The sequence below is a fragment of the Bradyrhizobium sp. ISRA464 genome (genome assembly GCF_029910095.1).
GTDB lineage: Bacteria > Pseudomonadota > Alphaproteobacteria > Rhizobiales > Xanthobacteraceae > Bradyrhizobium.
Genome location: NZ_CP094526.1, coordinates 7,129,783 through 7,243,527 on the forward strand (window position 1 = coordinate 7,129,783; position 113,745 = coordinate 7,243,527).

The window sequence follows — 113,745 nt, forward strand, 5'->3', positions numbered from 1 at the left end:
CGCGCGGCGCACCGCGATCCGGTAGCCTTGCGCATCCGCTTCCCCGACCAGCGAGTAGGAACGCGTCTGCGGCCGTCCATCGACCGCGACGCCGATCTGGATATGGCTGCCGACCGGATAGGGCGCCACGGCGACGCGATCGGGGCGCAGCAGGAATTCGCGGATGCCGGGCGTGAGATCGCGCGTGGCGACGACGGTTGCAGGCGTCCAGGTCTCGATGAAGCGCATAAGACTCCCCGCTCAGTCGGCCGCAGCCGATTTGATCAGCGCCAGGGCCGGCAACAGGTCGAGATGGGTCCGGTTGCGCAGCGCCAGCCGCAGATTGCGCGCGGCAAGCCGCGCATGCTCGCGCATGACGGCCTCAGCCCGTCCGCCCTCCCGGTTCTCGATGGCGTCGACCACGACGCGGTGATGATCCTGTGCGATCAGCAGGATCTGGTGCGCCTCGGGCAAGGCCGATTGCGCCATCACGAAGCCGCTGGGGGAGGCGAACGGCAGTGCCGAGGCGCGGTCGATCTGCCGGATCAGCGGCGGGCTGCGCGACAGCTCGGTAAGCAGCGCATGGAAGCGCGCGTTCAGCGCGACATAGGACGAGAACGCCTCGACCGAGACCGGATCCTGGCGCACCAGGCCATCGATCTCGTTCAGGCACTCCTTCAACGGCTCGAGATCGCGCGCGGACACGCCGCGTTCAGCGGCAAACCGCGCGGCTAGACCCTCGAGCGTGCCGCGCAGCTCGATGGAATCGAGAATGTCGCGCTCGGAGAATGCCTTGACCATGAAGCCGCCCGACGGGATCGCCTCCAGCAGGCCCTCCTCCTCCAGCCGCACCAGCGCCATCCGTACCGGCGTCCGCGAGACGCCGGTGGTTTCGACCGCCTGCAATTCCGAGATGCGCTCGCCCGGACGAAGACCGCCCGAGAGGATCAGGTCGCGCAGCGCGAGCTGTGCCCGCACGGTCTGCGACACGGAGCGATCGGCCTCCCGTTCCGGCATTGCTCGCTCCTTGATTACTCGGCCGCCTGCAGGTGCTGGGGCGGGTTCTCCTTCGCCACCATGCGGTCGATGACGCGCCGCGCCCACATCGCGCCGGCATCGATGTTGAGGTTGTAGAATACGCGGTCCGGGTTCTCGTCCATCGCGCGCTGTTGCGCCTCGAGAATGATCTCGTCCTCGTGGAAGATGCCGGCGACGCCCTCGCGGATCTCCGTGGTCAGGCGTTGCTCGGTGAGGCGGTGATTGCGCACGAAGGCCCAGAAGTAATGGGTGGTCTTCTCGGTCTCCGGCGTGATGGTGTTGAGCACATAGCCGTTGACGCCCGCCGAGCGGTCACCTTCGGGCGCACCTGATCCGGCCGGCGCGACGCCGACGTCGATATTGACCGTGCACGGCGCCTCGAAGCGGATGATCTGCCATCGGTCGACCGGACCCGGCTTCTGCAACTGCTTGGCCCAGAACGGCGGCGCCTCGATGCCTTTCATCCAGCGCGTCACTGTCACGGTCTTCTCGCCATGGGTGACGTCGAAGGGAGCTTCGGCGACCGCGTCATTGCCGATGCTGGAGCCGTGCACGAAGGTTTCGTGGGTGAGATCCATGAGGTTATCGACCACGAGACGGTAGTCGCACTTGACGTGAATGGTCTTGCCATCGCCGGCCCAGGCAGGATCATTATTCCAGTGCATGTCGGGCACCAGTTCGGGGTCAGCGAGCGCGGGATCGCCCATCCAAAGCCAGACGAAGCGGTGACGTTCAACCACCGGATAGGCGCGCACGCAGGCCGACGGATTGATCGTCTCCTGCGAGGGCATGAAGGTGCAGCGGCCCTGCGCATTGTACTTCAGGCCGTGATAGCCGCAGACCACGGTGTCGCCCTCGAGCCGGCCCTTGGACAGCGGCACCAAGCGGTGCCAGCAGGCATCCTCCAGCGCCACGACCTCGCCGTCGCCCTTCCGATACATCACGACATGCTTGCCGCAGATCGTGCGCGGCAGCAGCGCATGCTTGATCTCGGCGTCCCAGCCGGCCGCGTACCACGCGTTCATCGGAAATGGTTTTGACATGGCGGCCTCCCGGTAATCAGCGCTGCTTGCGTACCTACTGTATACATAGTTGCCTTGAGTTATGCAAGGATCGGCCATTTTCGCCTCTAATTTCCGATTCATGTATACATAATGACATGAATAGCCTCGCATGGGCCGCGCATACCCGCGACGCAGGATGCACCTGGCTGGTCGGCGCCATTCGCGCCGAGAGAACTTAGAATTGGATGGAGGGTGATTTACGAGTTGGACGGCGAGCGGCTCGAGGCCGACTGCGTGTCCTTGATGCTGACCACGACGGCGATGCGCTTGACCAGGCCGCTGCGGTAGGCTTGCAGGAACTTGTCGTAATGCTTGACCGAGATGCAGCCGTTGGAGTCGCCGTTCGGGCCGAGCATGTAGCTGTGAACGAGCAGGCCAACGCGTCCGAACGTGTCGCTGCCGTCGACCGGGGTCATCCGCAACGCGGGCACGCCGTGGAACAGCTTTTCGCGCGGCTTCATCTCATAGATGCCGGGTGGCGTCGCACCGGCGTTGCGGGCGTTCACATGTGCCGGATCGTCCAGCAGGTTGCCGAGACCGGAATGCGCCTCGAACTTGGTGCCGTCGGGCATGTACACGACACGCCCGGTGATGTCGTAGACCGCCGTGGCGTTGTCATAGCCGAGCGCGCGGAGGTTCGGGCTCGGACCGGACAGCAGCCCGTCATTCGGATCGAGTGAGGCCAGTTGCAGCTTTGCCGGCATCATGTCGGCAATCTTCTGGAAAAACGTCCGGTTATCGGCCTGCTGCACCGGCGGCGGGGGCGGCGTATCGTTCCGCGCGATCAGGTTGGCCTCGGCCGGGCGGGATCGCGGCATCGGTATTGCTGCGACAGCCGGCGCGGGCGGCGGCAAGGCGGCTGTCTCCTCCTCCTGGCTGGGCAGATCGATCTGCGTGTTACGCAACTGCTGGCCGGCCAGCGCGTCTTCGATCTGGTCGAACTCGGTCTTGAAGTCAGCGCGATCCGAACGGATACCACGGCGCAGAGGATAATAGATCGAAGCCGAATTGAGCGTGGAGCGAGAGCCGAAGCGATCGTCGAAAGTCAGCGCGGCAGAAGTGTTAGCCAACGCCGGCCCATGCAGCCAAGCGGCGGGATCAACGCCGACCATCCACGCGGCAAGACCCGACGACAAGGCAAGCGCGCCGACGGCCAATGCCGTGCTGCCCACCAATGACATGCCGCGGCTAGACCTGCGCCCGGCAGCTTTCGTCGTTCGTTGACCCATCCATCCCCAAGTTCGGTGTTCTCGGGCCTGTTCCGGCCCATGTGGGATTCACCGAAACCTCAGTATATCAGGGAATTAGAGTAAGGCATAATCGAGACAGAGAGGGACGACAGCACGCTTTTTTAAGCTTCTGGGGGTGGAAAATGCGCCAGAATCAGTGCCCAGAGGGCCTCAAACGGCGGAAAGGCGCCCCCGATAGAATGGAATGGTCCGGCCGTGCTCCGGCCCCGCCAGTGCGAGAAGCTGGCAAGGGGCGCTCAGGTCAAGGAGCACGCCATGTCTCGGAACCTCAACACAGCGGTCGCCGTGATCGGCATCGATATCGGCAAGAACTCGTTCCACCTCGTAGGTCATGATCACCGCGGTGCCATCGTGCTGCGGCAGAAGTGGTCACGCAGCCAGGTGGAAAGACGGCTCGCCAACTTCCCGCCCTGCTTGATCGGGATGGAGGCTTGCGTCGGCGCGCATCACCTCAGTCGCAAGCTCCAAATGCTCGGCCACGACGCTCGCTTGATGCCGGCGAAAGACGTGCGCCCGTATTCGAAAGGACAGAAGAATGACTTCCGAGATGCGGAAGCCATCGCCGAGGCTGTCCAACGCCCGACCATGAAATTCGTCGCAACCAAGACAGCCGATCAGCTCGACCTTCAGGCGCTGCACCGCGTCCGCGATCGATTGGTCAGTCAGCGTACCGGCGTCATCAATCAGATCCGTGCGTTTCTGCTGGAGCGGGGCATCGCCGTACGCCAAGGCCTGCATTCCCTGCGATCCGAGTTGCCGGGTATCCTCGCGACGCGCACCGATGTGCTCTCGCCTCGCATGTTACGCATCATCGAGGATCTGGCGGGCGACTGGCGCCGGCTGGATGCGCGTATCGAGGGGCTGTCTAGCCCGCATTTCTCACAGGGCCGACTGATCTGACAACACCGATTTGGTGTGCCAGTATGGCCATGAAGGGTTGCTGCGCGGGAAGGCGCGGCTGGCGGGATTAGGTTGTGGGTTTCTCCGGTGGGCCAGTTGGCGATGCCGCGGTTTGGCGCGTCGCAGCTTCGCGTGTCAGGCCGGCGAGGCGCGGGCTCCGGCGGCTTTGGCCAGGCGGTGCGCGGCGATGCCCCACGGTTCGGCGGCCGGACAGGCCGAGGCCATGGCGATCTTGATGCGGCGGACGCTGATGCGCACCAGTGCGCCGATCTTCAGGAGCTTGAGGCGGATGGTGCCGCAGGTGGCGTCCGCAAAGATGGTTTCGGCAAGGCCGATGCGCCTCAGGGCACAGATCAGCACATAGGCCATCGAGGCGAACCACAACCGCAGTTGGTTGGCGCGCATGGTCGCCGCGGAAGTGCGGTCGGCGTAGAGATCGAGCTGGCACTCCTTGATGCGGTTTTCCATCTCGCCACGGGCGCAGTAAATGTCCTCGTAGAGCTGCCGCGCACCCGCCTCGGCCCGCTTGAGCGAGGTCACGACGAAGCGCGGATTGGCTTCCCCTTTTGTCCACTCCGCCTTGGCGACGACGCGGCGCCTTCGGCTCCAGGTGCCGCGCGTGCTCCACTGGAAGTCCTTGAAGCGGCGCGCCGGGCGGCCGGTCTTCTCGGCTGCAGCCCGCGCCGCGGCGAGCTCCTCTTCGATCATGGCGACCAGGCGCGTGTTGCGGGCGAGCCCGAACAGGTAATCCACGCGGTTCCGTTCGCACCACGCCATCAGCGCCTCGCGCGCAAAGCCACTGTCGGCGCGCAGCAGGATGCGCACGAACGGCCAGTGGACGCGGATTTGCCGGACAATCCGCTCGACCTCCGCGACGCTGCCCGCGCTGGCGTCAATGTCGGAGGGCCGCAGCTTGGCCGCCAACAGATGCCGGCCGCAGAACACGTACAGCGGCAGATAGCAGTAACAGTCGTAATAGCCGTGGAAGAAGCGTCCTTCCTGATGCCCGTGCAGCGGGTCGTCGGTGGCGTCGAGATCGAGGATGATCTGCGCCGGCGGTCGCTTGTGCGCCTCCAGGAATAGCGTCACCGGCAACGCCTCGATCGCCGCCGCGTCGTAGGCGATCTTGTGATAGCGCGAAGGCTCGTTTCGGCTCAGCTCCAGCCGGTTCAGCGTCGACTTGCCGGCCACCGGCGCGCAGTCCTCGCGCTTGGCCTCAAGCTTGCCCGCCAGCACCGCCATCAGCGGGTCGTGCCGCAGCTCGTCGTGATCGTTGAGATCTTCGTAGCCAAGTGCAATGCCAAAGACCCGTTGTCCGACCAACGTCCCGACCGCATGCTCGATCAAGTCCGGACGGCGATGATCGCGAAAGCAATCTGCAAAACGCCCCACCAGATCGATCGCTCGATCGGCGGCGCCCAGAAGCAGCGCTCCAGCGTCCGACGTCACCAGGCCAGCATCAAAGGCCGCTTCCACAGCCCGGCCTTCCACCACTCCAAAATCAAACCGTTCTGCGCTACACTCTGTCGGCATCGGGGCATTCCTTGAATCATCGCAAAGTCCTTCTCGCAAAAGAACTTTCGCTGATTCGCGCCCCGATGCGCCTCAACACTGGTAGAGTCGGGGAAGGGCGCGGTAGCTTGGGCCATTCGGCAACGCCCCGTTTCCCTTCCTCGCTCATCAAACCGGACGTGCGGAGCTACCGCATCCGGCTTTCCGACTGGCTTCAGTGCAAGGCCCACGGCGGCGGTCCCAAGTGGACGCGTCGGAGGTGCAAGACCCCGAGCGCGCCAAACACAGCCTCTCGCGGGAAGAGGCGGGTGCCACGCGACGGCACCTTGTGACGTCGGACCAGGAATCCGCGGACCCGTTCGTACACATGGTTATCGACGGTCCGGTACGCCGGTTTCCGAGTGCCGTAGCCGAAGTACGTGCTCCAGCCTCGCAACAAGCGATTGAGCCGGTCACGCACGTCAAGCCAGCACCCGGTGTTGCCGGGGACCAGGATATCGCTCACCTTGGCTTTGAGCCGCTGAACACTCTTCTTGGACGGGCTCGCGCCCAGATACCAATGGCCATCTTTCCGGTACCGATGCGGCCCGAAGCTATAACCAAGGAAGTCGAAGCTCTCGCGCCGGGCATCCTTCACCGAGGTTTTCGCCTCGTTGAGCGTCAGCCCGAGTTTCGTCATCACCGCTTTCGTCCACGCCAGAGCCTCGTGCGCATAGCCGCGGCTGAGGATGACGAAGTCGTCGGCGTACGAGACGATGTGGGCGCGGAAGGCTTCGCCGCGTCCGGTCAATCGCCAATGCTTCAGGAACCGGTTCATATAGATGACGGAGAGCAGCGGGCTTGCAACACCGCCTTGCGGTGTGCCGCGCTTGCTGTTCTTGCCGCCACTCATGCGCCGCTTCCCGTTGCCGTCCCGCTCCTCGACCGGCGCTTGCAGCCACAGCTTGATCAGCCACAGCACATGCCGGTCAACGATGCGTCGGGCCACCGATTTGAGGAGGTCCGAATGCGGGATCGTGTCGAAATATTTCGACAAATCGGCGTCAACCACGTCGGTATAGCCCCGGCAAATCAGCCGGTGCGTTTCCTTGATCGCATCGACCGCGCTGCGACGCGGACGATAGCCATAAGCACTGTCCTCGAAGTCCGCTTCGAATATCGGTTCCAACACGAGTTTGGCGGCAGTCTGAATGACGCGACAGCGGATCGTGGGAATGCCGAGCGCGCGCTCGCCTCCCCCGGGCTTCGGGATCATCACCCGCCGCACCGGATCGGGTCGGTACGTCTTCGAAACGAGGTCCTCGCGCAGCCCCGCTAACCATGCTTCCACGCCCGACGCCTCGATCTGCTCAAAGGTCACCCCGTCAACACCAGGCGCACCCGCATTGGCACGGGCCAGCGCGTAGGCGTGGCGCAGAATGTCCTCACGGCAGATCTTGTCGTAGAGCAAATAGAAGCGGTAGGCAGGCTCCGCCTTCGCCTTGCAATAGAGCTTTCTCTGAAGGGTCCTGATCCTTTCAGGCGTTTCGAGGCTCATCGCCAATCACCTGTTTCCTCACCGTCTTTGAAAGCACACCAGAAGTCAGGGACCTTCCCTCCGCCGGCATTACCCGGTTTCAACGGTACCGCGTCCCTGTCCGACTCCCGCTGCAGGCCGCCGCCAATTGCGACGTTGAAGACGCGACCTCCGCCCGCTGCGGGTCTCCCCCGATTACCCGCATCGCCCTTCCAGCGTGCCGAGTCCACTACCCCGGCGGATCAAACAGGTGCGCACGTCGATTGCTTCCCTATCCACACGGCCTTCCCCGTATCTCAGGCGGGTCGGCATCCGCATCTTCACTTTCGAGGCCTGCTCAGACTTCACTCATATTACGGCCCGCTGGATTGCTCGACCGCCCAAGGCGGCCTTTCAGGCGATCTTCTCAGGGTGAGAACCGGCACGGGCTTGCCTATGGCATAGCCCTGAACATAGTCGACCCCGATCTGGAGCAGCTCGTCCAGGATGGCGACGCTTTCGACGAACTCCGCGACCACCTGCTTCTGCATGATCTTCGCGGTCTTGGTGATCAGCTCGACCATCGCGCGATCAACCTTGCTGCTCAGGATCTCCTTCACGAACGAGCCGTCGATCTTGATGAAGTCGACCGGCAGATGCTTCAGATAGGCGATCGAGGACATGCCGGTGCCGAAATCGTCGAGCGAGAAGCTGCAGCCGATCCCCCTCAGCCGCGCAATGAACTTCCGCGCCTCGTCCAAATTGGAGATCGCACTGGTCTCGGTGATCTCGAAGCAAACCAGCGTCGGCGGAACGTCGTACTGCATGAACAGCTCGGCGACGAACTCGACGAAATCGCTGTCGCCGATGGTGGCGCCGGAAAGATTGATGGCGTAGCCGGCGATCTTGCGGTGGCTGTGCTTGCGCTCGGCGATGAGCTCGAAGGCGCGGCGCACAACCCAGCGGTCGATCAGCGGCATCAGGCCGTAACGCTCGGCGGCAGGCAGGAAGCTGCCGGGCGGCACCAGGCCGCCATTTTCGTCGCGCAAGCGCAGCAGCAGCTCGCGCCGCTCGTGGCCCTTCAGTGCACCGGCTACGGGACGGATTTCCTGCTCGTAGAGGCAGAAGCGTCCTTCGTCCAATCCCTTGCGGATGCGATTGACCCAGCTCATCTCGGTGACGCGCACCGTCAGGTCGGTATCCGACGGACGGTGCTCCTGGACACGGTTGCGCCCCTTGTCCTTGGCGAGGAAGCAGGCGACGTCGGCAAGCCGCAACGCGTCCTGCACACCGGCGCAATCGTCCAGCCTGACCAGACCGATGCTCGTGCTGATCCGGAAGCTCGAGCCCTCATGGACGAAGCTCGACTGCTCGACCACCGCCCTGATCCGCTCCGCAACATCGGAGGCGGCACCGCCGTCCTCGCGCAGCAGGATGCCGAACTCGTCGCCGCCGAGACGCGCCACCAGCCCGTCACCGCCGACTTCCGTCGCCAGCAGCCTTGCGACTTGCTTCAACAGCCGGTCACCCGCCATATGGCCGAGGTGTCGTTGATGATCTTGAACTGGTCGAGATCGATCAGCATCAGATCGGCACTGGCCGCCGAAAGCTCCGCCATCGATTTGTGGAGCTCGAACTCGAACTGGCGCCGGTTGGCGAGGCCGGTGAGCGCATCATGCGAAGCAGCCCATGCCAGCTCCTCGACCAGCCGCCGCTCTGCCGTCATGTCATGAATGATCATGACGCGGCCGGCGGGGTGGCCTGCATGCACAATCGGCCTCTCGACCACGGAGACCGGTACGCTGGACTGATCGGGCCGCAGCAGCCGCTGCTGTGACGCGCTTTCGCCGTCGGCCTCAAGCGTCCGGAGCGATCCCTGCAGCGGCTGCTCGGTGATCTGGAACAGCGACGAGACCGGCTGGTCGGTCGCATCCTGCCCTGCCGCGAGCAGCCGCTGCGCAGCGGGATTCATGTAGCCGACCCGGTCGTCCGGCGTCGTCACGATCACGGCATCGCCGATCGAGGCCAGTGTGAGCTGGGCGCGCTCCTTCTCCACGGCGAGCGCGGTCTCCGCCAGCCAGCGCCGCTGCAGCATCCGTCGCGTGTGGAACAGGACGATGCCGGCGAGGCAGGCCGCGATCGGGGCATTGACGAGCAGCAACAGCGAGGACACCTGGCGCGACGCCTTCCCAAGATGATCCGAGAAATCGACGGCAAGCGCGCTCAGCGCTGCGTCGACCGCGCCGATCCGTTGGGCCCAATGCCTGATGGTCGCCGCGGACGGATCGTGCAATGCGCGGTCGTTTTCGGCCTCGTTGCGAATCTGGATGAGCTGATCGAGCAGCACATCCGAATTCCGCCACGCCGTCACGGCGCCGGCAACGTGGCGCAGCTTGCGGAAATACTTGAACAGCCAAATCAGGCCGCCGATGTCGTCATCATGGTTGCCCGCCTTGGCGAAAGCAACGCGCGCCACAGCATCGTTGTTATCAGGCGCTTCCAGGGCTATCCGCGCCGTGCGGTCGGCCAGCGGCACCGCGATCGCGGCGTCGAACTTCCTCAGATAGTCGGACGTGCCGGTGCTGACATAGATCTGAAGATAATGGATGGCGTCCTTCTGCCCCTTGGACCAGAGGCTTTCGCCGGCCACATAGGCCCTCACGGCCGACATCACCTGGAGGCTGCCGGCCGACAGGCTGGCTTGCAAAAATACGATCGCGATCAGCGGCCCAACCACCCGCCAGAGCGACTTGCTTCGAAACGAAAAGAACATGAGAACGCCCGAAACAATAATTTGTCGGGCAGAGCGTAGGAACTACGGCTTAACCTCACGTTGCAAAACGCAATGAGTTTGAAGCGACTTGGTTGCAACGCAATTCGCTCAAACTGTACATATCCGGACGCTGAGCACGAACGGGGAGCCGCCGCTCAGGGACGCAAGCTTGGCGTCGTGTTCGGCGCCGGCGCCTGCTCCATTTCGGCCTCCTCCGGCAGTTTGTCGGCATGGACCGCGAGCGGCGTCCCGATCCAGAGCGGATCGTCACGATGATCGCGCCGCGGGTTCGTCGTGTTGGGATGGACCAGGATGCTCAGGCTGCCATGATTCAGCATCAACCATGGCACGAGCGTGGGAAACAGCTCCGCCGCAAAGGCCACCTGATACATCGCCTGATCGTGCGGGCCGACCTTGACGTCGTGCCAGCGCCCGAGCGTGACCAGGAAGCGTTCGCCGATCCAGTTGCGCAGCCGCTCCGCCTCGGCCCGGCTGGTGGCGGGGTCATAATAAACATGGGCGTGATAGCTCGCGATCTCGCCGATCGTGCGCGGCGCGTCCGTCATCTCGTCATCCCTCTTTCTGACTAAGGCCGGTTAGCAGGCTTTCGAACAGCTTGTGCGCGTCCTTCCGCAGCCTTCTGGCGTCGTCGGCGTCCGGCAGCATGATCGCCACCTTGCAGATCATGGCGTCGAGCAGCCTGGTCAAGAGCCCCATGTCGTCAAAGGCGATCTCGCCCTCGCGCTTCAGCGCATTCAGCGTGGCGCCGAGCAGCGCCATCGGATGCGCCTCCTCGATCTCGCGATAGCGCTGGTTGCCGAGGATCGCCGGCGCCTCCTGGATCACGATGCGCCCGTAGATACGAGCGGTATATATCATACATTATGTATATTAAATACATTCGGAATGAATGGAGTCGATCATGGACGCGCACCGGATGTTCGCGCTCGCGCAGGGCCTCGCCGCGGCTAAGAGCCGTCAGGACCTTCCCGCAGCGATGAAGCTGTTTCATTCCGACATGTTGCTTGAGACACCGGCGTTCGGGACGGCCCGCTCGGCCGGCGCGTGCTGTTCGGCGCGGCCGGCGGCACGTTCGAGGGACCGAAACTGCGCGGCGAGGTTATCGCCGACGGCGGCGACTGGGCGCTGTTTCGCCCGGACGGAACGATGTCACTGGACGTGCGGCTGGTGCTGAAGACGCATGACGGCGCCTTGGTGCACATGACCTATGGCGGCCGCTGGGTGACGCCGCCCGAACTGCGCGCCGACATCGCCGATCCGGTCAGGCGCTACCAGGTCGATCCTCGCAGCTATTATTTTCGCACCAACCCGCTGTTCGAGACCGGCGCGAGCCAATACGCCTGGCTCAACGACATCGTCTGTGTGGGGATCGGCTACCTCGTCGGGGGCGGCATCGCCTACAAGATCGCGCAGGTCGTCTGATATCGGGATCGCCGATCCGCTACAGGCGCCGCAGCACGCTGAACTGGAACGACTGCGTCGCGCCCCAGGGCGTGACGTGCCGATGCGGCTCCTGTGCGACCAGCTCGAATGCCGGACCAATCGTCCGGCTGAGCGTCACGGAATCGTAGCGCTGCACCGGCAGGCCGCTGCATTTCTCCGGACCATCGAGCGCGAAGGTGCCGATGACGGCGTGACCGCCCGGCCTGACGCCGCGATTGAGCCGGTCGAGATAGGCCGAGCGGTCCGCCTCCTCGACCAGGAAATGAAATGCCGCGCGGTCGTGCCAGACGTCAAAGGCTTGCTCTGGCTGCCAGACTGTCGCATCGCGCGTGATCCAGCGCACGCCTTCGCCCGCCGCGCCGAGCCGCTCCCGCGCCCTCGTGAGTGCGGCATCAGAGATGTCGAGCACCGTCAGTGTATGAAATCCATCCGTCAGCAGGGCATCGACCAGGCGCGACGCGCCGCCACCGACGTCGATGATGGATGCGTCCCGGCTCACGGCGACCGATTCGATCAGGCGCAGCGAAGGCTGCGGATCGGCCTGCGACCAGCTCACCTGCTGCTCGCCCTTGGTCAGGTAGACGGTCTGCCAATGCGATTGACGATCTGAGGCGGTCATGGCGAAGCGGTCCCGGCAGTCGGTGGTTGCGGGGCAAGCTGCGCTGCGCACCGATGACCATGACTTATGAGCCGCGATTACCCCCGTCAACCGGCCGCAAATGCCGCATTTGATTTGTCCGATTTTCCATCTAGCCTAGAGACGGGTTGAGATTGGGGCGCCCGCATGGCCACGTTTGGCTGGACACGCGTCAAGAAGCCTTCGGAGGATGCCGCCTTCGACTTCGGCGGCCTCACTGACCCGCTGGCGTTTCTCGCCGCACTCGACAAGGCGGTGCCGCGCTATCTCGATCTCGTCGACAACGGCGCGCTGGTCTATCCGGCCTGCAAACGCAAGGCGGTAGACACAAACGGCGATGGCCGCGCGATCTGGGAGCATACGCGGCTTGAAGCCATGCGCTATCTGCCGATGGTGCCGCGGCAGGACGCGCCGCTGCTCGTCGATCCCGCCCGCCAGGCCGACATGATCGACGCCTTCCTGCGGCAACGCCCGCACGAGAACACGATCATCGATTTCACGGGCACGCCGATCGAAGACTACGGGATCGCGATCTACGCTGCGCTGAACTGGCTGAACCATTGCGGGGCCCTCTCGGGTGCCGATCCGCAGAAATTCTCCGGCACCTTGCGCAGCTTCCGCAGGGTCATGGTCGTCGCCCGGCAATGGTGGGCGATCGAGGGTGCTGCGGAGCGTTGCCGGCAGATGCTGCAGGGGGGCAAGCGGCCGCCGCTGGTGTTCTTCCTGCTGTGGGCCGAATGCACCAACCTCGCGCGGGAGATTGCAATCGCGGTGACGCCGGACGACGGCGCATTGCGCCTGAAGTCGGCGCAGGATCCGGAGGATCTTGCACCATGACCAGCCGCGGCAGGCAGGATCGCTGCAGGTGCAGCGCAACCAGCTAGACGGCCGTCTCGCTGCGCGGCGGCTTCGCCGGCGTCTTGCCGCGCCGCAGGAACGTGACGCCGATCCGATCGCCATTGACCCAGGCGAGCTTGCAGCGTCGGTACGCGAGCCCCTTCGAGGAGAGCAGCAGAAAGAACTCGACCAGGTTCAGGCCCTCCATCGAGGCGCCGACGGTCAGCCTCGCCCCATTCTCGGAGACATGGTCCATCGTGCACTCGCGCCACCACGTGCCGTCGATCGCCATCAATTGCGCGGGCATCGGCTGCTCGAACCTGATCCGCGATGATGATCGTCGCTCCTGCCCGGTCATCGTCGGCAGCCGCCTGCTACGCGACCGAATCGGCCTCGGCGGAGGCCGATTGAGGCTCCCTGGTCTTGCGCGAGATGAGCCGCACTAGGTCCTTCTGCTTGTAGGTCTCGACGAACTTGATCGCGAATCCGTTCGGAAGATACCGGACTACGCGCCCGATGCACGCACCGACTGCGAGCGGCATGCCGATCGGCGGCTGCACCTCGGAAGACACCGCCGCCCCCGACAGCGAAACGTCGATCAGGAAACAACCTCGCGTGCTGCCGTCGGCCAGCGTCAACACGGCGTGCGGATTCGAAGGAACGAAGCGCGGATTGTCACGCACCTCGAGGACGCTCGGATCCTTCTGCCTCTTCTCGATCCAGGTCAGCTTGTCGGCGAACTTCTCGCGCATCGCGCGGGTCATCTCGAGTTCGAAGAGGAAGCTCCCGCTCATGGTGTCGGTGATGGAGCCCTCGAACCTGCCGAACTCCTCAAAATACGACGTCAGCCGGTCCCCGATCTTGCCGACCACCGGGACGTCGACGATCATGCGGAACGGCGAGACGCGCTTTGTGCGGCAGGCGAAGGTGCGCAGCCGGCCCTGCGCGTCGTACCAGTTCGGCAGCGTGTAGCTGCCGTCAACGATGATCTTGACCGCGCGCTGCTTGAGAAACTTTTCAACAGACACGGCAAGGCCTCGCTGGACGTGATCTGATCGCACAAGTTTCGGACGGATTGACTTTCCTGGCCGGCCCCGGGGTTCGGCCCGACCGTACCGACGCTCCGCCGGCAGCGGACGCTGCGGCTTACGCCACAACCTGGCGCAGGATCGGTCCCGGCGGACGGGTGCAGCACGGTTCTACCGGCAAATTGCTAATAAAAACTAAACCCGGGACGGACGCGGGCTGCGGCCACTTTAGCGCTCAACCCTTTCGCGGATGTTTATTTCTCACACCGCACAACTACGGAGAGCAGAAAAGCCATGCAAAAGCGCGTTCCGCGTGCATCAGGTCGTCTCCCAAGGCGGGATGACTAGTGGGCGGTTTTCGCTAGACTCGCGATTGAGGGGCAAGCCCGGATGCGCCTGTTCGATCCGCTCCTCGATTCCTGAACCAGACCGGACCCCCGCATGCCCAACATTCCCCAGAAATCGCTCGCCGACGGCAAGATCTTGCAAAGCGTGGTCGACGGCGTCGGCGTCATCACCTTCAACAATCCCGAGAAGCGCAACGCGATGTCGCTGGAGATGTGGGAAGGCTTTGGCGAGGCGCTGGCAGCGTTGCGCGATGATCCCGGTGTCCGCGTCGTGATCCTGGTCGGCGCCGGCGACAAGGCCTTCGTCTCGGGCGCCGACATCAGCCAGTTCGAGAAGACCAGGCACAACGCCGAAGCCTCGGAGGAATATTCACGGCGCAGCGCCGCCCAGCGCGCTTTGCTCGCCGACTATCCGAAGCCGACCATCGCCTGCATCCGCGGCTTCTGCCTCGGCGGCGGCATGCAGGTCGCGATGCTCGCCGACATTCGCATCTCCGGCGCAAGCGGCCAGTTCGGCATTCCCGCCGCCAAGCTCGGCATCGCCTATGGCTATGACGGGCTGCGCCATCTGGTCTCGCTGGTCGGGCCATCCTGGGCGCGGCTGATCATGTACACGGGCATGCGGATCGATTCCGCGGAGGCGCTGCGGATCGGGCTGGTCGACCGGGTGCTGCCGGATGCCGAACTGTGGGACGCGACGATGGAGATCGCGCGCACCATCTCGGGCAATGCGCCGCTCGCGATCAAGGCCGCCAAGATCACCATTGCACAGGTGCTGAAGGATCCTGACGACCGCGACATGGCCGCGATCAAGCAGATCGGCATCGACTGCATGGACAGCGAGGATTTTCGCGAGGGCCGCCGCGCCTTCATGGAAAAGCGCAAGCCGCAGTTCAAGGGCCGCTAGGACAGGGTGACTTGCACCTCGCCGCGCTTGCGGGGAGAGGTCGCACAGTTCCGTCGCCCTCGCGACTGACGCCACCTGTTTCTGCTAGCTGACCGGGACCGTGTAGTTGAGGATCAGCCGCCCGCCATCCGGATAGATCGTCTGGCCGGTAATGTAGGAGGCATCCTCGCTGGCCAGGAACGCCACGACCGAGGCGACCTCGCTCGGCTGGCCGCACCGGCCGGCCGGTGTACGCGACAGCACGCTGCGCCGCGCCTCCTCGGAGGAGAAGATCGCGTTTGCCACCATCTCGGTCAGGATCGTGCCGGGCCCGACCGCCACGACGCGAATGCCGTGCGGTGCCAGCGCTACCGCAGCGACCGAGGTAAGCTGCTTCATCGCGCCCTTGGACATCGCATAGGTCGCAAGCGAGGGGATCGCGAGCAGCGCGTTGACCGAGGACATGTTGACGACCACGCCTCCGCCGCCCTGCGCGATCATCTGGCGGGCCGCGGCCTGGACGCCGAAGAACGCGCCCTTGAGGTTGATCCCCATAACGTCCTCGAACTCGGCTTCGGTGATCTCGAGGAAATCCCGATTGCGCGCGACGCCGGCATTGTTGACCATGACGTCGAGCCGGCCGAATTCCTTCACGGCCGTGGCGACGATACGGTCGACATCGGCGCGCTTGCTGACGTCGGCCTCGACGGTGCGCAGGTCATTCGCAGGCCCAAGCTCGCCGGCCGCCTTGGCCAGCGCCGCACCATCGACATCCGAGATGACGACCTTGGCGCCATCGGAGAGAAAGCGTTCAGCGCAAGCCTTGCCAATGCCACGCGCCGCGCCCGTGATGGCGACGACCTTGCCGGAAAACTTCATGGGAGTGCCTCCAGGAAAAGAGCTTTCCCGGAGCAATAGCGCATCATGCGGCGACAGGGAACGCGGCGGATTCTCCGCGGCACTCACGCGATCAGGATTTGACCCGCGCCAGGATCCGGTCGGCTTCGGTGCGCCAGTCCGGGCTGTGGGCGAACTCCGGCGTCCCCCTGGTTCCGAACACGCCTTCGTCGGCAAGGTCGGCGATCCAGGCCTGCCGTTCCGCGGTGCCCGACGCCGACCATGGCGTGAGCCCGGCCTCGCGCACGGTCTCCGCCACCTCACGCACCTCCTCGGCGCGCCGCCGCCCGTGTTCGATCACGCGCTGGAAGAAATAGGCGCCCTGCTTTTCCCAGTCGATCGCTGGAAAGGTCTCCTTCAACGAGGCGAGCACCGCATCCTCAACGCCATAGGCTCGCGCGGTCGTGAAGCTTTCGATGACCATGGCCTCCAGGCCCTTGATCATGATGCTGCGGCACATCTTGACCGCGGAGGAGATGCCGAGCTGGTCGCTTGCGACCTTGGCCGCGAAACCGAGCGTAACCAATAGCGGTGCCAGCTCCCGTGCCCCGCGGCCGCCGAGCAACAGCGGCACCTTGATCCGGTACGGCGGCACCGAGGTCATCACCGCGCCCTCGACATAGCGGCCGCCGGAACCGTCGATACAAGACGCGGCGCGCTGCTTGGCGCCGGGTGACGCCGAGTTGAAATCGAGGAACCAGGCATCCTTTCTGATCGCCGGCGCACAGACCTCGGCCACCGGCACCGCCTGGCTCGCCGTCACCGCCGAGACCATGAAATCAGCCTGGCCTGCGAGGTCCCTATGCGATCGCGTCAGCTCGACCCCGATCCCCGCCGCATGCTCGCGCAACGGCTTTCCCTGCTCGCTTCCGAGCTTGATGTCATAGGCGCAGACCTTGACGCCCTGCTGGCGCAGGTCTTCGGCAAGGATGCGGCCAACCTCGCCATAGCCGAGCAGGCCGACCTGCCATTGCCTTGGATCGTTCGCGACTGTCATCAGTTCAAATCCCGCGTTGTGTCGTCAAACAGCTCGTCCACCTGTAAGCGCCGGGGGATCAACGCCTGCTGAACGCAATAGTCGATGATCAGTTCGAGCGGCTTGCGGATCGCCTCGACGCCGAACGGCAGCAGGTCCGGGACGCCGGGCGGCCCAGCGTTCGCCTTGCCGCGCTTGAGCAGCGCGTAGAGCTCCCGCACCACGTCAGGCCGCGACGCCGCAAGCATTTCCGTCACCACCACCAGATGATTGACCGGCACGACGCCATGCCGCCGATACCAGCGCGCAGCTTCTCCGGCCGGATCGTCGAACAACGGCTTGAGCGCGGGATCGTTCGACGTCTCGCCCAGCACGGCGTCGAGCTCGCCGTCCTTCAGCATCTGGATGATGCTCCTCCCCTGCGGCGCACGCTCCGTTCTGTCAACATATTCGGCGACATGCGGGCCCTCGAACGTCACCCAATCGATCCTGTCGAGGTTCACGCCGTAATCATTGGCAAGGATGCCGCGCATCCACGCCCCTGTCGTGGTCGTGAACGAGCGAATGCCGACCCGCTTGCCTTCAAGATCGCCGGGCGCAAGCGTGCCGCGATCGGCGCGATAGAGCGCATGGCCATGCTGGAACCGGCCGAGCATGACGGCCGGCAGCAACACCAGCGGTTTGCCATGCGCCCTGGCCATCAGATAGGTGACGATCGCCATCTCGCAGACGTCGAACGCCTGCTCCCGCACCATCGGCTTGAATGCGGCGTGGGTCGGCGTGAATTCGACGAAGTCGGGATCGAAGAGGTCGGACCGCAATGCACCCGTCTTGACCGCCTGAACGTGCGGGTGACTGCCGAGCACGGTGCGCAGCCGAAGTCTGTCCATCTCAGCGAGCTCCGGAAATCGAGGTCAGCGTTCGCCCTGGGTTCTCGCGGCAATCGTCGTCTTGCGTCGCAGGGATGCCGTTCGATCGAGCGGTGCGGCTTGCAGCGAGGCGACGGTCGCACGCACCAGCTCCTCGATCGCCTGGCCGGCGTCGGTGCCGTCGGCACTGCCGCGCGACAGCCGGGAGACGCGCTCCGGCGTCACCAGCGTGTAGTAGAGCGCGCCGAGCAGGAAGTGGCCGCGCCAGACGATGTCGGTGCGCGGAATATGCGGCAGGCTTTCATGGATCGCATCGATAAAGGCGTGGCTGGTGTCATCGAAGGTCTGCGCGATGATCCGCCGCACGACCTCGTTGCCCTCCGCCGACATGATCGCGCGCAGCCGCGTGAAGCGCGTCCCGCCGCCGGCGAGATCGCTGCCCGAGGTGAAGGCCGGCAGCACATAGGCACGTACGATCGCCTCCAGCCGGTCCTCCAGGTCGCGCACCCGCCTCGCCGCTGCCAGCAATTCGGAGCGCCGCAGGTTCATCGGGCCGCAGTGGCGCCGGTAGATTTCGAGCAGCAAGCCGTCCTTGGTCTTGAAGTGATAGGTCACGCTGCCGGGATTGGCGCCGGCAGCCTGCGCGATGTCGCGCACCGACACGGCGTTGAAGCCGTAGGTCGAGAACAGTTCCTCCGCCGCGGCGAGGATCGCCTCACGCATGTTCGGCCTGCGTGTGCCGGGGGCCTTGGCGGGTTTGCGGACCATATTTGTACTATCGTACAAATAATCAGGTCGCGTCAACAATGCACCGGCGCCGCCGTGCCGCGCACATCCGTCAGGACAGCTTGACGTCCGGCTCGGCGCGGCCGTACGCCGCAGCGTCGAGCAGGAAGGTCCTGCCATGTTCGGGATCGGCGGCGCGCTGCGCCTCACCCATGTCTTGCCAGGCCGAGGTGACCAGCACGCGCGAGAAGTCGCGGCCGACAAAGGCTGGACAACTGGATTGCCTCGCCGGCACGCGCAACGAGCGCAGCCGGCGGCCGTTGGGATCGTAGACATCGACGCAACCGCCGCCCCAGCGCGCGTTCCAGATCATGCCGTCCGCGTCGACGATCGCGCCGTCCAGCCCGCCGACACCTTCGTGCCTGATCAGCGCAACGGGCTCGCCGACCGGCAAGCCGGTCGATGCATCGAGTGGCACGCGGTAGAGCACATTCGTCGCGGTATCCGCGAAATAGCCGATGTCGCCTTTGGGCGAAAAGCAGATCGCGTTCGGGATCGTGATCCCGGAATAGAGCCGCGTTATGCGGCCGCGATGCAGCGCATAGATCGCGCCCGCCGCTTTCTCCGCTTGGCGTCCTATGGTGCCGAGCCAGAACGTGCCCGAGGGATGCACGCGCGCATCGTTGGAACGTGTCACCGGATTATCCGCTTCCAGCTGAACAAACAGCGCCATGCGGCCGTCCGCGACCTGACGAACATAGAGTCCATCCTCGGTGAGGACGAGCTGCCGCTCGGCGTCGATCCGCGCCAGCGCGCTCGCCATCTTCGGCAAGCTGTGAACGATGGTGCGCCCATCCGCAAAACGATGCTCGAACAGGCGGCGCTCGCGGATGTCGAACCACCAGGCGGTATCGGTCGCGGCATCATAGGTTGGCCCTTCGCCGAGATGGCAGCGTTCGGCCGACAGCACCGATGTCGGTACTTCCTCCATCAACACGTCGGCGACATGATCTGCCATTTCGATGCTCACAGCGTTGAGAAGCGATAGATGATCGAGCGCCGATAGATCTGGCCAGGATCGAGCCGCGCCGACGGAAAGTCAGGCCGGTTCGGCGTATCCGGCCAGGCATGCGGCTCGAGACACAACGCGTCCGATTGCCGGTACAGACGATTGCCCTTGCCGGCAGTGGAGCCGTCGAGGAAATTGCCGGAATAGAACTGCAATCCCGGCTGATCGGTGAACAGCTCCATCGCCCGGCCGCTGCCCGGCGCCTCCAGACGCGCGGCCAAGCGCACGCCCGTGCCCGGCGTCAGACAATAATTGTGGTCATAGCCGCGGCCGAGCCGCAGCTGCTCGTCATTTATTCTGATGCGCGCGCCGATCGCCATCGGCTTCCGGAAGTCGAACGGCGTACCGTCAACGGGACGCGGCGGCTCCGGCAGCGGAATCGCGGTCGGGTCGACTGCGAGGAAGTGATCCGCATCGATCATCAGCCGGTGATCGAGGATGGGCATGCCCGCACGCGCGCCCTCGAGATTGAAGAAGCTGTGGTTGGTCAGGTTGAGAAGCGTCGGACGGTCGGTCGTCGCCTCGAATGTCACCGAAAGCTCCGTCGGACCTCGCACGCGATAGGTCACGCGCGTCTGCAGATTGCCCGGATAGCCTTCTTCGCCATGCGGACTGGTGCGCGCGAGCACCAGCGTCTGCTCCGGATTATCGGTGAGTTCAACGATCTCCCAGAGCTTGCGATCGAAACCCTCCAGGCCACCATGCAATGCGTTGGGACCGTTGTTGGCGTCGAGCACAACCGTCTTCCCGTCGAGCATGAAGCGTGCGCCAGCGATCCGGTTGGCATAGCGCCCCACGGTCGCGCCGAAGAACTTGCGCTGCGCCAGATAGCCGCCGAACTCGTCATGGCCAAGGACGATGTCGTCGCAATGCCCGTCGCGATCGGGCGTCATCAGCGATTGCAGCGTGGCGCCGAAGGGCAAGATGGCGGCCTCGAAACCGTCGGCACCGCGCAGCGTCACGCGTTCGACCAGGGAACCATCGGGCAATCTGCCAAAAGGCGCGCGATCGATGGTGGCTGATGTCATGGTCAGTCCTCATACGCCTCGATCACCGGCGCGTGCTGCCTGCGCGCGCTCTCGCCGAAACCGACGACGGCGACACGAAACAGATCGCTCATGGCCGTCCTCGCATAGCTGACATGACCGGCTGATACAGCCCAAGGAAGAGCACAAGTTCGCGCTGATTCCTAGCCGGGCTTCTTTATTGTCGGTTGCGAGCACGCAGGCCTGACACGCGTCATGTTGGATGGTGCCGCGTATCAGGACACAATGTGGCGGCGCGAGCGGCTAGCGCGCGGCTTCGAATCCGCCGAGCACGGCCGTCAAATTGGCGCCGAGGATATCGGAGAGATAACCGCCCTCCTGCACCAGCACCGTTGGCAAACCGAACCGGGCCAGCCCCTCGCCGATGCGCCGGAACCCGTCGGTGGTGACAGCGAGGCCCGCAAGCGGGTCCTTTTCGGAGGCATCGAGGCCAAGGGCGACCACGAGCGCGGTCGGCGCGAAGGCGCGGATCACCTTCTCCGCCGCCACGAGCGCCTTCATGTAGTCATCGTCGCCGGTGCCTTTCGGCAACGGAATGTTGAGATTGGCGCCGAGACCAGGGCCTGCGCCGCGTTCATGGGCATAGCCCCACACGAACGGATAGAAGAACGACGGATGGGCGTGGATCGAGACGGTGAACACGTCCGGTCGCTCATAGAAGATGCCCTGTGTGCCGTTGCCGTGATGCACGTCGACGTCGAGGATCGCGACCCGCTCATGCTTCTGGCGCAGATGCTCGGCCGCAATCGCGCTGTTGTTGAGGAAGCAGAAACCGCCGGCGAGGTCGCGATAGGCATGATGGCCGGGCGGGCGGCACAGCGCGTAGACGGCATCCTCGCCGTCGAGCACCATTTGCGCTGCGGTCACCGCAACATCGCTCGATGCGCAGGCGCCGGCCCATGTCCCGGGACCGATCGGGCACGCGGTGTCCACCGTGTGCCAGCCGAGCCTGCCGACGATGTGGGTCGGATAGGTGCCGGCGTTTCGCACCGGGTGCATGTTCGCGATCATCTCCGGCCCCTGGTCGCCCAGCGCGGCCCACGCCTCCCACGCTTCGGCCAGGAAGCTCAGATATTCCGGGCTGTGCACGCGTGCGCGCGGTCCCTGCCCGAACGCAGTTGGCTCGAGCAGCGTGTGCCTGCCGGCCTTCAGCCCTGCCAGCAGGCGATCCGCGCGCTCCGGTTGCTCGGTGGTGCGCTGAACCACGCCGCGCACCAGAAAGAATTGCGGATCATGGCTGCGATGCAGTTCACTATAGACGGCCTTCACGAGATACTCCTGTTCGACGTTTGGATCGGACTCATTGTGTGCGTGCGGCGGGCACTCGGCGAAAGCTCCATTTGCCGCTTGTACACTATCCGCGCGGTCGAGCGTCTGAAACACGACCCGATTTGTGCTATGCCCGGCGCAATGGTGCAATGATTCAGACGCGCTGGAGGAATTCGGGCAATGGCTGGCAGCAAGGCGGAAACGGAGGATGGCACGATGGCGCGCCGCGGCCGGCCGCGCTCCGCCGCGACCACCGCCGCCATCCTGCAAAGCGCCTACACGTTGATGGCGACCACCGGCCTTGCCGCCACCACGATCGATGCGATCGCGCGCCACTCCAATGTCTCGAAGATGACGATCTACAAGTGGTGGCCGTCGCGCGAAGCATTGCTGATCGACGCCTTCCTCGACCAGGCCTCGCGCGCCGTGCCGCTGCCCGGGACAGGCACTCCGGTGGCACGCATCCGCCGCCACGTGGCGACCTATGTCGAAGCGCTTCAGGGCGAATTCGGGCGCGTCCAGCTCGCGGTGATCTCGGAATGCATTTCTGGCACCGGGTCGGCGGAACTGTTCTACGAACGCTACCTCGGCCTTCGTCGCAGCAAGATGCTGGAGACGATTATCGCCGGCCAGCAGGACGGCAGCATCGGCGCCAGCGGCGCGCCCGGCGATCTCTATGACGCGATCTATGGCAGCCTGTTCTATCGCTACGTCTTCGGCATCAAGCCGCTGACCTCGGCCTACGCGCGCAATCTCGTTAATCTGGTGCTGCGGCCGCACGCGGATGCGTGACATTATCGGAGCATGATCCGGAAAACTGTACCGCGGTTCTCTTCGCAACGAACGCGGAACGTTTGCGCGGAGATCGTGCTCAGGAATCAAGCGGTCTGCCGCTGACGGCGAAACCACGCCCAGGTCTCGCGCGTCACGGCGCGGTAATTCCTGCCACGATACACGATATGGCCATCGACGATCGCGTTCAGCCTCGGCAGTGCATGGAACGGCACCGTCGGATAGGCGTGGTGCTCGACATGGTAGGGCATGTTCCAGGCAAACCATTTCATGACCTTGCCGGTCATCGTGGTGCGGGTGTTCTCGAATGCGCTGCGCGTCCGCTCGCAACCGGTGTGCTCCGCATAGAGATAGGGACGCAGGATGAGCTGACCGGCGAGCAGCGGCACGATCCACACCCAGAGCAGGATCGCGCTATGCAGCGCGAGCGATGCCACGAGCAACAGCAGATAGCCCGCAAGATAGAGCCTTGCCTCCGTCACGATCGACGCGCGCCTGTTTTCCGGAATCCAGGGCACAGTCACCTTGCTGGTAAGGGCATGCCGCAACATCAGGCGAATGCGGACCAACACCTGCAGCAATCCCGAATAGGCGATCGCGAGCTGCGTGTCCGAACTTGGCTTGGGGCCGACGATCAACTCCGGATCCTTCTCAGGATCCTGCGTATAGCGATGATGGTCCCAGTGAAACAGGTAGTAATATTCGTAAGGCAGTCCAATCATGAAGGCGGACAGATTGCCGAGAGCAAGATTGAGCGCACGGCTGCGGAACGCGGTCTTGTGCGCGGTCTCATGCACCACCATGAACAGGAACGCGACGAAGTAGCCCTGCACGGCAATCAGCGGGAACGCCCATGGCAGGCCGTAGCGCGACGAGACCAGCCAGATCAGCGCTCCGACGATCACGATCATCCCGTAATGGCTTGCCGCGCGCACCGCGCCGGGAAGATTCGATTTGACCGATAAATCGCGCAAGCTCTCCGGGCTCAGCGGCTTCAGTCGAGGTCCGGCATCATGGGTCTCTGCGGTGCTCATGGTCGTCTCACATGTCAGCGTTGCAGGAGCGCCGAGACCTCGGCGTTGATGAAGGCGCGATCGGCGGCATTGTTGATCGGATTGCCGGCGCGGTGACCATGGATCGAGGGAATCGCGCGCAGCGCGGCCGAGCGCGCATTGACCAGCCGGGCAAGTTCGTCCTCATTGTCGCGCATGTCGAAATAGCGGTCGGTGCGGCCGGGCATCAGCAGCACGTGCGCCTTGATCGCGGCCAGCGCACGGTCGAAGTCGCCGCCGAATTCATCGCAGCGGCTGATGTCGCCGCTCTGCCACATCGCGATCTGCGCCAGCAGATCATTGGCGTCGCGCCGGGCGAAGGCACCGTCCCACGAGGCCGCAAGGTAGTTCTCCAGCGATTTGAATCCGGCCTCACGCCAGACCTCGTCGCGGTAGAATTCATGTGACATTGCCCAGCCGGCATAGACGCGCCCCATCGCACGAAAGCCGGCCACCGGATTGGTGACGAAGCGGCCGTGCTGATAGGCGGGGTCCGCCGTCAGCGCGGTTCTTACGCCTTCGAGAAAGACGTGGTTGTACGGCGAGCACCTGGCGCTGCCGCAGACCACGGCCACCCGCTCCACCATGTCGGGATAGCGGGCAGCCCAATGATAGGCCTGCATGCCGCCCATCGACCAGCCATAGACCAGCGCGAGCCTGGATACGCCAAACCGCTCGACCAGGAGCCGCCGCTGGATCGCAACAGCGTCGTAATAGCCGAAGGCAGGAAACGGCGCGTTGCCGAGCACGTCGCCTGAATTCGATGGCGAGGATGACAGACCATTGCCGAACAGGTTCGCGATGACGATGAAATAGCGGTCGGGATCGAGCGCCCCGCCCGGCTGCACCAGCCATTCGATGTCGGTGTGCCGTGCGCTGAAAGACGTCGGGTAGAGGATGACGTTGTCCCGGGCCGCATTCAGCGCGCCATAGGTCTTGTAAGCCAGCCTGAGCCGCGGGAACACGGCGCCGCCTTGCAGCGTCACTTCGCCGGCTTCGAACACGTCGTAGTCGCGAGGCGTGGTCATGGGCAATCGACCCCGATGTAAAAGCGCAACGCTGCGCCCTCAATAACTGTACGATAAGTACACTAATTGTCCGGCCGACGCAACAGCCGCGATGGTGGCATGACACCGGCCCGATCAATTCAAAATCGGTATGGATCGATACAAGCTTCGGCTTGGACCCCTTGCCTTCACCTCTCTAGGAGAGTTTTCGAGGAAATTTCGAGGAGGCGCCATGAGCGCAATTGTGTCCGCCGCCGAGGCCCGGCGATCCCGCGTCCGGCTTCTTATGGTGACGATGCTGTTTCTCGTCACCACCGTGAACTATGCCGATCGCGCCACGCTGTCGATCGCGGGTCCCGCCCTTTCCAAGGAGCTGCATCTCGATCCCGTCGCGATGGGCTATGTGTTCTCGGCCTTCGGCTGGTCCTATGTGGTCGCGCAGGTGCCATGCGGCTGGCTGCTCGACCGCTTCGGCTCGAAATGGGTCTATGCGATCGGCATCATCGTCTGGTCGATCTTCACCGCGATGCAGGGCCTGGTCGGTTTTCTCGCTGCGGGAAGCGCCGTCATTTTGCTGTTTGCCCTGCGCTTCCTGGTGGGCATTGCCGAAGCGCCATCGTTCCCGGCCAACGCCCGCATCGTGGCCGCCTGGTTCCCGGGAAATGAGCGCGGCACCGCGTCGGCCTTCTTCAACTCGGGGCAATATTTCGCGACCGTGATCTTCGCGCCGCTGATGGGCTGGATCGCGCACGAGCATGGCTGGCGCCATGTGTTCTATGTGATGGGCGGACTCGGAATCATCATGGGGATCGCCTGGATCAAGACGATCTACGAGCCGAAGGATCATCCCTCGGTCAACGAGGCCGAGTTCGACTACATCAAAGCAGGCGGCGCGCTGGTCGACATGGACGCGCCGAAGGATGGCAAGGCACCGGACGGCGGCCCGAAATGGGATCACATCCGCCAGCTCCTCGGCAACCGCATGATGCTCGGCGTCTATATCGGCCAGTACTGCATCAACACGCTGACCTATTTCTTCCTGACCTGGTTCCCGGTCTATCTCGTGAAGGAGCGCGGGCTGTCGATCCTGCAGGCCGGCTTCGTCGCCACCTTGCCGGCGCTGTGCGGCTTCATCGGCGGCGTGCTCGGCGGCGTGATCTCCGACTACATCCTGCGCCGCACTGGCTCGCTGACCATGGCGCGCAAGATCCCGATCGTCGGCGGCATGCTGTTGTCGATGGCGATCATCGGCTGCAACTATGTCGAAGGACAAGCGCTGGTGGTCGGCTTCATGGCGCTCGCCTTCTTCGGCAAGGGCATTGGTGCGCTCGGTTGGGCTGTCGTCTCCGACACCTCACCGAAGGAAGCCGGCGGCGTCTCGGGCGGGCTGTTCAACACCTTCGGCAATCTCTCCTCGATCACCACGCCGATTATCATCGGCTACATCCTCGCCGCCACCGGCTCGTTCAACGGCGCGCTGGTGTTTGTCGGGGCCAACGCGCTGGTCGCGGCGATCGCCTACCTCTTCATCGTCGGCGAGATCAAGCGGGTGCAGCTGAAGGCGGCCTGAGCGGCCGGAGCCACATCCCAACAACACATCAACGGCGGCTTCGGCCGCCGTCCTTGTCTTCTTGGTCTCCGGGAGGCATCGATGCTAGAACGCACAAAACCCCGCCTCATCCATTCAGGGCCGGTATCGATGTTCGACCTGAACCAGCTCCGCTGTTTCGTCACGGTGGCCGAGGAGCTGCACTTCGGTCGCGCCGCGGCACGGCTCAACATGACCCAGCCGCCGCTCAGCCGGCAGATCCAGGTGCTCGAGCACATCATCGACGCGCCGCTGCTGGAGCGCACCAGCCGCTCGGTGCGGCTGACGCCGGCGGGACGCAGCTTCCTGCCCGAGGCGCGGCGCATCCTCAAGCTTGCCGAGTCCGCGTCGCAAGTCGCGCGCCGCATCGCGCTCGGCAAGACCGGCTCGCTCAAGATCGGATTCACGGCCGCAGCTGCCTATGGTTTTCTGCCCGATCTGATCGCCACCTGCCGCACCCGGCTGCCCGAAGTCGATTTTTCCTTGAAGGAAATGGTCTCGGGCGATCAGTTCGAGGCGCTCACCACTGGTCAGATCGATGCCGGCCTGTTGCGCCCGCCGATTGCCCGGCCCGAATTCGCAAGCCGGCGTGTCGTCGCCGAGCCGTTGCTGGCCGCGATCCCGAAACGGCATCCGCTGGCGTCTGTCGAGATCATCTCAATCAAGGACTTCGACGATCAGCCCTTTGTGATGTATTCGCCGTATGAGGCCCGTTACTTCCATGATCTGCTGGTGGCGCTGTTCACGCGCGCCGACGTGCTGCCGCGCTATGTCCAGCATCTCAGCCAGATCCACTCGATCCTCGCGATGGTGCGCGCCGGGCTCGGCGTCTCGATCGTGCCGGAAGCTGCCGCGAGCCTGAAGATCGCGGATGTCAGGCTGAAGCCGCTGAAGCTGCGCGCGGCGGCGCCCGTCGAGCTGTTCCTGGTGTGGCGGCGCGACTACGAGAACCAGCTGCTGCCGTCATTGATCGACATCGCGACGGAAATAGCCGGGCCGCATGCCGGCGGCGATTGATGCAGATGACGCATCGTTCGATACCGCGTTTAGCTTGGACGCGCATCGAACCGCTTCTTAAGAATGACGCTGTGGACGCGCGTTTCTCGCGCATCGTGATCCCCAAAAGCTTTCAAGGAGTGGCGCCATGAGCAAGATGACCCCTCAGGAGATGGCCCGGCAAATCGGCGGCGGCCTCCTGTCTTTTCCCGTGACCCCGTTCAAGGCGGACTATTCGTTCGACGAAGCGACCTATCGCAACAACATGGACTGGCTCTGCGGTTACGACGTCGCGGGCCTGTTCGCCGCTGGCGGCACCGGCGAATTCTTCTCGCTGACGCCGACTGAAGTTCCGCAGGTCGTGAAGATCGCGGTCGACGAGACCAAGGGCCGCGTGCCCGTGCTCGCCGGCACCGGCTACGGCACAGCGACCGCGCGCGAGGTCGCCATTGGCGCGGAAAAGGCCGGCGCCGACGGCCTGCTGCTGCTGCCGCCCTACCTCACGCATTCCGAACAGGACGGCCTCGCCGCCCATGTCGAGGCGGTGTGTGCCTCGGTGAAGATCGGCGTCATCGTCTACAACCGCGACAATGCGATCCTGCAGCCGGATACGCTGGCACGCCTCTGCGAACGCTGCCCGAACCTTGTCGGCTACAAAGACGGCATCGGCGACATCGAGCTGATGACCCGCGTCTACTCCAAGCTCGGCGATCGCCTGACCTATATCGGCGGGCTGCCGACGGCGGAAACCTTCGCGCTACCCTATCTCGACATGGGCGTGACGACCTACTCGTCCGCCGTGTTCAACTTCGTGCCGGAATTCGCCACCAAATTCTACGCCGCGGTGCGCCGGCGCGATCATCAGACCATCCATGCAGGCCTGAAGGATTTCATCCTGCCGCTGATCGCGATACGCAACCGCAAGAAGGGTTACGCGGTGTCGATCATCAAGGCTGGCATGAAGGTGATCGGCCGCTATTCCGGCCCGGTGCGGCCGCCGCTGACCGACCTGACCGAGCAGGAGATGGCCGAGCTCACGGCACTAGTGGCGAAGCTGCCGCAGGCGGCTACGCAGCAAGCCGCAGAATAAGCCGAACGGCCCAAGATGAAGGGAGGAGCAGATGATCCAGGAAACGATCCGCGCCGGTTTTTCCGGCGCTCCAATCGTCACGGCGATGGAGGTGATCCCGGTCGTCGGCCGCGACAGCATGCTCCTGAATCTGAGCGGCGCGCATGCGCCGTTCTTCACACGCAACCTCGTGATCCTCACTGACAATTCCGGCCACATCGGCGTCGGTGAGGTGCCGGGCGGCGAGAAGATCAGAAAGACGCTGGAAGACGCACGCGACCTCGTCGTCGGTCAGACCATCGGCGCTTGCAACAACATCCTGGCGTCGATGCGCCAGACATTCGCCGACCGCGACGCCGGCGGCCGCGGCAAGCAGACCTTTGATCTCCGCGTCACCATCCATGCGGTGACCGCGGTCGAATCCGCCCTGCTCGACCTGCTCGGCCAGCATCTTGGCCTGCCGGTCGCGGCGCTGCTTGGCGAAGGCCAGCAGCGTGCGAGCGTCGAGACGCTCGGCTATCTCTTCTTTGTCGGCGATATCAGCAAGACCAGCCTGCCCTATGTCGAGGGCGAAACCGGCAAGCCCGACTGGTTCAATTTGCGTCATCAGGAGGCGATGACGCCAGAGGCGATCGTGCGCCTCGCGGAGGCTACGCAGGCGCATTATGGCTTTGCCGACTTCAAACTGAAAGGCGGCGTACTCAAGGGCGAGCAGGAGATCGAGGCGGTCACGGCGATCGCCAAGCGTTTCCCGAAGGCCCGTGTCACGCTCGATCCGAACGGTGCCTGGTCGCTGGACGAAGCGATCCGCCTCTGCAGCAACATGCACGGCGTGCTCGCTTACGCCGAGGACCCCTGCGGTGCGGAGGCTGGCTTTTCCGGTCGCGAGATCATGGCCGAGTTCCGCCGCGCCACGGGAGTGCCGACCGCGACCAACATGATCGCGACCGATTGGCGCCAGCTCTCCCACGCGCTGCGGCTCGGCGCGGTCGACATTCCCCTCGCCGATCCGCATTTCTGGACCATGCAGGGCTCGGTGCGCGTGGCGCAGACCTGTCGCGACAACGGCTTGACCTGGGGCTCGCACTCCAACAATCATTTCGACATTTCGCTCGCGATGTTCACCCATGTCGGCGCCGCCGCACCCGGCAAGGTGACTGCGATCGACACCCACTGGATCTGGCAGGACGGCCAGGCGTTGACCAGGGAGCCGCTGCAAATCAGGGGCGGCAGGATCGCGATCCCCGATCGCCCGGGCCTCGGCATCGAGATCGATCGCGGTGCCATCGAGGCGGCGAACGCGCTATACAGGCAGCATGGCCTCGGCGCTCGCGACGACGCGCTCGCCATGCAGTTCCTGATCCCGGGCTGGACCTTCGACGACAAGCGTCCCAGCCTCGTGCGCTAACAACAAAAGGTTGGAGAGAAACATGACCGCTCACCAGAAGAACTTCATCGCCGGCGAATGGATCGACGGCTCCGGCATCACCCGGGACATCAACCCCTCCAACACCAAGGACGTGGTCGGCGAATACGCCAAGGCCGACAAGGTGCAGACCGAAAAGGCGATCGCCGCGGCGAAGGCCGCCTTCCCGGCCTGGTCGCGCTCGACGCCGCAGGAGCGCTTTGACGCGCTGAACAAGATCTCTCTCGAAATCCTCGCCCGCAAGGAAGAACTCGGCCGCCTGCTCGCGCGCGAGGAGGGCAAGACGCTGCCGGAAGGCATCGGCGAAGTCGCGCGCGCCGGGCAGATCTTCGCATTCTTCGCCGGCGAGGCGCTGCGGCTGATGGGCGAGAAAGGCCCGTCGGTCCGCCCCGGCCTCGAGGTCGAGATCGCCCGCGAGCCGGTCGGCGTCGTCGGCTTGATCACGCCGTGGAATTTCCCGATCGCGATCCCGGCCTGGAAGATCGCGCCCGCGCTCTGCTATGGCAACACCGTGGTGTTCAAGCCCGCCGAGCTGGTGCCGGGCTCCGCGCACGCGCTGTCCGAGATCATCGCGCGCTCCGGCATTCCGGCCGGCGTGTTCAACCTGGTGGTCGGCTCCGGCTCGGTGGTCGGCCAGACCCTGCTCGAACACCCCGACGTCGCCGCGATTTCCTTCACGGGTTCGGTCGCAACGGGACGCAAGATCGCCCAGGCCTGCGTGCTCTCCACGCCGATGAAGAAGTTCCAGCTCGAGATGGGCGGCAAGAACCCGCTGGTCGTGCTCGACGACGCCGACCTGAAGGTCGCGGTCGAGGTCGCCGTCAATGGCGCCTATTTCTCGACCGGCCAGCGCTGCACCGCGTCCTCACGCCTGATTGTCACCGCAGGCATTCACGACCGCTTCGTCACTGCGATGACCGAGCGAATGAAGGGCCTTTCCGTCGACGACGCGCTGAAGAGCGGCGTGCATGTCGGCCCGGTGGTCGACCAGAGCCAGCTCGATCAGGACCTTCGCTACATCAAGATCGGCCAGGACGAAGGCGCGCGTCTCCATTGGGGCGGCGAGCTCTTGAACCGCGAGACGCCCGGCTTCTATCTGCAGCCCGCGCTGTTCACCGAAGCAAACAACCAGATGCGCATCGCGCGCGAGGAAATCTTCGGCCCGGTCGCCTGCGTGATCCGCGCCAAGGACTACGAGGAGGCGCTTGCGATCTCCAACGACACCGAGTTCGGCCTCGCCTCGGGCATCTGCACCACCAGCCTGAAATACGCCTCGCACTACAAGCGCAACAGCGAGGCCGGCATGGTGATGGTCAATCTGCCGACCGCCGGCGTCGACTATCACGTGCCGTTCGGCGGCCGCAAAGGCTCGAGCTACGGCGCACGCGAACAGGGCGCTTACGCCCGCGAGTTCTACACTGCGGTGAAGACCTCTTACACTTATCCTGGCTGAGGCGTATGATGCCAAGTCTCGTTGCGCAGGAAGTGCGCTCTCTCTCCCGCTCGCGGGGGAGGGTCGGGGTGGGGGTCTCAACACGAGTCATCCCTGTGGAGAGAGCCCTCACCCGCATCGCATCTACGATGCGATGCGACCTCCCTCGCTAGCGGGAGAGGTGAAGCGGAGCCAGCAATGCGCCGCTTCAACGAAGCCTAGTTCGCCGTAGCCCACAGGAGAGCCTCATGGACCAGTCAATCGGCGCGAAGGAGCAGCCCCGCTACATCAAGCTCAACGCGCGCGACAATGTCGCGATCGTCGTGAATGATTTCGGCCTGCCCGCCGGCTCCCGGTTCGCTTGCGGCCTGACGCTGCGCGCCTTTGTGCCACAAGGGCACAAGACCGCGCTGGAAGACATCGCCGAAGGCGCGCCGATCATCCGCTATGGCGAGGTAATCGGCCACGCGCTGTCCCCGATATTCGCCGGCGAATGGGTCGACGAGGCGCGGATCCGCATGCCCGACGCGCCGCCGCTCGATCAGCTCGAAATCGCGACCGCGGTCCCGCCGGCGCTGCCGCTGCTCGAAGGCTTCACCTTCGAGGGCTATCGCAATCCCGACGGCTCGGTAGGAACGAAGAACATCCTCGGCATCAGTTCCTCGGTGCAATGCGTCAAGGGCACGATGGAATATGCGGTGAAGCGCATTCGCGCTGAACTCCTGCCGAAATATCCAAATGTTGACGACGTCGTGCCGCTGACTCATGCCTATGGCTGCGGCGTCGCGATATCAGCGCCCGACGCCGTGGTGCCGATCCGTACGCTGCAGAACCTCGCGCTCAACCCGAATTTCGGCGGCGAGATCCTCGTCGTCGGTCTCGGCTGCGAAAAGCTCGCGCCCGAACGGCTGCTGCCGGAAGGCGTTGGCGATGCCATCGTGCGGATGCAGGACGAGGCCTTTGACGGGTTCGGCGCGATTGTCGACGCCATCATGACCCAGGCCGAGGCGCGGCTGAAGGTGCTCGACACCCGCAAGCGCGAGACCTGCCCGGCCTCCGATCTCGTAATCGGCCTGCAATGCGGCGGCAGCGACGCATTCTCAGGCGTCACCGCGAACCCCGCCGTCGGCTTCGCCGCCGACCTGCTGGTGCGTGCGGGTGCGACCGTGATGTTCTCGGAAGTGACGGAAGTGCGCGACGCGATCCAGCTTCTGACCCGCCGCGTCGTCAACGAGGATGTCGGCCGCGCGCTGATCCGCGAGATGGCCTGGTACGACGCCTATCTTGCCCGCGGCGGTGCCGATCGCAGCGCCAACACCACGCCGGGCAACAAGAAGGGCGGGCTTGCCAATATCGTCGAGAAGTCGCTGGGCTCGATCGTCAAATCGGGCTCCAGCCCAATCACCGGTGTGCTCTCGCCCGGTGAAAAGGCGCGCCAGAATGGCATGCTGTTCGCGGCGACGCCAGCGAGCGATTTCATCTGCGGCACGCTGCAGCTCGCCTCCGGCATGACGCTGCAGGTGTTCACCACCGGCCGCGGCACGCCCTATGGCCTGGCCGCCGCGCCCGTGATCAAGGTCGCGACCCGCAGCGAACTGGCGCGGCGCTGGAAGGATCTGATCGACTTCGACGCCGGCTGCATCGCGACCGGCGAGAAGACGATCGAGGAGACCGGCTGGGACCTGTTCCGCATGATCCTCGATGTCGCAAGCGGCCGCACCAAGCCATGGTCGGATCGCTGGGGCATCCACAACGACCTCACGCTGTTCAACCCGGCGCCGGTGACTTAGAGCAATTTCGGTTCTGATTGAATCAGAACCGAAGCTCCAGCTTCCTGTTTTGACGCGTTTTCTTCACGCGAACCGGTGTCCACTTCGCTCGAAAGCGCTCGAGGCGGCATTCCGGGCTCGCGCGCCCCGGAATGGCAACAGGCTTGCCGCACGCCAATCAAAACTTCGCCAGTCCGCGCACTTCCTTGGCCGCAGCCATGATCAGCGGCTTGGCCGCCTGCTCCTCGCGGCCAAGCACCACGCCCGACGCAAAGGCGCGGACACGCTCCTTCCGATGCGGCGCCTTGAGTGCAGCATCCACCGCCAGTTTGCGATGCGCGGCGAAATCATTGAGCGAGCCGAGCGCGTCCTGGATCCGCTTCAGGTGCTTTGACTGTCGCGCAAGCTGCCTTTGCTCGCGCTTGCCGGAGAACAAGCTTTCGAAGAAATCGATCGCATACCTGATCTTCTTGGTCCTGATGCGCACTTTGTGCCGCTCCCCCGCGGACATCCCGTTGAGACGCCTGCCGTCCTTGCGCAACTTTCTGATGCGGCGATGGAGCAGCGCGGCAGCAAATTTGCCGATCGGGCCCCCTTCGTCCTCTGCGGCGATCGTCTGCCTCGCCTCGATCCATTGCAGCGTATCGATCAGCATGACGCGATAGTGTGTCGAGTTGACTGCCGTCCGCGCGCGCGCGAAGGCACGGTCGCGGCGCCTGGAAAACTCCTGCCGGATCGCCTTGCCGCCACGCCGCAGCAGGGCATCGTGCGAGGCGGGCTCGATCTCCTGCTTGACGAAAACATCCAGCTCGCGCGCCGGCGCAAGCTCGTTGGTCAGCCACTTCAGTTGCCCCTTGGCCTCTTCCGTGCTCGGCCCGGCGAGGATTTTTGAGAACAGCGAGATCGCCGCTCGCAACCGGCGCAGGCCGACCCTCATCTGGTGAATGCCTTCCGGTTCGCCCTCGCGGACCGCATCGGCGTTCAACGAGAAGTGGCGGAACGTCGAGCGGGCGATCACCCGAAACGCCTCGCCAGCCGTGAACTCGGGGTCCAGCACGATGCTCTCGGCCGAGACGACGAAATGCTCATCGTCGCCGGCAAGCTCGTATCCGTGGTCGGATTTCGAGCGCAGGTCGAGTTCGGCCCCTACCTTCCGCTCCAGCGCTCTCGCGAGGCGGAACAGGTCGAGCGGCAGCCCGCTCTTCAGCTCGAGCTCGATCTCCTCGATCGGGCGCGAGCGATGTCCGGCGGTGGTGTGCCCGCGATCGATGGCGAGCTCGATCTCGCTCTGCTTCGTGCGCAGCGGCACGGTGATCCGCCGCACCGACGTTTCGAAGATGGGCTTCAGCTCGTGACGCAGTTTCCTTGATGCGAACGCGTCGAGCGGCGTACCTTCAGCCTTGCCGAGATCTGGCTCGCTATCCTCAAGCTCGCTCTCCCACTCGCCGCGACCGAACCCCACGCCACCTGCCGACTTGATCGTCTGGACATGTCTGCCGCCATCCTGGCGTATCCGCAGCGTGAAGCCGCGCCGCTTCAGCTTGCGTTTGGCGGTATCAAAATAGGTCGAGACCAGATCGCCTTCGGACGGTTCACCGCTCCTGCTGCCGGCAATCCGCGGCCTCACCAGCGCCTTCAGCTTCTGGGCGGGAACGCGGAATTTGAGCTCCGTCTCGATGGCCATAGTCTCCCCACGGAGTTCACACCGCCACCCATAACGCCCGACATGCGTTCAAGGCTCCCCCGGAGATCCGCGCGGCGAACAAGAAAGTCCGCCGCGACCGGGTCAGCGGCGGACTTCGGCAATCTATGTGCGGTCCGGTCACACGGCTCTCCCTGATGACGACGACCGCGATCGCGATCAGGCTCGCGATACAATCGCACTCACCAAAGCCCCCGGCCAAGAGATACTCTTCAAGGGATACTCTTGATGAGTCTCGTCCAGTGGCGACGTGCGACAGAGCAACGCCGAGTACAACAAACCGTTCCTCCGCAGACTTGCTGCAACTGCTCACGTCTGCACACGGAAGGATGATCTTGGAACTCCCTGAACAGGCATTCACCTGTGTGGCGAAATGATCATGTTTCGCGCGTTGAATAGCCTAAAATGGTGCCCCACGTCCTTATCAACAGGAGGACGTTCCATGAAACAGTCGCAGCATTTCCTCGACAATGCGGAAAATTGCGCACAGCTCGCCGAGCGCGCGTCCGACGAACCGACCTACAATCGCTATAAGCGGATGGAAGCTGCCTGGCGCGCGCTGGCCAAGGAGCAGGATTGGCTCGACGGCGAGACTTCACCTTCGGACAATCTGGTCGAACCTTCGGCGCTTTCCGGTTGAGCCCAGAGAGCGGCCTGACGGCAGCTTATTCCGCGCCGCGCTGGCGTTGCCAGCGCAGTTGGCCGGCATCATGCGTGCTCCTTTGCGGCGACCTGGTCGAGTGCGCGCAGCACCGCATCGCCCATCTCGACGGTCGAGAGCTTCTTCGCGCCTGCCTCGGCGATATCGGCGGTCCGCGCACCGGAGGCGAGCGCGGTCTGCACCGCCTTCTCCAGGAGGTCGGCGTCGTCGGGACGGTTCAGCGTCAGGCGCAGCAGCATCGCGACGCTGAGGATCGAGCCGAGCGGATTGGCGATGCCCTTGCCCGCGATGTCGGGCGCGCTGCCGTGCACCGGCTCATAGAGCGCGTTGCGCCGGCCGTAGCGGTCCACCGGTCCGAACGAGGCCGACGGCAGCATGCCGAGTGAACCGGAGGCCATCGCCGCGCAGTCGGATAGGATGTCGCCGAAGATGTTGCCCGTGACCATCACGTCGAACTGCCGCGGCTCGCGCACGATCTGCATCGCGGCGTTGTCGACATAGAGATGGGTCAGCTCGACGTCGGAGAACTCTTCCTTGTGCAGCGCGGTCATCTCCTCGCGCCAGACCACGCTGGTCTCGAGCACATTGGCCTTGTCGACCGAGCAAACCTTACCCCGCCGCGTCCGCGCCAGCTCGAACGCCGACCGCGCGACGCGGCGGATCTGATTGGTGGTGTATTGCTCGGTATTGAAGCCGCGCCGCTGTCCGTCAGGCAGCGTCTCGATGCCGCGTGGCTCGCCGAAATAGATGCCGCTCGTAAGCTCGCGGATGATGACGAAGTCGACGCCGTCGAGCACCTCGGGCTTGAGCGGCGCGGAGGCCGCAAGCGCCGGGCTCGCCATGATCGGCCGAAGATTTGCGTAGAGATCGTATTTGCTGCGCAGGCCGAGCAGGCTGCCGGCCTTGCGCGCGGCCGCCGGCACCTCCTTGGTCTCCGGTCCGCCGGTCGCGCCCCACAGGATCGCGTCGGCCTCGTCCATCGCTTCGACCGTGTCCTCCGGCAGCACCTTGCCGGTCGCAAGATACGGGATCAGCCCATACTGCGCCTCGCGCAACGTCATCGGCACGCCGCGCTTCGCCGCGAACCAGTCGAGGATCCGGCGCGACTGCGCGGTGACCTCGGGACCGATGCCCTCGCCGCCGACCACGGCGACCTTGATCATGTTGGATTGCGTACTCATGCCGGTGTTCTTGCAAAATGAATCCAGGGCCGCGCCGCGCGGTCGGAAGCCTGGAAAGCATGGATCTCATCATCGCGCTGCAAGGTCAACGCGACCTCATCGAGTCCCTTCAGCAGCCCTTCGCGCCGCCGCGGATCGATCTCGAACGTGTGGCGCTGGCCGGACGGCGAGACGATGGTCTGGGCCTCGAGATCGATCGAGACCTTGCCCGCGCCCTGCGTCGCCTCGATATCCGCCGCGAGCGAATCCACCACCGCCTTGTCGACGACGATGGGCAAGATTCCGTTCTGGAAACAGTTGGCGAAGAAGATGTCGCCAAAGCCCGAGCCGATGATGGCGCGGATGCCCATCTCCTGCAGCGACCACACCGCGCCCTCGCGCGATGAGCCGCAGCCGAAATTCGGACCGGTAACCAATATCTCCGCCTGGCGGTAGGGCTCGCGGTTGAGGATGAAATCCGGATTCTCGGAACCATCGGGCAGATAGCGCAGCGAGCCGAACGCCCATTTGCCGAGCGTGCCGCGGATCGAGTTGCCGACCAGCCGCTCGATGCGGATGATCACGTCGGTATCGATATTGCTGCGCATGATCGGCGCGGCTGTCGCGGTCAGCCTGTTGAACGGCTTCGGCATCGTCAGCGTCCCATCATTCTGACATCGGCAATCGCACCGGCAATGGCTGACGCCGCGGCGCTCGCCGGACTGGCGAGATGCGTCCGCGCGCGCGGACCCTGCCGGCCGACAAAGTTGCGATTCGAAGTCGACACCGAGCGCTGCCCGGGCGCCACCACCTCGCCATTGGCGGCAAGGCACATCGAGCAGCCCGGCTCGCGCCATTCAAAACCGGCGTCGGTGAAAATCTTGTCGAGCCCTTCAGCCACCGCCTCGCGCTTGACGTTCTCCGAGCCCGGCACGACCCAGGCACGGACGCCGGGAGCCACCTTGCGGCCGCGCGCCACCTCGGCCGCGGCCCGCAGGTCGCTCAGCCGGCTATTGGTGCAGGAGCCGATGAACACCCAATCGACCGGCGTGCCCGCGATCGGCGCGCCGCCTTGCAGGCCCATATAATCCAGCGCGGTTTCGATCGCCGCCCGCCGCGCGGGATCGTCGACCGACCTCGGATCGGGAATCCGGCCATCGACGCCGATGACGTGCTCGGGACTGATGCCCCAGGTCACCTGCGGGATGATCTTTGCCACGTCGATCACCACCTCGCGGTCGAACACAGCATCTGGATCGCTCGGCAGCTCGCGCCACGCCTTGACCGCGAGCTCCCAAATCTCGCCGTTCGGCGTGTAGGGACGGCCGCGCAGGAATTCAAAGGTCTTTTCATCCGGCGCGACCATGCCGATCTTGGCGCCGAGCTCGATCGAAAGATTGCAGATGGTGAGCCGGCCCTCGATCGGCAGGTCGCGGATCGCGCTGCCGGCATATTCGACCGCATAGCCGGCACTGCCCGCCGCACCGATGTGCCCGATCAGCGCCAGGATCATGTCCTTTGCGGTGACGCCGAGCGGCAGCTTGCCCTCGAATCTTGCACGCAGGGTTTTGGGCCGGCGCTGGATCAGCGCCTGGGTCGCCAGCACATGCGTCAGTTCGCTCGATCCGATGCCGAAAGCGAGCGCGCCGAGGCCGCCATGCGTGCAGGTGTGGCTGTCGCCGCAGACGATGCTGGCACCGGGCACGCTCAATCCAAGCTCCGGCCCGATGACATGGACGATGCCCTGGCCGGGTTGATCGACATCGAACATCGCAATCCCGCTCGCCGCGGTCTCGGCCCGCAGCGCAGCCAACAGCTCCTGCCCGATCTTGCTGGTTCCGGCGCGGCCATGTGCGGTGGAGATCGCATGGTCGGGGGTCGCAAATGTCAGCTCGGGATTGTGAACCTTGAGGCCCTTGCTCTTGAGATCGAGCAGGCCGCGCGAGCCGCCGAGATCGTGCAGCAGATGGCGGTCGATATGAAGGAGATCAGTGTCCTCGCTCAAGCGGGCAATGACATGCTGGTCCCAGATCTTGGCCAGCATCGTACGACCGGTCTTTTTCAAGACAGTCCTCCCTTTGGCTTCTTGAGGCCAGCGGCGCGAACCGCCGATTGCCGCTTGGCGCGGCTTTGATCGGAGACATCAAATCACGCAGACGCTGGCTCCGCCAGAGCGGAACGCCGGTCATGACATGGAGGGAGGCCTGCGCGTTGCGCAGGTTGACAGGATCAGACGACGGTCCGAAGTGCGCCCGTTTGAGATGACACGGTTTCGTCATGGCTTGTCCCGGGCATGACGAAACCAAGAGTTTGGGTTTCAACGGACTCAGGACGCCAGCGCTTCTTCCGGCATCACGACCGCCAGGTTCTGGCTCTCGGCGACAGCGCGGTTGGTGATGCGGCCGCGATGGATGTTGAGGCCGGCGCGCAGATGCGGATCCTCGACCAGCGCGCGCAGCCCCTTCGATGCGAGCGCCAGACCGAACGGCAGGGTCGCGTGATTGAGCGCATGGCTCGAAGTCACCGGCACCGCACCTGGCATGTTGGCTACGCAGTAATGCACGACGTCGTCCACCAGATAGGTCGGCGCCTGGTGTGTGGTCGGCTTCGAGGTCTCGAAGCAGCCGCCCTGGTCGATCGCAACATCGACCAGCACCGCGCGGCGCTTCATGCTGGCAAGCTGCGCACGCGAAACGAGTTTCGGCGCGCTGGCGCCCGGCACCAGCACCGCGCCGATCACGACGTCGGCGGCAATGATTTCCTGCTCGATCGCTTCCAGCGTGGCGTAGCGGGTGCGGACGCGGCCTGCGAAGAGATCATCGAGCACGCGCAACCGCGGCAGCGAGCGGTCGAGAATGGTGACGTCGCTGCCGAGCCCCGCGGCCATCCGCGCCGCGTGCGTGCCGACCACGCCGCCGCCGATGATCGCGACCCGCGCCGGAGGAACGCCGGGCACGCCGCCGAGCAACTTGCCCATGCCGTCGGCGGATTTGCGCAGTGCGGCGCCGGCGGCTTCGATCGCAAGCCGGCCGGCGACCTCGCTCATCGGCGCGAGCAGCGGCAGTCCGCCATGCGCATCCGTCACGGTCTCATAAGCGACCGCCGTGCATCCGGATGCGAGCAGCCCCTTGGTCTGGGGGACGTCGGGCGCAAGATGGAGATAGGTGAAGAGAATCTGACCTTCGCGCAGCCGCGTCCATTCGGATGGCTGCGGCTCCTTCACCTTTACGATCATGTCGGCGACGGAGAACACTTCCTCGGCCGTGTCGGCGATCCTGGCGCCAGCCTGGCAATAAACGTCATCGCTGGAGCCGATGCCTTCGCCGGCCCCGCGCTGCACCACGACCTCATGTCCGTGCGCCACATATTCGCGCACCGACGCCGGCGTCAGCCCGACCCGATATTCTTCGACCTTGATCTCCCTGGGCACGCCGACGCGCATGGTCCACTCCTGAAAGAATCGTTTCCGCCTTGAGCAAAGCTAATCCCCGTCAGGCGACGTTTCTCAGCGAAATCCAGCTTGTCGGCGCAACAATACGCTCATATTCTTCGTCGCCGGCAGGACAATTAGAGGAAAACTGCGTGGACGGTCTCGACCGTATCGATCTCCGAATCCTGGCCGAACTGGTCTCGGATGCTCGCGCCAGCCAGATCGAGCTTGCCGAGAAGGTAGGGCTGTCACCGACCGCCTGCGCGCGGCGCATCCGTCATCTCGAGGAGACCGGCGTCATCCGCGGCTATCGCGCCGACCTCGAACCGACGGCGCTCGGACTGGTGACGACGGTCGTCGTCACCATCACGCTGGAGAAGCAGAGTGAGGATTATCTGGCGGCGTTCGAGGCCGCGATCGCGCGCTGCCCCGATATCGTGTCCTGCCATTTGATGTCGGGCAGCGACGACTATCACCTGCAGGTCATCGCGCGCGACATTGCCGACTTCGAGCGTATCCACAAGCAGCATTTGTCGCGGATGCCCGGCGTCGCCCGCATTCATTCCAGCTTTGCGATGCGCGAGGTGGTCCGCCGCACCATTCCGGAAACCGCGCTGCGCGGCTGATCGCGGCGCCCGTTAGGTCGGGTTGCGGCTTTCGCGCGGCCACATCCGCGAGAGCGTCTCGTCCCTCTTCACGACGACATGCCAGAGCGTCGCGGCGATATGCAGCGCGACCGCGGCATACACCAGATAGGCGAGCAGGCCATGCGCCACCTCGCCCGCATGCGCGACAGCCCGGTTGCCGGCGAACAGGCGCGGCCAGCTAAAGGTCCAGAAATAGCGCAGTGAATAGCCGCCGGCCGAGGAGAACATGTATCCCGTGACCGGCATGGCGAAGAGGATGACGTAGAGGGCCCAGTGATTGAGTCGCGCGGCGATCCGCACCAGCGGCGAGAACGATCCCGGCTCCGGCGGCGCCACCGTCGCGGCGCGCACCATCAGCCGCAGGATCGCCAGGACAAACAGCGTCACGCCGAGCGACTTGTGCACCTCGAGCAGTTCTCGCCGCGGCGACGTGCCCGCCGGCTGCAATCCGCAGTAAAGCCCCATCAACATCGCCGCGATGAACAACACCGCCGTTGCCCAATGGATCTTGCGCAACAGCGGATCGTAGGTGGTCGTCACTTTCGTAGTCACAAAGCGCCTTCGGTTGAGCCTACGCAGGCTCGAAAATCGGAGGCCGTTCAGTAGATGATCGCACCGCGTCTGCCCACCGGAGAGTGCCTCGCTTTCGATCACAATCCTGCAGGGCAACGCGCCCCGCTTGATGCCCCTGGAACGACTACAGGCGAGCACCCCGGACGCCTGGTCCCGACCGCGACGGCGGGCCGCACGGCTTTCCACACGCATTTTTTAATCGTGATTCCCCGCCTTATGTGACAGAATTGCTACATTAGAATGTCAGTTCGATTACACGCGGAGCGGTGAATGAGCATGGAGTGGCGGGCGCGGCCGGTTTCGCTGGCCTGGTCGAATCCGGTGGTCCGGTGGTGGGGCCTCTTGAGCCTGGTGAGCACCGCCAACGTTGCAGTCTGGTTCGTGCTGTATCGCCAGTTCCACGAGCAGAGCAATGGCGGCCTGAGCAGCACGTCCGGCATCGGCCTGATGCTGCTGCTATGCGCGGCTTACGTGTTCGGCTGCGCCTTCCGCTCGGTGCTGCCGCGCGCAGATGTCCAGCGCATCTGCCTGTTCGACACCTGGCTGTCGAGCGTGATGGTCGGCCGATCAGTCGCCACTGTCGCCGAGGTCTGTTTCGCCGCGCAATGGGCGATCGTGCTGCATCAGCTCGGCACCACGACAAACGCCGAGACCACTGTGACCATCGCCTGGATCATTGTGCCGCTGATCCTGATTGCGGAATGCTTCTCCTGGTACGCGGTGCTCACCACCCATTATCTCGGCAACGCGATCGAGAACTCGCTCTGGGCTGTCGTCTTCTTCCTGGTAGGAATCGCGCTTTGCCGGCTGCTGCCGGAGTTCCAGGGACCAGTGCGCTGGGCCTTCATCGTCGCGATCCTTGGTATCGCGGGCTACCTGGCGTTCCTGATGACCGTCGACGTCCCGATGTATTTGAACCGCTGGCGCGCCGAGCTGGCCGCCGGTGGCAAGCTCCTTCACCCGCTCGAGGGCCTGCGTGATGTCAGCACGCGCTGGGTCGTGACGCATGATATCGCCGAATGGCGCGAAGAGATCGCCTGGATGTCGCTCTATTTCAGCATGGCGGTCTGGTCGAGCCTTGCGCTCTGCGTCGGCTATTCGCTCGAGGATCAGCTGCCGCGCTACCGCACCGAGCCGGCGATCGTAAGTACGACGCAGGCGATCGTCAGCACGACGCCGGCTGTGCAGCACACAGCAACGATCAAAACAGCGGCGACATATCGCAACTGATTGGCGGCCGAGGGACGCGGCTTGTAGCCGGCCGCGCTTTCGGCGTAAAGCTCAGGTCGTCCCCCGCTCGTCCGCCTGCGCACGCCATGCCGCACATCACCATCATCGAAACCGGGTTCGTCAATCCACGCTATCGCGAGCGCCACGGAACCTATCCGCAGATGTTCGAGCGGATGATTGCCGCCGCCGATCCCTCGATCGCATGTGAAGTTGTGAGCATACCCAGCGGCGAGACGCTTCCGGATCCAGCCGGGCTGGATGCGATCCTGATCACCGGCTCGCCGGCCGGCGTCTATGACGAGTTTGACTGGATCGCACCGCTCGAGAACTTCGTGCGCAAAGCCCACGACAAGCGCGTTCCGATGGTCGGCGTCTGCTTCGGCCATCAGCTGATCGCGCAGGCGCTGGGCGGCACGGTGCGCAAGTCGGAAAAGGGCTGGGGCATGGGACGTCACGTCTATCGGCTGGCGCCGGGCAACGGGCTGATCGAGGGCGACGACATCGCCATCGCCTGCTCGCATCAGGACCAGGTCATCACCCCGCCCGCGTCCGCGCGCACCATCATGTCGTCCACCTTCACGCCGCATGCTGGCCTGCTCTATGCAAACGGCACGACGCTGTCGGTGCAGCCGCATCCTGAATTCACTGTGGGCTACGCGGACGCGCTGTGCGACCTCCACCGCGACCGCGCGCCCGAGGATGTGATCGCAACCGCGAAAGCGTCGCTCGCCGAGCCTCTGGACCACACCAGGCTCGGCGGCGTGGTGACGCGCTTCCTCACGGAGCGCCGTACTTAATTCCTGGACCGCTGGACAGCATCGTCGCGGGCGAAGTGGCGATAGGAGCGCGGGGCGCGGCCGAGCGCCGCGCTCCAGATGGCAGCAGGCTCTCCGGCCCGACCAGCGAACAGAAGAAGGCCTTCCGGAACGCACCTTCCTCCCGCCGGCGTAACGCGGACATTGCGACGATCACTCCAGGTCGTGCTGCCTCGATCGCGGACGCACGGCGCCGTCGATGTCGTGTTCGAGGCCAGGCTTCCCGCCGGCCCGAAAGAGCTCAATGCCTTGATCTTCCGACTACCCGTTTGTCGCAAATCCTGCCTATAAGCCGAACCCGGGGGCCGGTTCCAATCCCGTCGGGCCGTATGCATGCCGAGTCCTGCCCCCGAAGGTGGCCTTATGACGTTTCAGGACGTTCGATCAGCCGTATGGGGACCTGTATCCCTGCGGCCCAATTTCTGGGACCTGGCGGCGCTGCTGCTCCTGGTCGGCGCGATGGTGCTCGTCGTCTACGGCGGCGAGCAGACCACCGTGCCGCTGTCCGAGCTCGAGCGCACCCCGGTGTCGCTCGATCCGGCCAACCTTCCGTATTACGCGCTTAGGACGACGATGCGGATGCTGCTGGCGATCGTCTGCTCGACGATCTTCACGTTCATCTACGCCACCGTCGCGGCCAAAAGCCGGCGCGCCGAAATGGTGCTGATCCCGATGCTCGACATCCTGCAGTCGGTGCCGATCCTTGGCTTCCTCACCTTCACCGTCGTGTTCTTCATGAACCTGTTTCCCGGCCGGGTGCTGGGCGCCGAGTTCGCCTGCGTGTTCGCGATCTTCACGAGCCAGGCCTGGAACATGACCTTCAGCATGTATCAGTCGCTTCGCAACGTACCGAAGGACCTGGAGGACGCGACCGAGAGCTTCCACCTCTCGGGGTGGCAGCGGTTCTGGCGGCTGGACGTTCCGTTCGCGATGCCCGGCCTGATCTGGAACGCGATGATGTCGATGTCCGGCGGCTGGTTCTTCGTGGTGGCGTCGGAGGCGATCACCGTCGGCAACACGACCGTCACCCTCCCCGGCGTCGGCTCCTACGTCGCGACCGCGATCGAGCAGAAGAACCTGCCCGCGATCGGCTATGCGCTGCTGACCATGCTGATCGTCATCATCGCCTATGACCAGCTGCTGTTCCGTCCGATCGTCGCCTGGGCGGACAAATTCCGCTTCGAGCAGACCGCCTCCGGCGAGGCCCCGACGTCGTGGATGCTCGATCTCTTCAGGCGAACGCGCGCGCTGCGTGCCCTGACCTATCCGCTGGCCGCGGCGAACAAGTCGATCTCGACGATGCGCATCACCTGGCCGTCGGCACTGAAGCCCGGCGGCAAACGCAGCCAGCCGTCGCGCGTGGTCGACGGCATCTGGATTGCGGTGATCGTTGCGGCGGCCGGCTATGCGGCCTGGCTAGCGTATCGATATCTCTCCGCGTCGCTTGGACTGTCCGATCTGGCCGACGCCGTGGGATACGGGCTCGTCACGCTCGTCCGCGTCATCGTCCTGATCGCGCTGGCGTCGCTGATCTGGGTGCCGGTCGGCGTCTGGATCGGGCTGCGGCCGAAGCTTGCGGAGCAGATCCAGCCGCTCGCGCAATTCCTCGCCGCGTTTCCGGCCAATCTCGCCTTCCCTGTATTCGTCGTGCTGATCGTTCGCTTCCATCTCGATCCGAATGTGTGGCTCAGCCCGCTGATGATCCTGGGCACCCAGTGGTACATCCTGTTCAACGTGATCGCGAGCGCCGCCGCCTTCCCGACCGACCTGCGCGAAGCGGCGAGCAGCTTCCACCTCGGGGGATGGCGATGGTGGGTGAAGGTCGTGCTGCCCGGCATCTTCCCCTATTACGTCACCGGCGCGATCACTGCGTCGGGCGGATCGTGGAACGCCTCGATCGTCGCGGAGGTCGCGAGCTGGGGCGACACCCATCTCGTCGCCACCGGTCTCGGCGCCTATATCGCGCACGCGACCGAGGCCGGCGATTTTCCCAGGGTCGTGCTCGGCATCGTTGTCATGTGCATCCTGGTCACGTTGTTTAACCGCCTGTTGTGGCGGCCGCTCTACGCCTTCGGCGAGCGCCGCCTTCGCCTCGGCTGATCGAGAGGGATCCTGATGCTCGACCAAACCAAGCAGACCGCCCTGATCGACATAAGCGGCGTCTCCCGCTCGTTCCCGAAGGGAAGCGGCGAGCAATTGCTGGTGCTCGAAAAGGTCGACCTCACCATCCAGGCCGGCGAGATCGTCGGCCTGCTCGGCCGTTCCGGATCGGGCAAATCGACGCTGCTGCGCATCATCGCGGGCCTCGTCGCGCCGTCATCGGGCAACGCGACCTGCCGGGGCGAGGCGATTGCCGGCCCGCCCAACGGCGTCGCCATGGTATTCCAGTCGTTCGCGCTGTTTCCCTGGCTGACCGTGCTGCAGAACGTCGAGCTCGGCCTGGAGGCGCTCGGCGTCGACGCCACCGAACGGCGCAAGCGCGCGCTGGCGGCGATCGACCTGATCGGTCTCGACGGCTTCGAATCCGCCTACCCCAAGGAATTGTCCGGCGGCATGCGCCAGCGCGTCGGCTTCGCGCGGGCGCTGGTCGTGCATCCCGACCTCCTGCTGATGGACGAGCCGTTCTCGGCGCTCGACGTGCTGACCGCCGAGACTCTGCGCACCGACCTGATCGATCTCTGGATCGAGGGCCGGCTGCCGATCAAGTCGGTGCTGATGGTGACGCACAACATCGAGGAGGCCGTGCTGATGTGCGACCGCGTCCTGGTGTTCTCGTCGAATCCGGGACGCGTCGCCGCCGAATTCAAGATCGACCTCAAGCATCCGCGCAACCGGCTGGATCCGACGTTCCGCCAGCTCGTCGAGCAGCTCTATGCCCGCATGACGCAGCGCGAGGAGCCGAAGGCACCGTCGCTCGAAGGCGTTCCCGGCGGCGGCGTCGGCATGGTGCTCGACCACGTTTCGTCCAACGAGCTGTCCGGCCTGATCGAGACGCTGGCCGGACCGCCCTATGGCGGGCATGCCGATCTGCCCGTGCTGGCGAGCCAGCTTCAGCTCGAGACGGACGAGATCCTGCATCTCGGCGAAACGCTGCAGCTGCTGCACTTTGCCCATCTGAGCGAGGGCGACCTGGTGCTCACGGACGCAGGCGTGCGCTTCGCGCATCTCGACACCGACGCGCGCAAGAAGCTGTTCGCCGAGCACCTCGTCAGCTACGTCCCGGTGTTCGGCCTGATCAAGCGCGTGCTCGACGAACGGCCCTCGCACATGGCGCCCGCCGCGCGTTTCCGCAATGAGCTGGAAGACTACATGTCCGAGGACTACGCGGACGAAACGCTCAGGACCATCGTGTCCTGGGGCCGCTATGCCGAGTTGTTCGCATATGACGAACAATCCGAGACGTTCAGCCTCGAAAATCCGGGGCAGGACGGCGCTTGAGCGGCATAGCCATACAAGACCGCTGACACCGCGCTCAGCTCACCATTCGTACCGCGTTCCGACTCCGACCGACGTCGCGCCTTTCGCGTCGACATCCGATTCGACCCGGATGTGGCGCGTGACATCGACATTGGCCGACACGCCTGACTGGCTAGCGCTCGCGCCCGTCCGCACACCCACGCTCAGCCTGTCGCCGATCGCGCGCGACGCGCCGACCATCGGGCCGCCTGCCCCGGCGCCCACATCCAGGCTGTCGACGCCGAGCGAGCGGCGCATGCGGTCCATCGTCCCCTCACCGCCGCTTGCGAACTGCGCCGCCACCTCCGCGAGTTGCAGCGCCTGCGACGTCGTCAGGCTGCCCGACGCCTTCTGGAACAGGATGCGCGAAAGGATCTCGTCCTGCGGCAATTCCGGCTGCGACGTGAAGGCGAAGACCGGCGCCGCGGCCGGCCCGGAGATTCCGACCTGCGCAGTGATGTCGGAGGCCTGTATCTCCGCCGCAAAGTCGAGTTCGGGAGCAAGGTCGCCGTTGAAGGAGAGGTTGCCCTTGGTGAAGGTCAAGGTCTTGCCGAGCACCGCCAGCTTGCCCTGGTAAAGCGAGAAGGCACCCTTCGGCACGGGAGCGTTGGTCGTGCCGCTCACGTGAACGGAGCCGCCGAGCTCCGCGTTCACCCCACGGCCGTGAATAAAGACGTGGTTCGGTGCCGAGACCGAAACGTCAAGCGCGGCATTGAACAGCGCCGCGCGCCCCTTGCTGCCTTTCAACGCTTCGGCCCTGCGCGCCGCCGCGAGACGCGCAGCCGCCTGGCCCGAGGCGTTCACGTGGTTGATGCCGTCGATCGGTTTCAGCGTCGACGGAAGCCGATCGGGAATATCGACGCTGACGTGGGTCAGGTCGATTCGGCCGCTGATCCGTGGATCGCGCGCCAAAGCGCCGGTGACGTCGATCGCGAGATTGGCCTGCGCGGTGGCGAGCGCACTGGCCGCCAGTGTCGCCTGCTGTCCGCGGATCGAGACCGTGCCCGGGAAGCCTGCATCGGGGGCGACCCGCACCTGGCCGGAGCCGGACAATGTGCCGCCGTTGGGCGTCGCCGCGGTCAGGCGTTCGACGACGATACCGTCTCCTTCGGCCGTGACCTTCGCTTCAATGTTGTCGAAGCGTGTGCCGAGCAGGCTGTCGCGGAAGCTGCCTCCGCTCAAGGTGGCGCCGCCGCCGATCTGAGGCTTGGCGCGCGTGCCGCCCAAGCGGGCATCGAGCACGACGGTGCCGGACACGGTGCGTCCGGACGCTGACAACGCGGCATTGGCGACGGCGGCATCGAGACGGCCCTTCGCGGTCAGCGCGATCGGCCCGGCAGCGTCGAGCGGCACGGTGCCCGAAGCCGTGATCGTGCCGGCTTTTCCCGCGGCGATCGTGGTGGCGAGGCTCGCGCGGCTTCCCTCGAGGCGCCCATCCGCCGTGACGTCGATCGGCGGCAGGCCGGCGCTGCGGCTCTGCGGCGCGGTCAATTGCTTGACGGTCACCTTGTACTGGCCGGTCGGGGCGCTCGCGGAGCCGGCGATCGTCGCCGAGGCATCGAGCGTCCCGGCAAGGCCCAAGCCCGGCATCACGACATCGGCCTCGCCGAGCGGGATCGCGCTTGCGATGGCCTTGACGTTGAGCGTCTTGCCGGCGCTGCCGTCCAGCGTGAAGCGGCCGTTGCCAACTCCGAAAGCCAAATGCTCGATCAGCACACTGCCGTCGTCGAGCGTGAAGCTCGCCGGCCCCTGCAACGCGATCGACTTGGCACCGCGCCGCGCGGTGAATCGGCTGAGATCGAACCGCGTGCGATCCTTGGCCATCAGCACGCCTCCAGCATCGAGATCGAATCCGGCCGCCTTGGCCGATAGGCCAATGGTGCTCGCGCCGGTGCTTCCCCGCGCGGTCAGGGCGATCCTCGCGACGGTCTGGCCGGCGATCTCGGCGCCGGCGACCTTGGCGTCCGCGTTGAGCAGCGGGTGGCGGTAGAGATCGGCCGCATCGGCGCGCAGATCGAAACTGCGGATCGCTGCCCCGGCGGCGCGGACCCCCGCGCCCTTGCCGGCGAGACGGACGGATTGGCTGCCGCCATCCGCGGATACGGCCAGGTCGAGCGACGCCGAGCCGGCAAGATCCATCAGGGCGAGCGGCGAGAGATCGGCGAGCGAGCCGGCAGCGAAGCGAAGCTGCCCGCGCGCGAGGCTTTGCGCGTCGATCGTCCCCGCCCCCTTCAAGGAGACCGAGCCGATCGTGATGTCGATGGTCTTGGCGTCCCATCCGGCGAAAGTCGAAGCAGATGTGTCGCCCGATTGGCGGCTCACCTGCACAACGCCACGCGCCGGCTTGCCATCGATCGAGCCGTCGAGCCTGGCGTCGACAGCACAAGGTCCTTTGAAGTCGTTGACAGTCGCGGCGAGCGCCAGATGCGGAATGGGACGCCGCATCGCGGTGGCGCGATCCAGCGAGGCCGAGAACGACACGCCGGGATGAGCGAGCCCTCCGGTCAGGCCGACGTCGACAGCCCCGACACCCGTCAAGCGCGCGTCGGCCGCGGCAAGATCAGGCAAATTGACATGCGCCGACAGATCGCTCGTCTCGCGGGTCACCGTTCCCTTGGCGCGAAGTGCGATATGGGCGCCGTCGAGCGACACATCGCGGACCGTGTAGGTGTCGCCGCTGCTATCTGCGCCGATATCGGCGGCAAGCGTGACGCGCGGTCCCGTGAGTCCATCTAGCGCAGCGAGCCCCGTCGCGATCCCCTCGCCGGTGCCGGACAATTTGGCGTCGAAGCGGCCGTGCTCGCGGTCGGCGTCGAGATCGAGGCCGAGCGCCACCGAGCCCTTGAGTTTCACCCCGGCGAGATCGCCGAAGCGAGCGAGGTCAGGCATCGCTCCGGTCGCACGGCCGTGCAGCCGATCGGGGCTGACATCACCGGTATAGGTGGCCTGGACCGTGGGCGTGCCGATCTCGAGCCGCTCGATGGTGGCGTGGCCGCCCAGATCAGTGCTGCCGTGGAGCACGAGCGAAGCGGTGCGGCCGATTGCTGCTGCGAGGCCAGGGTCGCGCGGCGCAATGCCGGAGGCCTGCAAATTCGCGTCCAGCACGATATGCGTTGCGAGGTCGGAGGGCTCCGCGCGAGGCACCGCCGTGAGCGAGGCATCGAGCGAGTCGAGATCGCCATCCGGCAAGCGGGCGCCTGACAGCGCGAGCTTGGCCGTAAGCGTCGGAGCCTTGATCGGTCCGTTGACCCTGCTGTCGAAAACCAGGCTGCGGATCGACCCCTGGTCCGTCTCCGTGACGTCGCCATTGCTCGGCAGGGCACGGATCGAGGCCGAAAAATCCATCACCTTGTCGGCGCCGAGCAGGCCCTTGACGTCGAGCCGCGCCAGGCGGCTCGTGAGCGTCAGCCCGTCCAGCGCGACGCTGCCGTCGTCGCCGAAATGCGTCGTGCTGTCGAGATTGGTCTCGCCTGCAAAGACGGGCGCGGCAACTGACGGCAGCAGCGGCCCGAGATGGCTCGATAGGCGGGTTGCAAGAACGTGGCTCGCCCCGTTGCGGTCGAGCGTGATCGCGCCGGTCGCATCGATCGTGGGGCCGGCTTGAAACTTCAAGGCGCCGCGGAAGCTGTCGAGCGTGCCCTTGCCGCCAAGCGCGAAAGTGACGGGCGGCTCGCCCGGCAAATGACCGATCTTGGACATGAGGCCGTGGGCGGGCTCATCGAGCGTGACGTCGAGGGTCAATGCATTGCCTTGCGGCACAAAGGCGAGCGCGGCCTTGAAGCGGCCCGGGAAATCGGTGCGGGTCGCGTCGAGATTGAAAACGAGGCCCTCCGAGGGCGAGCCCAATTCGGTATTGCCGGTCGCCTTGACGCTCATGGCCTCGCCGAGAATGGGCTGGCCCAGCACCAGGGCATGCAGGTCGAAAGCCTTCACCTGCACTTTCACGGGAAGCTCCGGCACGATCGGCTGGTCCGACTCCGCGGCGGGCTGGTCGGACGGCAGCGGCTTTCGCTTGATATCGAGCGTGCCGATCTCGAGCCGATCGATCTCCAGCCGCCCGACCAGCAGCGCGCTGCGCCGCCAGACGAGACGGGCCTTGTCGAGGGTTAGCCAAACTCCGTCCTTGTCGGTGATGCTGACGTCGCGCACGGTCGCGTCCGACGACAGGACGCCATCGACGGCGCCGATATGAACCTGGGTCGCGGGCGTCGAGAGCGTTCGCGAGACGAGGCTGGCGAGCATGTCCTGCTGGTTCTCGCCGGTTCTGCCCGCCATTCCGTAGAAAACGATGCCGAGCACCGCGACGCAGACGAGCCCAAGCGCCGCGACGGCCAAACTGATGACGAGGGGCCGTCGCGCGCGCATCAGAAGGCTTGCCCAATGCTGACATAGATCGCGTAGCGGCTGTCACCGGGCCGCGGGTTCAGCGGTGTCGCGACATCGAGGCGGATCGGGCCCACCGGCGTCAGGTAACGCAGGCCGAGCCCCGCCCCGTAGCCGACATAGTCGCTGAAGCCCGGCAGGGACGAACGGGACACCGAGCCGAAGTCAAGGAACGGCACGAGGCCGATGGTGGGCGTGATCCTGACGCGCACTTCGGCGGAGCCTTCGATCAAGCTGCGGCCACCGGTGATCTGACCGAACATCATCGGCGAGATCGTGTTGAAGCCGTAGCCGCGCACAGATCCGCCGCCGCCCGCGAAGAAGCGGTGCGAATCCGGAATGTCAGCCAAAGGCGCTCCGCCGAGCGAGCCCGCGGCCAGCCGGCCTGCCAGCACGTAATCGGCCTGCTCATCCAGCGCGTAATAGGTTGAACCCGAGACGCGGCCCTCGAACAGATCGATCGTGGAGCCCATCAGCTTCGGATAGGCATTGACGGTCGCTGCAAGGCGTACACCGCGTGTCGGATCGAGCGGATTGTCCGTCGTGTCGTAGCGACCGGTGGCGGTGAAGCCGACGAGCGTCGCATCGACCCGGCCCAGCACATCCTGCGATCTCGATTGCTCGACCTGAAGGCCGCCCTGCAGCGAAGCAGTCTCCGAAAAGCGATGGACCACCCCAATGGTGCCACGCACCGTATCGTCGGTGTAGCCGCCGAGTTCGTTGTTGCCGACGCGCTCGCGGAAGGCGGTGGCTTCGATCAAGAGGTCGTTGGGGGTGCCGAACAGGCCCGGCTTGATGAAGGTTCCCGTGAATCGCGCACCAAAATCTGAAGCGCGAAGATTGCTGAAGCCGTTGAAGGACGTTCCATCGACCCGCTGCAAAAGGGAAGCGGACGCCTCAAGCCGCAGGCGCTCGCCGCCGCCGAATATGTTCCGATCCTCATAATAGCCCGCAACGCCGGGACCATCGACCGTCGAATATTTCGCCGAGAGACCCACCGCATGCCTGGGTCGCTCCGTCACATCGATGAAGACAGGCAGGTTGCCATTAGCATCGAGCTTGTCGGCCTCGCGGATGCGAATGCCGCCGATGGCGGGGATCTTGGCGATCGAGGTTTTGGTCAACGCCAGCCGCTCGGGAGAATAAGGCTCGCCTTCCTTCAGATAAACATGGGTGGCCACCACCCGCGGATCGACAGCACCGTCGCCCGAGACGGTGACGGCACCGATGCCGGCCTTGGGACCTGGTTCGACCCGCAGGCGAAAGTCCATCGCGGCTGCCGCGTGATCCACTGTTGCCTTGACGTCCGCGATCTTCGCCAGCGGATGCCCGTTGCTGCGGAACCAGTCGACAAGCTTCAGCTGCGCCGCGCGCAAGTCGGCCGACACGGCCGGATCGCCTGGCTTCAGCGCAAAGGCCCGGCGTGGCAGCCCCTGTGGCGCCTGGTCGCGCGGATAGTCGACATCAACCGTGCGCAGCTTGAACAGTGGACCGAGCCGCACGGTGACCTTGATCGGAACAATTGCTCGATTGCGAAAGGTGTCGGCCCGGCGCGCCGCGGCGGCGAATCCAGCCTCGTCGAGCGGGGAGACGGGAGCTCCGTCGATTGCCACACCGACCTCCGCGTTGTAGCGGCCAAGCCCCCAAAGTGCATCGAGCAGCGGATTGATATCGGCCTGAAGGCGGCGCACGAGACCTTCTCCGTCCGGCGGCGGCTCCTGCCGAAGGCGATAGGTGGCGGAGGCGTCACGCAATGCTTGTTCCGCATCGCTGTCCTCCTTGCCGTCTTCCGTCTTGGCCTCGATCACCAGGCGGTACGACAATGTCGTGGCGCTGACCGGTGGCGGATCGTCGGAACCGAACAAGCCGAAGAAATCGAGCGCGTGAGCCGACTCGCACAATGACCAGGCAGCGAGCGCGAGCGCGGCGCAACCCGTCCCGAGGATGCGTCGCGCCACAGCAAAAGAATATTTTCGGCTTGCCTGCCCCAGCAGAGGGAGCAGACATCGTCGCACCACGATCTGCTTGATTGTCCCGCTCCCAAACTCGCCTGTCGACTCAACCCGAGTCCCCGCCACTCAGGCGCGGCGATCCCCTGTCTCCGCGTTCAACAGGCACCACACGGGAAGTTGATAGACGTATCATGGATAATCTAGGGCAAGCACATGGAACTCGCGCGATTTACCTTTGGTTAAGCGAGAATCACAGACCACAGCTTCAGAATGTTCCACGCAGTGTGTAGCGCCGTGCATCTGACGCGGCGCGTGATGTCCGCAGATCACCCCGCGACGGGAGCGACGTCAGTAGCACGTAGCGGCGCACTCCGCGACGAAGCTTGCAGCGCGCATTCGACGAAGCGCCGCGGCAGCAGCGAGGCATTGCTGGTGCGCATCGCCACCAGCATGCGGCTCTCGGCGTCCGGCGTGTCGAGCGGCCTCGCGACGACGTTGGCGACGCCTGCGTCCTGATAGCAGGACGGCAGGATCGAAAGCCCGATGCCCGCCGCAACCAGGCTCAGCACGGTTCGGAGTTCATGCGCCTCCTGCACCACGCGCGGCGCAAATCCCGCCCGCCGGCACAGCATCGCGGACTGGTCGCACACGCCGCAGCCGCCGTCGGCCATCCCGACAAACTCATGCTCCGCGAGATCAGCGACCTTCAGCTTGCCCGCTATGTCGGCCAGCGGATGGTCCAGCGGCAGGAACGCCATCAACCGGTCCCGCCAGACGACATGGACCTGGAGATCGGCTGCCGGCCTGAAATCAAGCGGCGGCCGCATGATGGCGACATCGAGCTCGGCATCGGCGATGGCCTGCAGCTGCTTCGCGGTCGACATGTGCCGCAGCTCGATCTTCACCCGCGGATAGCTGGAGCGAAAGCTGCGGAACAGCTCGGCGAACATATCGAGCATCGGGACCGAGTCGGTGAAGCCGACGCGAACCACACCAGCCTCGCCCCGCGCCGCGCGACGCACGGTCTCCGACGCGAGATCGAGCTCACTGACGGCGCGTCGCGCATGCTCCAGCAGCAATTGCCCCGCCTGGGTCAATTCCACCGCGCGGCGCGTCCGCGCCAGCAAGCGGGTGCCGAGTTCGTCTTCCATCGCCTTGATCTGCGTGCTCAGCGGCGGCTGGCTGACATGCAGGCGTTTTGCGGCGCGGCTGAAGCTGAGTTCTTCCGCCACCGCGATGAAGTAGCGAAGCTGCCTGTAATCCATCGCTTATTCCGATCCCCTATAAGTAAGGGGTCAACAAGGTATTTGACCCCACACGGCCGTTTCCCGATCTTGGCGCGAAAATACCGGGGCTCCAAGGGGGAGATACGCGAATTGCGTCAGGATCCGGCCAAGCGGCGCGGCGCGCGCAGCCGATCTGCCATGCAATCGCGTGACGACCGATCGGCGATCTCCCCAAGCTCCACGCTCCGGTCACCGGCGCCATCACAATATTAAGGGAGGAAATCAATGGCCGACTCGTCTGCAAGTGAACTGGAGCAGCAAACGATCCGCCGCGTCTATTGGCGGCTGATCCCGATCCTGTTCGTGATGATGTTCTTCAACTATCTCGACCGCATCAATCTCGGCTACGCCGGATTGACCATGAACAAGGACCTCGGTCTCAGCCCCGCGATCTTCGGCTTCGCGGCCAGCATCTTCTTCCTCGGTTACATGGTGCTCGAAGTCCCGAGCAATCTGATGCTGCACTGGCTCGGCGCCCGGATCTGGCTGGCGCGCATCCTGATCACCTGGGGCCTCGTCGCAACCCTCACCGCCTTCGTCTGGAATCCGCTCAGCCTCTACGTCATGCGGTTCGGTCTCGGCGTGGCGGAAGCCGGCTTCATGCCGGGCGTGGTGCTCTATCTGACCTACTGGTTTCCCTCGCGCTATCGCGCCCGCGCCGTCGCCGGATACATCATCGCAGGCTCCTTCTCGGCGGTGCTCGGCGGGCCGATCTCGACCAGCGTCATGACCTGGTTCGACGGCGCCGCCGGCCTGCATGGCTGGCAATGGATGTTCATCGCCGAGGGTGTTCCGACCATTCTGCTCGGGCTCTTCACGCTCTATTATCTGACCGACCGTCCCGCCAAGGCGACCTGGCTCACGCGCGAGCAGGCCGACTGGCTGGAAGGAGTGCTCGCCGCCGAGCGAGCCGAGATCGCGCAACAGGGACAGCACAGGTTGATTGATTGCGTCCTCGACATCAGGGTCTGGCTGCTGGCGACGCTGTTCGGCTGCGCGCTGGTCGGCATCTACGGCCTGCTGCTGTGGCTGCCGCAGATCATCAAGGGCATGGGCAATCTCAGCAATATCGAGGTCGGCTTTCTCTCGGCGATCCCGCCGCTGCTCGGCGTGATCGGCACCATCGTGGTGAGCCGCAGCTCGGACAGCACGGGTGACCGGAAGTTTCATCTCGCCGCGGCATATCTGCTTGCGACTGTCGCGATGCTCGGCAGCGCTTATGTCCAGAGCCCGGTGCTCGCCTTCGTCTTCCTCTGCATCGTCGGCTTCAGCCTGAACGCCGGCAACCCGCTGTTCTGGAGCATCAACGCCTCGCTGCTGACGGGAGCCGCCGGCGCCGCCTCGATCGCGCTGGTCAATACGCTGGCGCAGTTCGGCGGCCTGATCGGCCCCTGGTGCATCGGCCTGATCAAGGACTCCACCGGCAGCTTCTCGTGGGCGCTGGTGGGGATCGCCGGCTTCCTGGTCATCGCGTCCGCGATCGCCGCTGCCATGCGCGTCAAACCCCGCGAAGCGGAGCTGACGGGGGCCGTCCCGTCCTCCGTTGCGCACTGATGGAGAAAGCAAGATCATGATCATCGATTGTCACGGCCACTACACCACCGAGCCGCCCAAGCTGCACGCGTTCCGCGACAAGCAGCTCGCGGGCCTTGCCGACAAGTCACGCCGTCCGCTCTCGACCAATCTCGGCATCACCGACGACGAGATCCGCGACAGCGTCGAGGGCGCGCAGCTTCGCCTGCAGAAGGAGCGCGGCACCGACGTCACGATCTTCTCGCCGCGCGCCGCCGGCATGGCGCATCATGTCGGCAAAGAAGCGACCAGCCTGGAATGGACCAAGATCTGCAACGACCTGGTGCATCGGGTGTGCACGCTGTTTCCCAACAACTTCGTCCCGGTCTGCCAGCTTCCGCAAAGCCCCGGCGTGCAGCCGACCAACTGCATCGAGGAGCTCGAGCGATGCGTCAACGAGCTCGGCTTCGTCGGCTGCAACCTCAATCCGGACCCGGCCGGCGGCTACTGGTGCGATCCGCCGCTGACCGATGAATGGTGGTTTCCGCTCTATGAGAAGATGGTCGAGCTCGACGTGCCGGCGATGGTCCATGTCAGCTCGTCCTGCAACCCCTGCTTCCACGGCACCGGCGCGCATTACCTCAACGGCGACACCACGGCCTTCATGCAGTTCCTGACCTCGGACCTCTTCAAGCGCTTCCCGACCCTGCGATTCATCATCCCGCATGGTGGCGGCGCGGTGCCCTATCACTGGGGCCGCTACCGGGGCCTGGCGCAGGACATGAAGCTGCCGCCGCTGTCGGAGCATCTGTTGAAAAACGTGTTCTTCGATACCTGCGTCTATCATCGTCCGGGCATCGAGCTGTTGACGAAGGTGATCCCGATCGAGAACATCCTGTTTGCGTCGGAGATGGTCGGCGCGGTCCGCGGCATCGATCCGGAGACCGGGCACCACTTCGACGACACCCGCCGCTACATCGATGCGCTGCCGACCCTGAGCGCGGAGGACAAGGCCAAGATCTATGAAGGCAACGCCCGCCGTGTCTATCCTCGCCTCAATGCCCATCTCGCACGGCGCGCGCATTGAAGAATGACGAGATTGGATTCGATTGGAGCGGCATCGGAGATTCACCTCTCCCTTGGGAGAGGTCGGCGCACAGCGCCGGGAGAGGGGTTGCGCCCTATCAAGGGAGCAAGACCCTCACCCGGATTGCTTCGCAATCCGACCTCTCCCCAGCAGGGAGAGGTGAGCCGAGATCGCGGCGAGCCTATCCAACCAGAACTTATCCATCATCACGCCCGAAAACAGACCGGAGAAAACTGATGGCCATAGGATTTGCTATTCACAAGGCGAAGCGAAAGGTGTCGTCCGACCTGGTTGCGTGCTTCCGCTCCCTGCCGGTCGCCAATATCAGCGATGTCATGTCGCGGATCGCGGGCACCAACCGGCTGCGTCCGATGCATGCCGGCGGCTGGCTCGGCGGCCCGGCGCTGACCGTCAAGACCAGGCCCGGCGACAATCTGATGGTCCACAAGGCCATCGACCTTGCCCAGCCGGGCGACGTGATCGTCGTCGATGCCGGCGGCGTGCTGGTCAACGCCATCATCGGCGAGATCATGTCGACGCTGGCCGAGAAGAAGGGCGTCGCCGGCTTCGTGATCGACGGCTCGATCCGCGATGCCGGGGCCATCCGCGCCGGATCGTTCCCGGTGTTTGCCGCGGGCGTCGCGCATCGCGGCCCCTACAAGGACGGCCCGGGCGAGATCAACTGCGCCATCTCGATCGACGGCATGATCGTCGAGCCCGGCGACCTCATCGTGGCCGACGACGACGGCGTGCTCTGCGTGCCCTATGACGAGGCCGAAGCCATCTGCAAGCAGACCGAGGCCAAGAAGGCGAGCGAGGAAAAGGCCATCCAGCAGATTCTGGCCGGCACCAGCGACCGTCGCTGGGTCGACGAGGCGCTGCAGCGGCTCGGCTGCGAGTACAAGGACTGAGCACCGGCACCTTCTTCGAGACCAGCGCTTTGCCAGCACCACGCGCGGCGTGACCAACCTGATGGCGCAGCTCACTGATCCCAGGACCTTCGTGCCTGGAACGCCGCTCGCCGCCCATGCCGGGCTAATGGCGACGTTCTGAGCCCCAGCTCTCCCTTGGGAGAGGTCGATTTGCGCAGCAAATCGGGTGAGGGGTTACGGTCTATCGAGAGAGCAAGTCCCCCCGGATTGCTTCGCAATCCGACCTCTCCCCGACGGGGAGAGGTTGAGCCGAAGCTCCAGGCAGCTGGATCAAGCCAAGGCTTGTCTCGGGCTACGCCAGCGTCACGCCGTCGACCGGCATCGCGATGCCGGTGACGAACGACGCCTTGTCGGACAAGAGGAACACCGCGACCTCCCCGATCTCCTCGGGACGCGCCGCGCGGCCCATCGGATTGCGGGTGACCGCAGCCTTGATCAGCTCCTCGAGATCGGCCGCCGCGGCGGTGACGAGCGCGATCTTGCCCTGCATGTCCATGCGTTGATCCCAAATTGTGCCGGAAGGTGCTAGCGGCCACCAAAGAGAACCGGCGACTGGCCGGGCAGCAGCGGCGAGTTGATGTCGCTGTCCATGCGCTCAGCCTGCGGCTGCACGTAATCGACCCCGAGCGACAGGCTGAGGTTCGACGTCGGGCGAAACTCGAGACCGGCACGCGCAGCATAGCCGGCGTTGGTGCCCGACGCGGTGCTGAACGGCGCAATCGGGCCGCCGATGCCGGGAGCATTGTATTTCAGGGTGTCGAAGCCGGCGTAGAACGTGACGGGCGATCCATCGACGCCCTTGAAGTTGTAGCCGAACCGGGAGCCCTGGTAATCGAACGAGCCGAACGCTCCGGCCTGATTGAGACCGCTCAACCCGAAGCGTCCGGCTTCGCTGCCGACAAACCAGCCTTCCGGACGATTGCCGTTCAGATAGGCGGAGCCGCCTTCGCCAAAGCTCGGGAAGTTCCCGTAGGTGTCCGCCTTCCGGCCGTCGGCGAGACTGGCGCCGAAGCCGAACAGCGAGCCCGGGGTCCAATACGGCACCGGGCCGGTCTGGGCGTCAGCCGCGCGGCCGCTGAGACACAGCGCCGCCAATACGATTGCGAGAGCGCATTTGCCTGAGAAGATGGACATTCGATTACCGTCAAGACCCCCGCGAAACTATACGCTCGGGACACCTGGAATGCTAGACTGTATGTCCCCTCCACAAAATGAGGCGACTCACCTTCGATGTTGCGACGAGGGTTGCCTGGATGGACCGGGCAGAGCCTCAAACAAGGAGGGCGAGTCGTGGGTCATCATACCGAGGTCTTTGTCGGAATCGATACGTCAAAATCGCGCAATGCAATAGCCATTGCCGAAGGCGGCCGTGGCGGCGAGGTACGATATCTCGGGGAGTTTTCTGCCACGGAGGCAACGATCCGAAAGCTGGTGGCAAAGCTTGCAGCGAAATGCTGTCATCTGACATTTTGCTACGAAGCAGGGCCGACAGGATATGGCCTCTACAGACTGCTCAAGAGCCTCGGCCATGACTGCCTGGTGGTGGCTCCCTCGCTCGTTCCGAAGAAGGCCGGCGATCGAGTGAAGACGAACCGGCGCGATGCGGTAAGCCTCGCCAAGCTGTTGCGCGCGGGCGAGCTCACCGCGGTGTGGGTGCCGGACGAGCGCCATGAGGCTATGCGCGATCTCTCGCGCGCCCGTCAGGCAGTAAAGAAGGACCTCCAGGGCAAGCGTCAACAGATCTCGTCATTGATGCTGCGGCTGGGACGCATCTATCCGGGCAAGACAACGTGGGGACCAGCCCACATGAGATGGCTGATGTCGCAGAAGCTCGAGCATCGCGAGCAGCGCATCGCATTCGAAGAGTTACTTGAGGGGATACGCCAGGAAAGTGAGCGGATGGAGCGTTTGGAGGATGCCATCCGCGAGGTGGTGGCCGAGTGGTCGCTTGCCGAGGTTGTCGCGGCCCTGCAGGCGATGCGGGGGATTGATCTCATTGCGGCTGTGGGGGTGCTGGCCGAGATCGGTGATCTCTCCCGCTTTCAAAATCCGCGCGAGCTGATGGGCTATCTGGGTCTGGTGCCCACGGAAAACTCGACTGGTGACAAGGTCAAGCGAGGCGGCATCACCAAAGCCGGTAATGGGCGGGCGCGACGTATTCTTGTGGAGGCGGCCTGGAGCTATCGATATCCGCCGCGCGTGAGCCGAGACAAGCAGCCAAAGGTGGAGGCCGCACCGAGACGCGCGCGAGAGATTGCGTGGAAAGCGCAAACCAGATTGTGCGGACGCTTCCGCTCACTCGAGCGGAAGGGCAAGCGGCGAACCGTAATCGTCACGGCGATTGCCCGAGAGCTATCCGCCTTCATTTGGGCAATCAATCGCGAGCTCATGCCACCTCGACAGGCGTAACGTCGTTGGGGGCTGTGGACCGCTCGAGTCGTGAGGTGCGCTCGACCGGCCCACAGCCCCCTTTTGTTGCAATCAGGATCAGGGGTAGTCGCAGACATCAATCGTGCAGAGGTGAAGGTGGGACCACGGCAGGGGAAATCCTGAAACCCATTATGTGGCCGATCATCCGATCGACGCCCGACGCTAGACCAGGACAGCCCCAGACGAAAAAACGGAAATGCGGTATCCAACCCGCGCATCAGAGCCTGTTCACCGACGTCTTTGGGTCCCGCCTTCTCCTCTGCACGATCCATCGGCGCAAGAACTTCACGATGAGTCCTCGTGGAGATGAGAAAACCGTGCGCTGTGTGCTTGACTGGGGACATCAGAGCGGGATGGCTTCGGCGCGACGCGCGCGCCCGGGCACGGCCTCCGGTGACGCTTGGCAGACATTCGCAATGCTAGCGCCGCCTCCTGACGTCGCGCTCGGGTAGCTTGACCCTGTAAATCGTAAACGGGCCCGAGCGCGGCAGATTGTTCTTGAAGGCGACTTCCCACAAATGGGAATCGGCGATGTAAAGATAGCCCTGACTGATCGCAAAGCCGTCGGCCCACGACAGTTTTCCGGGATCGCGAACGAAGACCTTGGTCGCGAGCGTATGGCTCGGCGTTCTGGTGATGGCGACGACGCTGCCATGCTCCAGATCGCCCGCATAAAGCGTGCCGTGCCTGTCCATGATCAGGCCGCCGCTCAAGACCGAGCTGCCGAGATACTCGACCTTCTTGGCAAGCTCGGTGTCGGACAGCGTGTCGTCACGCAAGGCCGCGGCGGGCACGCGCCAATAATTGTGGTCCGTCAATGGCCGGTAATAAAGCCACTGAGAATCCGGCGACAGCACGATGCCGTCGGCGTGGATCGCAACCACCGAGCCGTCCGGCCGTAAGGCGGCATCCTTGCCGATCATGAGATGCTGCTTGGGATCAGCGAATGTCGAACGATCGCCGACCAGCACCTGCCGTGCCTTGCCCGTTCTCAGGTTCAGCACAACCAGGCTGCCCTTGTTTGCGGTGTTGGTCAGATAGGCAAAGTTGTGAACGACATCGACACGTACGTCGTTGAGCGAGTCCTTCGCTGACACAACGCCGCTTCAATCCTGCTCGCGTATTCGGATACCGGATGCATCGCCGCGACGATTCAACCTCAGGGAAGACGCGTAGGGGGCAGGCGCTCCTGGCGCGACATGGGCGATGCAACGCGCACGATCTCACATTGCGTCGCCAGAAAGGATGTGCCGCCGACCAACGTCCGCCGCACGGTCTTGGAATTTGGAGATCAGCGCACGACGCGTCGCCTTCACGGCACGCGTACTCAACTACGAGTTCGAGTGTGTCGTCACCGCGGAGCGTTACCGCGAATTTAGCAACCTATCACTGGAATTAATGCTCCCGACAGGACACGGTAATGCGGCGACGATACGTTTCTGCCCAGCCATACGAGGCAACCACTCCTGGGAGAAACAGCATGCCAGACGACAACAACTTCGACGACAACAACAAACTGCGTCACAGGATCTTGCCGGCCCGGCGTCTTACGCTGCTCGGCTCCGTTGCGATGATCGGCGCCGCCCTCGCCGTCGCAGGGCCGTTGGGACACGGCCGATTTGTCGAACGAGCGCTTGCAGCCGCTCCGACGTCACAGACGCAAGGTCCTGCGGGCTTCGCCGACCTGGTCGCGAAGGTCAAGCCTGCCGTCATTTCGGTGCGCGTGAAGCTGGACGAACGGAGCGATGCAAGTGGTCCCGACGCGGAGAACCTGCCCCCGTCTCTGAAAGGCACGCCCTTCGAGAAATTCTTCCGCCAGTTCGGCTTCGACGGTACCCCCGGCGGCAAGCTGCAGCGCCATGAGATCATCACCGGCGTCGGCTCCGGTTTCTTCATTTCCGCTGATGGTTATGCCGTGACCAACAATCACGTCGTCGATCATGCCAAGTCGGTTCAGGTCACGACCGACGACGGCACCATCTATACCGCGAAGGTGATCGGCACCGATCCGAAGACCGATCTTGCGCTCATCAAGGTCGACGGCAAGAAGGACTTTACTTACGTCAATCTCGAAAGCCAGGTTCCTCGCGTCGGCGACTGGGTCGTGGCGGTCGGTAATCCCTATGGCCTTGGCGGCACCGTGACGGCCGGCATCATCTCGGCCGAGGGACGCGATATCGGCGCTGGCCCCTACGACAACTACATCCAGATCGACGCGCCCATCAACAAGGGCAACTCCGGCGGGCCGACCTTCGACACCAATGGCAACGTCATCGGCGTCAACACCGCGATCTATTCGCCGTCCGGCGGCTCGGTCGGCATCGGCTTCGATGTGCCGGCGCCGACCGTGAAAATGATCGTCGCCCAGCTCAAGGAACACGGCTCCGTGACGCGCGGCTGGCTCGGCGTACAGGTGCAGCCGGTCACGAAGGGCATCGCCGAAAGCCTCGGCCTGAAACAGGCTCAGGGCGCGCTGGTCGACGAAGCTCAGCCGGACACGCCGGCCGCACAGGCCGGCCTCCGGCCCGGCGACGTGATCACGTCGGTCAACGGCAACGCGGTCAAGGACTCGCGGACGCTCGCGCGAGAGATTTCGGCGATGGCGCCCGGCAGCTCGGCGAAGCTCGACATCCTGCGCAAGGGCGAGACGCAGACGGTGACGGTGACCCTCGCCAAGATGCCGAACGACACCCGGAAGGTCGCGCGGGCGGATGATTCCGAGCAAGGGTCGTCGAAAGACATTCCTCATCTCGGTCTGTCGGTTGCTCCGGCCGGCGACGTCGGGGGCGCCGGCGACAAGGGCGTCGTGGTCATGGCGGTCGATCCGGACGGTCCGGCAGCCGAGCACGGCCTGCAGTCCGGGGATGTCATCCTTTCGGTCGGAGGCAAGAGCGTCGGTTCCGCAGCCGACCTTCGCAACGCACTCTCGGACGCGAAGTCCGACGGCAAGCATGATGTCCTGATGCGCGTGAAGACGTCGGACAATACCCACTTCGTCGCCATGCCGATCGGTTAAGCATGACGGCCGGCCTGCCGTCGCGTATCCTCCAATCGCGACGGCAGGGCTCGTTGACTGAGGTTCCGATCAAATTTCGGTGCCAGCACCGGACCGGCTATCGGAAAGCCCCGAATGGCCCGAATATGCCAATCGACATCTGCTGCGCCGCCGCGGTTTCCGCGGCACGCTCGCGTCTTAAGCGCATTCACCGGACGAGCAAGCAATGAAGACATCCCATTTTCGCGCCATCGCAATCGCCTGTGCGGCGTCGGCCGCCGTCGTCGGTCTGGGTCTGGCACCCCGCGTGCTTGCCGGCCCTTCAACGACCGACCTCGGACTTCTCTCGGGCGTGATGCAGCTCGTGCAGCAGGACTATGTGCATCCGGTCGACTCGAGCCAGCTCACCGATGCCGCCCTGAAGGGAATGCTGTCCCGCCTCGATCCGCACTCGTCCTACATGACCGAGCCGGAATTCCGCGAGTCGAAGGAGGACATCAACGGCAAGTTCGGCGGCATCGGCCTCAAGATCACGGATCGTAACGGAGTACCGACTGTTCTCTCCCCGATCGACGACACGCCGGGTGCCCGTGCCGGCCTGCAGCCGGGCGATGCGATCGTTTCGGTCGACGGCCAGAGCACGCGCGGCGCGGATCTGATGGAGGTGATCAGGAAGATTCGCGGAACACCGGGAACGATCATCAGGTTAACGATCCTGCGCGATGGCAAGCCGCCCTTCGACGTGCCCCTCACCCGGCAGGTCATCGAAATCCACAGCGTCAAGTCGAAGCTCGAAGCGAATGACATGGGATATCTGCGGATCAGCGAGTTCGGCAAGGAGACACCAAACGAACTCCGGCAAGCGATCTCGAGCCTGCAGCACGAAGCCAACGGCAAGCTGGCGGGCGTCGTCCTCGACCTGCGAAACGACCCCGGCGGCCTGCTCGCATCCGCCGTCGACGTTTCCAGCGATTTCCTGAACGGCGGGATGGTCGTCTCGATCCGTGGGCGCAACGGCAATGACGATCAATCGTTCACGGCTCCCGCGACGGGTGCGTTGCTGCCGGACACCCCCATGGTGGTTCTCGTCAACGGCGCCTCCGCGTCGGCGTCCGAGATCGTTGCCGGCGCATTGCAGGATCGCCACCGCGCGACCGTGATGGGAACTCAGAGCTTCGGCAAGGGATCCGTTCAGACCATCATCCCGATCAAGGGCCACGGCGCCTTGCGGCTGACGACTGCGTTGTACTACACCCCGTCGGGCCGCTCCATTCAGGGCGACGGCATCACACCCGACGTCGTCGTCCAGGCGGCGAAGGACGAACAGGTCGCAAACTCCCTGGTCTGGCGCGAAGCCCAGCTCCACGGCGCGTTTGCCAATCCCGGAACGCTCCCGAAATCCGACGCGACGCCGGGCGCCAAGGGTGCGTCCCCCGAAACGGCTTCACCGCCGATCAAGGAAGACCTGATCGGAAGCGATCGGGACAGCCAACTCAAGGCGGCGCTGAACTTTCTCGAACGCCTGCCGGCAGCGAATCCGGCGATCATCCGCACGAGTGCACCGGGATGATGCCCCTGTAGCGCCCAGGATGTGGCGTGCATGCTTCAGGACGGGTCACACGCCATGACCAAAGAGCAGCAAACCACTCAGTCCGGACCAGAGAAGCTGACAATGGCGGGCGAATTGTCCGCATTGATCCGCGAGTCCTGGCGCGCGCTGGTCGGTTGGGCGTGCCTGATCGGTGCGTCGCTGATCGGATTCGGGCTCACCGAAGGTACATCGTATCATCACCTCGCGACGGGCATTCTGCTGACGTCGTCGACGCTCTTCATCCTCATGGCGTTGTTTGAGGGAGTTTGGCGGCTGTTCGTCGATCACGAGTCCTGAGCTCGCATCGTCTTTCCACGTTCGTCTTATCGGTCGCACCGACGCCGATCAGACGACGCGTTCTCCGGACGCCGAAACGATTGCGCCCTCCGTCTCAAGTGCTGCGATCTGCTTGTCGTCGAAGCCGTGCTCGGCCAGCACCTCGCGCGTATGCTCGCCATAGACGGGGGCGCCGGACTGCACCTTGCCCGGCGTCTCCGAGAATTTGACGGGAAGACCGATCGTCCTCACGGGACCGAGCGTGGAATGCTCGACCTCGACGACCATCTCGCGTGCCAGCGTCTGCGGGTCGCCGAGCGCCTCCAGCATGTCGTGCACGGGTCCGCACGGCACGCCCTTGTCGTCAAGCGGCCGCGAGCCAGTGCGATCGCGGCCTGGTGCGGAAGCGTTCGCTCAAGACAGCCTCGAGCTCTTTCAAATGCGCCATGCAGTCGGCGCCGGTGACGAAGCGCGGATCGGCGGCAAGCTCGGTGGCACCGAGCGCCTCCAGCATCAGGAGCCAATGCTTCTTGTTGGCGCCGCCGACTACGAGCCAGCCGTCGGAGGCTTCGAAGGCCTGATAGGGCGCATTGAGCGGATGCGCCGAGCCCATCGCGCGCGGCGCGGTGCCCGCGGCGAGCGCGATTGTCGATTGCCCCACTGGTCTGGGTGTCGGTACCCTCTGTCTCCCAAGCTGATGCTTGGTCTGATCGCCAGGCGCGGCTTCCCCACGGAGACGTTCATCACCGGGCCTCCACCGGGGCATCGCCGGAATACCGGCCCCTACGGTTTGATGGGTCGCTCCGTTGGAGGTGTCGGCGTAGGGTGTGTCCCTCATCATAAAAAATAACGGGAGGCCTAATGTCGACAATTGACCAGCCCACCCAAGGGCGTGCCGCGGACATCCTCGCTCGCCTGGACCGACTCCCGGGCACGCGACATGTCTGGATGATGGTCACGCTGCTCTCGCTCGGCGGCATGTTCGAGCTCTACGATCTGTTCATGACCGCTTATGTCGTTCCCGGCCTCCTGAAGGCGGGAATGCTCAAGGACGTGTCCGTCAGCATATTCGCGGGTCCGGCGTTGTTCGTCGCGGCGACCTTCACGGGCCTGTTCATCGGCACCTGTGCGTTCGGCTATGCCGCCGACAAATACGGACGTCGCACCGTCTTCACCTATTCGATGCTGTGGTACAGCGCGGCGACATTCGTGATGGCCTTCCAGAATACGGGTCTCGGCGTCAGCCTGTGGCGGCTGATCGCCGGCATCGGCATCGGCGTGGAACTGGTCACCATCGACACCTACGTGTCCGAGCTCGTGCCCAAATCGATGCGCGGCCGCGCCTTCGCCTTCAATCAGGGCGTCATGTTCTCGGTTGTGCCGATCGTGGCGTTCATCGCCTACATGCTGGTGCCGATCAGCCCGTTCGGCGTGGACGGCTGGCGCTGGGTGGTCCTGATCGGCTCGACCGGCGCCCTGATCGTCTGGTTCATCCGCCGCGCGGTCCCGGAGAGCCCGCGCTGGCTGATCAATCAGGGACGGCTCGGCGAGGCCGATGCGGTCACGACCGCGATCGAGGCGAAAGTCCGAAGTGACCTCAAGGGCGCGGCGCTGGCGACGCCGGGAAGCCATGCCGTGGAGAAGGTCGAGCGCCAGGGCCGCTTGGCCGAGATCTTCGCACCAAGCTATCGCAGCCGCACCTTCATGCTGATGATCTTCCAGTTCTTCCAGACCTTCGGCTTCTACGGCTTCGCCGCCTGGGTGCCGACGCTGATCGCGCAACAGACCGGCATCAATGTCGGCAAGAGCCTGCTCTATTCATTCATCATCGCGATCGCCAACCCGTTCGGCCCAATGTTGGCCATGAGCTTCGCCGACAAGTTCGAGCGAAAGTGGCAGTTGGTCGCCGCGGCCTGCTGCATCGGCATCTTCGGAATGCTGTTCTCGTATCAGAGCACCATGCCGCTGTTGATCCTGTTCGGTGTGCTGATCACGCTTTCGAACAACATCCTGTCCTACTCGTTCCACAACTATCAGGCCGAGCTGTTCCCGGCCCGGATACGGGCGCGCGCGGTCGGGTTCACCTACTCGCTGAGCCGGCTCAGCGCGATCTTTGCGAGCTTCATCATCGGCTTCTTCCTGCAGACCGCGGGCACCAAGGGCGTGTTCGGATTGATCGCGGGCGCCATGCTCATCGTGGTCGTCGCCATTGCAGGATGGGGTCCGCGCACGCTCGATCGCGAGCTTGAGGAGATCTCGGGATGACGTAGACGAGCAGGCACGGCAATGCCGTCTCGCGTGGCTTCGAGGTCTCCCGCAACCTCAACATAGCGACGCCCGGCTTTGGGCTACGTCCGCCTCTGTCCCAAGGCCGGCGTCATGAGCAGACGTTCACTCGTCTGCAGCCGGTGCTATGTTCGAGCATGTCCCCGGCCCGCTCCGTGCTCCTGGATCTCGACGGAACGCTCGTCGATTCGCAGCCGGGCATCATCGCGAGCTGCTCGGCCGCCCTGCGTGCGCTCGGACATGATCCCGGCGAAGCGCTCGAGATCAAGCGAGCGATCGGGCCGCCGCTCGAAGAGATCTTGCAGGCCCTGCTGCAGCCACGCGGAGACGACAGGATCGATGAAGCCGTGGCGGCCTATCGTCAGCACTACGGCGAAAGCGGCCTGCTCGGAAGCGAGCCTTACCCTGGAATCCGCGATGCGCTCCGCGACATGCGGCGAGCCGGATTGCGGCTCTATCTGGCTACGTCGAAGCGCGAAGTCTTTGCCCGGCGCATCCTGGAGAACCTGGAATTAGCAAGATACTTCGACGGCATCTACGGCTCGGTGCCGGGCGGCAGACTGGATCATAAGCCCGAGTTGCTCGCCCATATCCTGTCTGAACGGGATATCTGCGCCTCGCACAGCCTCATGGTCGGCGATCGCCGGCATGACATCGTCGGCGCCCACGCGGTCAAGATGCGCGGTCTTGGCGTGCTTTGGGGATATGGGAGCCGAGATGAGCTCGAAGCCGCCGGCGCAGATCAATTGGTGGAACGGACGGCCGATCTCGCTCGCATAGTTCTGTCGATGCTGAACGGATAGCCTTCGTTTCAGGCTGCCAAGCGCCGGCCCGCGTCTGTCGCCCGACGGCAAGGCCGTGACCTTCATGGGCTACGACGCTGCGGTGAACGATCTGGACGTTTCCAATTCCAATTCGCCCAACCATGTCGATCCCACCAATCCAGTGACCAGCGTGCACGCACGCGTGGTCGCGGAGCTGGGCTTTGACGGGTCGCTGCACCGGACCAAGGTCAACGTCTATAGCGGCGACAATGGCCGCGGCGCGATCCGCGCCAACAAGGTCAACGGCACCCCGGCCGACCAGTATTTCATGGTCGGCAATGCCGGTAACGGCAGCGGTACCCAGCCAGTGCTGATTGTCGACGACACCGGCGTTCAACTCGCGACGCCGGGCAGCGATGGGTCCGACACCGTGGTCGGCGTGCAGCAGGGAACGCCCGGCAGCAAGAACGGCTTCCAGTTTGGCTTCGCCGTCGGGCAGCTTGGCTTCGCCGCGGACAAGTCCGGCAAGGACGATAATTTCCGCGGCCTCGCGATCTTCAACAACACGCTTTACGTGACCAAGGGCAGCGGCAGCAACGGCATCAACACGGTCTATCAGGTCGGCGCGTCGGGAGTTCTGCCGACCCGGGACACAGCCTCCTCGACCGCGTTCAGCATTCTTCCGGGTTTCCCAAGCAATCCTTCGGTGAACTCCGGCGCGAACGGCTTCTATCCTTTCGGTCTCTGGTTCGCCGATGCGAACACGCTTTATGTCGCCCAGGAAGGCGACGGCAAGCTGACCGACGCGGCAACATCACCGACCGCGGGTCTTCAGAAATGGATCTATGCGAACGGCACGTGGAGCCTCGCTTACACCTTGCAGAAGGGTCTGAACCTTGGCACGGCCTATCACGTGAAACGGCTATCCGACCGACCCGGCAACAGGCGGTCTGCGCAACATCACCGGCCGCGTGAACCGCGACGGCACCACGACGATCTTCGCCGTGACGTCGACCGTGAGCAATTCGGTCGAGCCCGGAGCCGATCCGAATCAGGTGGTCGCCATTACGGACAAGGTCGCTGCGACGACGCTTCCGGCGAACGAAGCTTTCGATGTCGTCGTGCCGCCGGCTTTCGGAATGGTCTACCGCGGCGTGTCGTTCGCTCCCGGCAATTGCGATGGCGATTATGGCCAGATGAAGGACAATGGCCGCGGCCACGACAACGGCGCGAACTCACGGGACGACGTCTGCGGTCCAACCAGGATCGCCGCGGGTCACTGATCGTCCGCAGTGACCGGAACCTTTGCTGGCCGCGCATTGCGTTGCAGGCCGGGTGACGCGACTGCGCACCCGGTCGGTTCCAGGTTCAAGGCCGACCACAGCGCGTTCGGTCTGCGCGTGGCCCATAAGAGGCATTCGCTGACAGAGCAACAAGCCTGAATTGAGCCTTCGCGGCCGGCAAAGAGTCGGGCTCGCGGGCCGGCGTTACAATGGGAATCAGCGCTGGTCTCCCGAACGCTGGCGGCTTTTCAAGGCGCCGATCTCGGCGTCCCGCGTCGCGCCGAGGCGCTACGACCCGGAACCTTACGCGAGGAGAACGCGTTCTGGCGGGTTGGGGGTAAATCAAATCAAGAAAGGAATGCTCATGCGGATCTCCACGGCATCCGTCATCGTTGCGGCGCTCTCCCTGGGAACGCCGGCTTGGGGGCAGGCGCAAGGAACCCAACCCAAGGCGCCACCACAGTCTCAGTCTGAGGAGTCCAACGTCATCCGGACCATACAGGTCGTCAACATCAAGGACCTCGAGCCCGAAGTGCGTTCAAAGGTCGAGAATGTCGTAGCAAAGGCAAGCGAAGACGATCTGCGAAGGCTTCAGCAATCCGTCGAAGCGTCGCCGGAGGCCGTATCGGCGCTTAAGGCGAAGGGCCTCAGTTCGTCACAAGTTGTCGCGGTCAATCTCACCAACGGCATCCTGACGCTCTTCGCCAAAACGGCCTGAAGAAGACAGCCTGAGGAAGTACAGCCTGAAGGCACTCGGACTCAACAAAAAGACCCGCCGGCTTGCACCCGGCGGGTCCCAACGTTCTGTCCGCTCCATGGCGGATCCCCTCCGCATCGCCGCACGTTCGTAAAGCGTGCGAAGCCGCGTCAATCCCTGGATATGCCGGATCAACGATCCCAGTTGGGACCGCACCGGTCGGCCGCGCGTTGCGAGGCCGACTTCGAGAGCCGGTTTTCAAGGCGTCGCAAATCGGCCCTGCCGGGCGGGTCGGTCTTCTTGGGAACTGGATCAAGGTGGAAAACCGGGGGTATCATGCCCCCGAGCGAGTGAAGAAAGCCCTCGACAAATGGCAGGAGAACTGATGTGAAGCTACTTGGAGCGCTGATGCTTGCGCTAAGCGCGCTTTGGATGACAAGGCCGGCAGCTGCACAAATGTACGATCCACGCTACCCGGTCTGCATGCATGTCTACGGTTCGCTGATCGGCGAGCGAATGGACTGCATCTTCACTTCGTTCAATCAGTGCCAGGCCTCCGCCATGGGTATCCCGGCGAGCTGCCTGCTTAACCCCTATTACGCTGCGAGATCGTTGCCCCCTCGCAGGTTTGAACGATAATCCTTGCGGCTCGCGTTTCGCGAGCATGCGGTTGAGCCTCACGACTGCGCCGGACCCGCAGTCCCTGATGTGACGATGTTTGGCTCACTAAGTCGTCCCGGCGAACCGCCCCTTCTCCGCACCCGCAGAGACCGTGAGCTGATGCGTGATGGGCCTTGAGCTCGCCCATGAGGCAGCCGAGCAGGCCGCGGCCGGCGACCTCGGTTGCCGCTGGGCTTCTCGCGCATTCCGTCATGGATTTCCGCCGCCTCCGCGTCGACGTCTCATCGAAAATCAGCCATCTCGTACAACGGCCGGATTTCGATCTCGCTCGGTCCCGGCATGGGATTGGGGCAGCGCTTCACCCAGGCGACCGCCTCGTCCATGTCCTTGACCTCCCAGAGCCAGAAGCCGGCGACCAGCTCGCGCGTCGCGGCGAAAGGCCCATCGATGACGGTACGGCCGGCGCCGTCGAACGCAATACGCTTGCCGTGGGACGAGGGCTTGAGGCCGTCGGCGGCGCGCATGATGCCGGCATTGACCAGCTCCTCATTATATCTGCCCATCGCCTCGAACATCTCGGTGGTGGGGAGCATCCCCTTTTCGCTGTCTTCGGTCGCCTTCACGAGCACCATGACACGCATCGTCTGTCTCCTTACTTCAGCCCTCGCCTCATCGGAGGGACATCGGAACGACGAACGGAGTTTTGGCGGACCGACATCGCCCTGCAAATATTTTAGCGGGCTGAGACGGAGGTGCTCCGCGTCTTGTCCATCGCATTGACATTGGCATGTCCGCTCGCGCCGCTCCTCGGAGCCGACAGCACATGATCGCGCGACGCACTGCGCATCGCGCAATCCGGCGGACGATCCGGCGCGATGTCTTACCCGACATTCCACGCTCTCGATGAACACGCGTTCACGAGCGTTACGAAATGGTCATGGAGGGGCGTGTTGAATGGCCTTGCCCGTTCGCCTACGTTTTTCATGAACAGGAGGGACTTTCCATGAAACGGTCGCAGCTTCTCTTGGACAACGCAGTGATCTGTTCCAAGCTTGCCAAGCGTTCAACCGATAAGCAGACGAAAGCTCTCTTCAAGCGCATGGAAGAATCCTGGAGGGCTCTGGCGCGCGAGCAGGACTGGCTCGATGGCGAGATCGCTCCGATCGAGGCATATCGGCTTGGCCGCCCGGCCGGCGTCAGGAGGCCCCATGCCGCATGAAGCCGCTAGCCGAGGTCGATCGTGCCTGGCGCGACGATCACATCGGCAGCCGCGGCGCAATACGACCCGGTCACGTCGATCCATGTGACGCGGCAAGCTCTGCAAGGTCGATCTCGAACACCGCGGTAGGCGCGCTTCGCTCTTGGGCACCTTCGGGAGGGCACCCTCGGAGGCGCGCCGCGAGGAGTCGGCGGTTGTTGCCGGCCGCAACCTGTGACACCATTTAGATACTGAGTTGTCATGACCTCTGGATTCGATGCGGCGCCAGAAATATGCTTGGGAAAAGCTGTCTGATGAGCAGTTGCTCGAGCAACGCCTCAGTCGTTTGAGGGTTGCGGTCGAAGGTACTTGGCTCGAGGATTGTCTCGGCACTCTATATGAAGAGCTCGAAGGGCGCGGCATCCGGCTGCGGCCACACGCGTGGATATCGAGCGAATGGTTCAGCCCGGCAAATGTGCCCGGCATTGCCATCCCATTCTATCTCGCCCATCCCCGCCTGATGAAACTCGAGAAGAAAATGATGCTCGACGTCGAGGGCGGCACCTGGTCCGAGTGTATGGCCATTCTCCGTCATGAGGCCGGCCATGCCGTGCAGCACGGCTACCAGCTGCAACGCCGGAGGCGCTGGCAGCAGTTGTTCGGCCCGTCCTCGAAACACTACCCGCGCTACTACCAGCCCAATCCGGCCAGCCGGCGTTATGTCCAGCATCTTCGGCGCTGGTACGCGCAGAGCCATCCGGACGAGGATTTCGCCGAGACCTTCGCGGTGTGGCTACGGCCGCGCTCGAACTGGCGGACACGATATGCCGGTTGGCCGGCGCTGAAGAAGCTCGAATATGTCGACGAGCTGATGGGCGAGATTGCAGGGAAGCGGCCGCTGCTCACGACGCGAGAGCGGGTCGATCCGCTGCATGAGCTCAGCCAAACGCTCGGCGAGCACTATAGAAAGAAGCAGGCGTTCTACGCCTTCAACCCACCGAAGACTTACGACCGCGACCTTTCCCGGCTGTTTTCCGCCGACCAGCGGCATCGACGGGGACGACCGGCTTCGGTCTTCATCAGGCGACACCGAGCCCAAATCAGGCAGCTGGTTGCGCGGTGGACCGGCGAAAACCAATTGACGCTCGACGCTGTGCTTGACGACATGATCTCGCGCTGCCGCGAGCTCGATCTGCGCGCCGTCGGCCCTGAACAGAAGCTCGTGATCAACTTCACCATCCTTTTGACCGCCAAGACCATGCACGCGCTGTTCGGCCCGTCGCGGCGCAAATGGATCGCGCTATGAGACGCCTTCGCATTCTCGTGCTCATGCATCCGGACTTCGTGCCTCCGGACTCCACCGACGGATACACCGCGCAGCAAATCAATGCGTGGAAAACGGAATACGACGTCGTGAGTACCTTGCGCGCGGCCGGCCATGAGGTTCGCCCGCTCGGCGTGCAGGAGGAAATCAAGCCGGTGCGCGACGAGATCGAGGGCTTCAAGCCGCATGTGGTATTCACGTTGCTGGAGGAGTTCCGCTATGAGGTCGTGTACGACCAGCACATCGCAAGCTATCTCGAGCTGATGCAGATCCCGTATACCGGGTGTAACCCGCGTGGCCTGATCCTGGCGCGCGGCAAGGATCTGTCCAAGACGCTGGTGCACCATCGCCGGATCGCGGTGCCGGCCTTCGCCGTGTTCCCGATGCGCCGCAAGGTCAAACGACCGCCGCGTCTTGCGCTGCCGCTCATCGTCAAGAGCCTGAACCTGGATGGATCGTTTGCTATCTCGCAGGCATCCATCGTCGATACGGACGAGAAGCTCGCAGAGCGGGTCGCCTTCATCCACGAGCGGGTCGGAACTGCCGCCATCGCCGAGCAGTACATCGAGGGACGCGAGCTCTATGTCGGCGTGCTCGGCAACAACCGGCTGCGGGTTCTGCCGGTTTGGGAATTGAAGTTCGGCAGCATGGGCGGTCGCGGGGCACGGCTCATCGCCACCGAGAAAGTCAAACATGATCCCAACTATCAGGAACGCGTCGGAATTGAAGATGGGCCGGCCAAGAACCTTGCGCCGGAACTATCCGCCCATATTCAGCGACTGGCGAAACGCATCTACCGAACATTGGGACTCGATGGATACGCGCGCATCGACTTTCGCCTCTCTGCCGACGGCATTCCGTATTTCATTGAGGCGAATCCCAATCCCGAAATCGCGAAGAGCCAGGAGTTCGCGACAGCGGCTCGCCATGACGGATTGGACTACCCGGATCTGCTGCAGCGCATTCTGGCCCTCGGAATCAGCCGTGCAAAGGCAGGCGTATCGCTCGGCTGAAGGGCGTCATCGTCTTTCGCTAACGCTCGGGCTTGCATTGATCGGTCCCCACGAAACGTCGCCATAGGAACTCTGGCGGCTGTTCGCGGTTTTCACACGTCAGTCGGCCGTCTCTTTCGACCGAACGAGGTCAAGATGTACATTTCAGGCGAAGGTCTCATCGTCATCTTGCTGGCTGGCCTCATTGCAGGCTGGTTGGCGGGTAAGATTGTTGCGGGTGGGGGCTTTGGTCTGATCGGTGACGTCGCCGTTGGAATTGTCGGCGCTCTTATCGGCACCTGGCTGTTGCCCCGTCTGGGGATCCATATCGGCAGTGGCTTCGTCAGCACCATCGTTGTCGCGACTATCGGCGCCGTTGTGCTCTTGCTGATCATCGGGCTGCTTGGCGGGAAGTTTCCGCGACGACGATGGGGCTTTTCGTGGCGACGTTGGCGACTATGAGGCGATCAGAGTAACTTAGAAGGGGTGCGCACCGATGTGGCAAGAGACTTGTCAATCCATGCCACGATTGCGCGCTTTCCCCGTTCCAGGGAACTTGAATGCCCGATCACATCGGTTTGAGAAGCGGCGCGCGGAACATCCGCCGGTCCTCCGCGCTTGCCTCGGTCACAAATCACGAAAACGGGAGCGTCCAATGACGAGACTGAAGACTGCAACTCTTGCCGTCCTCGGCACCGCGGCCATCGTCGGCTCCGTGCTCGCGAGCCCAGCGATGGCCGAGGGTACAACCGCCAAGAGTACAATGACCAAGGGTGCGAAGTACACTCAGGCCCAGACCAAGGGATCTCAAACTCGCGCCGAAGGTCAGCGTCACGTTCAGCGTCACGCGACCTACCGCAGCCAGCGGATTCGTAACGCCAATGCCGCTTTGCCGAGCGGGAGAGTGTATCGCAGGCCTGCCGGGCCCGGTGAGGTGGCGGGCAATGTCGTGGGCGGCGCTGTCGCGACTGCGGGGGCGATCGCAACTGCCCCCTTCCGAGCCTTCGACAACCGCTATTACAGCTACGACAATAGCTACTCCAATTACTATGGCTACGGCTATGGCGGCCGCGACTGGAAGACTTACGCCGCCCACAACAGCCTTGCCTGCACGCCCGGCACGACATTCAAGGGGTCAGACGGCCGGCAACATCCCTGCCAGTAATCCCTTTCGACAAGACAAGGAAAAAGGCGGCCCGAGCGGCCGCCTTTTTTGTGGGGCGCGCGCTGGCTGCGACACTTCGCTCGCAACTGTGATTGTCAAGGCCGGCACCACGATCACCGGATCGCTCGATGATCTCCTGCACCGTCAGACCAAATTCGAGCTGGTGATCAACGTGAAGTCTGAGAAGCATTCGGGCTCACCGTGCCGTGCTGCTTACTCGCCAGCGCCAAGGCTGCGAGAACTCATGGACCGGCTCTCCGAGCTGAATTGTGATGCTCCATCGCTGGTGCGCACGACGGCAGAATTAGCGAGACCGCCGGTAGAAGCAACCTGGCTCTTGGCTCAGCCACGAGTCGAGCGGCCTGAGTTCGACGACGTAGTTTTCGATCTGGCCAGCCGCGGTATCGCTCAGCTCCGTCGTCATCGACAGCCTTTGACCCAACTCCGACATCACCCCTCCGGCACCCCGGCTAGACGCATGCCCTCACATACCCGCTCCAGCGCAGCAAGGTACGTCGGATTGTCGCTTGATGCGCCGAGGCGGAAGCGACGTATGGTAAAGCCTGGATCGAGCGTAAGTCCCGCCTTTGCAGCAGTTCGCGCCTCATCCAGCGCACCGAGCAAGCCCAAGGCAGCGGCCAAGTGAAAATGAGTGAGAGGAAAATTGCGGTTGGCTTCGATACTTCGTCGAAACCAAGAAACAGCTTCGGCTTCAGCACCGAGCTGTATCTTGGCCCTGCCGAGACAATGCATCCACCAGTTGGCGAAGGTGTCGCGAGGGGAGAGACGGAGAGCTTCAAGTATATGACCTTCGGTCTCGGTGGCGCGACCCGTTAAGAATTTGGCCAGACCACGGGCGGCATGAGCATCGGCGGCATTGGGATTGAGCACTAATGCTTGTTCGCATTCGGCAATTCCTTGGGCCGCGCGGTTGGTGAACATGTAGACGCAACCCAAGATAAAGTGGGCCAGGGCGTCATCCGGGGCCAAGGAAAGCGCTTTAATCGCATTTGTTTCGGCTGCCGAAAAGCGCGCGCTCCGGTCGTCGGTTAGCAGGGCAGCTCCCAACATCATATCGAGGCTTGCCATGCCGGCCAGCGCTCCCACACTTCGAGGATCGATAGTCAAAGCACGTTCGAAAAAGCCACGCGCCCGGGTCAGGTGCTCGGGGCTCGTCCCCTTGTTCAAGCACGCATTACCTTGAAAATTCAGGTCCGTTACATCGGGATCCAGCGAGCGCCCCGCTCGTCGTGCCTCAGCCTCAGTGAGTTGGGTATTCAGTGCGCTAGCAAGCCGCGCGACGATTTCGTCTTGCATATCGAACAGATCGGCAACGGGTTTGTCGAAGCGCTCGGCCCAAAGGTGATTGCCAGTTTCGGCATCCACAAGCTGCACGTTCACCCGCAATCGGTTGCCGCTACGCTGCACAGAGCCCTCGAGCACGTAGCGGATGTTCAAGTCGCGCCCGATCTTCTTGAGGTCGACCGCCTTACCCTTGTAGGTGAATGCAGTGTGCCTGCCGATCACGAATGAGCCTGGGATGCGCGACAAGTCGGTGGTCAGGGTCTCGGTTACACCATCCACAAAGTAGTCTTGCTCGGGATCACCGCTGAGATTGGCGAAGGGCAGCACGATGATGGAAAGGCGAGGGGTTGAACGTGAGCCCGGCCGTGCGCAGTCGACGTGCGCGGCTGGGATGGCGTTTTCCCGGACTACGGCATAAGCCAAGACTGGGCGGGGAATGTTTTTGAAGTTCTGCTCGCCCAGATCGGCGAACTCAACGCCGATCTTGCCCCGGACATGCTCGTAGGCAGAAGATGAGATGCAGACGCCGCCGGGTTCTGCGATACTCTCAAGCCGCGCCGCAATATTCACGCCGTCCCCAAAGATGTCATGCGGCTCGACAATCACATCGCCGACATTAACGCCCACACGGAAAGCAATGCGCCTGTCGTCCACGTCGCCGATTGTAAGTTGCTTGATCCGGGTCTGGAATTGCATCGCAGCTCGGACCGCCTCGACCGCGCTCGGAAACTCCGCCAAGAACCCGTCCCCGGTGTTCTTGACGATGCGACCGCCGTGCTCGGCGATTGCGGGGGCGACGGCGTCCGTCAGGAGCACCGTCAGCCTGGCATGCGTAGCCTCTTCGTCATTGTGCATGAGCCGTGAGTAGCCCGCTACGTCGGCGGCCAATATCGCCGACAACCTGCGCTCGACCCGGACTGGCCGCTCTTGCACCATGGCCCGCAACTCCAAGGGACAGCATTGTACGCCGGATCAGGCGGCAGTGCCAAAGGGGGTTTTTGACAAGCGGCCCACCAGGCAGACGTCGGTTATTGGCCGAAGATCGATCGGGCCGTCTGCTTCCGAGTGCAATACGGGCATTGCCAATCCCCATGCCTTAGCCGGCCGCAAGTAGATTCTGCTTCAAGAGACCCGCCAGCCAATCCGCGAACACCTGCAACCGGCGCGACAAATGCTGCCAGTGCGGATAGAGCAAGGTCATCGGCATCGGCGCGGCTCGATGTGCGGGCATGATCTCGACGAGTTCTCCGGCGTCGAGATGCTGCATCACGTCATCGGCGGGAATCTGGATCAGCCCGAGGCCCGCGAGGCGGTAGGGCTGGTGGATGACCGGCCAGACCATCCTCGTCAACGGCGGCTACACCACGAAGTGAGGCCGGATGCTCGCGTCGTTCCTGGAGCAGCCGGCGCGTCGGGTGCGCACGCGCCCGATCATGGCATGCTCCGGAATGACGCGAGGACGCGGGCACTCGCCCCTTGGCATTGATTTGCCCGACGGCGCAAGGCCTCGCATCGAAAATATTTCTGTTTTTCAGCAGCACAACTCAGTCTATGATCCGCCCGTCTCACCCGATCGAGGGGCGCTTCGCGATCGTCACAAGTGTTGCGGTGAGATGCGGTGGACGCTGATCGCATGACTGACGAGCATGCGTGACGCGGACGGTGAAGTCGTGTGGTCTTGACGCCCCAGTGGCAGGTGTCTCTTCGCAAGGCGCGGAACGCTTCTTTGCGAAGACGGTGACAAAAAAGCCAAGTCTCGCCGGGGAGAGCACGTATAAGCCGTAAACCATCGCGCAGGGAAAGCCGGGATTGCTCCGGTTTCACCTGTGGTCCTACCCCCGGTGCTTTTTTGTTGCACCGGGCCCATGGGTGCGATCGGCACCCGGCTTTCCCTGCGCCCTCTGATCTTCAGGAGGGGCGACGAGATGCAAGACTCGGGCAAATCATGTCGCGAGAATGCGGACTCGCATCCTCTCAGTCGTCATGGCCCGCCACCGGGTCGCGCCGTCGGCGCGCCCGATGACAGGCTCCTGCGGGCCATCCAGTACGCCGCGGCCTCTCCCATCAAGCAACGGCGTCTCTGGAATACTGGATCCCCCGCATGCGCGGGTGATGACACCGCGCTGTTTGATAGGTGAATCGAGAACCAACCCCACGTCGTCCTGGCTTTCGCCAGGACAACGCTAACAACTCCGTCGCGATCGCTGACAGCGACAACAGTGGCCCGTTGTTCGTAGCCGCGACATTGCGCCGCCGAGCTCGTTGCGGCGCAACAATCAAAATGAGACTGCCCGTCAAGCCATCGCCAAGCGCGATCGCCGGCGTCAGGAACGCCGCTTCGCCCTCTTCCGCTCGCGGCGCGGCTGCTCAAGCCGGACTATCGTCAGTGATCGTTGCAGCTCGTTGAGATAGTGGGCAAGCGCGACGCGGTCGTCGAACTTGAAGCCGCTGACGGCCTGATCGTAGAACTGGAAAATGCGCTCGCGCAGCTCGGCCCAGAAGACGAAACCCTCCCGCGTCAGCTTGACCAGGCGCGTCCGCTTGTCGCCTGGATCGGTCACGCGTTCGAGCAGACCGTCGCGTTCGAGGCGCTTGAGCACACCATCGAGGTTTTGCCGGCTGACGACGAGAAAGTCGGCCAGCGCGCCCACCGACATGCCGTAGGTCGGCCGCGGATCGGACAGCGCGCCGAGCACGGCCCATTGCACTGTCGTGACGCCGAGCTCCTTCACCGCCTGCTTCTGCAGCGTGTTGGCGACCTGAAACAGGCGGAAGAAGATCCGGTTGTTGAGATGATCGGCGACGCGCTCGGGCTTTCCCGACAGATCGACACCGGGCGCTTCGGCGGAGATCGCCGCCGGGTCGCCGACGGCCTTTCGCGAATGCCTGACGGAAGCCATGGATTGCCCGTCTCCGAGGTTGAAGTTCTAGATGTCAGGTCACGAAAGAGCAGGGGACGCGGCGCGACGCAACAACGCCCGGCGGTCCACCCGCCACCGACGCGGCTTTTCGTAGCTTAGGTGGCGATGCTGCATCTCGTTCCCTTATCCGTTCATGGTCAGGCCGCCGGACACGCTGATGACCTGCCCGGTCATGAAGTCGGCGTCGTCGCTCGACAGGAAGGCGATCAGGCCCGGAATATCGTCGGGCTGTCCGAGGCGCTTGAGCGGAATCGCCCGCTTCAATCCGTCATAGATCTTCTGGCCGTACTCGCCTTCGCCGACGAAGGACCGCAGCAGGGCAGTGTCGGTCGGCCCCGGGCAGACGACGTTGACCCTGACATTGTCGCGCGCGCATTCCCGCGCGATGGTCTTCGAGAATGCGATCAGGCCGCCCTTGCAGGCCGAATAGACCGCCTCTCCCGACGAGCCAACCCGGCCCGCATCGGAGGCGACGTTGACGACCTTGCCGCCGCCGGCCGCGATGAGGTGGGGAAGCGCCGCCTTGTGGAGATTCAGCGGACCGCGGAGGTTGATCGCAATGATCTTGTCCCACAAGTCCGGCTCGGTCTGCAGGAACGGCTTGGCGACGTCCCAGCCGGCATTGTTGACAAGGATGTCGAGCTTGCCGAACTTGGCAACCCCGCGCTCGACGGCGTCCTTGACCCCCGCATAGTCGGCGATGTCGACGGCCGCGCACAGCAGGCGCTGATCGTCCGCACCGAGACCATCGGCCAATTGCTTCAGCGCATCGGCGTTGACGTCGAGCGCGATGATCTTGACCTCCTCGTCGAGGAATCTGCGGCAAATGGCCCGACCGATGCCGCCGGCTGCGCCGGTGACGATGGCAACGCGCTTCTTCAAACCTCTCATGGTGCTGCTCCGTTGAATGCGCTGTGGGCTCGGTCGCGAAGCTTGAACTTCCGGACCTTGTTCCCTCGTCCCGATCGATTCGTTGCTCCCCGCGATCTCCGCCGCGGTTGTCAGATGCGATTGCCGAGGATCGCGCCCTCATAGATCGCGCGCTTGGCGTCGAGCTCGCTGGCCAGGCGGGCGCCGCCGATGACGTGGACGGTCTGGCCGTTCGCCGCGATCTCGTCGGCGATGCCACGATCGGATTCCTGCCCGGCGCAGACCACGATCGTGTCGGCCGGCAGCACCTCGACGCGATCAGGCAGCGCAATGTGCAGGCCTTCGCCTTCGATCTTCAAATAGCGCGCCTCGGCGATCTGACGAACCTTCAGGTCCTTCAATTCCTGGCGCAGGATCCAGCCGGTGCTCTTGCCGAGCGTGCGGCCGAACGCACCGGGCGAACGCTTGACCATGATGATCTGCCGCCGCGCCGGATGATGCGTCGGCGCGCCGTTGATGCCCCACCGCGCAAAGAACTCGTCGCGTGTCGGCCGGCGGCCATTGGTCTCCATCGCAAGGAACAGCGCGACGTCGTGGCCGATGCCGCCGCCGCCGATCACGACCACCCGGTCGCCGGCCTTGACCGTGCCGTCGAGCACTTCGGTGTATCCGACGACCCTTGGATCGTCGCCACCGGGGATATCGATCAGGCGCGGCGACACGCCGGTCGAGACGATGACCTCGTCAAACCTCTCGCGCTTGAGCGCCCCCGGATCGACGGCTGTGCCGGTTCTGATCTCGACACCGGCCTCGCTGAGTTGCGCCTCGTAGCTATCAAGCGACAGGCCGTAGTCTTCCTTGCCGGGGATGTTCGCCGCCAACGCGAACTGGCCGCCGATCCTGGGTGCCGCCTCGAACAGCGTCACGTGATGGCCGCGGCGTCCGGCTTCGAGGGCCGCCGCCATACCGGCCACGCCCGCGCCGACCACGGCCACGCGCTTGACCGCGGCGGCGGGCACATCGGTGAACTCGGTCTCGCGCGCCGCCCGTGGGTTGACCAGGCAGGTGATCACCTGGTCGGTGAAGTAATGGTCCAGGCAGGCCTGGTTGCAGGCGATGCAGACATTGACGAGGTCGGCCCGGCCGCGGCCGACCTTGTTGACGAACTCGGCGTCGGCCAAGAGCGGCCGCGCCATCGAGACCAAATCCGCTGCGCCATCGGCGATGATGCGGGCCGCATCGTCGGGCAGATTGATGCGGTTGCTCGCGGTCACTGGGATCTTGACGACGTTCTTCAGACGGCGGGTCGACTCGATGAAGGCGGCATGCGGCACCGGACCTGCGATGGTCGGCACCGCGGCCTCATGCCAGCCGATGCCGGTCGACAGGCAGTCGGCGCCCGACTTCTCGACTTCCCTCGCCAGCCAGATCGTCTCGTCCTGCGTCAGGCCGCCCTCGACGAGCTCGAGCGCCGAGATGCGATAGGAGATGATCGCATCACCGATCGCGGCGCCGACCGCCCTGATCACAGCGAGCGGAAAGCGCGCGCGGTTCTCCAGCGCGCCGCCCCACGCATCGGTCCGATGATTGGTGCGCGGCGCGAGGAACTCGCTGATCAGGTAGCCCTCCGAGCCCATGATCTCGACGCCGTCATAGCCAGCCTCGATCGCAAGACGCGCGGTCGCGGCATAATTGCGGATCGTCTCCTCGATCTGTTCGGCGGAGAGTTCGGCGGGTACGTCGCGATTGATCGGGGACTTGATCGGCGACGGCGCGACAATGGCCGGATGATAGCCGTAACGGCCGGCATGCAGGATCTGCAGCAGGATGCGGCCGCCGGCCGCGTAGACCGGCTCGACAATTTTCCTGTGATCCGGAACCTGGTCGGGCCGCTCGAACGTGCCCGGCTCGTTCTTCATCCGGCCGGCGAAGTTCGGCGCAAAGCCGCCGGTGACGATCAGGCCGGCGCCGCCCTTGGCGCGCTCCGCATAGAAGCGGCCCAGTTCATCGAACCGCTCGGGATGACATTCGAGCCCGGTGTGCATCGAGCCCATGACGATCCGGCTCTTCAACGTCGCCGAGCCAACCCGGATCGGATCGAGAAGAACGGACTGAGCGTCGGCCATGCTGAGCTCCCTGGATGCGTCGACAGCCTATTTAGCGCGGCGAGATATGTCAATATGTTTATATATTACGTACGCTCATCGCGATTTATCGCGCGCTCCAACGTTTCGTTCAAACGGCAATCACAAGTAAAATAATATGTTGTCATTAGTCAGCCATTCTGCCGTACACCCTCCTGCCCGTTGCAGAGAATCCCGGTCACATCGACGGCCGTTGCGAAGACACACCGATCGCTCAAGGCAGACATTCAGCCGCAAACGGTTGCGGCCGGCGCCGGCTTTTGGGATCGTGCAGCGCGCGCTCGCGCATACCATCCCTTGATCAAGGAGTTCCCGACGTGGCCATCCTCAAGGACTTCACGGTGGGCTTCTACAAGATCCCGCTGCCGACTGTGCTGAGCGACAGCACGCATGGTAAGATCAAGGCGTTCGAACTGATTACGATCCGCGCCCGCGACGCCGACGGCGCGGAAGGAACCGGCTACACCTACACGGTCGGCCGCAACGGCGGTGCCATCGCCGACATCCTGACCCGCGAGATCTGCGAGATCGCACTCGAGATGGAGGCCGAGGACACCGAGCAGCTCTGGCACAGAGTATGGTGGGCGCTGCACTATGGCGGCCGCGGCGGGCCGGCGGTGCTTGCCCTTTCGGCGCTCGACATCGCGTTGTGGGATCTCAAGGCGCGGCGGGCGTTGCTGCCGCTGTGGCGGCTGCTCGGCGGCTTCGACCCGCACGTGCCCTGCTACGCCGGCGGCATCGATCTCGACCTGCCGCTGGATGGCCTGCTGAAGCAGACCGACGACAATCTCGCGAAGGGCTTTCGCGCCATCAAGATGAAGGTCGGCCGGCCCAGCCTCGCATCCGACGTGACGCGCGTGAAGGCGATGCGGGGCCACCTCGGGGACGAGTTTCCGCTGATGGCCGACGCCAACATGAAATGGACCGTCGAGGAAGCGATCCGCGCCGCGCGGGCCTTGCAACCTTTCGACCTGACCTGGCTCGAGGAGCCGACCATTCCCGACGACGTCGCTGGCCACGCGCGTATCCTGCAAGCCGGCGGCGTGCCGATCGCGGCCGGAGAAAACCTGCGCAGCCTGTGGGAGTTCAAGCCATACATCGCCGGCGGCGCGCTGTCTTATGCCGAGCCCGATGTCACGAATTGCGGCGGCGTCACCAGCTTCATGAAGATCGCGCGCCTCGCCGAAGCCTTCAACATCCCGGTCACCAGCCATGGCGCGCACGACATCACCGTCCATCTGCTGGCGGCCTGCCCGAACCGCTCCTATCTCGAGGCGCACGGCTTCGGCCTCGACCGTTACATCGCAAATCCGCTGGTGCTCGAGCAGGGCATGGCGATCGCTCCGGATCGGCCGGGGCACGGCGTCGCGTTCGACTGGACAGGATTGGACCGGCTCAGCGCGCGATGATGGCGCCCGGAAAGCTTACCTCTCCCTTGGGAGAGGCATAGGCCGCCTTCAGCGGCCATCCTTGAGAGGACGCCGAAGCGCTGCTTCGGCTATGGCGTAGCGCCGGGTGAGGGGTTACGGTCTCTCGTGAGAGCTGCGGCCCCTCACCCGATTTGCTGCGCAAATCACCTCTCCCCATCGGGGAGAGGTGAACGGAGTCCGCGGCCAACCTCATTCAGTTTTATCATGCCTTAGACGTAGACGTGACGCTGCGGGAAAGCTGGTCTGCCGGCGCGCGCTAGGCGAGCTCGCGGCAAGCTGCTAGCTCTTTGCGCTTCAGATTTGCCTATGCAAGTATAGGAACCGGAGCAAATGGACAACCGCAGTGATGTTTGGCGTGGCGTCGACGCGATCAAGCCGCGTTTCATCGAATTGAGCGACCGTGTGTGGGGGATGCCGGAGGTCTGCTACACCGAGGCACGCTCGTCCGCCGAACATCTGGCCGAGCTACGGCATCAGGGATTTCGCATTACCGAGAACGTCGCCGGAATTCCGACCGCGCTGATGGGCGAATGGGGTGAAGGCGGCCCGGTGATCGCCTTCCTCGGCGAGTATGACGCGCTGCCCGGCCTCAGCCAGGAGGCCGGCGTCGCCGAGCATCGTCCGATCGAAGCCGACGGCCACGGCCATGGCTGCGGCCATAATCTGCTCGGCTCCTCCGCCCTGCTCGCCGCCACTGCGGTGAAGGACTGGCTTGCCGCCAACAGGGTGCCGGGGCGCGTGCGCTATTACGGCTGCCCCGCCGAGGAAGGCGGCGCCGCGAAGGCCTTCATGGTGCGCTCCGGCGCGTTCGACGACGCCGACATCGCCATCACCTGGCATCCGCACAGCTTCTGGGAGGTGGCGGTGACGCCGTCGCTTGCCAACACCCGCGCCGATTTCACCTTCACCGGGCGCACCTCGCATGCCTCGGCCTCGCCGCATCTCGGCCGCAGCGCGCTCGATGCGGTCGAGCTGATGAATGTCGGCGTCAACTACATGCGCGAGCACATGCCGAGCGACGCCCGGGTGCACTACGCGCTGCTCGACACCGGCGGGATCGCGCCCAACGTGGTGCAGGCCCATGCTCGCGTGCGCTATTCGATCCGCGCCCGCGACCTGCCCGGCATGAACGAGCTCGTCGAACGCGTGCACAAGATCGCGCAGGGCGCGGCGTTGATGACCGAGACCAAGGTGGAGATGAAGATCATCTCCGCGGTCTCCAACATCCTGCCCAACACGCCGCTGGAGCAGGAGCTGCACCGGATCATGGAAGACCTCGGCCCGCCGCATTTCGACGACGCGGACAAGGATTTCGCGAGCAAGATCCGCGCGACCCTGACCGAGAAGGACATCGCCTCGGTTTATTACGCGATCGGCATGGATCCGACCGACCGGCCGTTGGCCGACTTCCTGGTGCCGATCGACGCCAAGCGCAATCCGCTGATCGGCTCGACCGATGTCGGCGACGTCAGCTGGGTGGTGCCGACCGTGCAGGTTCATGCACCGACGGTTGCAATCGGTACGCCCTTCCACACCTGGCAGGTTGTGGCCCAGGGCAAGACGCCGGCCGCGCACAAGGCGATGGTGCAGGCCGCCAAGGCGATGGCCGGTCTCGGCGTCAAGGCGCTGATGGAGCCGGAGTTGATAGCCGCCGCCAAGGCAGACCTGACAAAGCGAACCAACCGGACACCTTATGTCAGCCCGCTGCCGACGAATGTTGCACCGCCGTTGGACATGTCGGTGGCCTGACAGCAAGCGTCGAATCGAGGCCAAGCGTGATCTGACCCCGGGCAGCCCTGGATTTAATCCAGAACCTTGCCCGGGACATGATCCCGGGCAAATCTTGCCTCGCGCCAAAAAAACGCATCAGAACAAAGGATAACGAACAAATTTTCCGCACTCCAAGGGGTGCGGGAGCATGCTTTGGCGCGGAAATGCCGAAGCCATGTGCGGCAGCGCGGCCTTCTGCACAAGCGATAGCCAAAAGACCAATGGGTTGAGCCGCGTGAGGCGTTGACCTGCGCGATCATTCGGTGTGCCATCTGCGGCCAAATAACCGGCGGCCCAATCCGCGGCCAGCCGCAATCACCGGAACCGGACGAGGGGACTATGTTCGACAAAGACCTGCGGAGCATGATCGACGACGTGAAGGGCGGACGCATGGATCGCCGCGCCTTCGTCAAGCGGATGATTGCCGTCGGCCTCACCGCGCCGATGGCCAACCAGATCCTCGCCATCGGCGGCGTCGCGATGGCGCAAAGCCCCAACCCCTACAAGCCGACCAAGCGCGGCGGCGGCGGTCCGTTGAAGCTGTTGTGGTGGCAGGGCCCCACCCTGCTCAATCCGCATTTCGCCACCGGCACCAAGGACCAGGACGGTTCGCGCCTGTTCTACGAGCCGCTCGCGAGCTGGGACGTCGACGGCCATCTCAACCCGATCCTTGCCGCGGAAATCCCCTCGATCAAGAACGGCGGACTCTCCGCCGACGCCAAATCGGTGACGTGGAAACTCAAGCCCGGCGTCAAATGGCATGACGGAAAACCGTTCACCGCCGACGACGTCGTGTTCAACTGGGAATATGCCACCGATCCGGCGACGGCGGCCGTCTCCAGCGGCACCTACGCCGATATGACCGTCGAGAAGGTCGACGACCTCACCGTCCGCATCAACTTCAAGAAGCCGACGCCGTTCTGGGCCAACGCCTTCGTCGGCGCCTATGGCTGCATCATTCCGAAGCATTTGTTCGTGGAGTACAAGGGCGGCAAGTCCCGCGAGGCGCCGAACAATCTGAAGCCGGTCGGCACCGGTCCCTACAAATTCGTCGAGTTCAAGCCGGGCGATCTGGTGCGCGGCGAGATCAATCCGGACTACCACATGCCGAACCGGCCCTATTTCGACACGGTCGAGATGAAGGGCGGCGGCGATGCCGTCTCGGCGGCGCGCGCGGTGATCCAGACCGGCGAATATGATTTCGCCTGGAACATCCAGGTGGAAGACGAGGTGCTGCTGCGCCTGGAAAAGGGCGGTAAGGGCAAGACCCTCTACGCGGTCGGCGGCGACATCGAATTCATCGCGATCAACTTCACCGACCCCAACGTTGAAGTCGACGGCGAGCGCTCGTCGATGAAGACCAAGCATCCGATCCTGTCGGATCCGGCCGTGCGCAAGGCGCTCGCGATGCTGGTCGACCGCGAGTCCGTGAAGAAGGTGATCTACGGCCGCGCCGGACGCACCACCGCGAACTATCTCAACGGCCCCGAGGAGTTCGTCTCCAAGAACACCAAATGGGAGTTCAACATCGAGAAGGCGAGCCAGCTTCTGGAACAGGCCGGCTGGAAGGCGGGCTCGGACGGCATCCGCGAGAAGGACGGCAAGCGGCTGAAGCTGCTCTACCAGACCTCGATCAACGGGCCGCGCCAGAAGACCCAGGCGATCGTCAAGCAGGCCTGCCAGAAGGCCGGCATAGACGTCGAGCTGAAGTCGGTGGTGGCCTCGGTGTTCTTCTCCTCCGACGTCGCCAACCCCGACACCTACTCCAAGTTCTACGCCGACATCGAGATGTTCCAGATCCCGATGACCCAGCCCGATCCCGCCCTGCACATGCGCCGCTACCTCTCGCGCAATGTCGCCACCAAGGAGAACAAGTGGCAGGGCCAGAATTTCCCGCGTTGGGTCAACAAGGATTACGACGCCGCGATCGATGCGGCGGATACCGAGACCGATCCGATCAAGCGCGCCGACCTCTATATCAAGTGCAACGACCTGCTATGGCAGAACACGGTGGTGATCCCCGTGATGCATCGCCTCGCGGTCGAAGCCTGCTCCAATACGCTGCGGCCGGCCCTCTCCGGCTGGGCCAACCAGACCGACAATCTGCAAGACTGGTACCGGGAGGCATGACGCGGCGGTGTTACCGCGAAGCGATCTCTGGTCGAGCCGGCCTCTCGGCGATGCTGCCCCACCTCTCCCGCTTGCGGGGGAGGTCGCTGCGCTCAGAGAGTGCAGCGGGTGGGGGCTCTCTCCACGATGGGACTCGCGGCGATACCCCTACCCCAACCCTCCCCCGCAAGCGGGAGAGGGAGCGCAATTCCTTCGCGGTCGCTATTCCGCCTGATCTCACTGTTCGCCCATGAGTCAATATATCCTGCGTCGCCTGATGATCGCGATCCCGAGCCTGCTCGGGATCTCGTTCGTGCTGTTCATCGTGCTCGCGCTCGCGCCGGGCGACCCGTTCAGCGAGCTCGCCACCAATCCGAACGTGCCGCCCGAGGTGCAGGCTGCGCTTCGCGCCAAGTTCGGCCTCGATGACCCGATCTATCTTCGCTACCTGCACTGGCTCTCGGCCATGGCCCATGGCGATTGGGGATTCTCCTTCGTCAGCCGGGTGGATGTCGACACCCTGATCCTGCAGCGGCTGCCGGCCACGCTCTATGTGATCGGCTCGGCGCAAATCCTGGCGCTGCTGATCGCGATTCCGGTCGGCGTCTATGCCGCCACCCGCCCCTATTCGCTGTTCGACAGCCTCGCCAACACCTTTGCCTTCATCGGCTTCTCGCTGCCGACCTTCTTCACGGGCATCCTGTTCATCCTGATCTTCTCGGTGAAGCTGGACTGGCTGCCGTTCGTCTACTCCGATGTGCCGGGGACCGGGATCCCCTGGCTGCTGGAGACGATCCGGCAGGCGATCATGCCAGTGATGGTGCTCGGCCTGTTCCAGGCGGCGTCGATGACCCGCTTCGTGCGTTCGGCGATGCTCGACGTGATCCGCCTCGACTATGTCACCACCGCCCGCGCCAAGGGGCTCGGCCAGGCCAAGGTGATCATCAAGCATGTGATGCGCAACGCGATGATCCCGGTCGTCACCCTGATCGCACTGCAGATGCCCGCGGTGTTCGGCGGCGCCATCGTCACCGAGCAGATCTTCCGCATTCCGGGCATCGGCTCGCTCCTGATTTCCTCCATCCTCGCCAACGATACACCGGTCGTGATGGCCGTGACCTTCGTCTTCGCGTGTCTCGTGGTGCTGTTCAACCTGATCGCAGATGTCCTCTATGGCTGGCTTGACCCTCGCATCTCCTTCCGCTGAACGGCGCCGCTACTCGCCCCTGCGGGAAACCTGGCGGCGTTATCGCCGGCACAAGCCGGCGGTGATCAGCGCCGTGCTGCTATTGTTGTTGATCCTGGCGGTCGTGATCGGCCCCTTGGTCTGGCGCGTCTCGATCAACGACATCGATGTGGTGGCCGGGCTGCAGGGGCCGTCGTTGGCGCATCCCTTCGGCACCGACGATCTCGGCCAGGACCTGCTCGCCCGCATGATCTATGGCGGACGCATCTCGCTCGCGGTCGGCCTCGCCGCCATGCTGGTCTCGGTGTTCGTCGGCACATTGATCGGCGCGCTCGCCGGCATGTCGCGCGGCGCGCTCGGCTATGCGCTGATGTGGCTGACCGACCTGTTCCTGTCGCTGCCGCAGCTGCCGCTGCTGCTTCTGTTGATCTATCTGTTCCGCGACGGGCTCAAGGCGGTGTTCGGCCCGGAAGGCGGCATCTTCATCCTGATCGTGCTGGTGATCGGCGGCTTGCGCTGGATGCCGGTGGCGCGCCTGGTGCGCGCCCAGTTCCTCTCCTTGCGCGAGAAGGAATTCGTCGAGGCGGCGCGGGCGCTCGGCGCCAGCCCGGTGCGGCAAGTGGTGCGCCACATCCTGCCCAACGCGCTCGGGCCCGTCATCATCGCCGGCACGATCGACGTCGCCGCCGCCATCATCGCGGAGTCGACGCTGTCGTTCCTCGGCCTCGGCTTTCCGCCGGACACACCGACCTGGGGCCGCATTCTCTATGACGCCAAGGACTTTCTCGATATCGGCCCGCACTGGGCGCTGTTTCCGGGCGGCGCGATCTTCATCGCGGTCGTCGCCATCAACTTCATCGGCGACGGGCTGCGCGACGCGCTCGACGCGCGCAAGGTGATCTGATGGCGCTGCTCGAGATCAAGGGTCTGAAGACCCACTTCGCCACCGACGCCGGCATCCTGCAGGCGGTCGACGGCGTCGACATCAGCATCAACAAGGGCGAGACGCTCTGCGTGGTCGGCGAATCCGGCTGCGGCAAGACCGTCACCGCGATGTCGATCCTGAAGCTGATCGCGATGCCGCCCGGCCGCATCGTCGCGGGCCAGATCATGTTCGAGGGCCGCGATCTCGTGCCGCTGAGCAGCAACCAGCTCGACGACATCAGGGCCAAGGAGATCGGCTTCATCTTCCAGGAGCCGATGACCTCGCTCAACCCGGTGCTGACCATCGGCGAGCAGATCGCCGAAAGCCTGCGGCGCCACGAGGCGCTCACCAAGAAGCAGGCGCTCGAGCGGACCATCGAGATGCTCAAGCTGGTGCAGATCCCCAACGCCGAAGGCCGCGTGCACCATTATCCGCACCAGTTCTCCGGCGGCATGCGCCAGCGCGTCATGATCGCGATGGCGCTGGCCTGCCGGCCCAAGCTCGTGATCGCCGACGAGCCGACCACGGCGCTCGACGTCACCATCCAAGCGCAGATCCTCGACCTCTTGCAGGACATGAAGGAGCGCTTCGGCATGGCGGTGATGCTGATCACCCATGCGATGGGCGTGGTCGCGGAAACCGCGCAGCGCGTCGTCGTGATGTATGCCGGAAAGGTGGTGGAGGAGGCGCCGGTCGACGAGCTGTTCGGCGACCCGCGGCATCCCTACACACAGGGCCTGATCCGATCGATCCCGCGCATCGACCTCGACGCCGAGCACAAGACGCGGCTGGAGGCGATCGGCGGCTCGGTGCCGATCCTGATCAATCCCACCCCCGGCTGCCGCTTCGCGCCGCGCTGCCGTTACGCCATGAGCATCTGCACCGAGAAGGAACCACGCTTGCGTGAGATCGCACCGGGCCATCGCATGGCCTGCCACCTCGGAGACGCGTCATGAGTGAACCCCTGCTGCGCGTCACCGATCTCAAGAAGCATTTTCCGGTGCTGGGCGGCTTGTTGTCGCGCGAGGTCGGGCAGGTCTATGCGGTCGACGGCGTGTCGTTCTCGGTCAACCGCGGCGAGACGCTCGGCCTGGTCGGCGAATCCGGTTGCGGCAAATCCACCACCGGGCGCTGCGTCCTGCGCCTGATCGAGCCGACCTCGGGCGAGGTGGTGTTCGACGGCCAGAGCGTCACCGGGCTCGGCGGCGGCGACCTCCGCGCCATGCGGCGCAACATGCAGCTCGTGTTCCAGGATCCGTTTGCCTCGCTCAATCCGCGCATGACGATCGGCGCGATCCTCGGCGAACCCTTCATCATCCATAACCTCACCAAATCGGCCAGCGAGCGGGAGGAACGCGTCGCCAGCCTGCTGGTCAAGGTCGGGCTGAAGGCCGAGCACATGCAGCGCTATCCGCACGAATTCTCCGGCGGCCAACGCCAGCGCATTGCGATCGCAAGGGCCCTGGCGCTGGAGCCGAAGCTGCTGGTCTGCGACGAGCCGGTGTCGGCGCTCGACGTCTCGATCCAGGCCCAGGTGATCAACCTCCTGGAAGATCTGCAGGCCGAGCTGAACCTCACCTATCTGTTCGTCGCCCACGATCTCTCCGTGGTGGAGCACATCTCCGACCGCGTCGCGGTGATGTATCTCGGCCGCATCGTCGAGCTCGCCAAGGCGAACGACCTGTACCGCAACCCGCAGCATCCCTACACCAAGGCGCTGCTCTCGGCCGTGCCGGTGCCGGACCCCAAGGCGAAGCGCGAGCGCATCCGCCTCAAGGGCGACGTGCCGAGCCCGATGAATCCGCCGAAGGGCTGCCACTTCCACACCCGCTGCCCGATCGCGGAAGCGCGCTGCCGGCAGAGCGCGCCCGAGTTGCGGCAGGGTGCCAACGGACATTTCGTAGCGTGTCATCTGGCGTAGAGGGCGCCGGGGATACTCCGCGAACAAACAAAGGCGTGAGATCCCGCCTTGCCGCTGGCTCACTTCGCCTCGCCCGCTTGCGGGGGAGGCCGGATCGCATCGATAGATGCGATCCGGGTGGGAGCTCTCTCCGCGATGCGATTCGTGGAGAGAGCCCCCACCCCAACCCTCCCCCGCAAGCGGGAGAGGGAGTGCAGTTGTGTCTGCCGAAGCAGTTTGAGTCTACGTCATCAAACTTAGTGGCGTCGCTTCTTTGCGGCCTTCGCCTTCGCTTTAGTCTTTGGCTTGGCCTTTATCCTCGACGCCTGCGCAGGCGCCTGCTCCACCATCGCATCTTCCGCCTCGTCTGCGTCCGCGCGCAACGTGTCGAGCATCCAGTCGCGGAACGCGCGCATGCCGGGCGTCATGTCCTTCGACTTCAGCCAGGTGAGCCAATAGGACCCGGCCGGCACCTCGGCCGCGAACGGCCGCACCAGGCGGCCCGAGGCGAGCTCGTTCTGAAACATCGCGACCGGGACCAGGCCGACGCCGACGCCGCGCGCGGCTGCTTCAGCCATAGCCACCGAGCTGTCGAAGATCGGTCCCTGGATCTTCGGACATTGCGAGCCTGCCACCGCAAACCACAGCGGCCATTCCTCGGCACGGTAGGAGCGCAGCAGGACCTCCTTCGCGAGATCGGCGGGCTTGCGCAGACGGCCGGCGGCATCGGGGCGGCACATCGGCGACAGCGGCGCGGCGAGAAGATGGATCGCCTCGGTGCCGTGCCAGGAGCCGTCGCCGAAGCGAAGTGCGAGATCGAGCCCGTCGCCGGCGATGTCGACGCGGTTGTTGTTGGTCAACAGACGCAGGTCGATATAGGGATGCGCGCGCTTGAAGCGCTCGACACGCTGCAACAGCCATCCGGTCGCAAAGGTCGCGACGCAGCCGACGGTGACGACCTCGCGCGTGCCCTTCGCCTCGATTCGCTCGATCGCCGCGCCGATGCGATTGAGCGCGTCGGAGAGCACCGGCAGCAGCGCCAGCCCTTCGTCGGTGAGCACGAGGCCGCGCGGCAAGCGGCGAAACAGGCTCGCGCCCAGCATGTCCTCGAGCTGCTTGACCTGGTGGCTGATCGCGGTCTGCGTCACGCGCAGCTCCAGCCCGGCGCGGGTGAAGCTCAACAACCGCGCCGACGCCTCGAAGGCGCGCAACGCGTTCAGCGGGAGATGCCGGCGCACGACGTCATGACCAAGTTTTTCTCATGCCTCGCTGTATAAATGATTGTTTGTGCGTCGTCACGCCGTTCGGCAGGTTCGCGCCGCCAACGGAGACGAGACATGCTGACGAGACGGACATTCGGATTGCGCGCGCTGGGCCTCGCAATTTCCTTCACCTTGCCGCGGCAAAGCGCGACGGCGGGAACCGACGCCCTGACGCAGCGGCTGCAACACGAGCTTGCGCGCATCGAGCAGGAGACCGGCGGGCGGCTCGGGGTCGCAATGCTCGACACCGAGACGGGACTACGCGCAAGCCTGCGCGGCAATGAACGCTTCCCGATGTGCAGCACCTTCAAGGCGCTGGCCTCGGCCGCCGTGTTGCGCCAGGTCGATCGCGGTCAATCCAGCCTCGATCAACATGTCCAGTTCGAGGCCAAGGACCTGCAACCCTACTCCCCGGTGACCAGGGAGCGGGTCGCATCAGGCATGACGCTGGCCGAGATCTGCGAGGCCGCGATCACGCAGAGCGACAATACGGCCGGCAACATGCTGCTGCGCGAGATCGGCGGTCCGGCGGGACTCACCAGCTTCTTCCGGTCGATCGGCGACAATGTGAGCCGGCTCGACCGCTGGGAGGTCGCATTGAACGAAGGCGTTCCCGGCGACCCGCGCGACACCACGAGCCCGACCGCCATGCTGAAGAACCTGCAGCGCGTGCTTCTCGGCGAGACGCTGTCGGCGGGTTCGCGCCAGACGCTGACGGACTGGATGACCGCCAACAAGACTGGCGGCGCCCGCCTGCGTGCCGGCGTTCCCCGCGACTGGCGGGTTGCCGACAAGACCGGGACCGGCGACCGTGGCACCGCCAATGACATCGGCGTGTTCTGGCCGCCCGGCCGCAAGCCGATCCTGGTGACGGTTTATCTGACCGGCGCCAAGGTTGACTCGGCGCAATGCAACGAGGCGATCGCCAAGGTCGCGCGCGCCGTCGTGGAGGCGAGCACGGGGCAGTCCGGCTAGTTCTGCCTCAATCCGAGAGGTTGTCATTGTAGGCAGCCTCGTCATTGCGAGGAGCTCGCGACAAAATTGCAAAGCAATTTTGCGCTGAAGCGACGAAGCAATCCACCTTTCCGCACCTGCGGTGACAGTGGATTGCTTCGCGGAGCCTGTCATCCGGCGGCGCTTCGCGCCGACCGGGCGGCTCGCAATGACGTGGATCGAGTGGGACGCGGGCTCCGCAACTACTCCCACGACCACGCAGAAAAGTCGTTCTCGAACTGCGGGACTTCCTTCCACACGCCCTTCAGCTTCTTGCTGGTGATGGTGATCCATTGCGGTTGGAACAGGAAGCCGGCCACCGCGTCGGTCGCCAGCATGCGCTGCGCATCGCCGAGCAGCTTGGCGCGATCGGCTTCCGCCGGCGTCGCCATGATCTGCTTGTAGAGCGCGTTGAACGCCTCGGACTTGTAGCCGAGATAGTAGTCCGGCTCGGTCAGCTTCACGAGATCGAACGGCTCGACATGCGAGACGATGGTGAGGTCGTAATTGTGCGGGCCAGTGAAGACCTGCGACAGCCACTGCGCCCATTCCACATTCTCGATCTTGGCGACGATGCCGATCTTGGCGAGCTGGGCCGCAAGGATTTCGCCGCCTTGCCGCGCGTAAGGCGGCGGCGGCAGCTTGAGGCTGAGCTCGAGCGGCGTGGTGACGCCGGCCTCGGCGAGCAGCTTCTTGGCCTTTTCCGGGTCGTAGGGATTGATAGCGGTGGTGTCGACATAGCCGAGCGATCCCGGCGTGTAGAAGCTGCCGATCGGCGTGCCGAAGCCATCGACGGCACCGTCGATCATCGCCTTGCGGTCGATCGCGGCGAGGATGGCGCGGCGAACGCGCGCGTCGTCGAGCGGTTTCTTGCGCGCGTTGATGCCGACGATGGTCTTGGCCTTGGAGCCGCCGACCAGCACGGTGAAACGCGGATCGGCCTTGAATTGCGCAAGGCTGCGTGCCGCCGCAACGCGCGGGAATGCGTCGACGTCGCCGGACAGGAGTGCCGCGACCTGCGCGGCGGGATCGCCGATGAAACGGATCGTCACCTTGGACAGCTTGATCGCGGCAGCGTTGCGATAGTCAGGCCATTTGACGAGGGTGATCGACGAACCCTTGGCCCAGGCCCCGAGCTTGTAAGGTCCGGTGCCGACCGGCTGGGTCGCATCGGTCGGCGCACTCTTCGGCTCGACGATCGCACCGCTCGCCTGCCCGAGCAGGAACGGCAGGTTCGGCTCGGAATATTTCAGCGCGATCACGACCGTATCCGCATCGGGTGCCGTCACCGACTCGAAGGCCCGGTACAGGCTCTTGTCCTTGTTGGTGGAGGTCGGCGCGCCGGCGCGATCATAGGAGAACTTCACGGCCGCCGAGTTGAACGGCTCGCCATTCTGGAATTTGACGCCCTTGCGGAGCTTGAACGTGTAGGTCTTCAGGTCGGGCGAGGCCTGCCAGCTCTCCGCGAGCAGCGGCGACACCGAACCGTCTTCGTTGATCTTGGTCAGGGTCTCATAGACGTTATAGAGCGTGACTTCGGCAATCGCCGCCGCTGCCGCGGTGGTGGGATCGAGCCCCGGCGGCTCCAGCGTCATGCCCATGACGACGCTGTCCTTCTTGCCCTGCGCCTGGCTCGGCAGGGGCGCCAAGGCACACGCGGCAGCCACCGCGACAATGGATAATCTCTTCAACATTCGTTTGCTCCCCGGACGTCTTCTTGTGTCAACCCAGGCCAATCCTGCTCGAAAGGCTAACCAGCCTCTGCCGCCGCCAGCGGCAGCGCCATCACCGCCTCGGCGTGGTGGCATGCGGCCAGATGGGCTTGTCCCACGTTGCGTAGCGCAGGCGCGGCCTCTCGACAATGCTGATCGGCCAGGACACAGCGGGACGCATAGGGACAGCCCACCGCCTCCGACGATTGCGAGGCGATCGCCTGCGCGCCGCGGCGCCGGCGGCCCCCGCCGGCGCGGGCGCGCGGCACCGCCTCGAGCAGCGCGCGGGTGTAGGGATGGGCGCCCTGCGCGAACAGATCCTCGGGCCGGCCTTGCTCGACAATCCGGCCGAGATACATGACCGCAATCTCGTCGCAGAGCAGGTCGACCACCGCGAGATCGTGGCTGATCAGGATGTAGCTCAGCCCGAACTCGTCCTGCAGGTCCTGCATCAGGTTCAGCACCTGCGCCTGCACGGAGACATCGAGCGCGGAAACTGGCTCGTCGGCGACGATCAGCTTCGGCTGGGTGATCAATGCGCGTGCGATCGCGATGCGCTGGCGCTGGCCGCCGGAGAATTCATGCGGAAACTTGTCCATGTCGGCGTCGCGCAGCCCGACCTGCCGCAGCACCGTGGCGACGCGCTCGCGCAAGCTGCCGCGATCCATCCGGCCCAGCGCGGTCAGCGGCTCGGCGACGATGCGCCCAATGGTCTGCCGCGGATCGAGCGATCCATAAGGATCCTGGAACACCATCTGGAAATCGCGGCGGGCGCGGCGGAGCTCGTTGGCCGGCATCTGGTTGAGGTCGCGGCCAAGCAGCGACACCTGCCCCGACGTCGGCGGCTCCAGCGCCATCACCAGCCGCGCAAAGGTCGATTTGCCCGAGCCGGACTCGCCGACGACACCAAGGCTCTTGCCGGCGGTGACCTGCGCCGTGACGCCGTTGAGCGCACGCACCTGCGCGGCCGGCTTGAACAGGCTTTCGCGCGGCAGCGTGTAGCGCTGCACGAGGTCCTTCACTTCAAGGAGCGGCATCTCGCGCGTGGACGATGGCTGGTCGAGCATGGTCACGCGCGGATACCTCCGGCGGCCTCGGCCATCGAGACGTCCGTCCTCAGGCAGCGCACGCCATGACCCGCGCCGACATCCACCACGGCCGGCAGTGCCGTGCGGCAGCGCGCGTCGACGATCGTGCAGCGGTCGGCGAAGGTGCAGCCCGCGGGCAGATCGGCAAGCTCGGGCACGGTGCCGGCAATGGTCTTGAGCCGCGTCCCCTTGCGCGCGCCAAGCCGCGGGCGGGCGCGGAACAGGCCCTGCGTGTAAGGATGCCCCATCCGCGTGAACACGGCGTCGGTGGCGCCGCTTTCGACGACGGTGCCGCCATACATCACCATCATGCGCTGAACGTTCTCGGCGATCACGCCGAGATCGTGCGAGATCAGGATCATCGACATGCCGCGCTCCTCGACAAGATCCGCGATCAGATCGAGGATCTGTCCCTGGATCGTGACATCGAGGGCGGTGGTCGGCTCGTCGGCGATCAGCACGTCTGGCTGGCAGGCGAGCGCCATCGCAATCGTGACGCGCTGGCGCTGTCCGCCGGAGAACTGGTGCGGATAGGCATCTACGCGCTTGGCAGCATCCGGCAGGCCGACGCGATCGAGCAACGCGATGGCCTCTTTTCGCGCTTCGCTCGCTGAGCTTCCCGTGTGTCGCCGCAGCGGCTCGGCGACCTGCCGTCCGATCGTGTGCATCGGATTGAGCGCGGTCATCGGCTCCTGGAAGATCATGCTGATCCGGTTGCCGCGCAGCTTGCAGTAGCTCGCATCTGACAGGCCGACGAGCTCCGCGCCGTCGAGCCGGATGCTGCCGCTGACGACGGCGCTGTCAGGCAACAGCCCCATCAGGGCCAGCGCGGTGACGGACTTGCCGCAGCCGGATTCGCCGACCAGTCCCAGCGTCTCGCCGCGCCGGAGCGCGAAGCTGACGCCGCGAACGGCCTGCGCCGGGCCGCGGCTGGTGTTCAGCCTGACGCCGAGATCCTTGACCTCGATCAGCGGCGCGTTTACCTCGCTCATGCTCAACGCTCCCGCGCCAGCCGGGGATCGAGCAGGTCACGCAGCCCGTCGCCGAGGAGGTTGAGGCCGAGCACCGCGATCGCGATCGCGGCACCCGGATAGACCGCGAGCATCGGCGACTGGAACAGCAGCGTCTGCGCGTCGTTCAGCATGCGTCCCCAGGACGGCTGCGGCGGCTGGGTGCCGAGGCCGAGATAGGACAGCGCCGCCTCGGCCAGGATCGCGAGCGCGAACTGGATCGTCGCCTGAACGATCAGGATCGACAGGATGTTCGGCAGCACATGCTCAACGGTGATGCGGAAGCCGCCCTTGCCGGCGGCGCGCGCGGCCAGGATGAATTCCCGCGCCCAGATCGCATTGGCCGATCCACGCGTGACGCGGACGAAGGTCGGAATCTGGAAGATGCCGATCGCGGTGATCGAGGTCAGCATGCCCGGGCCGACGACGGCGGCGAGCATGATCGCGGACAGCACGGCGGGAAAGGCAAAGGTGAAGTCGCTCATCCGCATGATGAGCTCCTCGGTCCACCCTTTGCGCGCAGCCGCGATCAGCCCAAGGCAGACACCGAAGGTGAGGCCGATGCCGACCGCGATGACGCCGACCATGATGGTGGAGCGCGCGCCGACCAGGAGCAGCGAGACGATGTCGCGGCCGAGCACGTCGGTGCCGAGCCAGTGCGCGGCCGAGGGCGGATGCAGCTTCGAGGCGATGTCGATGTCGTAGGCCGACCACGGCGTCCACACCAGCGACAACAGTGCAGCTCCCAGCACAAGCAGGCTGAGTGCAGCCCCCAGCACGAAGCTGCGATGGCGCAGGGCACGTCGCCAGAACCCGGTTGCCGGCTTCGCGCCAAGCGCAATCGCCGGGGCATCGGCTGGAACGGTCAGCGGCGCGCTCACAGGTTGGCGACCTTGATGCGCGGATCGATGAAGGCATAGAGCACATCGACCACGAAATTGACGACGACGACCATGGCCGCGAGCAGCATCACGCAGTTGCGCACCACGATCAGGTCACGGTTGGCGATCGACTGGAAGATCAGGCGGCCGAGGCCCGGCAGATAGAACACGTTCTCGATCACGATGGTACCGGCGAGCAGATTGGCGAATTGCAGGCCCATCACTGTCATGACCGGGATCATGGCGTTGCGCAGCACATGGCGCCACAGCACCTCGCGCTTGCCGAGCCCTTTTGCGCGCGCAGTACGAACGAAATCCTCGCGCAACACCTCCAGCACGGCCGAGCGCGTGACGCGGGCAAGGATCGCGGCCTGCACCACGGCGAGCGAGATCGACGGCAGCAGCAGCGAGCGTAGGCCCGGCCAGATGCCGTCGTCCCAGCCGGCAAATCCACCGGCGGACAACCATTGCAGCTTCACCGCGAACAGGAGGATCAGGAGGATCGCGAACCAGAAATTCGGCAGCGCGATGCCGACCTGGGTCAGCGACATCACGCCGACGTCGCCGAGCTTGTTGTGATTGGCGGCGGTGTAGATGCCGGCGGCGAGCGCCAGCACCACCGTGATCAGCATCGATATGATCGCGAGCGGCACGGTCAGCACCAGCCGCTCCGCGATCAGGCCGACGACCGGCGTGCCGTAGACATAGCTATTGCCGAGGTCGCCGACCGCCATGCCCTTGATCCAGAGCAGATAGCGGTAGGTGAGCGGCTGGTCGAGCCCGAGCTTGACGGCGAGCGCGCGCACCGCGTCGGGCGAGGCATCGGCGCCCATCAGCATCTGGGCGGCATTGCCGGGCAGCGCGTCGAGCACAAGGAAAATTATCAGCGAGGCGGCGAACAGCGTCGCTGCCAGGGTCAGGATCCGTCGTAGGATGAACAGGCTCATGCGCGCCGGACTGAATGGACTTCTCGCTTTGACGCGTTTTCTTCACGCGGAGTGGAATCCACTTCACTTGAAAACGCTACCGAACCGCAGGTTTCAACATGTTCGCCTGCGAATGCAAGCCCCTCATAGTATCAGATCACATCGGTCAGGACGGCCAGCGGCCGAGCAGGTCGCTCGCCGCCTCGAACAGCGCAGCGACGCGCAGCAGTTCCGCATCGGCCCGGAAGCGGCCGACCAGATGCAGGCCGATCGGCAGGCCATCGCGGCCGAAGCCGGCCGGGATGCTGATCGCGGGGTGCCCGGTCATGTTGAACAGCATGGTCCAGGGAAACCAGTGCGGCCGCACGCTGTCGAAGCTCCGGCCGTCGATATCGATGGTGCCGAACAGGTCCTGGTCGATCGGCAGCGCGGTGCGGGTCAGGGTCGGCATCGCAAGCAGATCGCCGCGCGCGAAGAGCAACTGCACGCGGCGGAACAGCGCGGTGCGGTCGAACATCGCCTGCTGGTAGTCGACGCCGCTGACCTTCGCGGCGAGCGCGAGCTGTTTGAGGAAGGTCACGCTCAGATCATTGGGATGATCGGCCGCGAGCTTCTCGAAACGGGTGCGCCAGACGGTGTGGTTGATGGCGCGCCAGATCGGCTCGATGTCAAAACCTTCGCCGGGAAACTCCTCGAGCTCCGCCCCGAGATCAGCGAGCCGACCAAGGCTGGCCTTGAACATTGCGGCCACGTCCGCGCTCACCGGCCGCCCCGGCGGCGACAGACAGAACAGGACTTTCTTGCCCCTGAGATCGCCGCGCGGCGCGGCCATGTCGAGATAATCAGGGACCGGCACGCCGATCGACCAGGGATCGGACGCGTCCTCGCCGGCCATCGCCTGCAGCATCAATGCTGTGTCGGCGACGGTGCGCGTGGTCGGCGTGACATAGGTCTGGTTGCCGAAAGCGTCCTGCACCTGGCTGTGCGGGATCACACCGTTGCTCTGCTTGATCCCGACGACGCCATTGCAGGCCGCGGGAATCCGGGTCGAGCCGCCACCATCGGTCGCAACCGCCAGCGGCGCGATGCCGCTCGCGACGGCCACCGCCGCGCCGCCGCTCGAGCCGCCGCTGGACCGTTCGGCACTCCACGCATTGCGCGTGCGGCCGAACAGCGGCGAGTCGGTCAGGCACTTGCTGCCGAACTCCGGTGTCGTGGTCTTGCCGATCAATATTCCGCCCTGCGTACGCAGCCGGGCCACCGCCACGGCGTCGTTGTCAGGCACGTTGTCCTGATACGGCACCGCGCCAAAGGTCGTCCGCACGCCCTTGGTGTTGACGATATCCTTGACCGTGAACGGAATGCCGTGCAGCAGGCCGAGCGGTTCGCCGGCCATCATTTGCCGCTCGGCGGCATTTGCCTGCGCCATCGCCTGGTCGCCGCACAGCGTGATGAAGCAGTTCAATTCGGGCTGCAAACGCTCGGCGCGCGCAAGCACCGCGCGGGTGACCTCGACGGGGGACAACTCCTTGCGGCCGATGCGGGCGCGCAGCTCAGCGGCCGGCGGGAAACAGAGATCGTCGCTCATTTGGGGCCAGGCGCTCGCATCGGATATGGTCGATGGCCGGCATCGTGCCGCGCGCGGTGGCTCAAGTCCATCGCGTCGGGCGCATGGCCTCACGTCACACGGCCACGATCCCGCATGACCTACCAGGTGTCGGCGGGCAACTCGCGGCTGCGCGGCGGATCGGCCCCCGCACGGGTGCACGTGAAGGCGGCGCATTTGCAGGCGAAGGACAGCGCCCGCCTGAGTTCGGCCGCGGTGATGGCGCCTAAGCGCCGCCGCTCGATGCGGCCGAGCCGGTGCAGCGCCGCCAGCATTGCGGCCTGGAAACTGTCGCCGGCGCCGATCGTATCCACCACTTTCACCACTGGCGACTCGACCTCGATCGGCCCGGCCTGCCGGTGCCAGGCGCAGGCGCCGTTGTTCCCGCGCGTGATGACAACAAGGGATACCCCCTCCGACAGCAGCGTCTCCGCCCTGTCGGCGTAGGGCTCGTCGCCGAAGAGATAGGCGAAGTCGACGTCGGACATCTTCACGATGTCGGCCTTGCGGCAGAACGTCAGCATGCGCGCGCGGTAGGCATCCTTGTCCGTGACCAGGTTCGGCCGGCAATTCGGATCGAGCGAGATCGTCACGCTCGCCCGTGCATCGTCGATGAAGGCCAGCGTCTCGGCCGCGCCCTTATCGTTGACGAGTGTCGTCGAACCGGTGTGAACGCACTCGACATCGCTGAGCGCAATCGCACCGCGCCGGTAGACCCAGTTTCGCGACGCCGTATCCGCGTCATAGAAGGCGTATTGGGTCTCGGTCCCGGTCACGCGCGCAAACGCCAGCGTCGCCTGGTGATCGCTGCGTGTCGCGTAGCGAAGGTCGACGGCCGAGTTTGCGGCGTGGTCGGCGATCATCTTGCCGAACGTATCGGTGGAGATGCCGCCGACGAAGCCCGTCGGGACATCGAGCCGCGCCATCCCGATCGCGATGTTGAGGCAGGAGCCGCCGACCGCGGGCGTCAGGGCCTCGCGTCCATCCGCCGTCGTCGACGGCAGGAAATCGATCAGCGCATCTCCGCAACTGAGCAGCATGGTGAAAAGACCTCAGATCGAAAGCGCTTCGCCGGGCGCCCGCGTCATGGTCTCGCGCGCTCCGCGATCGAGCTCCCGCAGCATCCTGTGCACGCCGCGCTTGCGTTGGTGGAAATCGGCCATCTCGGGCTTGGTCGGCTCGCTCAGGCGCCCGAGCGCCGACATGCCGGCCATCGCCGCGTTGATCGAGTTGTGCCCGCCGCTTGCGACCGCGCCCAGCATCGCAGCGCCCAGCAGCACCGGCTCCTGCGTCTGCGGCAACGCCACCGTGTATCCCGTGGTATCGGCCATGATCTGGCGGACCAGCGGGCTGCGGCTCGCGCCACCGCCGATCACGATGGTCTTGCCACTGGCGCCATGGGCCTGCAGCGCGTCGATGACGTCGGCGAGGCCATAGGCGAGCCCGCACAGGCCGGCGACGAACAGCCGTTCCATCGCAGACACATCGGTGTCGAGATCGAGCCCCGCGATCACGGCGCGCGATCCCGGATCGGCATAGGGCGAGCGGTTGCCGAGGAACTCCGGCAGGACGTGCACATTGCGCGCCAGCAGCGCCGCGGCGCCCGCACTGCCGGCCCGGGTCAGGATGCGCTTCTCGAGATGCTCGATGACATCGATGCCTTCAGCCTTCGCTGCGGCTTGAACATCGGCATGCGCCGGATGCGATTTGAGCAGATGATCGATCGCCGCACCGGCTGCGGATTGACCGCCCTCGTTCAGCCAGAAGCCCGGCACCATGCCCGAGTAATACGGCCCCCAGACGCCCGGCACGAAACAGGGCTCGACGGTGGTGGCCATGATGCAGGCCGACGTCCCCATGATGTAGGCCAGCCGCTTGCAGACATCGACATCGGCGCCGGATCCGTCGCGGCCGCCGATCGCGCCGACCCCGCCGGCATGGGCATCGATCAGCGAGGCGCCGACCGCCGTTCCCGGCAGCAGGCCGAGGTCACGGGCGGCATGCTCCGACAGCCCGCGGCCGAGCGGCGAGCCGGGCGGCACGATCTCGCTGCCGATCCGCACGAAACGGTCAGCGGCCAGCGCTTCGAGCCCGACCCGCTTGAGGAAGGATTCGCTCCAGCCGCCCTCGCCCGCCACATAGGTCCACTTGCAGGTCACCGTGCAGGTCGATCGCGCCAGCGATCCGGTGGCGCGGAACGAGAGATAGTCGGCGAGATCGAAGAAGTGTCCCGCGGCGGCGAAGGTCACGGGCAGGCGCCGCTTCAGCCAGAGGATTTTCGGGATCTCCATTTCCGGGGAGATGACGCCGCCGACGTAGCGTAGCACGCGATCGCCTGTCGCGTTGACGAACGCGGTTTCGTCCATCGCGCGGTGGTCCATCCAGACCACGACGTTGCGCGCATGATCGCCCGACGGGCTCACCGTGAGCGGCTGTCCGGCCGCATCGAGCACCACGAGCGAACAGGTCGCGTCAAAGCCGATCCCCTTGACGTGCTCGGCCGCGACCCCGGCCTCGCGCATCGCGCCGCGGACGGAGGCGACGCAGGCCGCCCAGATGTCCTCGGACGACTGCTCGACGATGTCGCCGGCCTCGTGCCAGACGCGGATCGGATGCCGGGCCACGCCCAGCAGTTTGCCGACCTCATCGCACACCCCCGCCCGGGCGCTCGCGCTCCCGACGTCCACGCCGATATAGGCTTGCCGCATCGCCGCCCTATCTCTGTTTCAGCATGATCTCCGCGCAAACGCGTTCCGCGTTTCTCGCGAGGGAGAACCATTCTCCGCTGTCCCGGATCATGCTCCAGCTTCGGCGCGAGCTTACCAGCAAGTGTAGCCGCCATCGACCAAAACGATGCTGCCGGTCATCAGGCTGGCGGCCTCGGAGGCCAGGAACAGGACGACGGAGGCGATTTCGTCGACCTGGCCCATCCGGGCCATCGGGGTTCCGCCGATCCAGGCATCGTACATCCTGGGGCTGTTCTTCACGAAGGCGTTCAGCGGCGTCTCGATATAGGTCGGCGCCACCGCGTTGACGCGGACGCCGCGCATCGCCCATTCTGCGGCCAGCGACTTGGTCAGATGGTGCACTGCGGCCTTGGACGCGTTGTAGAAGCACTGTTCCTGCGGCTTGTTGACGATGAAGCCGGACATCGAGCCGACATTGACGATGGTGCCGGACTTCGCCTTCAGCATGTGGTTGCCGAAGGCCCGGCAGCACCAGAAGGTGCCGTTCAGATTGACATCGATGACGTTAAGCCAGTGCTCGTCGGTCACGGTCTCGGCCGGCGTTTCGCTGCGCGCGATTCCGGCATTGTTGACGAGGATGTCGACCTTTCCATATTTGCCGACCAGCTCGTCGGCGACCTCGGCGACGCGCTTCGAATCGGTGACATCCATCAGCGCGATCTCGGCGTCAAAGCCCTTCGCCTTCAGCGCTGCCTTGGCGTCATTAGCGACTTTCGCGTCACGGTCCCCGATGATGACCTTGGCGCCGGCTTCCGCCAGCGCCTCGGCGCAGGCAAGCCCGATGCCCTGGCCGCCGCCGGTGATGATGGCGGTCTTGCCGCCGAGCTTGAATTTCTCGAGGTACATTTTCTTCTTCCCTTGCCGTTAGCCTGAGGATCGCAGGCGCACCGCCCCCGGCCTGAGCCATTCCAACCATGGAGATCGCCCGCGTCTTACGCGCGGATCGCCTTTCCGCTGTCGTCGAAACGATGGATGCGGGCCTGGTCGGGGATCAGCGACACGTGGTCGCCGGGGCTCAAGCCCAGCTCGCCGATATAACGCGCGGTCAGCGTCCCGAGCGGCCCGGCATCGACATAGAGGAAGGTGTCGCTGCCGAGATGCTCGGCGACAGCCACCGTGCCCTGCCAGCCCTGCCCGTTGCGCTCGACCTTCAGATGCTCGGGCCGGACGCCGATGGTGGCGGCACCCTGCTGTTTCGCGGGTTCGCCGGTGATGAAATTCATCTTCGGCGAGCCGATGAAGCCCGCGACGAACAGGTTCGCGGGCTTTTCATAAAGCTCGAGCGGCGAGCCATATTGCTCGATCTTGCCGCCGTTCAGCACGACGATCTTGTCGGCCATGGTCATGGCCTCGACCTGATCGTGGGTGACGTAGATCGCCGTGGTGCCGAGCTGCTTCTGCAGCCGCGTCACCTCGAGCCGCATCTGCACGCGCAGCGCGGCGTCGAGGTTCGACAGCGGCTCGTCGAACAGGAACGCCTTCGGCTCGCGCACGATGGCCCGCCCGATCGCGACGCGCTGGCGCTGGCCGCCGGACAGTTCGCGCGGCTTGCGGTCGAGATAGGGCGTGAGATTGAGCGTGGCTGCGGCCGCCTCGACCTTGCGGTTGATCTCATCTTTCGCGGCGCCCGCCATTTTCAGCCCAAAGGCGATGTTGCCGCGCACGCTCATATGCGGATAGAGCGCATAGGACTGGAACACCATCGACAGCCCGCGCTTGGCCGGCGGCACGTTGACGACGTTACGCCCGTCGATCAGGATGGCGCCGCCGGTGACGTCCTCGAGCCCCGCGATCAACCGCAGCAGCGTGGTCTTGCCGCAGCCGGAGGGACCGACGAAGACGACGAACGAGCCATCGGCGATATCGAGGTCGGCGCCCTTGATGATGTGGACCGGCCCGAACGATTTTTGCACACCCTGCAGCGTAATCTGACCCATGGCGAAAGCCTTTCTGCTACTTGACCGCGCCGAAGGTCAGGCCGCGGACGAGCTGCCGCTGACTGAACCAGCCGAGCACGAGAATGGGCGCGATCGCGAGCGTCGACGCCGCCGACAATTTCGCCCAGAACAATCCCTCCGGACTCGAATAGGACGCGATGAATACGGTGAGCGGCGCGGCTCCCAGCGTCGACAGATTGAGCGTCCAGAACGCCTCGTTCCAGGCCAGGATCAGGTTGAGCAGCAGGGTCGAGGCGAGTCCCGGTATCGCCATCGGCGTCAGCACGTAGATGAGCTCGCGCCCGATCGTGGCGCCGTCCATCCGCGCCGCCTCGAGGATGTCCTTAGGGATCTCCTTGAAATAGGTGAATAGCATCCAGATCACAATCGGCAGGTTGCCGAGGCACAGGATGAAGATCAGCCCGGTACGGGTGTCGAGCAGGCCGAGATTGCGGTAGATCAGATAGATCGGCACCAGCACGCCCACCGGCGGCATCATCTTGGTGGACAGCATCCAGAGCAGGACGTCCTTGGTCCGCTTGGTCGGCGAGAACGCCATCGACCAGGCGGCCGGGATCGCAATAAACATCGCGATCAGCGTCGATCCGCCGGCGATGATGATCGAGTTCAGCGCGTGATGGAAATAGTCACTGCGCTCCTGCACCGTGACGTAGTTCTCGGTGGTCCAGTGGAAGAACAGGAACGACGGCGGAATCGCGAAGGCCTCGAGTTCGGTCTTGAAGCTCGCCAGCACCATCCAGAGGATCGGGAAGAAGATCACGAAGCCGACCAGCCAGGCTGCCAGCGTCGAGATCACCTTGCGCCTTGTCGTCACCATCCGCGCCATGGCGTTACGCCTCCAGATTCCGGCCGACGATACGAACGAGGAAGAACGCGACGATATTGGCGAGCACGACTGCGACCAGGCCGCCCGCCGAGGCGCTGCCGACGTCGTACTGGATCAGCGCCTGCGAGTAGATCAGGAAGGCGATGTTGGTGGTCTGCAGGCCGGGACCGCCGCCGGTGGTGACGAAAATCTCCGCGAATACCGTGAGCAGGAAGATGGTCTCGATCAGGATCACCACCGTGATCGGACGCGCCAGGTGGGGCAGCGTAATGTAGATGAAGGTCGAGATCGCGCTGGCACCGTCCATCTCCGCCGCCTCCTTCTGCTCCTCGTCGAGCGACTGCAGCGCGGTGAGCAGGATCAGGGTCGCGAACGGCAGCCACTGCCAGGAGATGATCAGGATCACCGAGAACAGCGGTGCGTCGTTGAACCAGTCGATCGGAGCCATCCCGAACAGCTGGGCGATCCAGGCGAACAGGCCCGACACCGGATGCATCAGCAGGTTCTTCCACACCAGCGCGCTTACCGTCGGCATCACGAAGAACGGCGCGATCACCATCAGGCGGACGATCGAGAGCCCGACCACCTGCTGATCGAGCAGGAGCGCCAGCGGCACGCCGAGCAAAATCGTAATCGCGAGCACCGATCCGACCAGCACCAGCGTATTCCGCAACGAGGCGAGGAAGGCCGGATCGGTGAGGAAGTAGCGGAAGTTGTCCAGCCCGACGAATTCCTCGGAGCCGGGATCGAGCAGATTGTAGTGCAGCGTCGCGAAATAGATCGTGAGCGCAAGCGGCACGATCATCCAGATGAACAGCAGCGCCACGGCGGGACTGAGCAGTGTACGCGCGAGCAGCTGGGTCTGCTGGGTCGCCATCCCCGCCTCCTTTAGGGAAAGGAGCGACCACCCCGCTGCGGGACAGGATGGTCGCGAGTGGCCTGGCTCGGGAGGGTTGAGCTGGGCCGGGTTGAAGGCCAAGGCACTGGTCAGTCGCGCGCCTTGGCTTCTTGCTTGAGCATCGTCCTTCCGGAAAGCAGCTGCACACTTGTCCGGATGCAGCCTACTTGATGTAGCGCGCTCGCTTCATTTCGCGCTCGGTCGAGGACTGCGCAGCCGCGAGCGCGGCATCGACCGAGGTGGAGCCGGACAACGCGGCCGAGAACTGCTGGCCAACCGCGGTGCCGATACCCTGGAACTCAGGGATCGCCGCGTATTGCACGCCGACATAGGGCACCGGCTTGACTGTCGGCTTGTTCGGATCAGCCGCATCGATCGAGGCCAGCGTCATCTTGGCGAAGGGCGCGGCCTTCAGGTACTCCGGGTTCTGATACAGCGAGGTCCGCGTGCCCGGAGGCACATTGGCCCAGCCTTCCTTGGACGCGACGAGCTTGGTGTAGTCCTTGCTGGTCGCCCAGGCGATGAACTTCTCGGCCGCGTCGACCTTCTTCGAGCCGGCCGGGATCGCGAGACTCCAGGCCCACAGCCAGTTGGCGTTCTTGCCGAGCCCGGTGTTCGGCGCCAGCGCGAAGCCGACCTTATCGGCGACCTTGGAATCCTTCGGGTTGGTCACGAAGGACGCGGCGACGGTGGCGTCGATCCACATCGCGCATTTGCCGGCATTGAACAGCGCGAGGTTCTCGTTAAAGCCGTTGGAGCTCGCGCCGGGAGGGCCGGCCTGCTTCATCAGGTCGACATAGGTCGTGAGCGTCTTCTTCCATTCCGGCGAGTTGAACTGCGGCTCCCACTTCTCGTCGAACCAGCGCGCGCCAAAGGAATTAGCCATCGCGGTCAGGAACGCCATGTTCTCGCCCCAGCCGGCTTTGCCGCGCAGGCAGATGCCGTAGACGCCGGCGGACTTGTCGGTCAGCTTCTTGGCGGCATCGACCACGAAGTCCCAGGTCGGCTTTTCCGGCATGGTCAGTCCGGCCTTCTGGAACAGGTCGGTGCGATACATCGTCATGGAGCTTTCGCCGTAGAACGGCGCGGCATAGAGCTTGCCATCGACCGACACCGCGTCGCGGATCTTCGGCAGAAGATCATTGACGTCGTAATCGGCGCCGAGCTTGTCGAGCGGCACCAGCCAGTTCTTCTTGGCCCAGATCGGCACCTCATAGGTGCCGATGGTCAACACGTCGAACTGGCCGCCCTTGGTGGCGATATCGGTGGTGACGCGCTGGCGCAGCACGTTCTCCTCAAGCGTCACCCACTTGACGGTGATGTCCGGATTCTTCGCGGTGAAGTCGCTGGTGAGCCCCTGCATGCGGATCATGTCGCCATTGTTGACGGTCGCAACCGTCAGCGTGGTCTGGGCGATCGAGGGGCCAGAGAGCAAAAGGGCAGCCGCGCCCGTAACGGCGCAAAGGACGTTCTTCAAGGTGACCTCCCATATGCCACGTTGAGCATATGCCCACGTGTTGAGCGTATGTTCAACCCGTCTCCCAATTTTGTCAAGCGCGCGGACGCGCCGGCGGGCGCGATTGTCGGCGTTATGACACCCTGGGATGGAACTATTGCAGACCCGAAAGAGGCCTAAGGCACGATGGTGTTAGAAGCGGTCCGGCGGCAGACTCGCTGCACCTCTCCCGCTTGCGGGGTCGAGACGAGCGAAGCTCGCTCTTAGGTCGCGTTGCATCTTATGCGATGCGGGTGGGAGCTCTTTCCGCAATGCGACTTGCGGAGAGAGCCCCCACCCTAGCCCTCCCCCGCAAGCGGGAGAGGGGACGCAGTTCCGATGCCGCTACTACTCGACCTAACCTCGTCGCGCTCTAACGATCGAGGACCGCGCGCGCGGTCGCCTCATCCGTGATGAGGCCGTTGACCACGCGGCCCGCAAGCGCGGCCTTGATCGCCGGCACCTTCGCGGCGCCGACCGCCGCAGCGATCGTGGTTGATACCGCTGGAATCTGCGGCGGAATGCTGGTCAGCCGTTTGTTGGTGCCGCCCTTGATGAGCCGTCCCTTGGCGTCATAGGCCCAGCCCGTCACCTCGCCGGCCGCGCCGAGCCGCATCATCTCCAGCAACTCCTCGCGCGTGACGAAACCGTCGACATGCACCTGAGCCTTCTGGTCCATCTGGCCGATGCCGATCAATCGGAGATCGGCCTTGGCGGCGACCGCCCTCACCCTTGCGATCGGTTCGATGCGGACCATGCGGTTGCGTTCGTCCTCACTCGACATCAGGAACGGCAACGGCATCGGGTAATGGCGCGCACCGGTGCGGTCGGCCAGCCGCCCGACCGTGTCATAGAAGCTTGCCGAGCCATCGGCGGAGATGTTGCCGACCAGCGAAACGATCTGGTGATCGGGCCGCTCGATCGGCGAGACGCGCTCGACTGCGGCGCGCACGGCGCGACCGGTGCCCAGCGCCACGATGACCGGCGTCTCCGAGCGCAGCGTCATCTCCAGCAGATTCGCGCTGCGCTCGGCGATCCCGGCGGTCGACAGCGGCGCCGCCGGATCGGTCGGAACGACCTCGCAATGCACCAGATCGAACCGCTCCTTCAGCCTGGACGCCAGCTCCATGCAGGCGGCAATGGGATGTTCGAGACGAAACGTGATCAGCCGCTCCGCCAGGCACAGCGAGACCAGGCGCTGCGCGGATGCGCGCGACACCTGCAGCATCTTGGCGATCTCGTCCTGGGTGTGGCCTGCGATGAAATAAAGCCAGCCGGCGCGCGCCGCATCGTCGAGGCGGGACTTTTCGTTGTCGGGCGCAGCCATCCTGTGTCAGCCTTCCGTCCAGAAATCCGTCATCGCAGCGAAGATTCGATCCGCTCCGGCATCCCGCAGCAGAGCACTGCCGTCCCGCAACCGATAGTGGGCGCCGCCGACAAATCCCCACACTTTCATCCCCGCCGCCTTCGCCGCCAGCACGCCGCTGATGCTGTCCTCGATGACAAGCGTGCGGCACGGATCGAATCCCATCCGGCCTGCCGCATGCAGAAACAGATCGGGCGCCGGCTTGCCGCGCTCGACCATCTGGGAGGTGTAGAGCCGTTGCGCGAAATAGGACGCCAAGCCCGTCAACTCCAACGAAAACTTCACACGGTCAAGGTCGCTCGATGACGCGACACAGTACGGCAGCCGCAACTCCGCCAGCACGGTCGCGACGCCGGGTATCGCCTTGAGCTGGGCTCGAAAGGTTTCGCGGACTTGCCCGGCCAGATCGGCCAGGAAGTTGGCCGGGATGGGTTGTCCAACGGACTGGCAGTATTCGAGAACGGCCGCGGTGCTGCGACCGAGGAAGCGTTCGAGCGCCTGCTCGGTACTCATCTCGATGCCCGCCTGCGTCAGCGCATCCGACAGGCAGCGACAGCTCAAGTCCTCACTGTCGACGAGCACGCCGTCGCAGTCGAAGATGACGAGGTCGGTCTCTGGGAGCCGGAATTCCATCCAGACATGAGATCATATGCTCAGACAATGAGCAATAGATCACAATTTTGGACCGGCGATCACGCCCCGTCCCGGTTCGGGATTGGCTCTGGACGATGCCGCACGGTCGGATAGGTCGATTTGGATTTGCACGATCGCACCCACGTCCCGCAATCATCGCATCATCACGCGATGCCACGAAATGGCCCGGCGTCCGTCACGATTCGATGTGGTGGTCGACACCCTGCACCGGCGCTGCGCCGCCGGATGTCTCCAAGGGCATTCGATATCCTTCCAGTGTCCATTCCGACACTCAACCCGCCGGTCTCCGATGAGCCTTGGCATCAAGGCGTTGCGATAGGCGGCGCAAATCGATCACCGTCCGCTCGTGAGTGCCTCGGCCGATCTCCTCGACTTCGTCACGCGCGGTCACGGCGAAGACGATCTGCCGGCCTTCGATACGGATCACCTCCGCTTCGGCCGTGACGCGTTGCCCGACCGGCGTCGCCGCGATGTGGCGAATGTCCACCAAGGTACCAAGCGCGCTTTCGCCGGGCTCCAGGTAGCTGCGAATGGCGTCGAGCGCGGCATTCTCCATCACCAGGATCATGATCGGGGTCGCCAGCACCGGCGGCAACATCGCATCCTTGAATCGGTTCGCCAGATGCTCGGGCGCGACGAGGAGCGCCGAGCTTCCCTTCACTCCCACCGGAATCGCACGCATGTTTCGCCTCCTGTCACCTGTGCCGGCCTCGCGACGCGCTTGCCGTTCGCAGACGACCGTGATCAGCCTGACGTGTCGGTGCCAAGAAATGCCGGCGCCAGGTCCTCCTGGACGATGATGTGCGCGGCCTCCGGCGTCAATTCGCTGCCGACGAGATCCAGATTCTTTGCAGCGTCCAGCAGCATCGCTCGCACGTCGTCCGGCGAGAGCACACCCTTCATGACGAGCTGCCTCACCAACGCCCGAAGGATAAGAACGTCGATTTGACCGTGTGCAAGCGGCGTCGGCTTTTCCATGAGTGTGGTCTCCCGGGTCAAAGCGCGATGACGATGCCCCTCACCTCCTTGCGGATCAGCGCGACGGTTTCTGCATGTCGGCGTGCAACTGCTCGAACGCCCTCCGCAGACCATGAAGCTGATCGACGAGATGCAGGATGACGTCAACGCCCTCGTCATTGACCCCGAGATCGCGTTTCAGGTCGCGGATCAGGTGGGCGCGCGCCACGTCGGTGTCGGAGAAGCTCATCTCCGGTGCAGTCCGATCCGGAATGAGCCACTGCTGCTCGATCCAGAACTCCAGGGTCTGCACCTCGATACCCGCGTTGGTCAGGAACTGCTGCTTGTCCATGATCATGACGCGCCTTCCTCGCGCGGATTGAATGCCTTTCGATCCCACTTGGATACGAACGCCTCGAGCTCGGGATCGGATCCCTTGGGCAAGACAACCTTGAGCTTGACGAACTCGTCGCCGTGACCGCCGCCATGGCGGGGCGCACCCTTGCCTCTGAGCCGCATCGTGGTGCCGGTGTTGGATCCCTTCGGGACGGTCATGGTCACATCGCCGGTCGGCGTCGGAACGCGGATTTTTCCGCCGAGTACCGCCTCAGAGAGCGAGATCGGCAATTCCAGCGAGATGTCGTCGCCCTTGCGGGTGAAGCGCGGATCGGGCCGAACCTCCACCTCGATCAGCGCATCTCCGGGCCCGCCCTTGCCGGAGCCGGGAGCTCCCTTGCCACGCAGCCGGAGCACCTGCTCATCGACGAGCTCCGGCGGAATCGTCACGTCGAGGGTGCCGCCGTCGGGCAAGGTCAGGCGCTTGCTTGCGCCGGTGATCGACTCCCCGAAATCGATCGGCAGGCTGTAGCGCAGGTCGCGCCCGCGCCGGTTCGCGCGCGCCTCCTGGCTGCGTCGCAGGAGTTCGGCAAACGCGTCGTCCGAATCCATGAAATCCGCGTAGCCGGAACTGTCCGCGTAAGGATGCCCCTGATCGGAGGCGGCGAAATCACGATAGTAGTGATGCTGTGGCCGCTCCGCCCCGCTCGCGTCGATCTCGCCGGCGTCGAAGCGCTTGCGCTTCTCGCCATCGCCGAGCAGATCGTACGCACCGGCGACTTCCTTGAATTTGTCCTCAGCAGCCTTGTCACCGGGATTGAGATCCGGA

At 64.6% G+C, this 113,745-nt stretch carries 102 protein-coding genes and 2 pseudogenes (2 of these 104 cut by a window edge); 42 read left to right on the top strand and 62 right to left on the bottom strand.

Annotation, left to right across the window (positions count from 1 at the left end; all coding sequences use genetic code 11):
* The 4 genes from MTX19_RS33060 to MTX19_RS33075 all read right to left on the bottom strand — a co-directional run.
* Positions 1 to 228, bottom strand: the 5' end (the start) of a protein-coding gene (locus MTX19_RS33060; RefSeq protein WP_280980963.1) for a PDR/VanB family oxidoreductase. The gene continues 753 nt to the left of window position 1, outside the view; the window shows 228 of its 981 coding nt (coding positions 1–228); the start codon lies at positions 226 to 228; its stop codon lies beyond the left edge, outside the window.
* A gap of 12 nt (positions 229 to 240) precedes the next feature.
* Positions 241 to 996, bottom strand: coding sequence for a GntR family transcriptional regulator (locus MTX19_RS33065; RefSeq protein ID WP_280980964.1), 756 nt, complete (start codon positions 994 to 996; stop codon positions 241 to 243).
* A 14-nt stretch (positions 997 to 1,010) separates the two neighbouring features.
* Positions 1,011 to 2,060 carry an aromatic ring-hydroxylating dioxygenase subunit alpha gene (locus tag MTX19_RS33070; protein WP_280980965.1) on the bottom strand — a complete coding sequence of 350 codons (1,050 nt, stop codon included), beginning with the start codon at positions 2,058 to 2,060 and terminating at the stop codon, positions 1,011 to 1,013.
* A gap of 218 nt (positions 2,061 to 2,278) precedes the next feature.
* Positions 2,279 to 3,151, bottom strand: coding sequence for a DUF2778 domain-containing protein (locus tag MTX19_RS33075; protein ID WP_280980966.1), 873 nt, complete (start codon positions 3,149 to 3,151; stop codon positions 2,279 to 2,281).
* Between the two features lie 435 nt (positions 3,152 to 3,586).
* On the opposite strand from MTX19_RS33075, the pseudogene MTX19_RS33080 reads away from it, so the two are divergent.
* A pseudogene (locus MTX19_RS33080) lies at positions 3,587 to 4,198 on the top strand (IS110 family transposase); the annotation flags it as partial.
* 168 nt (positions 4,199 to 4,366) lie between these two features.
* On the opposite strand, the gene MTX19_RS33085 reads toward MTX19_RS33080, so the two are convergent.
* The 6 genes from MTX19_RS33085 to MTX19_RS33110 all read right to left on the bottom strand — a co-directional run bounded on the left by MTX19_RS33085 (position 4,367) and on the right by MTX19_RS33110 (position 10,890).
* Positions 4,367 to 5,764: an IS1380 family transposase gene (locus MTX19_RS33085; protein ID WP_280980118.1), complete on the bottom strand. Its 1,398-nt coding sequence runs from the start codon at positions 5,762 to 5,764 to the stop codon at positions 4,367 to 4,369.
* A gap of 193 nt (positions 5,765 to 5,957) precedes the next feature.
* A complete protein-coding gene (gene ltrA, locus MTX19_RS33090) occupies positions 5,958 to 7,280 on the bottom strand; it encodes a group II intron reverse transcriptase/maturase (protein WP_280980119.1) in 1,323 nt (440 codons plus the stop codon).
* A 332-nt stretch (positions 7,281 to 7,612) separates the two neighbouring features.
* On the bottom strand, positions 7,613 to 8,755 hold the full coding sequence (locus tag MTX19_RS33095; protein ID WP_280980967.1) for an EAL domain-containing protein: 1,143 nt from the start codon (positions 8,753 to 8,755) through the stop codon (positions 7,613 to 7,615).
* Positions 8,752 to 10,011, bottom strand: a complete 1,260-nt coding sequence (locus MTX19_RS33100; protein ID WP_280980968.1) for a diguanylate cyclase — start codon at positions 10,009 to 10,011, stop codon at positions 8,752 to 8,754. Before MTX19_RS33100 ends, MTX19_RS33095 begins: the two co-directional genes overlap by 4 nt.
* Before the next feature lie 155 nt (positions 10,012 to 10,166).
* Positions 10,167 to 10,577, bottom strand: a complete 411-nt coding sequence (locus MTX19_RS33105; RefSeq protein ID WP_280980969.1) for a DOPA 4,5-dioxygenase family protein — start codon at positions 10,575 to 10,577, stop codon at positions 10,167 to 10,169.
* 4 nt (positions 10,578 to 10,581) lie between these two features.
* Positions 10,582 to 10,890 carry a hypothetical protein gene (locus tag MTX19_RS33110; RefSeq protein WP_280980970.1) on the bottom strand — a complete coding sequence of 103 codons (309 nt, stop codon included), beginning with the start codon at positions 10,888 to 10,890 and terminating at the stop codon, positions 10,582 to 10,584.
* Positions 10,891 to 11,076: 186 nt separating this feature from the next.
* On the opposite strand from MTX19_RS33110, the gene MTX19_RS33115 reads away from it, so the two are divergent.
* Positions 11,077 to 11,454 (top strand): DUF3237 domain-containing protein, encoded by a 378-nt coding sequence (locus tag MTX19_RS33115; RefSeq protein ID WP_280980971.1) that lies wholly within the window; start codon positions 11,077 to 11,079, stop codon positions 11,452 to 11,454.
* 19 nt (positions 11,455 to 11,473) lie between these two features.
* On the opposite strand, the gene MTX19_RS33120 is transcribed toward MTX19_RS33115, so the two are convergent.
* Positions 11,474 to 12,094 carry a class I SAM-dependent methyltransferase gene (locus tag MTX19_RS33120; protein WP_280980972.1) on the bottom strand — a complete coding sequence of 207 codons (621 nt, stop codon included), beginning with the start codon at positions 12,092 to 12,094 and terminating at the stop codon, positions 11,474 to 11,476.
* 165 nt (positions 12,095 to 12,259) lie between these two features.
* Here MTX19_RS33120 and MTX19_RS33125 point away from each other — a divergent pair, with 165 nt between their 5' ends.
* Positions 12,260 to 12,949, top strand: a complete 690-nt coding sequence (locus MTX19_RS33125) for a hypothetical protein (protein ID WP_280980973.1) — start codon at positions 12,260 to 12,262, stop codon at positions 12,947 to 12,949.
* Between the two features lie 43 nt (positions 12,950 to 12,992).
* Here MTX19_RS33125 and MTX19_RS33130 read toward each other — a convergent pair whose 3' ends face one another.
* Both MTX19_RS33130 and MTX19_RS33135 read right to left on the bottom strand, forming a co-directional pair.
* Entirely contained in the window at positions 12,993 to 13,307 is a 315-nt protein-coding gene (locus tag MTX19_RS33130; RefSeq protein WP_280984952.1) for a PilZ domain-containing protein, read from the bottom strand.
* 16 nt (positions 13,308 to 13,323) lie between these two features.
* Entirely contained in the window at positions 13,324 to 13,977 is a 654-nt protein-coding gene (locus tag MTX19_RS33135) for a PilZ domain-containing protein (RefSeq protein WP_280985663.1), read from the bottom strand.
* A gap of 441 nt (positions 13,978 to 14,418) precedes the next feature.
* Between MTX19_RS33135 and MTX19_RS33140 the strand changes: the two genes are divergently transcribed.
* On the top strand, positions 14,419 to 15,231 hold the full coding sequence (locus tag MTX19_RS33140) for an enoyl-CoA hydratase (RefSeq protein ID WP_280980974.1): 813 nt from the start codon (positions 14,419 to 14,421) through the stop codon (positions 15,229 to 15,231).
* 84 nt (positions 15,232 to 15,315) lie between these two features.
* On the opposite strand, the gene MTX19_RS33145 is transcribed toward MTX19_RS33140, so the two are convergent.
* From MTX19_RS33145 to MTX19_RS33175, 7 genes are all read right to left on the bottom strand, one after another.
* Positions 15,316 to 16,089, bottom strand: coding sequence for an SDR family oxidoreductase (locus MTX19_RS33145; RefSeq protein ID WP_280980975.1), 774 nt, complete (start codon positions 16,087 to 16,089; stop codon positions 15,316 to 15,318).
* A gap of 91 nt (positions 16,090 to 16,180) precedes the next feature.
* On the bottom strand, positions 16,181 to 17,104 hold the full coding sequence (locus MTX19_RS33150) for a DUF1932 domain-containing protein (RefSeq protein WP_280980976.1): 924 nt from the start codon (positions 17,102 to 17,104) through the stop codon (positions 16,181 to 16,183).
* A complete protein-coding gene (locus MTX19_RS33155; RefSeq protein WP_280980977.1) occupies positions 17,104 to 17,973 on the bottom strand; it encodes an ABC transporter substrate-binding protein in 870 nt (289 codons plus the stop codon). The genes MTX19_RS33150 and MTX19_RS33155 overlap by 1 nt, the downstream gene beginning before the upstream one ends.
* Before the next feature lie 24 nt (positions 17,974 to 17,997).
* Complete coding sequence (locus MTX19_RS33160) at positions 17,998 to 18,720, bottom strand: TetR/AcrR family transcriptional regulator (RefSeq protein WP_280980978.1); 723 nt, start codon at positions 18,718 to 18,720, stop codon at positions 17,998 to 18,000.
* A gap of 70 nt (positions 18,721 to 18,790) precedes the next feature.
* Complete coding sequence (locus MTX19_RS33165; protein WP_280984953.1) at positions 18,791 to 19,669, bottom strand: SMP-30/gluconolactonase/LRE family protein; 879 nt, start codon at positions 19,667 to 19,669, stop codon at positions 18,791 to 18,793.
* Positions 19,670 to 19,704: 35 nt separating this feature from the next.
* On the bottom strand, positions 19,705 to 20,775 hold the full coding sequence (locus MTX19_RS33170) for an aldose epimerase family protein (protein WP_280980979.1): 1,071 nt from the start codon (positions 20,773 to 20,775) through the stop codon (positions 19,705 to 19,707).
* Positions 20,776 to 21,036: 261 nt separating this feature from the next.
* Entirely contained in the window at positions 21,037 to 22,062 is a 1,026-nt protein-coding gene (locus tag MTX19_RS33175; protein ID WP_280980980.1) for a histone deacetylase family protein, read from the bottom strand.
* Between the two features lie 180 nt (positions 22,063 to 22,242).
* On the opposite strand from MTX19_RS33175, the gene MTX19_RS33180 reads away from it, so the two are divergent.
* Positions 22,243 to 22,854 carry a TetR/AcrR family transcriptional regulator gene (locus MTX19_RS33180; RefSeq protein ID WP_280980981.1) on the top strand — a complete coding sequence of 204 codons (612 nt, stop codon included), beginning with the start codon at positions 22,243 to 22,245 and terminating at the stop codon, positions 22,852 to 22,854.
* An 86-nt stretch (positions 22,855 to 22,940) separates the two neighbouring features.
* On the opposite strand, the gene MTX19_RS33185 is transcribed toward MTX19_RS33180, so the two are convergent.
* On the bottom strand, positions 22,941 to 23,888 hold the full coding sequence (locus tag MTX19_RS33185) for a fatty acid desaturase (protein WP_280980982.1): 948 nt from the start codon (positions 23,886 to 23,888) through the stop codon (positions 22,941 to 22,943).
* Positions 23,889 to 23,902: 14 nt separating this feature from the next.
* The gene (locus tag MTX19_RS33190) at positions 23,903 to 24,934 is read right to left on the bottom strand and encodes an alpha/beta fold hydrolase (RefSeq protein WP_280980983.1); all 1,032 of its coding nucleotides are present in this window, start codon (positions 24,932 to 24,934) and stop codon (positions 23,903 to 23,905) included.
* A 211-nt stretch (positions 24,935 to 25,145) separates the two neighbouring features.
* Between MTX19_RS33190 and MTX19_RS33195 the strand changes: the two genes are divergently transcribed.
* The 6 genes from MTX19_RS33195 (at position 25,146) to garD (ending at position 33,214) form a co-directional block, all read left to right on the top strand.
* The gene (locus tag MTX19_RS33195; RefSeq protein WP_280980984.1) at positions 25,146 to 26,483 is read left to right on the top strand and encodes an MFS transporter; all 1,338 of its coding nucleotides are present in this window, start codon (positions 25,146 to 25,148) and stop codon (positions 26,481 to 26,483) included.
* Positions 26,484 to 26,612: 129 nt separating this feature from the next.
* The gene (locus MTX19_RS33200; protein ID WP_280984954.1) at positions 26,613 to 27,518 is read left to right on the top strand and encodes a LysR substrate-binding domain-containing protein; all 906 of its coding nucleotides are present in this window, start codon (positions 26,613 to 26,615) and stop codon (positions 27,516 to 27,518) included.
* Positions 27,519 to 27,645: 127 nt separating this feature from the next.
* On the top strand, positions 27,646 to 28,587 hold the full coding sequence (kdgD, locus tag MTX19_RS33205; protein WP_280980985.1) for a 5-dehydro-4-deoxyglucarate dehydratase: 942 nt from the start codon (positions 27,646 to 27,648) through the stop codon (positions 28,585 to 28,587).
* Between the two features lie 31 nt (positions 28,588 to 28,618).
* Positions 28,619 to 29,974, top strand: coding sequence for a glucarate dehydratase (gudD, locus tag MTX19_RS33210; protein WP_280980986.1), 1,356 nt, complete (start codon positions 28,619 to 28,621; stop codon positions 29,972 to 29,974).
* A 22-nt stretch (positions 29,975 to 29,996) separates the two neighbouring features.
* Positions 29,997 to 31,445, top strand: coding sequence for an aldehyde dehydrogenase family protein (locus MTX19_RS33215; RefSeq protein ID WP_280980987.1), 1,449 nt, complete (start codon positions 29,997 to 29,999; stop codon positions 31,443 to 31,445).
* A 227-nt stretch (positions 31,446 to 31,672) separates the two neighbouring features.
* Positions 31,673 to 33,214, top strand: coding sequence for a galactarate dehydratase (gene garD, locus MTX19_RS33220; RefSeq protein WP_280980988.1), 1,542 nt, complete (start codon positions 31,673 to 31,675; stop codon positions 33,212 to 33,214).
* Between the two features lie 157 nt (positions 33,215 to 33,371).
* Here garD and MTX19_RS33225 read toward each other — a convergent pair whose 3' ends face one another.
* Complete coding sequence (locus tag MTX19_RS33225; RefSeq protein ID WP_280980989.1) at positions 33,372 to 34,877, bottom strand: CYTH and CHAD domain-containing protein; 1,506 nt, start codon at positions 34,875 to 34,877, stop codon at positions 33,372 to 33,374.
* Between the two features lie 460 nt (positions 34,878 to 35,337).
* Here MTX19_RS33225 and MTX19_RS33230 point away from each other — a divergent pair, with 460 nt between their 5' ends.
* A complete protein-coding gene (locus MTX19_RS33230; RefSeq protein WP_280980990.1) occupies positions 35,338 to 35,535 on the top strand; it encodes a hypothetical protein in 198 nt (65 codons plus the stop codon).
* A gap of 68 nt (positions 35,536 to 35,603) precedes the next feature.
* Here the strand turns inward: MTX19_RS33230 and leuB are convergent, their stop codons facing one another.
* From leuB to ald, 4 genes are all read right to left on the bottom strand, one after another.
* Positions 35,604 to 36,737 (bottom strand): 3-isopropylmalate dehydrogenase, encoded by a 1,134-nt coding sequence (gene leuB, locus MTX19_RS33235; protein ID WP_280980991.1) that lies wholly within the window; start codon positions 36,735 to 36,737, stop codon positions 35,604 to 35,606.
* Positions 36,734 to 37,369 carry a 3-isopropylmalate dehydratase small subunit gene (leuD, locus tag MTX19_RS33240; RefSeq protein WP_280980992.1) on the bottom strand — a complete coding sequence of 212 codons (636 nt, stop codon included), beginning with the start codon at positions 37,367 to 37,369 and terminating at the stop codon, positions 36,734 to 36,736. The genes leuB and leuD overlap by 4 nt, the downstream gene beginning before the upstream one ends.
* Positions 37,370 to 37,371: 2 nt before the next feature.
* Positions 37,372 to 38,760, bottom strand: coding sequence for a 3-isopropylmalate dehydratase large subunit (gene leuC, locus MTX19_RS33245; RefSeq protein WP_280984955.1), 1,389 nt, complete (start codon positions 38,758 to 38,760; stop codon positions 37,372 to 37,374).
* A gap of 282 nt (positions 38,761 to 39,042) precedes the next feature.
* Positions 39,043 to 40,158 (bottom strand): alanine dehydrogenase, encoded by a 1,116-nt coding sequence (gene ald, locus MTX19_RS33250; protein WP_280980993.1) that lies wholly within the window; start codon positions 40,156 to 40,158, stop codon positions 39,043 to 39,045.
* A gap of 140 nt (positions 40,159 to 40,298) precedes the next feature.
* Between ald and MTX19_RS33255 the strand changes: the two genes are divergently transcribed.
* Positions 40,299 to 40,772 carry an Lrp/AsnC family transcriptional regulator gene (locus tag MTX19_RS33255; protein ID WP_280973741.1) on the top strand — a complete coding sequence of 158 codons (474 nt, stop codon included), beginning with the start codon at positions 40,299 to 40,301 and terminating at the stop codon, positions 40,770 to 40,772.
* Between the two features lie 12 nt (positions 40,773 to 40,784).
* On the opposite strand, the gene MTX19_RS33260 is transcribed toward MTX19_RS33255, so the two are convergent.
* Complete coding sequence (locus MTX19_RS33260) at positions 40,785 to 41,345, bottom strand: cytochrome b (RefSeq protein ID WP_280980994.1); 561 nt, start codon at positions 41,343 to 41,345, stop codon at positions 40,785 to 40,787.
* 297 nt (positions 41,346 to 41,642) lie between these two features.
* Here MTX19_RS33260 and MTX19_RS33265 point away from each other — a divergent pair, with 297 nt between their 5' ends.
* The 4 genes from MTX19_RS33265 (at position 41,643) to MTX19_RS33280 (ending at position 46,849) form a co-directional block, all read left to right on the top strand.
* Positions 41,643 to 42,596: a hypothetical protein gene (locus MTX19_RS33265; protein ID WP_280984956.1), complete on the top strand. Its 954-nt coding sequence runs from the start codon at positions 41,643 to 41,645 to the stop codon at positions 42,594 to 42,596.
* An 86-nt stretch (positions 42,597 to 42,682) separates the two neighbouring features.
* Positions 42,683 to 43,393, top strand: a complete 711-nt coding sequence (locus MTX19_RS33270) for a gamma-glutamyl-gamma-aminobutyrate hydrolase family protein (protein WP_280980995.1) — start codon at positions 42,683 to 42,685, stop codon at positions 43,391 to 43,393.
* 381 nt (positions 43,394 to 43,774) lie between these two features.
* Positions 43,775 to 45,511, top strand: a complete 1,737-nt coding sequence (locus tag MTX19_RS33275) for an ABC transporter permease subunit (RefSeq protein WP_280980997.1) — start codon at positions 43,775 to 43,777, stop codon at positions 45,509 to 45,511.
* Positions 45,512 to 45,526: 15 nt separating this feature from the next.
* A complete protein-coding gene (locus tag MTX19_RS33280; RefSeq protein WP_280980998.1) occupies positions 45,527 to 46,849 on the top strand; it encodes a nitrate/sulfonate/bicarbonate ABC transporter ATP-binding protein in 1,323 nt (440 codons plus the stop codon).
* Positions 46,850 to 46,888: 39 nt separating this feature from the next.
* On the opposite strand, the gene MTX19_RS33285 is transcribed toward MTX19_RS33280, so the two are convergent.
* From MTX19_RS33285 to MTX19_RS33295, 3 genes are all read right to left on the bottom strand, one after another.
* Entirely contained in the window at positions 46,889 to 51,232 is a 4,344-nt protein-coding gene (locus tag MTX19_RS33285; protein ID WP_280980999.1) for a translocation/assembly module TamB domain-containing protein, read from the bottom strand.
* Complete coding sequence (locus MTX19_RS33290; protein WP_280985664.1) at positions 51,232 to 53,208, bottom strand: BamA/TamA family outer membrane protein; 1,977 nt, start codon at positions 53,206 to 53,208, stop codon at positions 51,232 to 51,234. Before MTX19_RS33290 ends, MTX19_RS33285 begins: the two co-directional genes overlap by 1 nt.
* A gap of 320 nt (positions 53,209 to 53,528) precedes the next feature.
* Positions 53,529 to 54,467: a LysR substrate-binding domain-containing protein gene (locus MTX19_RS33295; protein ID WP_280981003.1), complete on the bottom strand. Its 939-nt coding sequence runs from the start codon at positions 54,465 to 54,467 to the stop codon at positions 53,529 to 53,531.
* 246 nt (positions 54,468 to 54,713) lie between these two features.
* Between MTX19_RS33295 and MTX19_RS33300 the strand changes: the two genes are divergently transcribed.
* The 3 genes from MTX19_RS33300 (at position 54,714) to MTX19_RS33310 (ending at position 57,998) form a co-directional block, all read left to right on the top strand.
* Positions 54,714 to 56,042 carry an MFS transporter gene (locus MTX19_RS33300; RefSeq protein ID WP_280981004.1) on the top strand — a complete coding sequence of 443 codons (1,329 nt, stop codon included), beginning with the start codon at positions 54,714 to 54,716 and terminating at the stop codon, positions 56,040 to 56,042.
* A 16-nt stretch (positions 56,043 to 56,058) separates the two neighbouring features.
* Positions 56,059 to 57,087, top strand: coding sequence for an amidohydrolase family protein (locus tag MTX19_RS33305; RefSeq protein ID WP_280981005.1), 1,029 nt, complete (start codon positions 56,059 to 56,061; stop codon positions 57,085 to 57,087).
* A 236-nt stretch (positions 57,088 to 57,323) separates the two neighbouring features.
* Positions 57,324 to 57,998 carry an RraA family protein gene (locus MTX19_RS33310; RefSeq protein WP_280981006.1) on the top strand — a complete coding sequence of 225 codons (675 nt, stop codon included), beginning with the start codon at positions 57,324 to 57,326 and terminating at the stop codon, positions 57,996 to 57,998.
* A gap of 313 nt (positions 57,999 to 58,311) precedes the next feature.
* On the opposite strand, the gene MTX19_RS33315 is transcribed toward MTX19_RS33310, so the two are convergent.
* Together MTX19_RS33315 and MTX19_RS33320 are read right to left on the bottom strand one after the other, a co-directional pair.
* On the bottom strand, positions 58,312 to 58,515 hold the full coding sequence (locus MTX19_RS33315; protein ID WP_280981007.1) for an SDR family oxidoreductase: 204 nt from the start codon (positions 58,513 to 58,515) through the stop codon (positions 58,312 to 58,314).
* 29 nt (positions 58,516 to 58,544) lie between these two features.
* The gene (locus MTX19_RS33320; protein WP_280981008.1) at positions 58,545 to 59,153 is read right to left on the bottom strand and encodes a hypothetical protein; all 609 of its coding nucleotides are present in this window, start codon (positions 59,151 to 59,153) and stop codon (positions 58,545 to 58,547) included.
* 156 nt (positions 59,154 to 59,309) lie between these two features.
* Here MTX19_RS33320 and MTX19_RS33325 point away from each other — a divergent pair, with 156 nt between their 5' ends.
* The gene (locus MTX19_RS33325; RefSeq protein ID WP_280979077.1) at positions 59,310 to 60,428 is read left to right on the top strand and encodes an IS110 family transposase; all 1,119 of its coding nucleotides are present in this window, start codon (positions 59,310 to 59,312) and stop codon (positions 60,426 to 60,428) included.
* 440 nt (positions 60,429 to 60,868) lie between these two features.
* Here the strand turns inward: MTX19_RS33325 and MTX19_RS33330 are convergent, their stop codons facing one another.
* Entirely contained in the window at positions 60,869 to 61,546 is a 678-nt protein-coding gene (locus MTX19_RS33330; RefSeq protein ID WP_280981009.1) for an L-dopachrome tautomerase-related protein, read from the bottom strand.
* 383 nt (positions 61,547 to 61,929) lie between these two features.
* On the opposite strand from MTX19_RS33330, the gene MTX19_RS33335 reads away from it, so the two are divergent.
* The 3 genes from MTX19_RS33335 to MTX19_RS33345 all read left to right on the top strand — a co-directional run bounded on the left by MTX19_RS33335 (position 61,930) and on the right by MTX19_RS33345 (position 65,332).
* Positions 61,930 to 63,465: a Do family serine endopeptidase gene (locus MTX19_RS33335; RefSeq protein WP_280981010.1), complete on the top strand. Its 1,536-nt coding sequence runs from the start codon at positions 61,930 to 61,932 to the stop codon at positions 63,463 to 63,465.
* A gap of 205 nt (positions 63,466 to 63,670) precedes the next feature.
* Complete coding sequence (locus MTX19_RS33340) at positions 63,671 to 65,014, top strand: S41 family peptidase (protein WP_280985665.1); 1,344 nt, start codon at positions 63,671 to 63,673, stop codon at positions 65,012 to 65,014.
* A 54-nt stretch (positions 65,015 to 65,068) separates the two neighbouring features.
* Entirely contained in the window at positions 65,069 to 65,332 is a 264-nt protein-coding gene (locus tag MTX19_RS33345; protein WP_280981012.1) for a hypothetical protein, read from the top strand.
* Positions 65,333 to 65,380: 48 nt separating this feature from the next.
* On the opposite strand, the gene MTX19_RS33350 is transcribed toward MTX19_RS33345, so the two are convergent.
* A complete protein-coding gene (locus MTX19_RS33350; protein ID WP_280981013.1) occupies positions 65,381 to 65,665 on the bottom strand; it encodes a CoA transferase in 285 nt (94 codons plus the stop codon).
* 10 nt (positions 65,666 to 65,675) lie between these two features.
* Positions 65,676 to 65,972: a CoA transferase gene (locus tag MTX19_RS33355; protein ID WP_280981014.1), complete on the bottom strand. Its 297-nt coding sequence runs from the start codon at positions 65,970 to 65,972 to the stop codon at positions 65,676 to 65,678.
* A gap of 200 nt (positions 65,973 to 66,172) precedes the next feature.
* Between MTX19_RS33355 and MTX19_RS33360 the strand changes: the two genes are divergently transcribed.
* From MTX19_RS33360 to MTX19_RS33380, 5 genes are all read left to right on the top strand, one after another.
* Entirely contained in the window at positions 66,173 to 67,576 is a 1,404-nt protein-coding gene (locus MTX19_RS33360) for an MFS transporter (RefSeq protein ID WP_280985666.1), read from the top strand.
* Between the two features lie 158 nt (positions 67,577 to 67,734).
* Positions 67,735 to 68,400, top strand: a complete 666-nt coding sequence (locus tag MTX19_RS33365) for an HAD hydrolase-like protein (protein WP_280981016.1) — start codon at positions 67,735 to 67,737, stop codon at positions 68,398 to 68,400.
* Between the two features lie 64 nt (positions 68,401 to 68,464).
* Entirely contained in the window at positions 68,465 to 69,700 is a 1,236-nt protein-coding gene (locus tag MTX19_RS33370; protein WP_280981017.1) for a hypothetical protein, read from the top strand.
* Between the two features lie 308 nt (positions 69,701 to 70,008).
* Positions 70,009 to 70,362 carry a hypothetical protein gene (locus tag MTX19_RS33375; protein ID WP_280985667.1) on the top strand — a complete coding sequence of 118 codons (354 nt, stop codon included), beginning with the start codon at positions 70,009 to 70,011 and terminating at the stop codon, positions 70,360 to 70,362.
* A gap of 387 nt (positions 70,363 to 70,749) precedes the next feature.
* Positions 70,750 to 70,980, top strand: a complete 231-nt coding sequence (locus MTX19_RS33380) for a DUF3551 domain-containing protein (RefSeq protein WP_280984957.1) — start codon at positions 70,750 to 70,752, stop codon at positions 70,978 to 70,980.
* Between the two features lie 263 nt (positions 70,981 to 71,243).
* Here the strand turns inward: MTX19_RS33380 and MTX19_RS33385 are convergent, their stop codons facing one another.
* On the bottom strand, positions 71,244 to 71,603 hold the full coding sequence (locus MTX19_RS33385; RefSeq protein WP_280981019.1) for a YciI family protein: 360 nt from the start codon (positions 71,601 to 71,603) through the stop codon (positions 71,244 to 71,246).
* A 362-nt stretch (positions 71,604 to 71,965) separates the two neighbouring features.
* Between MTX19_RS33385 and MTX19_RS33390 the strand changes: the two genes are divergently transcribed.
* From MTX19_RS33390 to MTX19_RS33410, 5 genes are all read left to right on the top strand, one after another.
* Positions 71,966 to 72,181 (top strand): hypothetical protein, encoded by a 216-nt coding sequence (locus MTX19_RS33390; protein WP_280981020.1) that lies wholly within the window; start codon positions 71,966 to 71,968, stop codon positions 72,179 to 72,181.
* A 256-nt stretch (positions 72,182 to 72,437) separates the two neighbouring features.
* Positions 72,438 to 73,466, top strand: coding sequence for a putative zinc-binding metallopeptidase (locus MTX19_RS33395; RefSeq protein ID WP_280981021.1), 1,029 nt, complete (start codon positions 72,438 to 72,440; stop codon positions 73,464 to 73,466).
* Complete coding sequence (locus tag MTX19_RS33400) at positions 73,463 to 74,497, top strand: ATP-grasp domain-containing protein (RefSeq protein WP_348638238.1); 1,035 nt, start codon at positions 73,463 to 73,465, stop codon at positions 74,495 to 74,497. Before MTX19_RS33395 ends, MTX19_RS33400 begins: the two co-directional genes overlap by 4 nt.
* A 135-nt stretch (positions 74,498 to 74,632) precedes the next feature.
* Entirely contained in the window at positions 74,633 to 74,938 is a 306-nt protein-coding gene (locus MTX19_RS33405) for a GlsB/YeaQ/YmgE family stress response membrane protein (protein ID WP_280981023.1), read from the top strand.
* A 193-nt stretch (positions 74,939 to 75,131) separates the two neighbouring features.
* Entirely contained in the window at positions 75,132 to 75,641 is a 510-nt protein-coding gene (locus MTX19_RS33410) for a hypothetical protein (RefSeq protein WP_280973767.1), read from the top strand.
* A gap of 450 nt (positions 75,642 to 76,091) precedes the next feature.
* Here MTX19_RS33410 and MTX19_RS33415 read toward each other — a convergent pair whose 3' ends face one another.
* The 5 genes and pseudogenes from MTX19_RS33415 to MTX19_RS33435 all read right to left on the bottom strand — a co-directional run bounded on the left by MTX19_RS33415 (position 76,092) and on the right by MTX19_RS33435 (position 82,863).
* Complete coding sequence (locus MTX19_RS33415; protein ID WP_280981024.1) at positions 76,092 to 77,882, bottom strand: adenylate/guanylate cyclase domain-containing protein; 1,791 nt, start codon at positions 77,880 to 77,882, stop codon at positions 76,092 to 76,094.
* 160 nt (positions 77,883 to 78,042) lie between these two features.
* A pseudogene (locus MTX19_RS33420) lies at positions 78,043 to 78,255 on the bottom strand (LysR substrate-binding domain-containing protein); the annotation flags it as partial.
* 1,015 nt (positions 78,256 to 79,270) lie between these two features.
* Positions 79,271 to 79,846, bottom strand: coding sequence for a MarR family transcriptional regulator (locus tag MTX19_RS33425; protein WP_280985668.1), 576 nt, complete (start codon positions 79,844 to 79,846; stop codon positions 79,271 to 79,273).
* Between the two features lie 144 nt (positions 79,847 to 79,990).
* Positions 79,991 to 80,758 carry a glucose 1-dehydrogenase gene (locus MTX19_RS33430; RefSeq protein WP_280981026.1) on the bottom strand — a complete coding sequence of 256 codons (768 nt, stop codon included), beginning with the start codon at positions 80,756 to 80,758 and terminating at the stop codon, positions 79,991 to 79,993.
* Positions 80,759 to 80,868: 110 nt separating this feature from the next.
* Positions 80,869 to 82,863: an NADPH-dependent 2,4-dienoyl-CoA reductase gene (locus tag MTX19_RS33435; protein WP_280981027.1), complete on the bottom strand. Its 1,995-nt coding sequence runs from the start codon at positions 82,861 to 82,863 to the stop codon at positions 80,869 to 80,871.
* 335 nt (positions 82,864 to 83,198) lie between these two features.
* Between MTX19_RS33435 and MTX19_RS33440 the strand changes: the two genes are divergently transcribed.
* From MTX19_RS33440 to MTX19_RS33470, 7 genes are all read left to right on the top strand, one after another.
* Complete coding sequence (locus MTX19_RS33440; protein WP_280981028.1) at positions 83,199 to 84,290, top strand: mandelate racemase/muconate lactonizing enzyme family protein; 1,092 nt, start codon at positions 83,199 to 83,201, stop codon at positions 84,288 to 84,290.
* Between the two features lie 351 nt (positions 84,291 to 84,641).
* On the top strand, positions 84,642 to 86,060 hold the full coding sequence (locus MTX19_RS33445) for a M20 family metallopeptidase (RefSeq protein WP_280981029.1): 1,419 nt from the start codon (positions 84,642 to 84,644) through the stop codon (positions 86,058 to 86,060).
* A gap of 360 nt (positions 86,061 to 86,420) precedes the next feature.
* On the top strand, positions 86,421 to 88,211 hold the full coding sequence (locus MTX19_RS33450) for a peptide ABC transporter substrate-binding protein (RefSeq protein ID WP_280981030.1): 1,791 nt from the start codon (positions 86,421 to 86,423) through the stop codon (positions 88,209 to 88,211).
* A 229-nt stretch (positions 88,212 to 88,440) separates the two neighbouring features.
* A complete protein-coding gene (locus tag MTX19_RS33455; protein ID WP_280981031.1) occupies positions 88,441 to 89,397 on the top strand; it encodes an ABC transporter permease in 957 nt (318 codons plus the stop codon).
* Positions 89,363 to 90,280 (top strand): ABC transporter permease, encoded by a 918-nt coding sequence (locus tag MTX19_RS33460; protein WP_280981032.1) that lies wholly within the window; start codon positions 89,363 to 89,365, stop codon positions 90,278 to 90,280. The genes MTX19_RS33455 and MTX19_RS33460 overlap by 35 nt, the downstream gene beginning before the upstream one ends.
* The gene (locus MTX19_RS33465; RefSeq protein WP_280984958.1) at positions 90,277 to 91,257 is read left to right on the top strand and encodes an ABC transporter ATP-binding protein; all 981 of its coding nucleotides are present in this window, start codon (positions 90,277 to 90,279) and stop codon (positions 91,255 to 91,257) included. The genes MTX19_RS33460 and MTX19_RS33465 overlap by 4 nt, the downstream gene beginning before the upstream one ends.
* A complete protein-coding gene (locus tag MTX19_RS33470; RefSeq protein WP_280981033.1) occupies positions 91,254 to 92,222 on the top strand; it encodes a dipeptide ABC transporter ATP-binding protein in 969 nt (322 codons plus the stop codon). Before MTX19_RS33465 ends, MTX19_RS33470 begins: the two co-directional genes overlap by 4 nt.
* A gap of 236 nt (positions 92,223 to 92,458) precedes the next feature.
* On the opposite strand, the gene MTX19_RS33475 is transcribed toward MTX19_RS33470, so the two are convergent.
* Positions 92,459 to 93,439, bottom strand: a complete 981-nt coding sequence (locus MTX19_RS33475) for a LysR family transcriptional regulator (RefSeq protein ID WP_280981034.1) — start codon at positions 93,437 to 93,439, stop codon at positions 92,459 to 92,461.
* Between the two features lie 99 nt (positions 93,440 to 93,538).
* On the opposite strand from MTX19_RS33475, the gene bla reads away from it, so the two are divergent.
* Positions 93,539 to 94,438: a class A beta-lactamase gene (bla, locus tag MTX19_RS33480; protein ID WP_280981035.1), complete on the top strand. Its 900-nt coding sequence runs from the start codon at positions 93,539 to 93,541 to the stop codon at positions 94,436 to 94,438.
* Between the two features lie 221 nt (positions 94,439 to 94,659).
* Here the strand turns inward: bla and MTX19_RS33485 are convergent, their stop codons facing one another.
* The 19 genes from MTX19_RS33485 to MTX19_RS33575 all read right to left on the bottom strand — a co-directional run.
* Positions 94,660 to 96,150, bottom strand: a complete 1,491-nt coding sequence (locus tag MTX19_RS33485; RefSeq protein ID WP_280981036.1) for an ABC transporter substrate-binding protein — start codon at positions 96,148 to 96,150, stop codon at positions 94,660 to 94,662.
* Positions 96,151 to 96,206: 56 nt separating this feature from the next.
* Positions 96,207 to 97,235, bottom strand: a complete 1,029-nt coding sequence (locus tag MTX19_RS33490; protein WP_280984959.1) for an oligopeptide/dipeptide ABC transporter ATP-binding protein — start codon at positions 97,233 to 97,235, stop codon at positions 96,207 to 96,209.
* 2 nt (positions 97,236 to 97,237) lie between these two features.
* Positions 97,238 to 98,248, bottom strand: a complete 1,011-nt coding sequence (locus MTX19_RS33495) for an ABC transporter ATP-binding protein (protein ID WP_280981037.1) — start codon at positions 98,246 to 98,248, stop codon at positions 97,238 to 97,240.
* Between the two features lie 2 nt (positions 98,249 to 98,250).
* Complete coding sequence (locus MTX19_RS33500) at positions 98,251 to 99,147, bottom strand: ABC transporter permease (RefSeq protein ID WP_280981038.1); 897 nt, start codon at positions 99,145 to 99,147, stop codon at positions 98,251 to 98,253.
* Positions 99,144 to 100,094, bottom strand: coding sequence for an ABC transporter permease (locus MTX19_RS33505; RefSeq protein ID WP_280981039.1), 951 nt, complete (start codon positions 100,092 to 100,094; stop codon positions 99,144 to 99,146). The genes MTX19_RS33500 and MTX19_RS33505 overlap by 4 nt, the downstream gene beginning before the upstream one ends.
* A gap of 145 nt (positions 100,095 to 100,239) precedes the next feature.
* Positions 100,240 to 101,661, bottom strand: a complete 1,422-nt coding sequence (locus MTX19_RS33510; RefSeq protein ID WP_280985669.1) for an amidase — start codon at positions 101,659 to 101,661, stop codon at positions 100,240 to 100,242.
* Between the two features lie 119 nt (positions 101,662 to 101,780).
* Complete coding sequence (locus MTX19_RS33515; RefSeq protein ID WP_280981040.1) at positions 101,781 to 102,719, bottom strand: carbohydrate kinase; 939 nt, start codon at positions 102,717 to 102,719, stop codon at positions 101,781 to 101,783.
* A 12-nt stretch (positions 102,720 to 102,731) separates the two neighbouring features.
* Positions 102,732 to 104,387, bottom strand: a complete 1,656-nt coding sequence (locus tag MTX19_RS33520) for an FGGY-family carbohydrate kinase (RefSeq protein ID WP_280981041.1) — start codon at positions 104,385 to 104,387, stop codon at positions 102,732 to 102,734.
* Between the two features lie 111 nt (positions 104,388 to 104,498).
* The gene (locus MTX19_RS33525) at positions 104,499 to 105,272 is read right to left on the bottom strand and encodes an SDR family oxidoreductase (RefSeq protein WP_280981042.1); all 774 of its coding nucleotides are present in this window, start codon (positions 105,270 to 105,272) and stop codon (positions 104,499 to 104,501) included.
* 86 nt (positions 105,273 to 105,358) lie between these two features.
* Positions 105,359 to 106,363: an ABC transporter ATP-binding protein gene (locus MTX19_RS33530; RefSeq protein ID WP_280981043.1), complete on the bottom strand. Its 1,005-nt coding sequence runs from the start codon at positions 106,361 to 106,363 to the stop codon at positions 105,359 to 105,361.
* 16 nt (positions 106,364 to 106,379) lie between these two features.
* Positions 106,380 to 107,210: a carbohydrate ABC transporter permease gene (locus MTX19_RS33535; RefSeq protein ID WP_280981044.1), complete on the bottom strand. Its 831-nt coding sequence runs from the start codon at positions 107,208 to 107,210 to the stop codon at positions 106,380 to 106,382.
* Between the two features lie 4 nt (positions 107,211 to 107,214).
* On the bottom strand, positions 107,215 to 108,087 hold the full coding sequence (locus MTX19_RS33540) for a sugar ABC transporter permease (protein ID WP_280981045.1): 873 nt from the start codon (positions 108,085 to 108,087) through the stop codon (positions 107,215 to 107,217).
* 184 nt (positions 108,088 to 108,271) lie between these two features.
* Positions 108,272 to 109,585 carry a sugar ABC transporter substrate-binding protein gene (locus MTX19_RS33545; protein ID WP_280973790.1) on the bottom strand — a complete coding sequence of 438 codons (1,314 nt, stop codon included), beginning with the start codon at positions 109,583 to 109,585 and terminating at the stop codon, positions 108,272 to 108,274.
* Between the two features lie 391 nt (positions 109,586 to 109,976).
* A complete protein-coding gene (locus MTX19_RS33550) occupies positions 109,977 to 110,930 on the bottom strand; it encodes a sugar-binding transcriptional regulator (RefSeq protein ID WP_280985670.1) in 954 nt (317 codons plus the stop codon).
* Positions 110,931 to 110,936: 6 nt separating this feature from the next.
* Complete coding sequence (locus MTX19_RS33555; protein WP_280981046.1) at positions 110,937 to 111,602, bottom strand: HAD family hydrolase; 666 nt, start codon at positions 111,600 to 111,602, stop codon at positions 110,937 to 110,939.
* 292 nt (positions 111,603 to 111,894) lie between these two features.
* The gene (locus tag MTX19_RS33560; RefSeq protein WP_280981047.1) at positions 111,895 to 112,305 is read right to left on the bottom strand and encodes a thioesterase family protein; all 411 of its coding nucleotides are present in this window, start codon (positions 112,303 to 112,305) and stop codon (positions 111,895 to 111,897) included.
* Positions 112,306 to 112,367: 62 nt separating this feature from the next.
* Entirely contained in the window at positions 112,368 to 112,601 is a 234-nt protein-coding gene (locus MTX19_RS33565; RefSeq protein ID WP_280981048.1) for a hypothetical protein, read from the bottom strand.
* Between the two features lie 55 nt (positions 112,602 to 112,656).
* The gene (locus MTX19_RS33570; protein WP_280984961.1) at positions 112,657 to 112,932 is read right to left on the bottom strand and encodes a chaperone modulator CbpM; all 276 of its coding nucleotides are present in this window, start codon (positions 112,930 to 112,932) and stop codon (positions 112,657 to 112,659) included.
* A 2-nt stretch (positions 112,933 to 112,934) separates the two neighbouring features.
* Positions 112,935 to 113,745: the 3' portion of a J domain-containing protein gene (locus MTX19_RS33575; RefSeq protein WP_280981049.1), read on the bottom strand. Its footprint extends 92 nt past the window's final position; only the last 811 of its 903 coding nucleotides appear in the window; its start codon lies beyond the right edge, outside the window — the gene reads right to left on this strand; its stop codon occupies positions 112,935 to 112,937.

What these genes read in the sequence shown, in the direction of transcription:
- MTX19_RS33065 (WP_280980964.1), bottom strand. Translation starts at nt 996, where the DNA reads ATGCCGGAACGGGAGGCCGATCGCTCCGTGTCGCAGACCGTGCGGGCA.
- MTX19_RS33070 (WP_280980965.1), bottom strand. Translation starts at nt 2,060, where the DNA reads ATGTCAAAACCATTTCCGATGAACGCGTGGTACGCGGCCGGCTGGGAC.
- MTX19_RS33085 (WP_280980118.1), bottom strand. Translation starts at nt 5,764, where the DNA reads ATGCCGACAGAGTGTAGCGCAGAACGGTTTGATTTTGGAGTGGTGGAA.
- ltrA (WP_280980119.1), bottom strand. Translation starts at nt 7,280, where the DNA reads ATGAGCCTCGAAACGCCTGAAAGGATCAGGACCCTTCAGAGAAAGCTC.
- MTX19_RS33100 (WP_280980968.1), bottom strand. Translation starts at nt 10,011, where the DNA reads ATGTTCTTTTCGTTTCGAAGCAAGTCGCTCTGGCGGGTGGTTGGGCCG.
- MTX19_RS33105 (WP_280980969.1), bottom strand. Translation starts at nt 10,577, where the DNA reads ATGACGGACGCGCCGCGCACGATCGGCGAGATCGCGAGCTATCACGCC.
- MTX19_RS33110 (WP_280980970.1), bottom strand. Translation starts at nt 10,890, where the DNA reads ATGATATATACCGCTCGTATCTACGGGCGCATCGTGATCCAGGAGGCG.
- MTX19_RS33120 (WP_280980972.1), bottom strand. Translation starts at nt 12,094, where the DNA reads ATGACCGCCTCAGATCGTCAATCGCATTGGCAGACCGTCTACCTGACC.
- MTX19_RS33125 (WP_280980973.1), top strand. Translation starts at nt 12,260, where the DNA reads ATGGCCACGTTTGGCTGGACACGCGTCAAGAAGCCTTCGGAGGATGCC.
- MTX19_RS33130 (WP_280984952.1), bottom strand. Translation starts at nt 13,307, where the DNA reads ATGACCGGGCAGGAGCGACGATCATCATCGCGGATCAGGTTCGAGCAG.
- MTX19_RS33140 (WP_280980974.1), top strand. Translation starts at nt 14,419, where the DNA reads ATGCCCAACATTCCCCAGAAATCGCTCGCCGACGGCAAGATCTTGCAA.
- MTX19_RS33145 (WP_280980975.1), bottom strand. Translation starts at nt 16,089, where the DNA reads ATGAAGTTTTCCGGCAAGGTCGTCGCCATCACGGGCGCGGCGCGTGGC.
- MTX19_RS33150 (WP_280980976.1), bottom strand. Translation starts at nt 17,104, where the DNA reads ATGACAGTCGCGAACGATCCAAGGCAATGGCAGGTCGGCCTGCTCGGC.
- MTX19_RS33155 (WP_280980977.1), bottom strand. Translation starts at nt 17,973, where the DNA reads ATGGACAGACTTCGGCTGCGCACCGTGCTCGGCAGTCACCCGCACGTT.
- MTX19_RS33160 (WP_280980978.1), bottom strand. Translation starts at nt 18,720, where the DNA reads ATGGTCCGCAAACCCGCCAAGGCCCCCGGCACACGCAGGCCGAACATG.
- MTX19_RS33165 (WP_280984953.1), bottom strand. Translation starts at nt 19,669, where the DNA reads ATGGAGGAAGTACCGACATCGGTGCTGTCGGCCGAACGCTGCCATCTC.
- MTX19_RS33170 (WP_280980979.1), bottom strand. Translation starts at nt 20,775, where the DNA reads ATGACATCAGCCACCATCGATCGCGCGCCTTTTGGCAGATTGCCCGAT.
- MTX19_RS33180 (WP_280980981.1), top strand. Translation starts at nt 22,243, where the DNA reads ATGGCTGGCAGCAAGGCGGAAACGGAGGATGGCACGATGGCGCGCCGC.
- MTX19_RS33185 (WP_280980982.1), bottom strand. Translation starts at nt 23,888, where the DNA reads ATGAGCACCGCAGAGACCCATGATGCCGGACCTCGACTGAAGCCGCTG.
- MTX19_RS33190 (WP_280980983.1), bottom strand. Translation starts at nt 24,934, where the DNA reads ATGACCACGCCTCGCGACTACGACGTGTTCGAAGCCGGCGAAGTGACG.
- MTX19_RS33195 (WP_280980984.1), top strand. Translation starts at nt 25,146, where the DNA reads ATGAGCGCAATTGTGTCCGCCGCCGAGGCCCGGCGATCCCGCGTCCGG.
- MTX19_RS33200 (WP_280984954.1), top strand. Translation starts at nt 26,613, where the DNA reads ATGTTCGACCTGAACCAGCTCCGCTGTTTCGTCACGGTGGCCGAGGAG.
- kdgD (WP_280980985.1), top strand. Translation starts at nt 27,646, where the DNA reads ATGAGCAAGATGACCCCTCAGGAGATGGCCCGGCAAATCGGCGGCGGC.
- gudD (WP_280980986.1), top strand. Translation starts at nt 28,619, where the DNA reads ATGATCCAGGAAACGATCCGCGCCGGTTTTTCCGGCGCTCCAATCGTC.
- MTX19_RS33215 (WP_280980987.1), top strand. Translation starts at nt 29,997, where the DNA reads ATGACCGCTCACCAGAAGAACTTCATCGCCGGCGAATGGATCGACGGC.
- garD (WP_280980988.1), top strand. Translation starts at nt 31,673, where the DNA reads ATGGACCAGTCAATCGGCGCGAAGGAGCAGCCCCGCTACATCAAGCTC.
- MTX19_RS33225 (WP_280980989.1), bottom strand. Translation starts at nt 34,877, where the DNA reads ATGGCCATCGAGACGGAGCTCAAATTCCGCGTTCCCGCCCAGAAGCTG.
- MTX19_RS33230 (WP_280980990.1), top strand. Translation starts at nt 35,338, where the DNA reads ATGAAACAGTCGCAGCATTTCCTCGACAATGCGGAAAATTGCGCACAG.
- leuB (WP_280980991.1), bottom strand. Translation starts at nt 36,737, where the DNA reads ATGAGTACGCAATCCAACATGATCAAGGTCGCCGTGGTCGGCGGCGAG.
- leuD (WP_280980992.1), bottom strand. Translation starts at nt 37,369, where the DNA reads ATGCCGAAGCCGTTCAACAGGCTGACCGCGACAGCCGCGCCGATCATG.
- leuC (WP_280984955.1), bottom strand. Translation starts at nt 38,760, where the DNA reads ATGCTGGCCAAGATCTGGGACCAGCATGTCATTGCCCGCTTGAGCGAG.
- ald (WP_280980993.1), bottom strand. Translation starts at nt 40,158, where the DNA reads ATGCGCGTCGGCGTGCCCAGGGAGATCAAGGTCGAAGAATATCGGGTC.
- MTX19_RS33265 (WP_280984956.1), top strand. Translation starts at nt 41,643, where the DNA reads ATGGAGTGGCGGGCGCGGCCGGTTTCGCTGGCCTGGTCGAATCCGGTG.
- MTX19_RS33270 (WP_280980995.1), top strand. Translation starts at nt 42,683, where the DNA reads ATGCCGCACATCACCATCATCGAAACCGGGTTCGTCAATCCACGCTAT.
- MTX19_RS33275 (WP_280980997.1), top strand. Translation starts at nt 43,775, where the DNA reads ATGACGTTTCAGGACGTTCGATCAGCCGTATGGGGACCTGTATCCCTG.
- MTX19_RS33280 (WP_280980998.1), top strand. Translation starts at nt 45,527, where the DNA reads ATGCTCGACCAAACCAAGCAGACCGCCCTGATCGACATAAGCGGCGTC.
- MTX19_RS33285 (WP_280980999.1), bottom strand. Translation starts at nt 51,232, where the DNA reads ATGCGCGCGCGACGGCCCCTCGTCATCAGTTTGGCCGTCGCGGCGCTT.
- MTX19_RS33295 (WP_280981003.1), bottom strand. Translation starts at nt 54,467, where the DNA reads ATGGATTACAGGCAGCTTCGCTACTTCATCGCGGTGGCGGAAGAACTC.
- MTX19_RS33300 (WP_280981004.1), top strand. Translation starts at nt 54,714, where the DNA reads ATGGCCGACTCGTCTGCAAGTGAACTGGAGCAGCAAACGATCCGCCGC.
- MTX19_RS33305 (WP_280981005.1), top strand. Translation starts at nt 56,059, where the DNA reads ATGATCATCGATTGTCACGGCCACTACACCACCGAGCCGCCCAAGCTG.
- MTX19_RS33310 (WP_280981006.1), top strand. Translation starts at nt 57,324, where the DNA reads ATGGCCATAGGATTTGCTATTCACAAGGCGAAGCGAAAGGTGTCGTCC.
- MTX19_RS33315 (WP_280981007.1), bottom strand. Translation starts at nt 58,515, where the DNA reads ATGGACATGCAGGGCAAGATCGCGCTCGTCACCGCCGCGGCGGCCGAT.
- MTX19_RS33320 (WP_280981008.1), bottom strand. Translation starts at nt 59,153, where the DNA reads ATGTCCATCTTCTCAGGCAAATGCGCTCTCGCAATCGTATTGGCGGCG.
- MTX19_RS33335 (WP_280981010.1), top strand. Translation starts at nt 61,930, where the DNA reads ATGCCAGACGACAACAACTTCGACGACAACAACAAACTGCGTCACAGG.
- MTX19_RS33340 (WP_280985665.1), top strand. Translation starts at nt 63,671, where the DNA reads ATGAAGACATCCCATTTTCGCGCCATCGCAATCGCCTGTGCGGCGTCG.
- MTX19_RS33345 (WP_280981012.1), top strand. Translation starts at nt 65,069, where the DNA reads ATGACCAAAGAGCAGCAAACCACTCAGTCCGGACCAGAGAAGCTGACA.
- MTX19_RS33360 (WP_280985666.1), top strand. Translation starts at nt 66,173, where the DNA reads ATGTCGACAATTGACCAGCCCACCCAAGGGCGTGCCGCGGACATCCTC.
- MTX19_RS33365 (WP_280981016.1), top strand. Translation starts at nt 67,735, where the DNA reads ATGTCCCCGGCCCGCTCCGTGCTCCTGGATCTCGACGGAACGCTCGTC.
- MTX19_RS33370 (WP_280981017.1), top strand. Translation starts at nt 68,465, where the DNA reads ATGGGCTACGACGCTGCGGTGAACGATCTGGACGTTTCCAATTCCAAT.
- MTX19_RS33375 (WP_280985667.1), top strand. Translation starts at nt 70,009, where the DNA reads ATGCGGATCTCCACGGCATCCGTCATCGTTGCGGCGCTCTCCCTGGGA.
- MTX19_RS33380 (WP_280984957.1), top strand. Translation starts at nt 70,750, where the DNA reads ATGCTTGCGCTAAGCGCGCTTTGGATGACAAGGCCGGCAGCTGCACAA.
- MTX19_RS33385 (WP_280981019.1), bottom strand. Translation starts at nt 71,603, where the DNA reads ATGCGTGTCATGGTGCTCGTGAAGGCGACCGAAGACAGCGAAAAGGGG.
- MTX19_RS33390 (WP_280981020.1), top strand. Translation starts at nt 71,966, where the DNA reads ATGAAACGGTCGCAGCTTCTCTTGGACAACGCAGTGATCTGTTCCAAG.
- MTX19_RS33395 (WP_280981021.1), top strand. Translation starts at nt 72,438, where the DNA reads ATGCGGCGCCAGAAATATGCTTGGGAAAAGCTGTCTGATGAGCAGTTG.
- MTX19_RS33400 (WP_348638238.1), top strand. Translation starts at nt 73,463, where the DNA reads ATGAGACGCCTTCGCATTCTCGTGCTCATGCATCCGGACTTCGTGCCT.
- MTX19_RS33405 (WP_280981023.1), top strand. Translation starts at nt 74,633, where the DNA reads ATGTACATTTCAGGCGAAGGTCTCATCGTCATCTTGCTGGCTGGCCTC.
- MTX19_RS33410 (WP_280973767.1), top strand. Translation starts at nt 75,132, where the DNA reads ATGACGAGACTGAAGACTGCAACTCTTGCCGTCCTCGGCACCGCGGCC.
- MTX19_RS33415 (WP_280981024.1), bottom strand. Translation starts at nt 77,882, where the DNA reads ATGGTGCAAGAGCGGCCAGTCCGGGTCGAGCGCAGGTTGTCGGCGATA.
- MTX19_RS33425 (WP_280985668.1), bottom strand. Translation starts at nt 79,846, where the DNA reads ATGGCTTCCGTCAGGCATTCGCGAAAGGCCGTCGGCGACCCGGCGGCG.
- MTX19_RS33430 (WP_280981026.1), bottom strand. Translation starts at nt 80,758, where the DNA reads ATGAGAGGTTTGAAGAAGCGCGTTGCCATCGTCACCGGCGCAGCCGGC.
- MTX19_RS33435 (WP_280981027.1), bottom strand. Translation starts at nt 82,863, where the DNA reads ATGGCCGACGCTCAGTCCGTTCTTCTCGATCCGATCCGGGTTGGCTCG.
- MTX19_RS33445 (WP_280981029.1), top strand. Translation starts at nt 84,642, where the DNA reads ATGGACAACCGCAGTGATGTTTGGCGTGGCGTCGACGCGATCAAGCCG.
- MTX19_RS33450 (WP_280981030.1), top strand. Translation starts at nt 86,421, where the DNA reads ATGTTCGACAAAGACCTGCGGAGCATGATCGACGACGTGAAGGGCGGA.
- MTX19_RS33455 (WP_280981031.1), top strand. Translation starts at nt 88,441, where the DNA reads ATGAGTCAATATATCCTGCGTCGCCTGATGATCGCGATCCCGAGCCTG.
- MTX19_RS33460 (WP_280981032.1), top strand. Translation starts at nt 89,363, where the DNA reads ATGGCTGGCTTGACCCTCGCATCTCCTTCCGCTGAACGGCGCCGCTAC.
- MTX19_RS33470 (WP_280981033.1), top strand. Translation starts at nt 91,254, where the DNA reads ATGAGTGAACCCCTGCTGCGCGTCACCGATCTCAAGAAGCATTTTCCG.
- bla (WP_280981035.1), top strand. Translation starts at nt 93,539, where the DNA reads ATGCTGACGAGACGGACATTCGGATTGCGCGCGCTGGGCCTCGCAATT.
- MTX19_RS33485 (WP_280981036.1), bottom strand. Translation starts at nt 96,150, where the DNA reads ATGTTGAAGAGATTATCCATTGTCGCGGTGGCTGCCGCGTGTGCCTTG.
- MTX19_RS33490 (WP_280984959.1), bottom strand. Translation starts at nt 97,235, where the DNA reads ATGCTCGACCAGCCATCGTCCACGCGCGAGATGCCGCTCCTTGAAGTG.
- MTX19_RS33495 (WP_280981037.1), bottom strand. Translation starts at nt 98,248, where the DNA reads ATGAGCGAGGTAAACGCGCCGCTGATCGAGGTCAAGGATCTCGGCGTC.
- MTX19_RS33505 (WP_280981039.1), bottom strand. Translation starts at nt 100,094, where the DNA reads ATGAGCCTGTTCATCCTACGACGGATCCTGACCCTGGCAGCGACGCTG.
- MTX19_RS33510 (WP_280985669.1), bottom strand. Translation starts at nt 101,661, where the DNA reads ATGAGCGACGATCTCTGTTTCCCGCCGGCCGCTGAGCTGCGCGCCCGC.
- MTX19_RS33515 (WP_280981040.1), bottom strand. Translation starts at nt 102,719, where the DNA reads ATGCTGCTCAGTTGCGGAGATGCGCTGATCGATTTCCTGCCGTCGACG.
- MTX19_RS33520 (WP_280981041.1), bottom strand. Translation starts at nt 104,387, where the DNA reads ATGCGGCAAGCCTATATCGGCGTGGACGTCGGGAGCGCGAGCGCCCGG.
- MTX19_RS33525 (WP_280981042.1), bottom strand. Translation starts at nt 105,272, where the DNA reads ATGTACCTCGAGAAATTCAAGCTCGGCGGCAAGACCGCCATCATCACC.
- MTX19_RS33530 (WP_280981043.1), bottom strand. Translation starts at nt 106,363, where the DNA reads ATGGGTCAGATTACGCTGCAGGGTGTGCAAAAATCGTTCGGGCCGGTC.
- MTX19_RS33535 (WP_280981044.1), bottom strand. Translation starts at nt 107,210, where the DNA reads ATGGCGCGGATGGTGACGACAAGGCGCAAGGTGATCTCGACGCTGGCA.
- MTX19_RS33540 (WP_280981045.1), bottom strand. Translation starts at nt 108,087, where the DNA reads ATGGCGACCCAGCAGACCCAGCTGCTCGCGCGTACACTGCTCAGTCCC.
- MTX19_RS33550 (WP_280985670.1), bottom strand. Translation starts at nt 110,930, where the DNA reads ATGGCTGCGCCCGACAACGAAAAGTCCCGCCTCGACGATGCGGCGCGC.
- MTX19_RS33555 (WP_280981046.1), bottom strand. Translation starts at nt 111,602, where the DNA reads ATGGAATTCCGGCTCCCAGAGACCGACCTCGTCATCTTCGACTGCGAC.
- MTX19_RS33560 (WP_280981047.1), bottom strand. Translation starts at nt 112,305, where the DNA reads ATGCGTGCGATTCCGGTGGGAGTGAAGGGAAGCTCGGCGCTCCTCGTC.
- MTX19_RS33565 (WP_280981048.1), bottom strand. Translation starts at nt 112,601, where the DNA reads ATGGAAAAGCCGACGCCGCTTGCACACGGTCAAATCGACGTTCTTATC.
- MTX19_RS33570 (WP_280984961.1), bottom strand. Translation starts at nt 112,932, where the DNA reads ATGGACAAGCAGCAGTTCCTGACCAACGCGGGTATCGAGGTGCAGACC.